Origin of the sequence: Specibacter sp. RAF43, from assembly GCF_052114065.1 — a bacterium.
Lineage (GTDB): Bacteria > Actinomycetota > Actinomycetes > Actinomycetales > Micrococcaceae > Specibacter.
Genome location: NZ_JBFREA010000021.1, coordinates 1 through 82796, shown reverse-complemented (window position 1 = coordinate 82796; position 82796 = coordinate 1). Strand labels below are relative to the sequence as shown.

The 82796-nt window shown below is 69.0% G+C and carries 69 protein-coding genes; 36 read left to right on the top strand and 33 right to left on the bottom strand.

What is annotated here, in order from left to right; genetic code table 11:
- On the bottom strand, positions 1-2324 hold a 2324-nt coding region (locus AB4Y80_RS12405; protein WP_442214501.1), incomplete at its 3' end, for a Tex family protein.
- Positions 2325-2432: 108 nt separating this feature from the next.
- Here AB4Y80_RS12405 and AB4Y80_RS12400 point away from each other — a divergent pair.
- Entirely contained in the window at positions 2433-3071 is a 639-nt protein-coding gene (locus tag AB4Y80_RS12400; RefSeq protein ID WP_442214499.1) for a VOC family protein, read from the top strand.
- 93 nt (positions 3072-3164) lie between these two features.
- Here the strand turns inward: AB4Y80_RS12400 and AB4Y80_RS12395 are convergent, their stop codons facing one another.
- Positions 3165-3986 carry a CPBP family intramembrane glutamic endopeptidase gene (locus tag AB4Y80_RS12395; protein ID WP_442214498.1) on the bottom strand — a complete coding sequence of 274 codons (822 nt, stop codon included), beginning with the start codon at positions 3984-3986 and terminating at the stop codon, positions 3165-3167.
- 60 nt (positions 3987-4046) lie between these two features.
- On the opposite strand from AB4Y80_RS12395, the gene AB4Y80_RS12390 reads away from it, so the two are divergent.
- The gene (locus AB4Y80_RS12390; RefSeq protein WP_442214497.1) at positions 4047-4730 is read left to right on the top strand and encodes a histidine phosphatase family protein; all 684 of its coding nucleotides are present in this window, start codon (positions 4047-4049) and stop codon (positions 4728-4730) included.
- 82 nt (positions 4731-4812) lie between these two features.
- Here the strand turns inward: AB4Y80_RS12390 and AB4Y80_RS12385 are convergent, their stop codons facing one another.
- The 6 genes from AB4Y80_RS12385 to AB4Y80_RS12360 form a co-directional block, all read right to left on the bottom strand.
- Positions 4813-5604: a DeoR/GlpR family DNA-binding transcription regulator gene (locus tag AB4Y80_RS12385; protein WP_442214496.1), complete on the bottom strand. Its 792-nt coding sequence runs from the start codon at positions 5602-5604 to the stop codon at positions 4813-4815.
- A 37-nt stretch (positions 5605-5641) separates the two neighbouring features.
- Positions 5642-6481 (bottom strand): class II fructose-bisphosphate aldolase, encoded by an 840-nt coding sequence (locus AB4Y80_RS12380; protein ID WP_442214495.1) that lies wholly within the window; start codon positions 6479-6481, stop codon positions 5642-5644.
- Positions 6468-7454 (bottom strand): 1-phosphofructokinase family hexose kinase, encoded by a 987-nt coding sequence (locus AB4Y80_RS12375; RefSeq protein WP_442214494.1) that lies wholly within the window; start codon positions 7452-7454, stop codon positions 6468-6470. The genes AB4Y80_RS12380 and AB4Y80_RS12375 overlap by 14 nt, the downstream gene beginning before the upstream one ends.
- Positions 7451-8464: an ROK family protein gene (locus AB4Y80_RS12370; protein ID WP_442214493.1), complete on the bottom strand. Its 1014-nt coding sequence runs from the start codon at positions 8462-8464 to the stop codon at positions 7451-7453. Before AB4Y80_RS12370 ends, AB4Y80_RS12375 begins: the two co-directional genes overlap by 4 nt.
- 5 nt (positions 8465-8469) lie before the next feature.
- On the bottom strand, positions 8470-9390 hold the full coding sequence (locus AB4Y80_RS12365; protein WP_442214492.1) for an SIS domain-containing protein: 921 nt from the start codon (positions 9388-9390) through the stop codon (positions 8470-8472).
- Positions 9391-9675: 285 nt separating this feature from the next.
- Positions 9676-10899: an amidohydrolase family protein gene (locus AB4Y80_RS12360; RefSeq protein WP_442214491.1), complete on the bottom strand. Its 1224-nt coding sequence runs from the start codon at positions 10897-10899 to the stop codon at positions 9676-9678.
- A 104-nt stretch (positions 10900-11003) separates the two neighbouring features.
- Here AB4Y80_RS12360 and AB4Y80_RS12355 point away from each other — a divergent pair, with 104 nt between their 5' ends.
- The gene (locus AB4Y80_RS12355; protein ID WP_442214490.1) at positions 11004-11561 is read left to right on the top strand and encodes a cysteine hydrolase family protein; all 558 of its coding nucleotides are present in this window, start codon (positions 11004-11006) and stop codon (positions 11559-11561) included.
- 75 nt (positions 11562-11636) lie between these two features.
- A complete protein-coding gene (locus AB4Y80_RS12350; protein ID WP_442214489.1) occupies positions 11637-12281 on the top strand; it encodes a LysE family translocator in 645 nt (214 codons plus the stop codon).
- Positions 12282-12322: 41 nt separating this feature from the next.
- On the opposite strand, the gene AB4Y80_RS12345 is transcribed toward AB4Y80_RS12350, so the two are convergent.
- A complete protein-coding gene (locus AB4Y80_RS12345) occupies positions 12323-13540 on the bottom strand; it encodes a glycine C-acetyltransferase (protein WP_442214487.1) in 1218 nt (405 codons plus the stop codon).
- A 31-nt stretch (positions 13541-13571) separates the two neighbouring features.
- Positions 13572-14621, bottom strand: coding sequence for an L-threonine 3-dehydrogenase (gene tdh / locus AB4Y80_RS12340; RefSeq protein WP_442214486.1), 1050 nt, complete (start codon positions 14619-14621; stop codon positions 13572-13574).
- Between the two features lie 126 nt (positions 14622-14747).
- On the opposite strand from tdh, the gene AB4Y80_RS12335 reads away from it, so the two are divergent.
- Positions 14748-15692, top strand: coding sequence for a LysR family transcriptional regulator (locus tag AB4Y80_RS12335; RefSeq protein WP_442214485.1), 945 nt, complete (start codon positions 14748-14750; stop codon positions 15690-15692).
- Positions 15693-15782: 90 nt separating this feature from the next.
- Entirely contained in the window at positions 15783-16772 is a 990-nt protein-coding gene (locus AB4Y80_RS12330) for a formylglycine-generating enzyme family protein (protein WP_442214484.1), read from the top strand.
- Between the two features lie 43 nt (positions 16773-16815).
- Here AB4Y80_RS12330 and AB4Y80_RS12325 read toward each other — a convergent pair whose 3' ends face one another.
- The 15 genes from AB4Y80_RS12325 to AB4Y80_RS12255 all read right to left on the bottom strand — a co-directional run bounded on the left by AB4Y80_RS12325 (position 16816) and on the right by AB4Y80_RS12255 (position 33808).
- Positions 16816-17745, bottom strand: coding sequence for a phosphotransferase (locus AB4Y80_RS12325; RefSeq protein WP_442214483.1), 930 nt, complete (start codon positions 17743-17745; stop codon positions 16816-16818).
- Positions 17742-18551 carry a hypothetical protein gene (locus AB4Y80_RS12320; protein WP_442214482.1) on the bottom strand — a complete coding sequence of 270 codons (810 nt, stop codon included), beginning with the start codon at positions 18549-18551 and terminating at the stop codon, positions 17742-17744. Before AB4Y80_RS12320 ends, AB4Y80_RS12325 begins: the two co-directional genes overlap by 4 nt.
- Positions 18552-18746: 195 nt before the next feature.
- On the bottom strand, positions 18747-20255 hold the full coding sequence (gene gatB, locus AB4Y80_RS12315; protein ID WP_442214481.1) for an Asp-tRNA(Asn)/Glu-tRNA(Gln) amidotransferase subunit GatB: 1509 nt from the start codon (positions 20253-20255) through the stop codon (positions 18747-18749).
- Entirely contained in the window at positions 20255-21799 is a 1545-nt protein-coding gene (gene gatA / locus AB4Y80_RS12310; protein ID WP_442214480.1) for an Asp-tRNA(Asn)/Glu-tRNA(Gln) amidotransferase subunit GatA, read from the bottom strand. The genes gatB and gatA overlap by 1 nt, the downstream gene beginning before the upstream one ends.
- Before the next feature lie 3 nt (positions 21800-21802).
- Positions 21803-22099: an Asp-tRNA(Asn)/Glu-tRNA(Gln) amidotransferase subunit GatC gene (gatC, locus tag AB4Y80_RS12305; protein WP_442214478.1), complete on the bottom strand. Its 297-nt coding sequence runs from the start codon at positions 22097-22099 to the stop codon at positions 21803-21805.
- 89 nt (positions 22100-22188) lie between these two features.
- Complete coding sequence (locus tag AB4Y80_RS12300) at positions 22189-22686, bottom strand: GNAT family N-acetyltransferase (RefSeq protein ID WP_442214476.1); 498 nt, start codon at positions 22684-22686, stop codon at positions 22189-22191.
- Between the two features lie 131 nt (positions 22687-22817).
- Entirely contained in the window at positions 22818-24242 is a 1425-nt protein-coding gene (locus AB4Y80_RS12295) for a CoA transferase (RefSeq protein ID WP_442214475.1), read from the bottom strand.
- A gap of 9 nt (positions 24243-24251) precedes the next feature.
- Positions 24252-25208, bottom strand: coding sequence for a DMT family transporter (locus tag AB4Y80_RS12290; RefSeq protein ID WP_442214473.1), 957 nt, complete (start codon positions 25206-25208; stop codon positions 24252-24254).
- 114 nt (positions 25209-25322) lie between these two features.
- A complete protein-coding gene (locus AB4Y80_RS12285; RefSeq protein WP_442214472.1) occupies positions 25323-26165 on the bottom strand; it encodes an inositol monophosphatase family protein in 843 nt (280 codons plus the stop codon).
- Entirely contained in the window at positions 26162-28492 is a 2331-nt protein-coding gene (gene ligA / locus AB4Y80_RS12280) for an NAD-dependent DNA ligase LigA (protein ID WP_442214471.1), read from the bottom strand. Before ligA ends, AB4Y80_RS12285 begins: the two co-directional genes overlap by 4 nt.
- Before the next feature lie 41 nt (positions 28493-28533).
- On the bottom strand, positions 28534-30144 hold the full coding sequence (locus AB4Y80_RS12275) for an FHA domain-containing protein (protein WP_442214469.1): 1611 nt from the start codon (positions 30142-30144) through the stop codon (positions 28534-28536).
- Positions 30137-30967: a PP2C family protein-serine/threonine phosphatase gene (locus AB4Y80_RS12270; protein ID WP_442214468.1), complete on the bottom strand. Its 831-nt coding sequence runs from the start codon at positions 30965-30967 to the stop codon at positions 30137-30139. Before AB4Y80_RS12270 ends, AB4Y80_RS12275 begins: the two co-directional genes overlap by 8 nt.
- Positions 30968-31145: 178 nt before the next feature.
- On the bottom strand, positions 31146-32225 hold the full coding sequence (locus AB4Y80_RS12265) for an adenylate/guanylate cyclase domain-containing protein (protein WP_442214466.1): 1080 nt from the start codon (positions 32223-32225) through the stop codon (positions 31146-31148).
- Positions 32209-32808 carry a PH domain-containing protein gene (locus AB4Y80_RS12260; protein ID WP_442214465.1) on the bottom strand — a complete coding sequence of 200 codons (600 nt, stop codon included), beginning with the start codon at positions 32806-32808 and terminating at the stop codon, positions 32209-32211. The genes AB4Y80_RS12265 and AB4Y80_RS12260 overlap by 17 nt, the downstream gene beginning before the upstream one ends.
- Positions 32801-33808, bottom strand: a complete 1008-nt coding sequence (locus AB4Y80_RS12255; protein ID WP_442214464.1) for a biotin--[acetyl-CoA-carboxylase] ligase — start codon at positions 33806-33808, stop codon at positions 32801-32803. Before AB4Y80_RS12255 ends, AB4Y80_RS12260 begins: the two co-directional genes overlap by 8 nt.
- A 268-nt stretch (positions 33809-34076) precedes the next feature.
- On the opposite strand from AB4Y80_RS12255, the gene AB4Y80_RS12250 reads away from it, so the two are divergent.
- Genes AB4Y80_RS12250 through AB4Y80_RS12240 form a run of 3 tightly spaced genes read left to right on the top strand, consistent with a single transcriptional unit; the run spans position 34077 to position 37631 of the window.
- Positions 34077-35660, top strand: coding sequence for an acyl-CoA carboxylase subunit beta (locus tag AB4Y80_RS12250; RefSeq protein WP_442214463.1), 1584 nt, complete (start codon positions 34077-34079; stop codon positions 35658-35660).
- Entirely contained in the window at positions 35657-35893 is a 237-nt protein-coding gene (locus AB4Y80_RS12245) for an acyl-CoA carboxylase subunit epsilon (protein WP_442214462.1), read from the top strand. Before AB4Y80_RS12250 ends, AB4Y80_RS12245 begins: the two co-directional genes overlap by 4 nt.
- Before the next feature lie 40 nt (positions 35894-35933).
- The gene (locus tag AB4Y80_RS12240; protein ID WP_442214461.1) at positions 35934-37631 is read left to right on the top strand and encodes a DUF885 domain-containing protein; all 1698 of its coding nucleotides are present in this window, start codon (positions 35934-35936) and stop codon (positions 37629-37631) included.
- Between the two features lie 7 nt (positions 37632-37638).
- On the opposite strand, the gene AB4Y80_RS12235 is transcribed toward AB4Y80_RS12240, so the two are convergent.
- The gene (locus tag AB4Y80_RS12235) at positions 37639-38382 is read right to left on the bottom strand and encodes a hypothetical protein (RefSeq protein WP_442214460.1); all 744 of its coding nucleotides are present in this window, start codon (positions 38380-38382) and stop codon (positions 37639-37641) included.
- An 82-nt stretch (positions 38383-38464) separates the two neighbouring features.
- On the opposite strand from AB4Y80_RS12235, the gene AB4Y80_RS12230 reads away from it, so the two are divergent.
- The 10 genes from AB4Y80_RS12230 to AB4Y80_RS12185 all read left to right on the top strand — a co-directional run bounded on the left by AB4Y80_RS12230 (position 38465) and on the right by AB4Y80_RS12185 (position 49992).
- Positions 38465-38944, top strand: a complete 480-nt coding sequence (locus AB4Y80_RS12230; RefSeq protein WP_442214459.1) for a MarR family winged helix-turn-helix transcriptional regulator — start codon at positions 38465-38467, stop codon at positions 38942-38944.
- 86 nt (positions 38945-39030) lie between these two features.
- Positions 39031-39414 carry a YbjQ family protein gene (locus AB4Y80_RS12225; protein ID WP_442214457.1) on the top strand — a complete coding sequence of 128 codons (384 nt, stop codon included), beginning with the start codon at positions 39031-39033 and terminating at the stop codon, positions 39412-39414.
- 57 nt (positions 39415-39471) lie between these two features.
- The gene (locus AB4Y80_RS12220; RefSeq protein WP_442214456.1) at positions 39472-40089 is read left to right on the top strand and encodes a TetR family transcriptional regulator; all 618 of its coding nucleotides are present in this window, start codon (positions 39472-39474) and stop codon (positions 40087-40089) included.
- 50 nt (positions 40090-40139) lie between these two features.
- On the top strand, positions 40140-42824 hold the full coding sequence (locus AB4Y80_RS12215; RefSeq protein WP_442214454.1) for an MMPL family transporter: 2685 nt from the start codon (positions 40140-40142) through the stop codon (positions 42822-42824).
- A gap of 186 nt (positions 42825-43010) precedes the next feature.
- Positions 43011-43478 carry a hypothetical protein gene (locus AB4Y80_RS12210; RefSeq protein WP_442214453.1) on the top strand — a complete coding sequence of 156 codons (468 nt, stop codon included), beginning with the start codon at positions 43011-43013 and terminating at the stop codon, positions 43476-43478.
- Positions 43479-43582: 104 nt separating this feature from the next.
- A complete protein-coding gene (locus AB4Y80_RS12205; RefSeq protein ID WP_442214452.1) occupies positions 43583-44863 on the top strand; it encodes a transcriptional regulator in 1281 nt (426 codons plus the stop codon).
- Between the two features lie 88 nt (positions 44864-44951).
- Positions 44952-46475, top strand: a complete 1524-nt coding sequence (gene exaC, locus AB4Y80_RS12200; protein ID WP_442214450.1) for an acetaldehyde dehydrogenase ExaC — start codon at positions 44952-44954, stop codon at positions 46473-46475.
- A gap of 82 nt (positions 46476-46557) precedes the next feature.
- Positions 46558-46968: a DUF779 domain-containing protein gene (locus AB4Y80_RS12195; RefSeq protein ID WP_442214448.1), complete on the top strand. Its 411-nt coding sequence runs from the start codon at positions 46558-46560 to the stop codon at positions 46966-46968.
- 292 nt (positions 46969-47260) lie between these two features.
- On the top strand, positions 47261-47878 hold the full coding sequence (locus AB4Y80_RS12190) for a Maf family protein (RefSeq protein ID WP_442214447.1): 618 nt from the start codon (positions 47261-47263) through the stop codon (positions 47876-47878).
- A gap of 335 nt (positions 47879-48213) precedes the next feature.
- The gene (locus tag AB4Y80_RS12185) at positions 48214-49992 is read left to right on the top strand and encodes an acetyl/propionyl/methylcrotonyl-CoA carboxylase subunit alpha (RefSeq protein ID WP_442214446.1); all 1779 of its coding nucleotides are present in this window, start codon (positions 48214-48216) and stop codon (positions 49990-49992) included.
- Between the two features lie 82 nt (positions 49993-50074).
- On the opposite strand, the gene AB4Y80_RS12180 is transcribed toward AB4Y80_RS12185, so the two are convergent.
- A complete protein-coding gene (locus AB4Y80_RS12180) occupies positions 50075-51415 on the bottom strand; it encodes an NAD(P)H-quinone dehydrogenase (RefSeq protein ID WP_442214504.1) in 1341 nt (446 codons plus the stop codon).
- 173 nt (positions 51416-51588) lie between these two features.
- Here AB4Y80_RS12180 and AB4Y80_RS12175 point away from each other — a divergent pair, with 173 nt between their 5' ends.
- From AB4Y80_RS12175 to AB4Y80_RS12160, 4 genes are all read left to right on the top strand, one after another.
- Positions 51589-52410 (top strand): purine-nucleoside phosphorylase, encoded by an 822-nt coding sequence (locus AB4Y80_RS12175; protein ID WP_442214445.1) that lies wholly within the window; start codon positions 51589-51591, stop codon positions 52408-52410.
- Positions 52411-52519: 109 nt separating this feature from the next.
- Complete coding sequence (locus AB4Y80_RS12170; protein ID WP_442214503.1) at positions 52520-54295, top strand: phospho-sugar mutase; 1776 nt, start codon at positions 52520-52522, stop codon at positions 54293-54295.
- A 74-nt stretch (positions 54296-54369) separates the two neighbouring features.
- Positions 54370-55077, top strand: a complete 708-nt coding sequence (gene deoC / locus AB4Y80_RS12165) for a deoxyribose-phosphate aldolase (protein ID WP_442214444.1) — start codon at positions 54370-54372, stop codon at positions 55075-55077.
- 83 nt (positions 55078-55160) lie between these two features.
- The gene (locus AB4Y80_RS12160) at positions 55161-55385 is read left to right on the top strand and encodes a hypothetical protein (protein WP_442214443.1); all 225 of its coding nucleotides are present in this window, start codon (positions 55161-55163) and stop codon (positions 55383-55385) included.
- An 86-nt stretch (positions 55386-55471) separates the two neighbouring features.
- Here AB4Y80_RS12160 and mfd read toward each other — a convergent pair whose 3' ends face one another.
- The gene (gene mfd, locus AB4Y80_RS12155) at positions 55472-59116 is read right to left on the bottom strand and encodes a transcription-repair coupling factor (protein ID WP_442214442.1); all 3645 of its coding nucleotides are present in this window, start codon (positions 59114-59116) and stop codon (positions 55472-55474) included.
- 176 nt (positions 59117-59292) lie between these two features.
- On the opposite strand from mfd, the gene AB4Y80_RS12150 reads away from it, so the two are divergent.
- Positions 59293-59796, top strand: a complete 504-nt coding sequence (locus AB4Y80_RS12150) for a DUF2505 domain-containing protein (protein ID WP_442214440.1) — start codon at positions 59293-59295, stop codon at positions 59794-59796.
- A 138-nt stretch (positions 59797-59934) separates the two neighbouring features.
- Here the strand turns inward: AB4Y80_RS12150 and AB4Y80_RS12145 are convergent, their stop codons facing one another.
- Positions 59935-60729 (bottom strand): response regulator transcription factor, encoded by a 795-nt coding sequence (locus AB4Y80_RS12145; protein ID WP_442214502.1) that lies wholly within the window; start codon positions 60727-60729, stop codon positions 59935-59937.
- A 238-nt stretch (positions 60730-60967) separates the two neighbouring features.
- Here AB4Y80_RS12145 and AB4Y80_RS12140 point away from each other — a divergent pair, with 238 nt between their 5' ends.
- Positions 60968-62542 (top strand): sensor histidine kinase, encoded by a 1575-nt coding sequence (locus AB4Y80_RS12140; RefSeq protein ID WP_442214439.1) that lies wholly within the window; start codon positions 60968-60970, stop codon positions 62540-62542.
- An 83-nt stretch (positions 62543-62625) separates the two neighbouring features.
- On the opposite strand, the gene AB4Y80_RS12135 is transcribed toward AB4Y80_RS12140, so the two are convergent.
- Positions 62626-64128 carry a chitinase gene (locus AB4Y80_RS12135; protein WP_442214437.1) on the bottom strand — a complete coding sequence of 501 codons (1503 nt, stop codon included), beginning with the start codon at positions 64126-64128 and terminating at the stop codon, positions 62626-62628.
- 306 nt (positions 64129-64434) lie between these two features.
- On the opposite strand from AB4Y80_RS12135, the gene AB4Y80_RS12130 reads away from it, so the two are divergent.
- The 5 genes from AB4Y80_RS12130 (at position 64435) to AB4Y80_RS12110 (ending at position 70606) form a co-directional block, all read left to right on the top strand.
- Positions 64435-66804, top strand: coding sequence for a glycosyltransferase family 2 protein (locus AB4Y80_RS12130; protein WP_442214435.1), 2370 nt, complete (start codon positions 64435-64437; stop codon positions 66802-66804).
- Between the two features lie 8 nt (positions 66805-66812).
- Positions 66813-67247: a DUF7793 family protein gene (locus AB4Y80_RS12125; protein WP_442214434.1), complete on the top strand. Its 435-nt coding sequence runs from the start codon at positions 66813-66815 to the stop codon at positions 67245-67247.
- Complete coding sequence (locus tag AB4Y80_RS12120; RefSeq protein WP_442214433.1) at positions 67231-68778, top strand: putative bifunctional diguanylate cyclase/phosphodiesterase; 1548 nt, start codon at positions 67231-67233, stop codon at positions 68776-68778. The genes AB4Y80_RS12125 and AB4Y80_RS12120 overlap by 17 nt, the downstream gene beginning before the upstream one ends.
- A gap of 112 nt (positions 68779-68890) precedes the next feature.
- On the top strand, positions 68891-70135 hold the full coding sequence (gene nhaA / locus AB4Y80_RS12115; protein WP_442214432.1) for a Na+/H+ antiporter NhaA: 1245 nt from the start codon (positions 68891-68893) through the stop codon (positions 70133-70135).
- 24 nt (positions 70136-70159) lie between these two features.
- Entirely contained in the window at positions 70160-70606 is a 447-nt protein-coding gene (locus tag AB4Y80_RS12110) for a VanZ family protein (RefSeq protein ID WP_442214430.1), read from the top strand.
- Between the two features lie 12 nt (positions 70607-70618).
- Here the strand turns inward: AB4Y80_RS12110 and sufU are convergent, their stop codons facing one another.
- The 3 genes from sufU to rfbA all read right to left on the bottom strand — a co-directional run bounded on the left by sufU (position 70619) and on the right by rfbA (position 73420).
- On the bottom strand, positions 70619-71098 hold the full coding sequence (sufU, locus tag AB4Y80_RS12105; RefSeq protein WP_442214429.1) for a Fe-S cluster assembly sulfur transfer protein SufU: 480 nt from the start codon (positions 71096-71098) through the stop codon (positions 70619-70621).
- A gap of 4 nt (positions 71099-71102) precedes the next feature.
- Positions 71103-72413 (bottom strand): SufS family cysteine desulfurase, encoded by a 1311-nt coding sequence (locus AB4Y80_RS12100; protein WP_442214428.1) that lies wholly within the window; start codon positions 72411-72413, stop codon positions 71103-71105.
- Positions 72414-72559: 146 nt separating this feature from the next.
- On the bottom strand, positions 72560-73420 hold the full coding sequence (gene rfbA / locus AB4Y80_RS12095) for a glucose-1-phosphate thymidylyltransferase RfbA (RefSeq protein ID WP_442214427.1): 861 nt from the start codon (positions 73418-73420) through the stop codon (positions 72560-72562).
- A 52-nt stretch (positions 73421-73472) separates the two neighbouring features.
- Here rfbA and rfbB point away from each other — a divergent pair, with 52 nt between their 5' ends.
- From rfbB to AB4Y80_RS12065, 6 genes are all read left to right on the top strand, one after another.
- Positions 73473-74570, top strand: coding sequence for a dTDP-glucose 4,6-dehydratase (rfbB, locus tag AB4Y80_RS12090; RefSeq protein ID WP_442214426.1), 1098 nt, complete (start codon positions 73473-73475; stop codon positions 74568-74570).
- Positions 74567-75994: a sugar nucleotide-binding protein gene (locus AB4Y80_RS12085; RefSeq protein ID WP_442214425.1), complete on the top strand. Its 1428-nt coding sequence runs from the start codon at positions 74567-74569 to the stop codon at positions 75992-75994. Before rfbB ends, AB4Y80_RS12085 begins: the two co-directional genes overlap by 4 nt.
- Entirely contained in the window at positions 75991-77196 is a 1206-nt protein-coding gene (gene lhgO / locus AB4Y80_RS12080; RefSeq protein WP_442214424.1) for an L-2-hydroxyglutarate oxidase, read from the top strand. Before AB4Y80_RS12085 ends, lhgO begins: the two co-directional genes overlap by 4 nt.
- Positions 77193-78395: an imelysin family protein gene (locus AB4Y80_RS12075; protein WP_442214422.1), complete on the top strand. Its 1203-nt coding sequence runs from the start codon at positions 77193-77195 to the stop codon at positions 78393-78395. The genes lhgO and AB4Y80_RS12075 overlap by 4 nt, the downstream gene beginning before the upstream one ends.
- Before the next feature lie 13 nt (positions 78396-78408).
- Positions 78409-79644 (top strand): Dyp-type peroxidase, encoded by a 1236-nt coding sequence (locus AB4Y80_RS12070; protein WP_442214421.1) that lies wholly within the window; start codon positions 78409-78411, stop codon positions 79642-79644.
- Positions 79645-80067: 423 nt separating this feature from the next.
- A partial coding sequence (locus tag AB4Y80_RS12065) for a N,N-dimethylformamidase beta subunit family domain-containing protein (protein WP_442214420.1) occupies positions 80068-82796 on the top strand: 2729 nt, incomplete at its 3' end.

Below are 82796 nucleotides of genomic sequence, written 5' to 3'. Positions count from 1 at the left end.
CCGCCGTTCCCGCCCGGGGCGGCCGCCGGCCGCGGCGCGGTGCGTGCGGGCGCCCCCGCCGCCCCGGGCCCGGCCTCATCGTCCAGGCGCAGGGTGAGGGAGATCCGCTTGCGTTCGGGCGCCACCTCCAGGACCTTCACCCGCACCACCTGGCCGGACCGGACCACCTGGCGCGGGTCCGCGACAAACGAGGCACTCATGGCGGAGACGTGGACCAGCCCGTCCTGGTGCACGCCAATGTCCACGAAGGCGCCAAAGGCGGCCACATTGGAGACCGTACCCTCCAGGATCATGCCGGGGCGCAGGTCCGTGATCTTCTCAATGCCTTCGGTGAAGGCGGCCGTTTCGAAACGGGGGCGGGGATCGCGGCCGGGCTTTTGAAGTTCGGCCACGATGTCCTTGATGGTCGGCAGCCCGAAGGTGTCATCGACGAAGTCATGCGGGTTGACGCCCGCGACGGCGCGCACGCCGCCGGCGATGGTGGCCGCCCCGGCACCGACGGCGGCGAGGATCCGCCGCGCCACCGCGTACGCCTCGGGGTGCACGCTGGAGCCGTCCAGGGGCTCCGTCCCCCCGGTGATGCGCAGGAAGCCGGCGCACTGTTCAAACGCCTTGGGACCCAGGCGTGCCACCTTGAGCAGCTCGTGCCGCCGCCCGAACGGGCCGTGCTCGTTGCGATGGGCCACGATGTTCTCGCTCAGCAGCGGGCCCACGCCCGCGACCCGAGCGAGCAGCGCCGGGGAGGCGGTGTTCAGGTCCACGCCCACGGCGTTCACGCAGTCCTCCACGACGGCGCCCAAGGAGCGTTCCAGCTTGGCCGGGGTGAGGTCGTGCTGGTACTGGCCCACCCCGATGGATTTGGGGTCGATCTTCACCAGTTCGGCCAGCGGGTCCTGCAGGCGGCGGGCGATGGAGACCGCCCCGCGCAAGGAGACGTCCATCCCGGGCAGCTCGGCGCCGGCCAGGGCGGAGGCGGAGTAGATGGACGCGCCGGCCTCGGACACCACCACCTTGGCGACCGTCCGGTCCGGGTGGGTGCGCTTGAGTTCGGCCAGCAGTTCCGCGGCCAGCTTGTCCGTTTCGCGGCTGGCGGTGCCGTTGCCGATCGCCACCAGCTCCACCCGGTGCGTGGTGCACAGCTCCACCAGGGTGGCCAGGGCTTCCCGCCAGCGCCGGGCCGGGGCGTGCGGATAGATCGTGTCCGTGGCGGTGACCTTGCCGGTGCCGTCCACCACGGCCACCTTGACGCCGGTGCGCAGGCCCGGGTCCAGGCCCAGCGTGGCCCGGTTGCCCGCCGGGGCGGCGAGCAGCACGTCGCGCAGGTTGGCGGCAAAAACGCGCACCGATTCCTCCTCGGCGGCGTGGAAGAGGCGTACGCGCAGGTCCACGGCCAGCCGGGTCAGGATGCGGGTGCGCCAGGCCAGTCGCGCACCGGTCATCAGCCAGGTGTCCGCGGGGCGGCCGGATTCGGCGATGCCCAGCGACCGCGCCACGGCGTTTTCGAAGGCCGCCCGGGCCCGGGCGTGGGCGTCGGCGTCGCGGGTGTCCGCCTCGGACACCTCCAGCGCCAGCACCCCTTCCTTCTCCCCGCGCAGCAGGGCCAGCACGCGGTGGCTGGGCAGCGTGTGGAGCGGTTGGGCAAAGTCGAAGTAGTCCTGGAACTTTTCCCCTGGCTCGGCCCGGCCGGCCTTGACCTGCGAGCGCAGCCGCCCGGTCTTCCAGAGGCGTTCGCGCAGCTCGCCCACCAGGGCGGCATCCTGGCCGGCCCGCTCGATGAGGATGGCGCGGGCCCCGGCCAGCGCGTCGTCCGCGGAGCCGATGCCCCGGCCGGCGTTCAGGAAGGCGTCGGCCGCGACGGCCGGCGCCTGGGCCGGGTTCGCCAGCAGCGCGTCCAGGAGTGGTTCCAGCCCGGCCTCCCGGGCGGCGTCGGCCTTCGTCTTCCGGGTGGACTTGTACGGCAGGTACAAATCCTCCAGCTCCGATTTGGTTCCGGCCGTCTCAACGGCGGCGCGCAGGGCGGCGGTCAGCTTCCCCGCGCCGTGGATGGATTCAAGCACGGTGCCCCGGCGCGCCTCGAGTTCGCGCAGGTAGCGCAGCCGCTCGTCAAGCTCGCGCAGCTGGGCGTCGTCAAGGGTGCCGGTCACCTCCTTGCGGTACCGGGCGATGAACGGGACGCTGGCGCCGTCGTCCATCAGCCGGACGGCGGCGGTCACCTGTGCCGGGCGCACGCCCAACTCGGCGGCGATGGCGCGGGCGATGCGCGCCTCCACCGTGGCGGCGTCGGGCAGGGCAAGGGGCGTGGGGGCGGGAGAGGAAGCAGTCACCCCCCAATTCTGCCGCACCCGGCGGCCGCGGCGGCGGCGATCAGACATCCCACCTGAGTTAGGCCATGCTAAGTCGAGAGCCGGATCACAAAGTGCCAAGATGAAGGCATGCGCATGGATCATGTTTCTTACGCCTGTGAATCAGATGGTTTGGCTGCCACCACGGAGCGAATCGCTTCCGCCCTCGGGGTCGATGCAGTGCGCGGTGGAGTTCATCCGCGCTTCGGCACCCGCAATATGATCATTCCCCTCCTGGACCACCATTATTTGGAGGTCGTGGAGGTCCTTGACCACCCCGCGTCGGACAAGGCCCCGTTCGGTCAGGCCGTGCGGGCCCGCTCCCAGGCCGGCGGCGGCTGGATGGGCTGGTGCGTCGCCGTGGACGATCTGTCCCCCTTCGAGGAACGCCTGGGCCGCAGCGCCGTCCCCGGCAACCGCAAGTTCCCCGACGGCCAGGAACTCGTGTGGCAGCAGATCGGCATCCGGGGCCTGATCGCCGACCCCCAGGTGCCGTACATGCTCAAGTGGGAGGGCGACCCCGCCCTTCATCCCTCGCTGGCCCGTCCCTCCACCGTCCGGCTGGCGTCCCTGACCATCGCCGGCAGCGCCGAACGCGTCACCGAGTGGCTGGGCGAACCGGTGGAAGCGCCGCTTGAAGACGTCGCGGTCGAATGGATCGCACCCCGGGGCACGCCGGGGATCATGAGCGTGACCTTTGAAACGGCCCACGGCATCGTCACCATCTAGGTAACGCACACGCCGCGGCACCCACCCTTGCGGGTCGGGTGCCGCGGCCATTTGGGCGCCCTGTTGTGTGGGGGCCCAGGGTCGCCCGCCGCGTCAGCCGAACCCGAGCGCCGGACCGAGCGTGAATGCGGCGATGTCGACCAGCGCGTGCGCCACCACCAGCGGGGCCACCCGGCCGCACTTCTTATAGACCCAGCAAAACAGCAGGCCCAGCAGGAAATTGCCGATGAATGGGCCAAATCCCTGGTACAGGTGGTAGCTGCCCCGGAGCAGGGAGCTGGCAAGGATGGCCGCGATGGGGGCCAGGCCGATCCGTTCCAGCCGGTCCAGCAGGTACCCCACCATGATGACTTCCTCCACCACACCGTGGCGGATGGCCGACAGGACCAGCACCGGAATGGTCCACCAGTACTGGTGGAGCGCGTTCGGGATGATTTCCGTGGTGATGCCCAGCGCCCGGCCCGCCGCGTACAGCCCCAGCGAGGGCACCCCGATGACCACCAGCAGGCCCAGGGCGCCGAGCCCGTCGCGGACGGGGTGGCGCCAGTCCAAGCCGATCCGCCGGAAGACCGACGTCCCCGGTGCGGCCAACAGGAAGAACACCAAGAACACGGGCATCAGGGCGAAGAAGATGTCCAGCACCTGGTAGGTCAAATCAAAGTACTCGCGATTGCTGCGCACCGCGTTCAGCGTGGATGTGCCCTGTGCCAAGGGGGCCCGGGACATCTTATCGAGCAGCTGCACGAGGGAATACACCGCCGACTGCCCCAGGGAGAGCCCCAGCACCAGCAGCACCTCCAGGATCAGCCGGCGCCGGGATACGGTGCCCTGCCCGTGGCGGGCGACGCCGGGCGTCCCCCCTGGGGCGGACGGGCCGCCGTCGGGCTGGGCATTGGGGGGCGCGGCATCACTCATGTACGTAATCATGCCCGCAGTTGCCCCGATTGTGCCGAAAGCGGGCCTAAGCTCGTCGGTATGAGCGCCCCTCGCCAGATCCTGATGATCCGACACGGACAGTCGGCGGCCAACCTGGACCAGAGCATCTACGACCGCATCCCCGACTATCGGATCCCGTTGACGAAGGACGGCAGGGACCAGGCGCGGGCCGCCGGCGAGAAGATCCGCCGCCAGCTGGACGGCCAAAAGGTGTGCGTCTACGTCTCGCCGTACCTGCGGGCCTACCAAACGCTGGAGGCCCTGGACCTCGGAGACCTGGTCGAGCAGACCATGGAGGAGCCCCGGCTGCGCGAACAGGACTGGGCCAATTTCCAAAATCCGGCGGAAATCGCCGACCAAAAGGAGCTCCGCAACGCGTACGGGCATTTCTTCTACCGCTTCCGCGAGGGCGAATCCGGCTCCGACGTGTACGACCGCGTCTCGTCATTCATGGAAACCCTGTACCGGCACTGGGCCAGGGACGACTACGCACCCAACACGCTCCTGGTGACGCACGGGCTGACCATGCGGCTGTTTTGCATGCGCTGGTTCCACTGGTCCGTGGAGTACTTCGAGTCGCTGAACAACCCGGGCAACGCCGAGGTCCGCACGCTGGTGGCGCGGGGCGGCGGGTATGCCCTGGACACGGCCTTCGAGCAGTGGGCGCCCGCCGACCCGGGCACGACGGTCCTGGACGCCTCCTCGTCGACTGACCCGCAATAGATGTCGAAAAAAGGGCAATTCGAGCGCATTTTCGACATCTATTGCGGGTCAGCTGCGCATGGGGCGGTGCCGGCGGGTGGGCTCAGGCGGCCGGGGCGACGATGACTTCCGTGCCGGAGCCGCGGAATGCCTCCAGCTGGGCGGCGGTGATGCCGGCGTCGGTGATCACCTTGTGGAAACGGTAGTCCTCCATGGTGGCGAACGCGCGCAGGCCGATCTTGGAGGAGTCGGCCAGGATGTAGGCCTCGGAGGCGCGGCGGGCCATGCGGGAGTTCACGGAGGCCTCGCCTTCGTCGTTGATGGTGGGGCCGATGCCGGGCTCGATCCCGTTGACGCCGATGAACGCGAAGTCGAGGGCGACCTTTTGCAAGATGGAGTCCGCATACGGGCCCACCAGTTCATAGGAGCGCGGATTGACGATGCCGCCGGTGACCATGATCTTGAAGTTCGGCCGGATGGCCAGTTGCGCGGCAATGTTGATGGCGTTGGTGACCACGGTCAGGGTGGGCCGGTTGGAGTGCTCCATCAGGTCCTCCCGGGTCGAGAGGACCTGGGCCAGGGCCGTGCTGGTGGTGCCCCCGCACAGCCCGATCACGGCACCCTTGGGGATGAGGTTGCTGGCGGCGAGGGCGATCTGCTGCTTCTGGACGGCGTGGTCGTCCCGGTTGTAGCGGCCCGGGAGGTCGTAGGAGACGGAGCCGGACGTAGCGCCGCCGCGCGTGCGGGTCAGCAGCCGTTCATTTGCCAACGAGTCCAGGTCGCGCCGGGCCGTCGCCGGGGACACGCCCAGGGTGGAGACGATCTCATCCACCTCCACTTGGCCGTCGGCGGCCAGGATGTCCAGGATCGCCGTGAGCCGTTCCGTGCGGTTCATGAAACCTCTCCCCTGCAGACGTCGGCGCCGCTTGTCCTCAAGCGGCGCCCGCAAACAAACTTAGCAGTCGTCGCGCCTCGGGCATGAGGGCCGCCCGGCCCGCGCCCAGGTAGGTGCGCGAATCCACCACGGCGGGGTTGGCGGCCAGGTACTCGCGCACGGCCCGGGTGAAGAAGCCGTTCAGGTGCGTGGAGACGTTGATCTTGGTCATGCCGGCGGCGATGGCGGCCACGAGGGCCTCATCCGAGACGCCGGAGGAGCCGTGCAGCACGAGCGGGACGTCCAGGGCGGCCTTGAGCTCGGCAATGCGGCCCAGGTTCAGCGCGGCGCTGCGTTCGGTCATGGCGTGGGAGGACCCAACGGCCACGGCCAGCGCGTCGACGCCGGTGGCGGCCACGAAGGCGGCGGCCTCGGCCGGGTCGGTCAGCACGCCCGGGGCATGCGCCCCGTCCTTGCCGCCCACGGTGCCGAGCTCGGCCTCAACGTAGACGCCGCGCGCGTGGGCGTAGGCCGCCACGCGCGCCGTCGCGGCCACGTTGTGCGCATACTCGAGGCGGGCGCCGTCGTACATGACGGAGCCAAGGCCCAGGTCCACGGCCTGGTACGCCAGGGCCTCGTCCTCGGCGTGGTCCAGGTGCACGGCAACGGGCACGGAGGCGGCGCGGGCGGCGGCCAGCGTGGCCAGCGCCACGGGCTCCAGGCCGCCGTGATACGCCGCGCAGTTCTGCGAGATCTGCAAGATCACGGGCAGTCCGGCCGCCTCCGCGCCGCCGATGAGGCCCTCGAGGGTCTCCAGGTGGATGACGTTGAAGGCGCCCTGCCCGGTGCCGGCGCGTGCGGCCAGGCCCATGAGCTCGCCGGTGCTAACCAATGCCATGACAAATTCCTTCGTGGTTGGTGATGATGAGTTGATCGGCCAGTTCGGCGTGCCGCGGCGAGATTTCCCCKGCGCCGGGCATGAGGACCGCCGCGGCGCTCCAGGCCGCGGCGCGGCGCAGGATCTCGCGCAGGTCACCGATGCCGTGGGCCAGTGCGACGGCGGCCGCGCTCACCGCCGCGTCGCCCGCGCCGGTCGGGTTGCCGCGCAGCGGGGCCGGCAGCCGGGCCCGCAGGTAGCCGGGGGTGTCGGCGTCGAAGGCGAGCATGCCCTCCTCGCCGACGCTGACCAGCACGCGCCGGGCGCCCAGGCCCAGGAGCTGGCGGGCGGCCGCCACCAGGTCGGTCGCCCCGAGGGCCTCCCGGAGCTCGTGGTGGTTGGGCTTGAGCAGGTCGGCGCCGGCCCGGGCGGCGGCCAGGATGCCGGGGCCGGACGTATCGATGACGGCCGGGACGCCGGCATGGTGCGCCAGCGCCACCAGGGCCGGGTAAAAGTCGGCGGGCGCGTTGGCCGGCAGCGAGCCGGAGCCCACCAGCACCCCGGGCCTGCTGGTGCCGGCCGCCGTCTGGACCCCGGCCAGGTGGTCGACGACGGCGGCCGCCAGTGCCTGCCAGGTCGCGGCGTCGAGCGCGGGGCCGGCCTCGTTGAAGATGCTTGTTTCGCCGCTGACGGTGTCGACCAGGGTGATGGTCCGCCGCGTGTCCGAGGGTACCGGCACCAGGTGGTGCGGGATGCCCGAGGCGAGCAGCTCGGCCCGGAACTGCTCGCCGGAGCCGCCGCCCGCCGTCGCCACGGCCAGCGTGGGGTAGCCCAGCTGGTGCGCCACGCGGGAGACGTTCAGGCCCTTGCCGCCGGCCCGGGCCAGCGGTGCAGGGACGCGGTGGGACTGCCCCAGCCGAACGCCGTCGACCAGGTAGGTCAGGTCCACGGCGGGGTTGGCGGTCACGGTCAGGACCCCCTGGGCCCCGCTCATCCGCCGGCCGCCGCGGCGGTTGCGGCCCCTGCCGCCCCGGCCGCCGCGGCCACCAGCGCGCGCGCCTTCAGGGCCGAGCCGATCAGCCCGGCGTTCTCCCCCAGCGCGGCGTGCACGAATTCGGGGCGGCGCTGAAAGGTGAGCAGCCGGTCCACGCGCGCGGCCAGCGGCTCGAACAGGTCGGGCCCCGCCATGGACAGGCCGCCGCCCAGGACGACCGTGTCGGTGCCCAGCACGGCGACGCATTGCGCCACGCTGAACGCGAGGGCATCCACGGCCTCCGCCCAGATTCGCTGCGCCGCCGGGTCCCCGGCCCGGGCCAGCTCCAGGACCTCCCGCGCACCGGGGACGGCCTGCCCGGACGCCGCCGCGTAGCGCCGCGCCACGGCGCCGGCGGAGGCCACGGACTCCAGGATCTGCAACGAGCCGTCCGGAGCGGGAACCAGCGCGTGGCCGATTTCCCCGGCATAGCCGGCCCCGGAGACGCGCCGGCCGTCACACATGACGGCCCCCGCGATGCCCGTGCCGATCACCAGCACGACCACGTCCCTGCGCCCCACGGCGGCCCCGATCTGGAATTCGGCCAGGCCGGCCAGGGCGACGTCGTGCCCAAACGCCACCGGCAGGCCCAGCGCGCCGGTCAGCGTTGCCGTGAAGGCGTAGTTCCGCCAGCCCAGGTTCGCCGAATACACGCCCACCCCGGCGTCCTCGTCCACGATCCCCGGCACGGTCACCCCAATGGCGGAAAAGTCCAGTTGCGGGTGCCGGCGGCGGTAGTCACGGGCCAGCTCGACGATGCGGGCGCACACGGAATCGCCGGAGCGTTCGCCGTCCAGCGGCGTGGGGTGGCGCTGCAGGTCCTGGATCCGGACGCCTCCAGCTTCGGCACCGTCTTCGACCCCGGCGCCGGGGTCCCGCGGCCCGCCCACGACGATCCCCACCTTCAAATCGGTGCCGCCCACGTCAAACGCGAGGACGGCGCCGGAGGGCGAGCCTCCCACGATGGCCACCGGTCCTAGCCCTGGGCGGGATCGGCCAGGATGACGGAGCGGGTCAGGTTGCGCGGCAGGTCCGGGTTCATGCCGCGGGCGCGGGCGCGTTCCAGGGTGACGCGGTGCACGCGCGCCAGCTGGGCCAGCGGATGCATGTCCAGGTTCAGGTACCGGGCGCCGGTCCTGGCCACGTCCGCATCCAGGCCCGCGGGCTGCTCGCCAAACATCCAGGTGACCCGGTTCGGGGCGGCGATGGAGATGGGCCCGTGGCGGTATTCCTTGGCCGGGTAGGACTCCGTCCAGCCCTGCACGGCCTCGCGCATCTTCAGCCCCGCCTCGTGTGCGAGCCCGACCGTCCAGCCGGTGCCCAGGAACGTGAACTGCTCGGCGTCGATGAGCGCCGGCTCCACCGGGTCCGCCACGGCCGCCCCGGCATCCGCGACGGCGGCGGAGAGATCCATGCCCACGCTGGTCAGCAGGTAGGCCAGGGCCGTGGTGGCGAAGCGGGTCTGCACCACGGACTTCTCGTCCGCGTAGGGCAGTGCGACGACGGCGTCGGCCAAGGTCATGATCGGCGAGGACGTGTCGCCCACCAGGGCAACAGTCCGCACGGCGCCCTTGAGGGCCGTGAGCACCTCCAGCACCTCGGTGGTGGTGCCGGAGCGGGTGATGGCGATGACGGCGTCGTAGCCGCGCCCGGCCCCCAAGAAGGCCTCCGAGGCCGCGAACGCGTCGGTGACGCCCTTGCCGGCGGATTCGCGGGCGGCGGCGTAGCTTTGCGCCATGAACCAGGACGTGCCGCAGCCGATGACGGCCACGCGCTGCCCGTCGGCCGGCAGCAGGTGCTCGGACCGGGCCTGGGCGATGGCCCGCGCCCACACCTCGGGCTGGCTGGTCAGTTCGGCGTCCATGTGGGCGCCCAGGGCGCCGGCGGCTTCACTCATGCTGTGCCTTCTTCTTTCGTGCCGGCCCTGCTCGGACGCGGGACCGGCGGCGTATCCATAGTATGTCCGCCACTCTACCAGCCCTATGATCAAAGTTGATCATAACTATGTTCAAATAATCATCTTCGCTCCTCGGGATGGGCCGAACCGTCGGCCCGCGGCCCTCAAGGGGCCCTCAATCGGGAACTGACCCGCAATAACTGTCGATTTGGGCCCCGATTTCGCTTATTTTCGACATGTATTGCGGGTCAGTCTTTCCGGGCGCTTGCCTTGGCCGCGGGAGTCCTACGCCGCCCGGGTCCCGGCACGCCAGACGGCGGCGGTGAGGGGAATGCCGGGGCGGTAGGCCAGGTGCGTGGCGGAGGGCGCCTTGAGCAGGTGCAGGTCCGCCCGATGCCCGACGGCGATGGACCCGACGGCGCGGTGCCCGTCCTCGTCCCGCCCGGTTTCCCGGTGCAGGGCCAGGGCTCCCCCGTAGGTGGCGGCGCGGACGGCCTCGTGCACGCTGAGCCCCATCTGCAGCACGGCGGTGGTCACGCAGTACGCCATCGAGGAGGTGTAGGAGGTGCCCGGGTTGCAATTGGAGGCGATCGCCACCTGCACGCCCGCGTCCAGGAGCCGCCGGGCCGGCGCCAGGGGCTGCCGGGTGGAGAGGTCGCAGGCCGGGAGCACGGTCGCGACGGTGCCGCGCACGCCGCCGCGTGAGGGCTGATCGGCACCCGCATCCCAGCCCGTCCACGACTGCGCCAGGAGGTCGACGTCGTCGTCCGCCAGGAAGTTGACGTGGTCCACGCTGGCCGCCCCCATTTCCACGGCGAGCGCCACGCCGGCGCCCGGGCCCAGCTGGTTGCCGTGCACGCGCAGGCCCAGCCCGGCCTCGCGGCAGGCGGTGAGCACGCGGCGGGACTGCTCGGCCGTGAACGCGCCGGTCTCGCAAAACACGTCGGCCCAGCGCGCGTACGGCCGCACGGCGGAGAGCATCTCGCCGCAGACCAGCTCCGTGTATTCCTCGGGATCAACGCCGGCCGGCACGAGGTGGGCGCCCAGGTAGGTGACCTCGTCGGCGATGGTGGCGGCGATCCTGGCGCTGCGGGCCTCATTGGCCACGTCCAGGCCGTAGCCGGTCTTGGTCTCCAGATACGTGGTGCCCTGCGCAACGGCCTCCGCCACGCGCCCGAGCGCCATGCGCGTCAGGTCAAAATCGCTGGTGGCGCGGGTGGCGTTGACGGAAACGGCGATCCCGCCGGCCGTGTAGCTTTCCCCGGCCATGCGCGCCTCGAATTCGACCGTCCGGTCGCCGGCAAAGACGAGGTGCGTGTGGGAATCCACCCAGCCGGGCAGCAGGGCCCGCCCCTCCGCGTCGGTGACGGTGTCCGCGGCCGGCGCGTGCACGGCGTCGCCGATCCACGCGATCCGCTCCCCCTCCAGGACCACGGCCGCATTGCGCCGGGTCCCCTGCTCGCGGTCCTGTGTCATCAACTCGCCGATGTTCGTGATCAGTTCACTCATGCCCCCAGCGTACGACGCCGGCGGGCCGGGCTGGCCGCCCGGGCGGCGGTAGCGTCCGGGATGGCAGACGCTGGCCCGGGCCCGGCCGGTGGAATACTGGGGACATGAGTGAAGTGAGTGAACGCCCCGGCACCGCGTTGCTGGTCATCGACCTCCAAAACGATGTTGTGGCAGAGTGTTTCGACCGCGACGGCGTGCTCGCGCGGACCGCGACGCTGATTGCCCGGGCCCGCCGGGCGCAGGTCCCGGTGATCTTTATCCAGCACGAAGATTCCACCCTGCCGCGCGGGTCATCCGGCTGGGAGCTGGTCGGCGCCCTCGCTGCCCGACCCGGTGACGTGCTGATCCCCAAGACCTACCGGGACGCCTTTGCCGGGACCCGCCTGGCGGCCGAACTGGCACGGCTGAACGTGGGCCGGCTGGTGCTCTCCGGCGCCCAGTCCGACTACTGCGTGCGCAGCACCGCCCATCGCGCCGCCATCGAGGGCTACGATTTTGTGCTGGTCAGCGACTGCCACACCACGCAAGACACCGTCTTTGGGGGCGTTGCGGTGACCGGGGAACAAATCGTGGCCCACACCAACTTGTACTTCAGTAATTTGACGTATCCGCAGCAACATTCCTCGATCGCCACCCATCGGGACGTGGCACTCGCGCCCTGATGCGGGCCGGCGCGCGGTGTCGGCCGGATCACACCCCATTGCCCGGCCCGGCACGCCGGGTAGATAATTCAAGCCATGACCGTCCTCTCCCTGCTGGCCTTTGCCGGCCTGTGCCTGCTGCTCTCCGTCACTCCCGGACCGGACACCTTCTTGGTGCTGCGCATCGCCTTGAACCGGGCCGGTGCCGGCGTGGCCGCCGCGGCGGGCTCGGCGGCTGCCGCCATCCTGTGGGCGGGGCTGGTGGGCGTGGGGCTGGCCGCCGTCCTGGAACAGTCGGCCGAGGTGTTCCGCTGGCTGAAGATTGCCGGCGGCATCTACCTCGTGTATCTCGGGGTGTCCTCGTTCCTGAAGACCCGCAAGGCCGCCAAGGCGGGCGTTGCCGCGGACCCTGACGGCAGCGCCACGCTGCCCTACAGCCGGTGGGCGGGTTTTGGCGCCGGCGCCCTGTCGACCCTGCTCAACCCCAAGGTGGGCTTGTTCTACCTGGCCGTCGTGCCGCAGTTCATCCCGCACGGCGGCAACACCCTGGGCACGGCGATGATCCTGGGGTCGATCGAGGCGGTCATCGCGTTCGTGTACTTGACGGTGGTGGCGGTCGTGGCGTTCAAGGCGATGAAGTGGCTGCGCCGGCCCAAGGTCAGCAGCACCCTGGAGCGGGCCAGCAGCGGCATCATCACCGCCCTGGGCGTGGGCGTGCTCGCCTCCGGCGCGGCCAGCTGACCAAGACCGGCTGAGCAAGACTAGACCGGCCGCGGCGCGGATCAGGCGCCGGGCGTTGCCCCGCGGGCGGCGACAAACGCCCGCACGCACGTTTCGACGTCGTCCGGGCTGTGCGCGGCGGAGAGCTGGACCCGGATGCGGGCGGCGCCGCGCGGCACCACGGGGAAACTGAACGCGGTGACATACACGCCGTGCGCCAGCATTTCATCGGCGATGCGCGCGGCCTCCACGGCGTCGCCGAACATGACCGGGACGATGGCGTGCTCGCCCGGGAGCAGATCGAAGCCCTCCTCCGTCATCCGCCGGCGGAACAGGGCGGCGTTCTCAAAAAGCGTGGTGCGCAGCTCGCCGGAGCCGGCCACCAGCTCCAGCGCCTTCAGCGTGGCCGCCACTATGGCGGGGGCGAGGGAGTTGGAGAACAGGTAGGGGCGGGCCTTTTGGCGCAGCATGGCCACGATCTCGCCGCGGCCGGAGACGTAGCCGCCGGACGCCCCGCCCAGCGCCTTGCCGAAGGTGCCGGTGTAGATGTCAACCCGGTGGCCGACGCCGGCGTGCTCGGGGGTGCCGGCCCCGGTGGCGCCCATGAAGCCGACCGCGTGGGAGTCGTCCACCATCACCAGGGCCCCGTATTTTTCGGCCAGCTCGCAGATGGCCTCCAGCGGGGCCAGGAACCCGTCCATGGAGAACACGCCGTCGGTGACGACGATCGTGCGGCGGGCGCCGGCGCCGTCGTTCAGGGCGGCCGCGGCCCGCAGCTGGGCTTCCAGGTCGGCCATGTCCTGGTTGGCGTAGCGGAACCGGGCGGCCTTGGACAGCCGGATCCCGTCGATGATGGAGGCGTGGTTCAGGGCGTCGGAGATGATGGCGTCCTCCGGGCCGAACAGCGACTCAAACACGCCGCCGTTGGCGTCAAAGCAGGAGGAGAAGAGGATGGTGTCCTCCGTGCCCAGGAACTCCGACACCTTTGCCTCCAGGGCCAGATGCAAATCCTGGGTCCCGCAGATGAAGCGGACGCTGGCCATGCCGAAGCCGCGGTCGTCCATGGCCGCCTTGGCTGCCGCGATGATCTGCGGGTGGTCGGCCAGCCCCAGGTAGTTGTTGGCGCAAAAGTTCAGCACGGGCGCGGTGGCCCCGTCCAGGGGCCCGGCCTGCACATGGCTGGACTGGGCCGAGGCGATGATCCGCTCGGTCTTGAACAGGCCGGCGGCACGGATTTCGGCCAGTTCGGTGGTGAGCTGGTCTTTCAGGGCGGTATACACAAAGGCTCCTTAGGGTGTGGCGAGGCAAGACTTAGGAGAAGACGGTCCAGTCCAGGACGACCTTGCCGCCGCGGCCGGAGCGGGCGATCTCAAAGGCCTGTTCCCAGTCGGTGGCGGGCAGCTTGTCCGTGACGACGCCGGCGACGGCGGCACGCAGCACCGGGTTGGAGGACAGCATGGCGCTCATGGCGTACCAGGTCTCAAACATTTCGCGGCCGTAGATGCCCTTGAGTGTGAGCATGTGGGTGACCACCTTGCCCCAATTGATGTCGATGGGCGCGCTGGGCAGCCCGAGCATGGCGATGCGCCCGCCGTGGTTCATGTTGTCGATCATCTCCGGCAGCGCCGTCGGGTGGCCGGACATTTCCAGTCCGACGTCGAATCCCTCGCGCATGCCCAGCTCCCGTTGGGCCTCGCGCAGCCGGGTGGTGGCCACGTTCACGGCCAGGTCGGCGCCCATGCCGGCGGCCATGGCCAGGCGGGGCTCGGAGACGTCGGTGATGGCGATCTTGCGGGCGCCGGCGTGGCGGGCCACGGCCACCGCCATCAGGCCGATGGGACCCGCGCCGGTGATCAGCACGTCCTCCCCGACCAGGGCGTAGCTCAAGGCGGTGTGGACGGCGTTGCCCAGCGGGTCGAAGATGGCGCCCAGCTCCGGGGTGACGGAGGGGTCGTGGTGCACCCACACATTGGACTGCGGGATCACCACGTATTCGGCAAACGCGCCGTCGCGCTGCACGCCGACCGAGACGGTGTTGATGCACATGTGGCGGCGCCCGGCCCGGCAATTGCGGCACATCCCGCACACCACGTGGCCTTCGCCGGAGACCTTGTCCCCCACCATGACGTCGTGGACGTCGGCGCCGACCTCCACCACTTCGCCGTAGAATTCGTGGCCGGGGATCAAGGGGGCGTTGATGGATTCGGCCGCCCACGCATCCCAGGCCTGGATGTGCAGGTCGGTGCCGCACAGCCCGGTGGTGGCCACCTTGATCTTCACGTCGCGGAGACCGGTCACCGGCTCGGGGCGCTCGACCAACTCAAAACCCGCGTGGGGGCCGGACTTGTACAGTGCTTTCATGGAACGGCTTTCCGTCAGGGGTTGACCAAGGGGTGTCACTGTCCATTACAGCCCCCGATACCGTTTAGCACAATCGAAAAATACTCCATCATCGATTAAGTCCGCGCTAATTGATAGGGTGGCGGCGTGGAACTTCATCAACTACAAATGTTGCGCGAGCTGGGCGAACTGGGCAGCGTCAAGGCCGTGGCGGAGACCATGTCCGTCACGCCGTCGGCCGTTTCCCAGCAGATCGCCCTGCTCCAGCGCCAGGTGGACGCGCCGCTGACGCGCAAGGACGGCCGGAACCTCGTGCTGACCGGGGCCGGGAAGGTCCTTGCCGACGCCGGCGCGGACGTCATCAACGCCATGGCCACGGCCAAGGCGGCCATCGGCGCCTACCAGCACGAGCGCGGCGGCACCGTCACCGTCTGCGGCTTCCACAGCGCCGGCCAGGCCCTGTTCGCGCCCCTGGTCCGGCACCTGGCGGCCATGCGGGATGGAACCGGGACTGCCGGCGCCGCTTTTGCCGGGGTGCCCCGGGTCCGGCTTTCCGACGAGGACGTCGCCCAGCACGATTTCCCGGCCCTGACGGCCCGGTACGACCTGGTGCTGGCCCACCGCATGGACCACAGCCCGCCCTGGCCGGAGTCCCGCGTGCGGGTCATCCCGCTGGCCCACGAGCCCCTGGACGTGGCCCTGTCGGTGGACCACCCGCTCGCGGCCAAAAAGTCGCTCGCCCCGGCGGATGTGGTGCGCTACCCGTGGGTGACCAGCCGCAGCGGCTACTCCCCCGCCGACGTCCTCGCCGCCGTCGGCGCCGTGGCCAGCGTCCCCGTCAATGTGGTGCACCGCATCAACGACTACTCCGCGGCCGCCGCCCTGGTTTCCACCGGCGACGTCATCGGCCTGCTCCCGCGCTTCACCTCCAGCCCGGCGCGCAGCCCCGGCGTGACGCTGCGCCCGCTCACCGGGATCAGCACGCGACGGCGCATCGACGTGCTGGCCCGGCCGGAAAACCTCAAGCGCGCCTCCGTCATGCTCGTCGCCGAAGCCCTGCAACAGGTCATGGCGGAGCTCACGGGAGAGTGAGCGGACCCCGTGACCCCACGAATTCCGCCAAACGCCGTCCGGTGGCCACACTGGGTGCAGGAATCCCCGCCTGACCCGTAGGAGAAAATAGTGTCAAGCTGCTGCAGCCCGAAGGGCCGCCCCGCCTCCGTTCACCTCGGCGCCGATGCCGGTCAGCACCCTCCGGCGGTCCCGTCGGCAACTGCCGGGCCGGGAGCCGGGCACGAGGACGTCGCCCTGCCTGCCGGCACCTTCGCGATGGGCGACCCCTTTGGCGAGGGCTACCCGGCCGATGGCGAAACGCCCGTCCACCAGGTGCACGTTGCGGAGTTCCGGATTGATGCCGCGGCGGTGACCAATACCCAATTCGCGGCCTTCGTCGACGCCACCGGGTACCGCACGGAGTCGGAGGTATATGGCACCTCGGCCGTGTTCCACCTGGYCGTCCAGGCGGCGCCGGCGGACGTGCTGGGCACGGCCGCCGGCGCCCCGTGGTGGCTGAACGTGCGCGGGGCGGACTGGGCCCACCCGGCCGGGCCGGCGTCCCGCTGGCAGGACGTGCCCGACCACCCCGTCACCCAGGTCTCGCACACCGACGCCCTCGCCTACTGCGCCTGGGCCGGCCGCGCCCTGCCCACCGAGGCGCAATGGGAGTATGCGGCCCGCGGCGGCCTGGCCCAGGCCCGGTACCCGTGGGGCGACGAGCTGCACGGCGTGACGGACGACGGCGGCATTTTGCACCGCTGCAACATTTGGCAGGGCTCCTTCCCGTCGGTCAATCGGGGCGAGGACGGCTACCTGACCACCGCACCCGTGCGCAGCTTTGAACCCAACGGCTACGGCCTGTACCAGTCCAGCGGCAATGTCTGGGAGTGGTGCGCGGACTGGTTTTTGCCCAAGTACTACAAGAGCTGCGCGGCGCAGGGAATCGTGGTGGACCCCGCCGGGCCCACGATCGGCCGCGGCCGGGTCATGCGCGGCGGCTCCTATCTGTGCCACGACTCGTACTGCAACCGGTACCGGCTCGCCGCGCGCAGCTCCAACTCCCCCGAATCCGCCAGCGGCAACTGCGGGTTCCGGACGGTCGCCGTCGGGGAGTGAGCCCGCCGGCAGCCGTCAAGGCGGCACCCCCCCGCAACAGTGCCTAGAGGCGGGTCTTGAGCCAGCGGAGCAACGCGTCGGCTTGTTTCCGCTGGAATCCGCGCAGGGCGGGGATGCCGGGGGGCGCGGGCCGGCGGGACATGTCCAGGTAGTAGCCGGCCCAGCCCGCCAGCACGCCGGTCACCGCGTCGGGTCCGGCGTCGGCAAAGATCGGATGCCGGGCCAGCACGTGCCCGGCGTGCACCTCCACGGGGTCGGTGTTGACGTCAATGAGCACGCTGAGCGCGTCGAGCCACGCCGCACCCCGGGCGGCGTAGGGCCAGTCGACCAGGACGGCCCGGCCGCCGTCGGTCAGCAGGATGTTGTCGGAGCGCAAATCCCCGTGGACAAGGGACTCCCCGGCCAGGCTGGCGGTGCCGTGCCGGGCCATCTCCACCAGCACGTCCATATTCTCCGCGGCCCACGGGTCCAGCCCCTCGAGGGGGCGGGACCGCAGTTTTTCCCACCCCCGGTAGGCCCCGTGCAGGGAGTCCTCGCTGCGCGGCAGGACCAGTCCCGGCGGCAGCGGCGCCGCGGCCACGTCCGCCAGCGCGTCCAGGACCACCATGGTGTCGCGCAGCGTCCAGGGAGCGTCCGGGTGCCGGCCGGCGACGTCGGTGAGGACCAGCGCAACCCAGGTGCCGTCGTCGTATACGCCAAGAAGCCCCGGGACGGGCAGGAAGTGCGGCAGGGTCGCGGTGACGGCCGCCTCGCGGCGGTGCAGGGTCGCGGCCACGGCGTTGGTTTGTGCGCTGGCCGCCTTCACGAACGCGCCGCGCCCGGAGGCCAGCCGCACCCGGTCCGCCGAGCCCGGCGAGAACCCGCCGGGCTGCGAGGCCGCCGACACCACGGGCTCGCCGAGGATTTGCTCCACGCCGGCCCGCACCGGCGCCGGCAGCTCCGGCCAACTGATGCGCCCGCCGCCGCCGCTCACGGCCGCGGGGCCAGTGCCAGGACGGTGGCGTCGTCGGCCACCTCGCCGATCGCGGCCTGCCGCACCCGCAGCGCGTGCATCAAATCCAGGGCGCCAAGGGTGGTGGCGGTACGTTCGAGGAACTCCTCCGGGCCGCTGACCAGGCCCAGGTCGACGGCGCGCCAGGCCCCGTCGCTCGCCATCACCATGAGCGCGGGCCGGCCCAGCTGCACGACGTGGGCGTGGTCCGCCGCCTCGGGTTCGCGCCGGGCCACCCAGAGGTTCCCGGCTGTATTCCGCACTTCCCGTTCCCGCTCGAGCAGCAGGAGACGCCCCTGCGGCGATATCGGCCGCCGGGACTCGCCGGACCGGGCCACGGCAGCCTCCACCCGGGCGTCGGCGAGTTCGGCGCGCACCACGTGGGTGACGCCGTCGTCCGCCCGCACCACCACGGTGCAGTCGGCCAGGCTGGCCACCTCAACGCCGTCGCGGTTGAGTTGGGCGACGGAGATGGCGGCGCTGGGGAACCGGACCCGCTCGGCCCCGACCAGCGGCGTGGCGGCGGCGTCAACGGCCGCCAGCGCGGAGGCCAACCGGGCGCGGACGCCGGAGCGGGCCGGGTCCGCGTAGGGCCCGGCCAGGGTCGTGCTCAGCAACTGGGCCAGCCATTGGGGATCGGACGCCGCCGGCAGCCCGAGCTGTTCGAGCAGCGGCGTGGCCCCGTCGATCACCCACGCATTGGGACCGTTGAAGCCACACGCGTCCTCGATGACATGGGCGTCGCCCTCGAATTGCACGCGGGCGCGAATGTCCCAAGCAAGCGTCATGATCCCATCCTGCCACAGCCGCGGAGCCCTGAAATTGCGGGAACGGCGGACCGGTATTTCCCGTAGGCTGCGTAAAGGAGACCGTAAGGCCGCCCGCGGCCGTCGGTCGGATAGCAGCCGAGGGAATGCCGGCCCCCGCCGGGCCGCCGCCGGGCCCGACCAGCGGGCCCGGGCAGGGCGGACCAGCGGGGCGAGCTACCCTTCGACGCCGAGCGTCTTGAGGATCAGTTCGCGGACGCGGCCGGCGTCGGCCTGGCCGCGGGTGACCTTCATGACGCCGCCGACGATGGCGCCGACGGCCTGGATTTTGCCGGCGCGGATCTTCTGCGCAACGTCCGGCTGGGCGGCCAGGGCGGTGTCGATCGCGGTCTGCAGGGCGCCGTCGTCGGAGACCACGGCCAGGCCGCGCTGGGCCACCACCTCGGCGGGCGTGCCCTCGCCGGCGAGGACGCCGTCGAGCACCTTGCGGGCCAGTTTGTCGTTGATGGCGCCGGAGCTGATGAGCTTGTCGAGCTCCACGACGACCGCGGCGCTGACGCCCAGGGCGGCGGGGTCGACGTCGGCCAGCTTGGCGCGGCGGGCGATCTCGCCCATCCACCACTTGCGGGCGACGGCGGCCGAGGCCCCGGCGGCGACGGTTTCCTCGATCTCATCCATCAGGCCGGCATTGACGACGTCCCGGAATTCCAGGTCGGTGTAGCCCCAGTCGGCCTGCAGGCGCTTGCGGCGCTCGGCCGGCGGCTCGGGCAGGCGGGAGCGCAGTTCCTCCACCCACTCGGCCGTCGTCACGATCGGCACCAGGTCCGGTTCCGGGAAGTAGCGGTAGTCGTCGGCGTCGGACTTGGGCCGCCCGGAGGTGGTGGACTTGGTGTCCTCGTGCCAGTGGCGGGTTTCCTGGGTGATCAGCACGCCCGAATCCAGGACGGCGGCGTGGCGCTGGATCTCAAACTTCACCGCATTTTCGACGGCGCGCAGGGAGTTGACGTTCTTGGTCTCCGTGCGGGTGCCGAACTTTTCCTGCCCGTACGGGCGCAGCGAGACGTTGGCGTCGCAGCGGACGTTCCCGCGCTCCATCCGGGCGTCGGAAACGCCCAGGTTTTTCACGATTTCCCGGATGGCCGCAACGTACGCCTTGGCCAGTTCGGGGGCGCGGGAGCCGGCGCCCTCAATGGGCTTGGTGACAATTTCCACGAGGGGCACGCCGGAGCGGTTGTAGTCGACCAGGGAGAAGTCGGCGCCCTGGATGCGGCCGGTGGCCCCGCCCATGTGCGTCAGCTTCCCGGCGTCCTCTTCCATGTGCGCGCGCTCGATCTCCACGCGGAACACGGTGCCGTCCGCCAGCTCGATGTCGATCCAGCCGTCGTAGCAGATGGGGTCTTCATATTGGGAGGTCTGGAAGTTCTTGGGGGTGTCCGGGTAGAAGTACTGCTTGCGCGCAAAGGTGCAGTGCGGGGCGATCTTGCAGTTCAGCGCCAGGCCGATCAGGATCGAGGACTCCACGGCCTTCTTGTTCACCACGGGCAGCACCCCGGGCAGGCCCAGGCAGACCTCGTTGACGTTGGTGTTGGGCTCATCGCCAAAGACGTTGGGCGCGGAGGAGAACATCTTGGTCTTGGTGTTCAGCTCCACGTGGACCTCGAAACCCAACACGGGATCGTACTTCTCCATGGCTTCGTCGAAGCTCACGATGGTCTCAACGCTCATTAGTTGGCCTCCTTGGCTGCAAGGGCTGTCTCGGCGAGTGCGGGGGCCTGGTCCAGGATCGGCCCGCCCCACTGCGCCTCCAGCAGGGATTCGAGCACGGCGCCCACCCGGTACAGGCGGGCATCCTCGCGGGCCGGGGCCAGCAGCTGGATGCCGACGGGCAGGCCGTCCTCATCCGCCAGGCCGCCGGGCAGGGTCAGGCCGGGGACCCCGGCCATGTTGGCCGGGATGGTGGCGACGTCGTTGAGGTACATGGCCAGGGGGTCGTTGAGCTTCTCGCCCAGCTTGAACGCCGTGGTGGGCGTCGTCGGGGAGATCAGCACGTCCACCTGGGCGAACGCGGCGGCAAAGTCGCGCTGGATCAGGGTGCGCACCTTCTGGGCGGAGCCGTAGTAGGCGTCGTAGTAGCCGGCGCTCAGCGCGTAGGTGCCCAGGATGATGCGGCGCTTGACCTCATCGCCGAAGCCGGCGGCGCGGGTGGCGCCCATGACGCGCTCGATCGTGAGCGGGCCCTCGGTGGGCAGGGTGCGCAAGCCGAAGCGGACGCCGTCGAACTTGGCGAGGTTGGAGGAGGCCTCGCTCGGCATGATCAGGTAGTAGGCGCCGAGCGCGTAGCCGAAGTTGGGGCAGGAGACCTCGACGATTTCGGCCCCGGCCCCGCGCAGCAGCTCCAGGGATTCGTTGAAGCGGTTTTCGACGCCGGCCTGGTAGCCCTCGCCGTGCAGTTCCTTGATGATGCCGACCTTCATGCCCTGCACGTTGCCCAGGCGGGCGGCGGCGGCGAGGCCGGTGGAGGGGTCGGTCAGGGAGGTGGAGTCCTGGGGGTCGTGCCCGCCAATGACCTCCTGCAGCAGGGCGGCGTCCAGGACGGTGCGGGAGACCGGGCCGATCTGGTCCAGCGAGGACGCCATGGCGATGGCACCGTAGCGCGACACCGCGCCGTAGGTGGGCTTGACGCCGACCGTGCCGGTGACGGCGCCGGGCTGGCGGATGGAGCCGCCGGTGTCCGTGCCCAGGGCCAGCGGGGCCTCAAAGGCGGCGACGGCGGCCGCGGAGCCGCCGCCGGATCCGCCGGGAATCCGGTCCAGGTCCCAGGGGTTGCGGGTGGGGCCGTACGCCGAGTGCTCGGTGGAGGAGCCCATGGCGAATTCGTCAAGGTTCGTCTTGCCGAGGATGGGCATGCGGGCGGCGCGAAGCTTCTTGACCACCGTGGCGTCGTAGGGGCTCATCCAGCCTTCGAGGATCTTGGAGCCGGCCGTGGTGGGCTGGCCCATGGTCACGATCAGGTCCTTGACGGCGATCGGCACGCCGGCCAGCCCGTGCAGGCTCTCGCCGGCCGCACGCCGGGCGTCCACGTCGGCGGCAACGGCCAGGGCCTCCTCGGTGTTGATGTGCAAGAAGGCGTTGACCCCGCGCTCCCCGCCGTCCACGGCGGCAATGCGGTCCAGGTGGGCCTGCACCAGCTCCACGGAGGTGATTTCGCCGGACGCCAGCTTCGCGGCCATCGCGGACGCGCTGGAACGGATCAGTTCATTGGCGGTCATGGATTAGCTCTCCTCCAAAATTGCGGGCACCTTGAAGCGGCCGTCGAGGGCATCGGGGGCGCCGGAGAGCGCCTGTTCGGCGGTCAGCACGTGGCCCACCACATCCTCGCGCATGACGTTGGTCAGCGGAATCGGGTGCGAGGTGGCGGGAACGTCATCCCCGGCAGCCTCGCTGACGATTTTCACCGAATCCACGATCACGGCCAGTTCGGTGGCCATGCGGTCCAGTTCGTCGTCACTCATCTCGATGTGAGCCAGTTGCGCCAGATGCGCCACGTCGTCACGGTTGATCGCAGCCATGGATCTCCCCTGCAGAAAGAAAAATTGTGTCGCCTTCTAGCTTAGTCGCCCGGGGATGGGATGTTTTCCCGCCCCGTGCGGCGCCCTCGCTAGACCTCCAGGCGGTACACGCGCAGCATCTTGCCGTTCTCGGGGATCGGCCAGTCCCGCTCGGGCACCCGGGTGAACCCGAGCCGGCGGTACAGGGCATGGGCACCGTGCCAATCGTCGCCGGTGGTCAGGCTGACGGCGCGGATGCCCTCCATCCCGCGCGCCCGGTCCAGGATCGCCTCGACCATGGCCCGGCCGGCGCCGCTGCGCTGCACGGTCGGGTCCACCACCAGCAGCCGGAATTCCAGCTCGTCGGGTAGGGCGATGTCCGCCCATTCGTCACCGTGCACGGCCAGGGTCGCGGAGCCGATCACCACCCCGTCCCGCTCGGCCACCAGGATCGGGGCCAGCGCCGCACGCTCCCCCACCCGCATGATCTTTTGCATGTAGGGGTACTCGGCGCTGTCAAAGTACCCGGCCCCCAGGTAGGCGTCCGCGGTGATGCGGGCCACGGCGTCGTAGTCGGAAGGGGTGATGGGGCGGACGGTCAGGTTCATGCGCGTAGGGGTTCCTGTTGCTTGGGTAAGTGATGTTCGACGCCGGGACGCGCCTTTTGTATTCTGCCCAGCCAGTGCCCTTGCTCGCAAACTCGCGTGATCCGACGCGCCACCGCCGGTGTTCCGCCGCGTCAGCCGCCCGCCGGCCAGGCCGGGGCGGCCGATCCGTAGCCGCGGGCCTCCACCGTGGTGCGGGCCGGGACGCCGTCGACCACCAGGGCCGACGGCAGGCGCAGGCCCGGACCCCAGCGGGTGTTTTCGGGCAGGCGGGCAAAGGTGGCGGCGGCGGGCAGCGCATCCGGCTGCCGGCTGGGTCCGGTGCGCAGCAACTCCACGGCGGTGCGCACGAGGGAGAGTTTCGCGGTGCGAACCGTGCCGTCCAGCCGCGCGCGCCATGCGTCGAGGGCGGCCGCGGCGACGAGGTAGCCCGTGGCGTGGTCCAGGGCCTGGACCGGCAGCGGGAACGGTTTGTCCTTGTCGAAGTGGTTCATCCCGGCGTCCGCCAGGCCGCAGCTCATCTGCACCAGCGAGTCAAAGCCGCGCCGGCCCGCCCACGGCCCGCTCCAGCCGTACGCGTCCAGGGCAATGTTGACCAGTCCGGGGTGCCGGCCGGCGAGGTGCGCATCGGAGAGCCCCAACTTCTCGAGCGCGTCGGGCCGGTAGCCGTGGATCAGGATGTCCGCCCCGGCCATGAGTTCCTGCAACCGACGCAGCCCCTCCGGCGTCCGCAGGTCCAGCCGGGCGCAGCACTTGCCAACCGTCATCTCCGCCTCCAGGGCGGGCTCATTCCAGTCCGGCGGGTCGATCCGCAGCACGGTGGCCCCGTACATGGCCAGGAATCGGGTGGCCACGGGGCCGGCGATCACCCGGGTCAGGTCCAGGACGCGCACCCCGGCCAGCGGCCGCCCCGGGGTGGCCCTCCCCGGCCCGCCGCCGGTGGCGGGCGAACCGGACGGGCCGGGACCGGCGTCGTCCCCCGCCCGCGGGAGGAGAGTTCGAGGGACGGGAGGAACGGTGCGCGGCGCACTCCACGCCACGAGCGGCTCGGCGGCGACGGCGGCGCCCTGGGGATGGGCCAGCCACTGCGGGCGGGAGCGCATCAGCGCCGCGCACCCGTTGGCGGCGACGACGGCAAGTTCAAGGTCCTCCCCGGACCAGCCCGCGACGGCTGCACCCACCCGCGCGCGGTCCGCATCCGGGGCCAGGCCCAGGGCGGCGAGGGCGGCGGCCCGGTGGTGCGGGGCGTTGGTGTGGAGCCGGATCCAGCCGTCGGCGCAGCGGTAGTCCCCGGCAATGGCGTCCCAGACCGGCGGCAAGTCCCAGCCGGTGGGCGTGAAGGACATGCCAAACCAGGCCGAGGCAAGGGCCCGGTCCACGGTCAGCTCGGGGCGGGGCGCGCCCAGCCGGCGGGATAGCTCGGCCACCGCCTGCCCGGCCGCCGCCAGGGAGGCCACCGCCAGCCCGGTGACGTCAAAGGCGGACGGCAGCGTCCCGGCGCCGATGACCCGCACGCCGTCCGGGACGGTGAAGTTCGCGTTGATGACCGTGAGGTTCATGGCAACAGGCTACGCCCTCCGGGGACCGTCACCGCCGGAGGCCGTGACGGTCCCCGGAGGGCGAAGCCACGCTCCGAGGCCGGCCAGCCGGCCCTGGCTGATGGCGATGCCTGCCACCACGATGACGGCGCCCACCGGCTGGTTCCAGGCGACGGGTTCGGCCAGAATGGCGACGCCGAGGCTGACGCCGACGATCGGCGTCAGGTACGTTACGGTGGACGCGTTGGCCGCGCCCCACGCGGCCACCAGGTTGGTGTTCCAGACATAGGCCAGGCCGGTCCCGGCCATGCCGAGGATGAGGATGCTGCCGACAACCCGCGGGGACAGGTGGACGGGAGCCGTGGCGATCCACGGGGCCAGTGCCACCATGATCAGCGCGCCGAGGCCGACCTGCACCGTGGCGAGGGACAACGAGGGCAGGCCCCGGGGCGAGACGAACCGGCGGAGATAGACAAAGCCAATGCCGTAGCAGGCAGTGGCCAGCAGGCAGGCCCCCTGGGCGGCCAGGGTGCCGCCGCCGGTCCCGCGCCAGGGGCCCAGGACCAAGAGGACACCCAGAAAGCCGGAAAACAGGCCAAGCAGGCGGACCTTGGTGGGCCGTTCCTGGGGCAGGGCCACGAGCGCCACGAGCGTGGTCATCAGCGGCGTTGTCGCATTGTAGATGCTGGCCAGACCCGAGCCGATGCTTTGTTCGGCCCAGGAAAACAGCAGGAACGGCGCAACGCACAGCAAAACGGAGACGACGGCCAGGTGGGCCCACACGATGGGGTCGGTGGGCAGCCTTTGCCGGCTCACCAGGGAGATGGCGGCCAGCGCCACGGCCCCCGCACAGAGGCGGCCCAGCACCACCTGGGCCGGTGACAACCCCTCCAGGCCGATGGCGATGAACAAGAAGCTGGCGCCCCAAGCCAGGGCCAGCAGGACAAATTGGGCCAGCGGCCATTTGTTGGTTCCCTGGGTCGACACTCGCATCTCCGTTTCGGTTGCTCACGGCCACCGCCGCATGGGTGGCCCACCGGGTAGACGTTCACCGGCGGCAAAACGTGAGGTTGACGGGTCGGCGGCAGCCCGACCCCAGGATCAGTCCTGCGGCGCGAAGCTTCCTTCCATTCCCGGCACGCAGGCTCCCGTCCACACGGAGAGGACCTCCTCACGGCTGGGCAGTCCGTTCATGGCCGAGCTGAGTTCCGGGCGGTGCACCCAGGCGCCGGCTTCCTGGGCGATCAGCGCGCCGGCGGCAAAGTCGTGCTCAAACAGGCCGAATTCCAGGTACGCATCCACCCCGCCCTCTGCCACCGCGCACAGCTCCAGGGCGGCGGAGCCCAGCCGGCGGAAGTCACCAAAGTGGTCCATCTTCGCATCCAGCGCGGCGATGAGGCGACGCCGGGTGGGCACGTCACTGGTCACCGCGGTCGCGATCAGCGTGCCATGGCGCGGTTGGGTGGGTCCGTGCAATTGGCGCACGGAATGCTGCCCGTCGGCCCGGGTCTCCTCCAGCCAGGCGCCGCCGCCGCGGGTGGCGAAATAGCTGCGCCGCAGGGCCGGTGCGTCAACGACGCCGGCCAGCCAGGCCCCGTCGGGCCCCACCACGGCGACTGAGGTGCAGTGATAGGCGATGTTGCGAATGAAGTTCATGGTGCCGTCGAGCGGGTCGATGCTCCACCGGTAGCCGGACGGCTCGGCGGGCAGGGCCGGGGCCAGCTCTTCGCCGGTGATCACGTCGTGCGGGCGGGCCTCGGCGATGACCGCCCGGACGGCGCGCTCGGCGGCGAGGTCAAAGGCCGTCACCCAGTCGGCGTCGGAGGATTTTTCGGCGGCTCCGAAAGCGGACGGATCCCGCCCGGCCAGCACCGCGGCACCGGCCGCGGCGGCGCGGCGGGCCACCTCAAGCAGGTCATCGGCGGCTATCCCTGCCTGGTTCATGCGTTCTCCTCCACGTCGACGTCCGCTTCCTGCCCCGACTCTACGGCAGAGGCGGCGGCGGGCCCGTGTGCGAGCAGGCGCACGAACCCGTCCTCGTCCAGCACCGTCAGCCCCAGCGACTCGGCCTTGTCCAACTTGGTGCCGGCATTCTCCCCCGCCACCACGAAGGACGTGTTCTTGGACACCGAGCCGGACGCCTTGCCGCCGCGGCTGATGATGGCCTCCTTCGCCTCGTCGCGGCTGAAGGTCGCCAGCGTGCCGGTGACCACGACCGTCAGGCCCTCCAGGGTGCGGGGCATCGACTCATCCACCTCATCGGCCATGCGCACGCCGGCGGCCGCCCACTTCTCCACGATGGCCACGTGCCAGTCCACCGCGAACCACTCGATCAGCGCCCGGGCAATGATGGGCCCGACGCCGTCGACGCCCGCCAATTCCTCTTCCGACGCCGCCCGGATGCCCGCCATGGAGCCGAACGCGGTGGCCAGGGCGCGCGACGCGGTCGGCCCGACGTGGCGGATGCTCAAGGCCACCAGCACCCGCCACAGCGGCTGCGACTTGGCCTTTTGCAGCTCCTCGTAAAGCTTTTCGGTCATCTTGGTGGGCACCGAGGGCTTCCTGGCCGTCGCCTTGGTGTAAAAGTACGGCACCTGTTGGAAGCGCCCGGTGCCGACGCCCTTGGCGCGGACCTCCCGCCACACCACGACCCCGGAGAGGTCCAGGGCGGCGATGTCAAAGACGTCGGCCTCATTGTGCAGCGGTCCCGGCCCGGCCGCCGCAATGATGCCGCCGTTGTCGGCCGGGTCCGGCCCGGGCCCGGTGGTCAGGGCGGCGGCTGCCTCGTAGCCGAGCGCCTCGATGTCGAACCCGCCGCGGCTGGCCAGATGGGCCACCCGCTCGGTAAGCTGCGTCGGACAGGACTGGGCATTGGGGCAGCGGATGTCAATGTCGCCTTCCTTGGCCGGGGCCAGCGGGGTGCCGCAGGACGGGCAGTTGGCGGGCATGACGAATTCGCGCAGCTCCCCCTCCCGGCCCTCGCGCAGGGCCATGACCGGTCCCACGATCTCCGGAATGACGTCCCCGGCCTTGCGCAGCACCACGATGTCGCCAATGAGCACCCCCTTGGCCTTGACCACGTCCTGGTTGTGCAGGGTTGCCATTTCCACGGTGGAACCGGCCACCTTCACCGGTTCCATCACCCCGTAGGGTGTCACCCGGCCGGTGCGTCCGACGTTGACCCGGATGTCCAGCAGTTTCGTGTGGACCTCCTCCGGCGGGTATTTATAGGCCACGGACCAGCGCGGCACGCGGGAGGTGTTGCCCAGCGCCCGCTGGGTGGCGAAGTCATCGACCTTGACCACAATCCCGTCAATTTCATGGATGAGGTCGTGCCGGTGCTCGCCGTAGTGGGCGATGAAGTCCAGGATTTCCTCCAGCGTGGACAGCACCTTGTAGTAGGGGCTGGTCGGCATGCCCCATGACGTCAGCAGCGCGTACGTCTCCGACTGACTGGTGGTGGACAGCCCGGCGCGGGCGCCGATGCCGTGCACGTACATGCTCAGTGGCCGTTTGGCGGTCTCCGCGGGATCCTTTTGGCGCAGTGAGCCGGCCGCCGAGTTCCGCGGGTTCGCGAACGGGGCCTTGCCGGCGGCCACCATCTGCTCGTTGAGGATGATGAAGTCCTTCGAGGCGATGAATACCTCGCCGCGGATTTCCACCTCGGTCGGGAAGCCTGTCCCGTGCAGCCGCTGCGGGATGTCCTTGATGGTGGCCACGTTGTGGGTGATGTCCTCACCCGTGGTGCCGTCCCCGCGGGTCGCCGCCCGGACCAGCACGCCGTCGCGATAGAGGAGGTTCACGGCCAGGCCGTCGATCTTCAACTCGGTCAACCACTGCGGAGCCGTGCCGCGCTGCTTCTCCACCGACGCCTCGGCCCGTTGCACCCATGCCTGGAGCTCCGGGAGGGAGAACACGTCCTCCAGGGAGTACATGCGGCTCAGGTGGTCGACCGCCGCGAAGGCCGTGGAGACCTCCCCGCCCACCTCCTGGGTTGGGGAGTCATTGCTGACCAGTTCGGGGTGGAGCGCCTCCATTTCCTCCAACTCGCCGTAGAGGGCGTCGAATTCGGCGTCGGAGACCAGCGGGGCGTCGTCGGTGTAGTAGGCGGTCCGGTACTTGCGGACCAGCTCCACCAGCTCGGCGTAGCGCTCGCGGGCCGCTTCCGGCGGGATCGGCGGGGCAACGCCGGCGTCCGGCGCACCGGTTTCCCGGGAGAGGGCGGCTTCGGCTGGAGTCTCATGGCTGGTCACGGTTCTATCTTGCCGCATGTCCGCCGGTGTGAGGAGCCCCGGGTCCCGGGGCCCGCCGGCTACAGGATTTCGCCGAAGTGAAGAGTCACCCCGTCGCCGAGGTCGGCCCGGTCATCGGTCTTCAAGACCACCTGTTCCCCGGGGGCCAGCCGGCGCGGGTCCTCCCCGGGGCGGATGAGGACGGTGCCGTTGGTGGCATGGAGGTCGATGAGCAGGACCTGCCAGCCGTCCACGCGAATTTCCGCATGGGAGCGGGAGATGTCCCCGCCGCTGTCCACCTGCACCAGGCGGGGCATTTCCGCGCCCTCCACCCGGTCAACCGACGGCAGCCGGCCAATGATCAGGGTCCGGTCCAGGTCGATCACGCCGCCGTTGGAGATGTGCATGCGGCCAACGCGCGGCCGCACCACCTCAACCAGTTCGCCGGCGACGGCCTCGCCGCAGTGCCAGCAGGTGGGCCGCCCGGGCGGGTTGGCGTGCCCCTGCGGGCACAATTGGGCGACGACGACGGGGCCGGTGGGGGGCGGCGACTGGTCACGCCCCGGCTCCGCCGTTGCGGCGGGCGCGGCCTCGGGCGTTGCGGCGGGCGCGGCCTCGGGCGTTGCGTGGGGCGCCGCGTCGGGCGTTTCGTGGGGCGCCGCGTCGGGCGTTTCGTCGGAGCCGGCGGTCCAGGCTGACACCGTGGGCGGGGTGGGAGGCATTGGCGGTATGTTTCCGGCCGCCGGCGCCCCAATGCCGTGCCCGGCTGCCTCGGGACCCTGGTCGTCGGGCGCAGAGCCGTCCGGCTCCGGGTCCATCCGTTCGAGGTCGTCAGGTTGCCGGTCCTCTGGCTCAGGGACGTCGGTGTCCAAGACGCCGAACTCGCCGCCTGCAACAACCATGCCCTCGGGGGCGAAGTCCCCTGGCTCGACCCTGTCGAACCCGTCGGAGCCGTCCATTTCGAACGCCCCATCATCGGGCGCGTCGACGTCGGCGTCCAGGTCGATGGCGGACTCCGGGTCCAGCTGTGCCCGCCACTCGGCCTCGGCCGCCAACGCAAAACGGGCGTAGGCGTCGTCGTCCGCCGGGTCGCCAATGGCTTCCGGGGATTCGCCGTCGGCCGGCATTTCCGGCTCCGGCAGCGGCTCCGGCAGCGGCGCAAGAGGCTCTGGGCCGGCCGGGACGGGAACGTCCGCGGCGCACGGCGCGGCGACGACGCCCACCTGCGGTCCGGGACGGGTGTAGAGGATCTCGCCGCAGTGGACCACGGCCTCGCCGAGCGGCCAGAAGGTGCCCGGCGCGCCCAGGCCCGCCTCGGCGTCGTCCGGTGCGCCCAGGGCAAGGGCGTAGCCGTCCGGCGGCGGCATGGACTTTTCGCTCCAGGTGGTGACGTTTTGACCGGAGACGACGGTCGTCTCGGCGCCGTCGGCAACCTCCAGTGTCATCTCGCCGCGGAGCACGGCGTGGAGGCGGTCGCCGTGAAGCAGGATGCCGAAGGGCGGCATCTCGGTCAGTTCGGTGGCGAACGCGCGGGTGACCTCGTTCAGGATGCCGTCCATGGCGGGGGCGTCGGCCAAGAAATCCCACAGCGCGGCCACGATGCGGGGGTCGGTGTCCGGACCCAGGACGACGACGGCGCCGGAGCGCACGATTCCCAGCCAGGTGCCGGTGCGGTAGGTGGTGCTATCCATGGTTTTCCTCAAGGCGGAGCGGCACGCCGGCGGTGGCGGTGGCGGTATTTTTGGTGGACTCGGGCGCGTGGTCGGCATCCGGGGTGGTGCCGGCGACGTAAACCACGACCACGGTGACGTTATCGTGTCCGCCGGCCCGCAGGGCCAAGTGGATCAGTGCGTCGGCGGCCTCCTGCGGTTCGTCGGCGGTGGCCAGGATGTGCTGGATCTGCTCATCGCTGACCTCGCCGGTCAAGCCGTCGGAGCAAACCAACAGCCTGTCGCCGGTTTCGATCGGGATTCGCCAGTAGTCGGCCTCGGCATTGCCGCCGGCACCCAGCGCACGGGTCACCACGTGGCGGCGCGGATACACCAGGGCCTCGACCGCGGTGAGGTAGCCGCCGTCCACCAACTCCTGCACCTCGGAGTGGTCCACGGTGACCTGGCCAAACGTGCCGCGGCTCATCAGGTAGGTGCGCGAATCCCCCACATTGAACACCAGCCAGTGCGGGATCCCCTGCTCCTGAACGACGACGGCGCCGGACAAGGTGGTGCCGGCACGGGCGTTGGTGACCTCGCGAATGCGGGCATCGACGTGGCGCAGGGCCGCCTGGATGTCTTCGGCGGTGGCATTTCTGGACCCGGCGGTCAGGACGGGCTGTTGGCGCAGCACGGCCACGCATTCGCTGCTGGCCACTTCCCCGGCCTCGTGGCCGCCCATGCCGTCCGCCACGGCAAAGAGGGGGTCGAGGGCGATGAACGCGTCTTCATTGATTTCGCGGACCAGCCCGCGGTCGGTGCCGGCGCCAACCAACAAGAGCGGTGTGGTGCGCCCGGCGCTCATGCGCGGCCCGCGGCCGAAGGGGCGCGGCGGTGCGTGCCGTTCCCCTCGGATACAGCCACTCGTAAATGGATCATTCCACCATCTTAACGGGAAGCGTTTCCACACTTCCGCCCACGGCCGGCACCAGGGGGTGGTCCCGGCTCCCGCGACGCATGCGCCCGGGCGGCGACGTCGGTCCCTAGTCGACGACGATTCCCACACCGCGGCCGCGTTGGAGCAGGACCGGGGCGATCTCGCCGAAGCCGCGCACCTGTTCGACCGGGAGTTCCGTGAGGATGAAGCGCTCATCGCCGGCCAGGGCGGCGGCGGTCACCGAGTCGATCAACACGGTGCCCGGTTGCGCCAGGGAGGTGAGCCGGGCGGCCAGGTTCACGGTGGGCCCGTAGATGTCGCCCAGCCGGGAGAGCACCCGGCCCCACACCATGGCCACGCGGGCCTCGGGCAGGAACTCGTCGGCGGCCATGGCCTCGGCCAGCGCCAGGGAGATCTGCGCCCCCGCCACGGGGGTCTCGCAGTTGAACAGCACTTCATCACCAATGGTTTTCACCAGGCGACCACCGCCCACACTGATGATTTCGGCGCAGATGTTTTCAAAGCGCTGCACCAGCTTGGCCAGCGTTTTTTCATTCATTCGCCGCGACAGCGACGTATAGCTGACCAGGTCGGCGAAACCCACGGCACGGGCCAGCGGCAGGGGCGCGTCGTCCTCGTCCCCCTCCCGGCCCAGCTGGCTGGCGGCCAGTCCCTCTTCGGCCCRGACGGCCAGGCGCTGGATGCCGGCGTTGAGCTGGCGGCGGTACAAATAGATCAACAGCTTTTCCAGCGGCGCAATGAGATTGGGCAGTTCGGACACGACGGCGCGGCGGGCCTCGGCGTCGCTGACGTCGTGCTCGGCGACCAGGTCCTCCACGAGCGCCTCAATCTGCCACACGGCCATGCGGTCGGTCATCTGGCCGATCGAGCGGGTGACGGAGATGGCGGTCTCCTCCGTCAACAGGCCCTCCCGGACCATGGTGACCACAATGTCCAGCGCCGCCAGGTCGCGCGGGGTGAATGCGACGTCGTCGTCGCCGAGATTGGGGAAGCCCATGGCGCGCCAGATTTTGCGTGCGGACAGCAAAGAGACGCCTGCGCCGGCGGCAACGTCACGCCGTTTAAGGGTGCGTTCGCCGCCCAACAGCTGTGCTTCCAGGGCTTTTGTCTGGCTTCGGGTGGCAGGGGACAGCAACGGCTCGGGTGGATCAGTGGTCTCTTCCAAGCTTGCGCAGCTCCTTTCCGGTCATGCCAACCCCATCAGCGTAGTACGCATCCATCACCGGATGCTGATAGGAGGCCCGAAACAGTTCGGTCCAGGCCTCGTGGGTGAAGTTCACGAATTGTTGGATTTCGGGGACGTCGGGGATGGTGCGGATGCCGTCGGGGCCCATGTCGAAGTCCAGCTCGCCCGCCCGGACGGGCCGCTGGCGCATCTTTTGCCGAAATCCCACATGGTGCACCCGGGCAAAGACGTAGTTCTGCTGGCGCCGGCGCAACAGTCCCTGGCGCACCACCATGCGTTGATTGGTCAGCAGGTATTTGGTGCCGGCCCAGCGGACCACCCGCCGAAGCGGATACGCGGCCTCGACCAGCAACACCACCGTCAACAGCAGCACGATGGCCGGCTGCCGGAACGCCTGGCCGGCCGGCGCCCACCGGGCAAACTGCCCCGGCTGCAGCCAGGCGAGGGCGGCCGAGCCCGCTACGACCAGCAGTAGCCCGACCGCGATGGGGAAAACCAGCATGCGCGGGTGCGGCCGGCACCGCACGATCAGCTGCTCGCCGTCGGCCAGCCAGCTACGCATAGCCCACGCCGCTGCCCGGGTTCCCCGCGCCGTCCAGCACCCGGCGCAGGTGCACGACGTCCCCGGCGCTGACGGCGTGCAGCGCCCCGGCGGCGTCGCGGACGTTGAGTCCGCCGTCGGCGCCAAGGCTCTCCGCCGTGCCGAACAATTGGCGTCCGCCGGGCAACTCGGCGCGCACCCGGGCGCCCAGCGTGGTCATGGCCAAGCCGGCCAGCGCGTGCAGGGACAACCCGCTTGAGTGCCCGTCGGACACGGCGCCGGCGAGCGGCCGGCGGGCGTCCCCGCCCACGGCCACAAAGTCCCCGTACAGGCGGCCGAGACGGTTGAGGTATTCCGGCAGCATCACATTGCGGTCCAGCCCGGCAATGTTCGGGAGAGCAGTCTTCGGGCGGGCAGTGTTCGGGCGGCCCGGGTCCGGCCCGCGGCCCGGCAATTCGAGGCGCAGGGACGTTGCCCGGTCCACCGGCAGCTGCGCGCGCGTCTGTCCGATGTTGACGCCGGCGCCGACGACGACGGCAGGTCCGGCTTCGTCCGGGCTTGGGGAGACGACCTGGGCGAGAAGGCCGGCGAGCTTGCGGCCGTCAACCACGACGTCGTTGGGCCACTTGAGCGCGGCCGGCACGCCGGAGACCGCCCGGACCGCCTGGCACAGCGCCACCCCGGCCAGGATGGACAGCCAGCCGTACCCGGTCAGCGCGAAGCGCGGCGCACCGATGCCGGCGGCATGGGCGGGCGGACGCAACAGGACGCTGGAGATCATGGCCGAGCCCGCCGGCGCCTCCCAGACCCGGTCCAGCCGACCCCTGCCCCGGACCTGGGAGTCGGCGATCACCACGCTCAGATCCGGCCAGTCCGCGGGCGACGCTGCGGCGTCGGCGGCCAGGTCGGCGTTGGTGGAGCCGGTCTCGGCCACCACCTTGACGCGGCGAAATTGGCCGCGGGGCCGCATGAGCGCATGGGTCAGGGCACTGTTGTCCAGGGCGGGCAGTGTGTGGCTCATGTGGCCAATCTTATCCGGCGGCACCGACCTTTCTCACGGCACCACCGGGCGCGGCGGCAGTGCACCGCGGGGCGCGGTTGGGAGCGCGCAAATCCCCGGTCCCGGACGCACCGGGCGGTGGGGAACTTCGATTCCCGGCCGACGACTTTGTAGGGTTCCTACACAGGCAGGTGCCGTTTCCGTCATTAGACTGTCAGTAGCGTTAGCCCTTTTGTGCGATTCCTACTTAAGGGATGCAAGTCGTCCACCCAGCGAGCGAAGAGAACCTATGAGCCACGATCTTTCGACAACAGCAGGCAAGATTGCCGATTTCCGAGACCGTCTGGCCCAGGCAGCCGTCCCCTCGGGCGTAGCCGCGGTGGAAAAGCAGCATGCACGGGGCAAGCACACGGCCCGCGAGCGCATCGACCTGCTCGTTGACCCGGACTCCTTCGTGGAATTTGACGCCCTGGCCGTCCACCGCTCCCAGGCGTTTGGCATGGAGAAGAAAAAGCCGCTGGGCGACGGCGTGGTCTCCGGCTACGGCACCGTGGACGGGCGCCTGGTGGCCGTCTTCAGCCAGGATTTCAGCGTGTACGGCGGCTCGCTGAGCCAGGTCAATGGGGAAAAGATCGTCAAGGTCCAGGAGTTCGCGCTGCGCAACGGCTGCCCGGTGGTGGGCATCAACGACGGCGGCGGCGCCCGCATCCAGGAGGGCGTGGCCTCCCTGGCCATGTTCGCCGACATCTTCCGCAACAACGTCCATGCCTCCGGGGTGGTGCCGCAAATCTCCTTGATCATGGGCCCGTGCGCCGGCGGCGCCGCCTACTCGCCGGCCCTGACCGACTATGTGGTGATGGTGGACAAGACCAGCCACATGTTCATCACCGGCCCGGACGTCATCAAGACCGTCACGGGCGAGGACGTGGACATGGAGACCCTCGGCGGGGCCCGCCAGCACAACACCAACACCGGCACCGCCAGCTACCTGGCCACGGACGAGTCCGACGCCATCGACTTTGTCCGCGAACTTTTGGACTTCCTGCCGTCCAACAACCTGGCCGAGGCCCCGGTGGCCGAGCATGAACAGGAGCCGGAGCTCTACGACGCCGACCTCGCCCTGGACACGCTGGTCCCGGACTCGGCCAATCACCCCTACGACATGCGCCGGGTGATCGAGCAGGTGGTGGACGACGGGCACTTCCTGGAGATGCAGTCCCTGTACGCGCCGAACGTGATGATCGGCTACGGCCGCATCGAGGGCCATACCGTGGGGGTCGTGGCGAACCAGCCCATGCAATTTGCCGGCACGCTAGACATTGCGGCCTCCGAGAAGGCCGCCCGGTTCGTGCGCCACTGCGACGCGTTCAACGTCCCGATCATCACGCTCGTGGATGTTCCCGGCTTCCTGCCCGGCAAGGACCAGGAATTCCAGGGCATCATCCGCCGCGGCGCCAAGCTGCTCTACGCGTATGCCGAGGCCACCGTGCCGAAGCTGACCGTCATCACCCGCAAGGCGTACGGCGGAGCCTACATCGTCATGGGCTCCAAGAAGCTCGGCGCCGACCTGAACCTGGCCTGGCCCACCGCCCAGATCGGCGTCATGGGCGCCCAGGGCGCGGTGAACATCCTGTACCGCCGCGACCTGGCCGCCGTGGAGGCCGCGGGCGGCGACGTCGAGGTCCGCCGTGCGGAGATCGTCAAGAACTACGAGGAAGAGCTGCTCAACCCGTACCAGGCCGCCGAGCTGGGCTATGTTGACGCCGTCATCGCCCCCGCCGACACCCGCATCCAGCTCATCAAGGGCCTGCGGGCCCTGCGTGAGAAGCGGGCCAGCCTGCCCGCCAAGAAGCATGGGAACATCCCGCTGTGACGAACGAACCAACGCCGGACCAGCCGGCGGCCGGCGGGACCCCGTGGCTCAGCGTGACCCGCGGCAACCCGACGGCCGAGGAACTGGCGGCCGTGACCGCCGTCGTGCTGGCCATGCAGGGCGGGGCGGAAGCGGCCCCGAAGCGCCCGGCAACGCGGCTGTGGGCGCGGCGGGCGCAGCTGAACCTGCCGCCCAAGCCCGGCGCGGGTGCCTGGCGGCGTGCGCGCGGCTGATTTCCGAAGAGGCGCCGCACACTCGGGATAGGCTCGGGCCATGAGTCTTGATGCAACGCGCCTCAGCCGCGCCGCCACTGCCATTGATGGCGTCGCCGACGCCTACACCGACCGGTTGATCGAACTCGATCCCGGCTTCGCCACGACGCTGGGCCTGCCCGGCCACGAGACCGAGTATGCGGACTACTCCCCCACCGGCCGGGCCGCCCAGGCCGACGCCGCCCGCCACGCCCTCGCCGAGCTGGCCGGGCAAAAGCCGGCGGACGACGTCGACCGCGTCACCGTGCACGCCATGCGGGAGCGCCTCGGCCTGCTGCTGGAGGCGGACGCCACCGGATGGCCGTTGGCCGAGCTGAATAACATCGCCTCGCCCGCACAGGAAATTCGCGCCATTTTTGACCTCATGCCGACGGCCACCCCCACCGACTGGGAGCACATCGCCGGGCGGCTGGCGAACGTTCCCGCCGCGGTCAACGGGTACATCGCGTCGTTGCGTGCGGGCGCCGCCGCCGGCCGGGTGGCCGCGCGCCGTCAGGTGTCGGCGGTCATTGAGCAGTGCGAGCGCCACGCCGCCGCGGACGGGTTCTTCGCCTCCCTGGCGTCGGGCGCCGCCGATTCCGACGCCGGCGCCTCCCTCCCGGCCGAGCTCATCGCGGCGCTGGCGGCCAACGCCGCCGCCGCCCGGGCCGGCTACGGCGGGCTCGTCGCGTTCCTGCGCGAGGAGCTGCTGCCGGCGGCACCGGTGAAGGACGCCGTGGGCCGGGAACGCTACGCCCTGGCCTCGCGGGAATTCCTGGGCTCCGCCGTCGACCTTGAGGAAACGTATGCGTGGGGCGTGGCCGAGCTGGACCGGATCATCGCCGAGCAGCAGGCGGTGGCCGAACAAATCCGCCCGGGCGCCTCGATCGAGGAGGCCAAGGCGCTGCTCAACGCCGATCCCGCGCGCCAGCTGCACGGCACGGCGGCACTGACCGAATGGATGCAGCGGCTCTCCGACGCCGCCGTCGCCGACCTGGCCGGCACGCAGTTCGACATCCCGGAGGCCATGCGCACGCTGGAGTGCAAAATCGCGCCCACCCAGGACGGCGGCATCTACTACACGGGACCATCGGAGGACTTTTCCCGGCCCGGGCGCATGTGGTGGTCGGTGCCCGAGGGCGAGGACACGTTCACCACGTGGGCCGAAACCACCACGGTCTACCACGAGGGCGTGCCGGGACACCACCTGCAGGTCGCGACGGCCACCTACCAGAGCGGGCTGCTGAACAAGTGGCGCCGGAACGCCTGCTGGGTCTCCGGTCACGGGGAAGGCTGGGCGCTGTACGCCGAGCGACTCATGGACCAGCTGGGCTACCTGTCCGATCCGGGCGACAAGATGGGCATGCTGGACGGACAGCGCATGCGGGCCGCGCGCGTGGTCTTTGACATCGGCGTGCACCTGGAACTTCAAGTCCCGCAGCAGTGGGGAACCGGGGTCTGGACGGCGCAGGCCGGTCACGACTTCCTGCGCCAAAACCTGGACATATCCCCCGGCCAGCTGGACTTTGAATTCAACCGGTACCTCGGCTGGCCGGGCCAGGCCCCGTCCTACAAGATCGGCCAGCGCCTCTGGGAGGAAATCCGCGACGCCCGGGCCGCACGGGACGGTGCCGCCTTCTCGCTGCGCGACTTCCACACGCAGGCCCTGAACGTGGGCTCGGTGGGGCTGGACACGCTCAAGGCCGCCCTGCTCGGCTAAGCCCGCGCTAAGCCCGCGCCCGGGCGGCGCCGGGGTCCCTCCCGCCCGGGACCCGGTTGGCCGCGGCCCGGCTCGCCGGCAACACGAAGCCGGCGGCAACCAGCCACAGCATCCCGGCGAATCGCCCGATGGGCAGCAGCACCTGCAACGGTTCCACGGCCAGGGACAGGAAGCTGAGCTCGGACAGGGCCGCGATGACCAGGCCCGTCCATGCCAGCCAGCGCGGAAACAGGCTCAGGATCAGCGCGGGGACGGCCAGGCCCGCCACCAGCAGGCCGAGCCCCACCACGCAGCCGGCGCCGCCGGCGGCGAAGGCCAGGAACGCCAGGGCCCGGGTCAACGGGATGTCCACGGTGACCTCCGGCCGGCTCAACAGCCAGCCCAGCAGGCCCGAGATCATCAGGAACAGGGCCGCCGCCATGCCGCCAAAGAAGCCAATGGCCGGGCCGGGGACCTTCACGCCCAGACGCACCACCCGGGCGTACACGGTGGCCGCGAAGATCCCCAGCGGCACGGCCGCACCAAATTGGAGCATGCCCCCAATCCGCGCGGCGGCGACGTTTTGCTGATAGAACCGCACCACGTCGGCGGCCGGGGCAAACGGGGACACAAAGACCTGGCCGCCGGACAGCAGGCCGGCCAGAAGCAGCGAGAACAGGAAGATGCCCAGGCTGACGGCCGCCAGGAGGCCCGGGTGCGGGCCGCCCGACCGTCGGCTCGGGGGCACGGGCCCGATTGAGGTTGCGGTCACGGCAAGATCATCCTCCTTCATTGATGCTTTCCTAGAATGATTCACTTGTTGAATCATTCTGTCAAGAATGTATTATGAAGACATGGCAATCCAACCCGCCGGAACGCCGCGGCGCACGGCCTTCCTGCTTTCGCAGCTTGGCTCGCTGTCCGCCGCCCGGTTTGCGCAGCGAACCAAGGAGCTTGGCCTGACACCCAGCGATGCCGGCACCCTGCGCCTGCTCGGCCACAGCCCCGGCCTGAGCCAGCGGTCCCTGGCCGACCGGCTCGGGGCCGTCCCGAGCCGGGTGGTGCCGTTGATCGACTCGCTGGAAGCCCGCGGGCTGGTTGCGCGGGCGCGCAGCAGTACGGACCGCCGCAACTACGAGCTGCACCTGACCAACGACGGGCGGGCCATGCTGCGGCGGCTGCGCGCCGTGGCCGTCGACCACGAGGAAGAGCTGCTCGCCGCCCTCACACCCGCCCAGTCCGCCGAACTCGGGCGACTGCTCGCCCTGCTGGCGGACGGCAACCAGGTCGATCGGGAGATTCACCGAGACCCGGGCGGGCCGGTTGCCGATTGACCCCCGCGGGGCGCCCCGGCACAGTAGGATCGTCACCACCACGGTGGCCCGGGCGCCACGTTGCTGGACGAACGAAAGGCACGCACATGATCATCGTGACCACCAACGACCTGCCGGGCTACCGGATTGACGCCGTTTTCGGCGAGGTCATGGGCCTGACCGTCCGCTCCCGGCACCTTGGCGCCCAATTCACGGCCAGCTTCCGCGCCATGGGCGGCGGCGAGCTGCCCGAGATGACCCGGGCCCTGTACGAAAGCCGCCAGGAAGTGGTGGCGCGCATGGTCACCGAGGCCGAACAAAAGGGCGCCAACGCCATCGTGGCCACGCGCTTTGATACCTCCGAAATGGGCCAGACCTGGACCGAGGTCTGCGCGTACGGCACGGCGGTGTTCGCCATCCCGATCCCCGAAGGCCAGCCCGGCGCCACCGGCCAGTCCGCCTACCTCACCAAGCACCCGCCGGTCCCGTAGCGTCCCGGGAACGAATTTAACTTGCATAAAGTGCAAACTTGCACTTAGTGTAAAGGCATGAGCATCCCTTCCGGCACCGTCCCGTCGCGCCGCGAACTGAACAAGGCCGCCACCCGGGACGCCATCGCCGCCGCCGCCCTCGATTTCCTGCGAACCCGCAAATTCAGCGAGTTCACGGTCGACGACGTCGCCGCCGCCGCCGGCGTGTCCCGGCGCACCTTCTTCAACTATTACCCGTCCATGGAAGCGGCCGTGGCCAGCTTCACCCAGCGCTACCTCGACTCGGTGATCACCGAACTGGAAGCGCGACCACTGGATGAACCCCTCCTGGAATCGGCGCAGATTGCACTGACCGCCGTCGACAGCCCGGACCACCTGGCCGCACTGGCGGAGACCTTCACCCTGACCCAGGACCCCCAGCTGGGCCGCTTCCAACTCCAGGCGTGGGAGGACTGCAGCGTAAAGATCACCGAGGTCGCCCGGCACCGCCTGCCCGAGACCACCGACGAACTGTACATCCATGCCCTGGTGGGCGCCGTCGTCGGCAGTTGCCGTGCCGCCTTCCAGGTGTGGTTCCGCGAGCACGGGACCGACACCTCCCCCGCCTCCCTGGCCCACCTGCACCGGCTCTTGGGCAGCACCATCTCCCTGGTCCGCAACGGCTTCCAAAACTAACCTCCAGGCTCCGCCCCGCCCGCGCCCGCATTCACCACAAAGGACAACTCATGGCTCTCTGGCTTTACCGACTCGGCCGTTTTTCGGCCCACCGAGCATGGCTGGTGATCGCCGCCTGGGCGGTCATTATTGGCCTGGTGGGCGGCGCCGCGGCGCTGTTCATGGGGCCCATGTCCAACAACTTCCAGATTCCGGGCACCGAGACGCAGCAAATGGCGGACAAGCTCAAGGCCGATCTCCCGGCCGCCTCGGGAGGCTCGGGCTCGGTGGTGTTCACCAGCACCAACGGCGAGAAGTTCACGCCCGCCCAGGAGAAGGCCATCACGGCCGCCCTGAAGAAGGTGCTGAGCGTCCCGAGCGTCAAGGGCGTCATCGACCCGTTCGCAACCGCCGCCACCGTGGCCAAGGGCCAGGCCACCATCACCGAGGGCAAGACGAAGCTGGCCGACGGCGCGGCGCGGTTGACGGCCGCCAAGACGGCCCTCGACGCCTCCGCGCAGCAGCTGGCCGACGCCAAGGCCCAACTTGACGCCGGAAAGGCCCAGCTGGATGCCCAGCGGGCCCAGCTGGCGGGCGTGCCCGCCGGCTCCCCGCAGGCCGCCGCGGGCGCCGCGCAACTCGCCGCGGCCCAGGCACGCCTTGATGCCGGCCAGGCCCAATGGCAGGCCGGGCAGGACAAATACACGGTGGGCAAGGCTAAGTACGACGCCGGCGTCGCCGAGCTCGCGGTGAGCAAGGCAGAGCTTGCCACCGGCGAGCGCACGGCCCAGGCGGCGTCGGGCCTGAAATTCGTCTCCGGGAACGGCAAGGCGGCGATAGTCCAGATCCAGTTCACCGAATCGATGAACGCCGTGGCGCCGGCCAACCGCAAGCTGGTCCAGGACACCCTGAACTCGCTCGACGGCAGCGGCGTGCGCGTATCCTTCAGCAAGGACATCACCGAGGACGTCTCGGCGCTCTTTGGCCTCGCCGAGGTGGTCGGCATCGCGGTGGCGGCCGCCGTGCTGATCATCATGCTGGGCACGCTGATCGCCGCCGGGCTCCCCCTGCTGATGGCCGTCATCGGGGTGGGCATCGGCGTGGGCGGGACCATGGCGCTCACCGGTGTCATCGAGATGTCCACCATCTCGCCCATGCTGGCCCTCATGCTGGGCCTGGCCGTGGGCATTGACTACTCCTTGTTCATCGTCAACCGGCACCGCCAGCAGCTGCTCGCCGGGGCGGAGCTGCGCGAATCCATCGCCAAGGCCACGGGAACGTCCGGCAACGCCGTCCTGTTCGCCGGACTGACCGTCGTCATTGCCCTGGCGGCGCTGTCCGTGACCGGCCTGCCGTTCCTGTCGGTCCTGGGCCTGGCCGCGGCGGCCACCGTGGCGGTGGCCGTGCTGATCGCCCTGACGCTGACACCGGCCCTCCTGTCACTGCTGGGCCGCCGCGTGATCTCCCGGCGGGCCTGGGCAAAGAATGCGACGCTGCGGGCGGCCCGGGACGCCGAACGCCAACCGGACGGCACCACCCTGTCGGCCGAGCAGCTCAAGGCCGCCGACGAGGCCAGGGACATCAGGCACAGCCGCCGCGGCTGGGGCGCCCTGGTGACCAGGCACCCCGTGCTGGCCGTGGTTGCCGCGGTGGCGGCGCTGGCCATCGTCGCCATCCCGGCGGCGGACCTGCGGCTGGCCCTGCCCGACGGCGGCTCCGAGCCCGTGGAATCCAGCGCCTACCAGGCCTACTCCCTCACCGGGGAGAACTTCGGGGAGGGCATGAACGGACCCATCGTGGTGGTCGGCTCGCTGCCGGCCGGGCTGGACAAGGCGAGCGCCACCACCTTGAACCTTGACGTGGCCGACCAGCTGCGCCGGGTTCCCAACGTCCAGGCCGTGGTGCCCGCCGCGGTGAGCGAGGACTTCCGCACGGCCGTGTACCAGATCATCCCGGCGCAGGGACCGGCGAGCGCCGGCACGGTCCAGGTGGTGCATGACCTGCGGGCCGAAGGGGCGGCCATCGCGGCCAAGCACCACGTCACGATCGGGCTGACCGGGCAGACGGCCGCCAACGTCGACGTCTCCGCCAAGTTGGGGGCGGCCTTGCCGCCCTACCTGGCCATCGTCGTCGGACTGTCCCTGATCCTGCTGATTCTGGTGTTTCGCTCCATCCTGGTTCCGATCCTGGCGACCGCCGGCTTCCTGCTGTCCCTGGTAGCGGCCTTTGGCGGCGTGGTGGCCGTGTACCAATGGGGCTGGCTGGGGGGCATCTTTGACGTCGCCAACCCGGGTGCCGTGCTGAGCTTCCTGCCCATCATCCTGATCGGCGTGTTGTTCGGCCTGGCCATGGACTACCAGGTGTTCATCGCCTCCGGCATGCGCGAGGCGTTTGTCCACGGGCAGAACGCCAAACAGGCGGTGCGCACCGGGTTCTCCCATGCGGCCCCCGTGGTCACGGCCGCGGCGATCATCATGACGAGCGTGTTTTCCGGGTTCATCTTCTCCCATCTGACCATGGTGCGCCCGCTCGGTTTCGCGCTGGCGTTCGGCGTGCTGATCGATGCATTCCTGGTGCGTATGACCATCATCCCCGCCGCCATGCACCTGTTGGGCCGCTCCGCCTGGTGGATCCCGAAATGGTTGAACAAGTTCCTCCCGGATGTGGATGTGGAGGGCGCAAAGCTCGATTCCCGGCCGGAGAAGGCAGCCCCGGCGCCCGAGCTCGCCGCACCGAACCAAGTCCAGGCAGGATAGCCGGAGTCGGGCCGGCCTTCAGTGCAGCGCGGGCCGGCGCGGGCGAGGGATTGCATTCAACCCCTCGACCCCGCTCCCGGTAGTCCCCGGGGTCCTTCGGGTGGTCGTTTTGCGACCATATACAGGCGCCCCCGGGACTGCCACAATGGGATCTCAACGCCCCATCAAGGTGCCGGGAGGAAGATCGTGAGTGAGGACCCGCAGGCCCGCCAGGAACTCTCCGCACACATAATACAGCGCCGATCCAGCATTCTGGCGTTTCTTCGCGACGCGCGGCCGCGCCGAAACCGGCTCATCAACATCAGCATCTTTGGCAGCGCCCTCGCCGCCGTCCTCACGGTCGGACCCGCCGTGGGCGGCACACGGTTCACCGGCGCCGTCCAGGGCATCTTTTCGCTGCACGACGATTCGATCGTCTGGCGAGTGCTGTGCCTGGCCGCCGTGCTGCTGTCCCTGGCGGCGGCGCTGGCAACCAACCTGGCCAACTCCCACGCCGTGGCCGCCCAAGTCACCGCGGCCGAGGCGTGCAGCGCCGAATTGGACGGTCTCGTCTCGGCCCTGGCCTTCGGGCACCTGCCCACGGACAACGCCGTCGAGCTGTACCGCCAGTACGTGGCGAAGGTGTCCTTCATTGACGATGCACCGCGGCACTAGCCGCACGCCGCCGGGGGATACACTGTGAAACAGCGCACACCCCCGGCATCGAGCGGGCCCGGGCCGGTGCCCGCTCCGCCGACATCCGTGGTTTGGGAGAGTTCATGTCCTCGACGCAGCACCTGCTGGACCGGTTCCGCCCCGATCGGCTGCGCCCCCTGGTGCGTGAATCCTGGCAACGCTCCCTGACCAGTCAACCCTCCCCGGTTGCCGCCACCCCTCCGATCGTGTGGGAACGCCGCGAGCTTGTCGACATCCGGGGCAACCACCCGCTCGCCGCGATCATGCCCGTGATCCAGCGGCTGCTTGTGCTGCCCAGCCACGACACCGGGCTGCTCATCGCCGTGGGCGACGAACACGGCCGGCTGCTGTGGGTGGAAGGTGATGCCGCGGCCCGGCGCCACGGCGAGGACATCAACTTCACCACGGGCACGGATTGGTCCGAGGCCGCCGTGGGCACCAGCGCCCCCGGCACGGCCCTGGTCCTGGGTCGAAGCGTGCAAATCATGGGCGCGGAACACTTCAACCCGGCCGTGCATTCCTGGAGCTGCACCGCCGTCCCGGTCCACGACCCGGACTCCGGGGGCATTCTGGGCATCGTGGACATCACCGGCGGCGCCAACGCCGTCGGCGCCAACACGCTGTCCCTGGTCCAGGCCACGGTCGCCGCCGCCGAGGCCCAGCTGCGCATCCAGCGCCTGGAATACCTGGCCGGCGCCCGCCGCGGCCCGGCGACAATGAGCACGGCCACAACGGGCACGGCCAGGACGGGCACGCCCAAGAGCGGCGCGCGACCCCTGTACCGCGACAGCCTGCAGGTCCTGGGGCGCGACCAGGGCGTGCTGCACATTGCCGGCGCCGCCGTGACGCTCAGCGAACGGCATACCGAGATCCTCACCATGCTGGCCCTGCACCCGGGCGGGCTCAGCGCGGAGGAGCTCAGCGACATGGTATACCCGGACGGCACGTCACTGACCAGCATCCGGGCCGAAATGGTGCGCCTGCGCCGGCTCCTGCACCAACACGACCCCAGCCTGGTCCCCGAGTCCCGGCCGTACCGGCTCCCCCGGACCCTGGTGGTGGACGCCGAACAGGTCCTGAACTACCTCCACCGCGGCGCCCACCGGCTGGCCCTGGGCATCTACCGCGGCGAGGTCCTGCCCCGGTCCCAGGCGCCGGAGATCGCGGCCCTGCGCACCCGGGTGGGCCTGCTGTTGCGCGAGGCCATCCTCAGCGACGCCAGCCCGGACGTGGTGCTGGCCTACCTCCAGCTGCCCGAGGCCGCAGACGACGCCGAGGCCTGGCACTGTGCCCTTCGCCTGCTGCCGCCGCGCTCACCCAGGCGGGCGGCCGTCGTCGCCCATCTGGAGGCCCGGCAGGGCTAAGGCGCCCATGCAACGTGGTTGCAACGTAGCTCCCCGTACGCTTCAGGGCAAGGACGCCGATGTCCCCCAGCGCAAAGGAGTTTAGGCAATGACTGTTTATGCACAGCCCGGCCAGCCCGGTTCGAAAATCACGTTCAAGGACCGCTACGAGAACTGGATTGGCGGCGAATGGGTGGCCCCCGTCAAGGGCCGGTATTTTGAGAACATCTCCCCCGTCACCGGCAAGCCGTTTTGTGAGGTGGCCCGCGGCACGGCCGAGGACATCGAGCTGGCCCTGGATGCCGCGCACAAGGTGGCCCCGGGGTGGGGCGCCACGTCGCCCACGGAGCGCGCGGCGGTGCTGAACAAGATCGCCGATCGCATCGATGCGAACGTGGAACTGCTGGCGGTCGCCGAAACCTGGGACAACGGCAAGGCCGTGCGGGAAACCCTCAACGCCGACATTCCGCTCGCGGCCGACCACTTCCGCTACTTCGCCTCGGTGGTCCGCGCCCAGGAGGGCCGTCTCACCCAGCTGGACGAGAACACCACCGCCTATCACTACCATGAGCCGCTCGGGGTGGTGGGGCAGATCATCCCCTGGAACTTCCCCATCCTGATGGCCGTGTGGAAGTTGGCGCCGGCACTCGCGGCGGGCAACGCCGTCGTGCTTAAGCCGGCCGAACAGACTCCCGCCTCCATCCTGGTGCTGATGGAACTGATCGCCGACATCCTGCCGGCCGGCGTCGTCAATGTCGTGAACGGCTTCGGCGTGGAGGCCGGCAAGCCGCTGGCCTCCAGCAAGCGCATCCGCAAGATCGCGTTCACCGGTGAGACCACCACGGGCCGGCTCATCAGCCAATATGCCAGCCAGAACCTGATTCCCGTCACGCTGGAACTTGGCGGCAAGAGCCCGAACATCTTCTTTGCCGATGTGGCGGACCACAATGACGCGTTCTACGACAAGGCGCTGGAGGGCTTCACGCTGTACGCCTTCAACCAGGGCGAGGTGTGCACGTGCCCGTCGCGGGCGCTGGTGCAGGGGTCCATCTATGACTCCTTCATGGCGGACGCGATTGCCCGGACCGAAAAGATCATTCAGGGCAACCCGCTGGACACGGAGACGCAGATGGGTGCGCAGGCCTCCAACGACCAGCTGGAGAAGATCCTCTCCTACATGGACATCGGCACGCAGGAGGGCGCCCGGCTGCTCACCGGCGGCGGGCGCAAGATCCTGCCCGGGGACCTCGCGGAGGGCTACTACGTCCAGCCCACCATCTTCGAGGGCACCAACGACATGCGCATTTTCCAGGAGGAGATCTTCGGCCCCGTCCTGGCGGTGACCAGGTTTGACGACTACGCCGACGCCCTGCACATCGCCAACGACACCCTCTACGGCCTCGGCGCCGGCGTCTGGTCCCGCAACGGCAACACCGCCTACCGGGCCGGGCGCGAGATCCAGGCCGGACGTGTGTGGGTCAACAACTTCCATGCCTACCCGGCCGGGGCGGCGTTTGGCGGCTACAAGTCCTCCGGCATCGGCCGGGAGAACCACGCCATGATGCTGGACCACTACCAGCAGACCAAAAACCTGCTGGTCAGCTACAGCGAAGACAAGCTCGGCTTCTTCTAGGCCGGCCCTTTGGCGCACGTGCGCCGGGCACCCGCTTCGGGTTCCCGGCGCATGGGCGCCCCACAGTGAATCGAGCAAGGACATGAAAGATATTTTGGATTCCGCCGTCACCATCGCCGGGGAGACGTCCTCCCGGGTGGCACTGTCAGGGACGGCGGTTGAATTGTTGCAAAAACTCTGGGGCATGCATGGGCCCCTGATGTTTCACCAGTCCGGCGGCTGTTGCGACGGCTCCTCCCCCATGTGCTACCCGGCGGGCGAATTCCTGACCGCGGAGGCCGACATCCTGCTCGGAGTCTTCGAGCTGCCGGAGTGCGGGCCGCTGGAGTTTTGGATGTCGCGCGAACAATTCAACTACTGGTCCCACACCCACCTGACCGTGGATGTCGTGGCCGGACGCGGCGGCGGATTCTCGCTGGAATCACCCGAGGGCCGGCGGTTCCTCATCCGTTCCCGGCTGGTCGACGGGTTCGTTCCCGCCGGTCCCGCCTAGCCGAGCGCCGCGGAGCCTCGCCTCTACTTCCGTGAGCGCTGCCATTTCTGGACCACCACTGCAACAACTGCCAACACAATGGCTCCGGCCATGGCGATTTCCATAGTTCCATCCCTTGCTAAGAATTGGTGCGGACGACACGTTCATGGGCTGGCGCCAGGGATGAACGGGTCCCTCCTTCCAGCATAGGCGCGAACCGCCCGTCACCGGCCCGCCGCGACGGCGGGCCGTGCGGGCGGCCGTGGGCGCCGCCCTATCCGCGGCACTCGTTGCGGGCCCGTAGGCTGGAACCATGACGCCCGACGCCCACCTGATCCTTGCCTCCGCCTCCCCCGCCCGCACCAAACTGCTCACCGACGCCGGCATCACCCACCGGGTCATGGTCTCCGACGTTAACGAGGACGCCGCCACTGCCGCAGCCGGGCCCCGCACCCCCGCCGAGACCGCCCTGCTGCTGGCCCGGGCCAAGGCGGAGGCCGTCGCCGCCGCCGTCTCAACCGGGCTGGTCCTGGGCTGCGACTCCGTGTTCGAACTCTCCGGGGTCCCCTACGGCAAGCCGTGGGAGCCCGAGGTGGCCCGCGCGCGCTGGCGCCAAATGCGCGGCGCCTCCGGCGTGCTGCACACCGGCCATTGGCTGATTTCCCTGGACGACGCCGGCACGCCCGTCGCGCACGGGGAGGTCACCAGTGCGGTGGTCCGCTTTGAGGATGTGACCGACGCCGAGATCGACGCGTATGTCGCCACCGGCGAACCGCTGCAGGTGGCCGGCGGGTTCACCATCGACGGCCTGGCCGGGGCCTTCATCAGCGGCGTCGACGGCGACCCGCACACGGTGGTGGGGCTCTCGATCTCCACGCTGCGCCGGCTCTTGGCCAAAATGGGCGTCTCCATCACGGAGCTGTGGGCATAGCCCCGCCATCGGGCGCCGGGCCCGCCGCGGGTTCGGCGCATGGCGGAAGAATCGTTCCGCCGGGCGCCGCACTCGCCGCGAGTTTTGCGCCCGCGGCCCACTGGCGCAAAACTCGTGCCGGGTTCACCGCATAAGGTCATCGAAACAACGTCCCTGCCGTTGCGTCCCGCGCCCAGGCCGCGGCGGGACCGGCAGGGAACGGCCCACCCGCCCAAGACGTCCCATTTGTAGGATCCCCACAAAAGAACCACGCATCACACGCGGAAACAGCATGCTATCTGGGCCAAATCCTCACAACCGCGTTAGAGTCGCAGGAAGAATAGAAGGAGTTTCGTGTGACCAACTCACAGCCGCTTACCAAAGTCCTGATCGCCAATCGCGGTGAAATTGCCGTCCGCATCATCCGGGCGGCCCGCGACGAGGGCATTGCCTCCGTGGCTGTGTATGCCGACCCGGACCGGGAAGCCCTGCATGTGCGCATGGCCGGCGAAGCTTTTGCCTTGGGCGGGACCACCGCGGCGGACTCCTACCTGGTCATGGAGAAGATTCTCGACGCCGCCCACAAGTCCGGCGCCGACGCCGTCCACCCCGGTTACGGCTTTCTGGCCGAAAACGCCGAGTTCGCCCAAAAGGTCATCGACGCCGGGCTGATCTGGATCGGCCCGTCCCCGGCCGCCATCGCCGCGCTGGGCGACAAGGTCCAGGCCCGCCACATCGCCGAAAAAGTGGGCGCCCCCCTGGTTCCGGGCACGAGGAACCCGGTGGCATCCACCCAGGAAGTCCTGGACTTTGCCGACGAGTTCGGCCTGCCGCTGGCCATCAAGGCCGCCTATGGTGGCGGCGGGCGCGGCATCAAGGTGGTCCGCAGCCGGGAGGAAATCCCCGAACTCTACGAATCCGCGGTGCGCGAGGCCGTTGCCGCTTTTGGCCGCGGCGAGTGCTTCGTCGAACGCTTCCTGGACGCGCCCCGCCACGTCGAGACCCAGTGCCTGGCGGACGCGGCGGGCAACGTCGTCGTCATTTCCACCCGCGACTGCTCGCTGCAGCGCCGCAATCAGAAACTGGTGGAGGAGGCCCCCGCACCGTTCCTGACGGTGGCGCAAAACGCCCAGCTCTACGCGGCATCCAAGGCCATCCTGACCGAGGCGAAGTATCAGGGAGCCGGCACCTGCGAATTCTTGGTCGGCACCGACGGCACCATCTCCTTCCTGGAGGTCAACACGCGCCTGCAGGTGGAGCACACCGTCTCCGAGGAGGTCACCGGCATCGACCTGGTCCGCGAGCAGTTTCGCCTCGCCCGCGGCGAGGACATCGGCTACCCCGACCCGGAAATCCGCGGACACTCCCTTGAATTCCGCATCAACGGCGAGGACCCCGGCCGGGGCTTCATGCCCGCCCCCGGCACCGTCACAACCATGACGCTGCCCACCGGCCCCGGCATCCGGGTCGACTCCGGCATCCAGGTGGGCGAGGTCATCGGCGGCAACTTCGACTCCATGCTGGCCAAGCTGGTCGTCACCGGCGCCACCCGCCGCCAGGCGCTGCAGCGGGCCGGGCGGGCCTTGGCCGAGATGGAAATCGGCGGCATCCCCACCGTCCTGCCCTTTGACCGGGCCGTCGTCACCGACCCCGCATTCGCCCCCGCGGGCGAGGAGGCGTTCAGCATCCACACCCGCTGGATCGAGACCGAGTTCAACAACACCATCCCCGCCCAGGCGTTGACGCCGGCCGCGTCCACGGACGACGCCGGCCCCCGCCAAAGCGTGACCGTCGAGGTGGGCGGCAAGCGGCTTGAGGTGACGCTGCCGGCGTCGTTGGCGGCCAACCGCGAGCGGTCCGCGGCCAAGAAGGCGAAGAAGTCCGGTCGCAGCCGCAGTGCCGGACCGGCCGCGGCGAACGGCAACTCACTCACCTCCCCCATGCAGGGCACCATCGTCAAGGTTGCCGTGGCCGACGGCGACGTGGTGGCCGAGGGCGACCTCATCGTGGTGCTGGAGGCCATGAAGATGGAACAGCCGCTGACGGCCCACCGCTCCGGCACCGTGACCGGCCTCGGCGCGGCCGCCGGGGACACCGTCGCCGCCGGCGCCGTCCTGGCCACCATCGAGGACTGACCCGCACTAGATGTCGAAAAACCCCGAATTCTCGGGGTTTTTCGACATCTAGTGCGGGGCAGTTGCCCAGGAAGCGGGGGCCCTACATGTGCACGTGCAGGCGGCGGGCGGCCTCGGAGATGGAGCCGGAGAGTGACGGGTAGACGGTGAACGTGTTGGCGACGTCGTCCACATGCAATTTCTGCGTCACGGCCAGGGCGATCGGGAAGATCAGCTCACACGCCCCGGCACCCACCACCACCCCGCCAATGACGGTGCCGGAACCCTTGCGGGCAATGATCTTGATGAAGCCGTCGTCCACGTTGCGCATCTTGGCCCGGGCATTCGTGTGCAGCGACAGCTTCACCACGTCGCCCTGGTACTTGCCGGAGTCCAGGTCGGCCTCGGAGACGCCCACGGAGGCGATTTCCGGGGAGGTGAAGATGTTGGAGGAGACCTGGTTGAGCTTGAGCGGGCGCACCCCGTCGCCGCCCAGGTGGGCGACCGCGATGCGGCCCTGCATGGCCGCCACGGAGGCCAGCGCAAACACGCCGGTGCAGTCGCCGGCGGCGTAGACGTTGGGGGCGCTGGTACGGGAGACGCCGTCGACCTTGATGTGGCCGCTGGGGGTCAGCTCGACGCCGGCCGCCTCCAGGCCAATGCCGGACGTGTTCGGGATGGACCCGACGCAGACCAGGCAGTGCGTGCCGGTGACCTTGCTGCCGTCGCCCAGGGTGACCACCACGCCGTCGGGAGTGCGCTCCACGGCCTCGGCCCGCGACTGGGAGAGCACGCGCAGGCCGCGACGGGCAAAGACGTCCTCCAGCACGGCGGCGGCATCGGAGTCCTCCCCGGGCAGCACCTGCTCCCGGCTGGAAATCAGCGTGACCTTTGAGCCGAGGCCGTTGAATGCGGAGGCAAACTCGGCGCCGGTCACCCCGGACCCCACCACGATGAGTTCCTTGGGCAGTTCCTCAAGGTCGTAGATCTGGGTCCAGTTCAGGATGCGTTCGCCGTCGGGCCGGGCCGTGGGCAGCTCGCGCGGGTGGGCGCCGACGGCCACCAGCACGGCGTCGGCCTTCACGATCTCCACGGACTCGCCGCGGTCCACCTCGATGGTGCGGTTATCCAGCAACCTGCCCGTGCCGATGATGATGCGCACGCCCAGGGACTCCAGGCCGGCGCGGATATCCGTGGACTGTTCCCGGGCCAGGCGCAGCAGGCGCTGGTTGACCTTCGAGAGGTCCGCGTGCACGGCCGTCTTGGGGTCTCCGTCGGCGGCGTTGAAGCTCACGCCCAGCTCGGCGGAGTCCACGCTGCGATTCATCGATTCGGCCGTGGCGATGAGGGTCTTGGACGGCACGACGTCGGTCAGCACGGCCGAGCCGCCCAGCCCGGTCCGTTCGATCACGGTGACCTGGGCGCCCATGGACGCCGCCACCATCGCGGCCTCGTAACCGCCGGGGCCGCCACCGAGGATGGCAAGGCTGGGCACGGCAAAGGGCTGGAATGCATCTTGATGGCTCGTCACAGTTGTTCATTCTCGCCTATCCTGACCCCGGCACCAAGTTGCCCGCGCGCATGGCCGGGCCCGGGCGGAGCCGGTATGTTGGTTCCGTGACCACTGCAGAGCATCCCGCCGCCGCCGAACCCACCCAACTAGCCAACGCCGCCGCCGCGCACATCGCCCGGAGCACCGGGGTCGAACGCCATGACCTTGCCCTCGTCTTGGGTTCCGGCTGGGGTGAGGCGGCCGGCCTCATCGGTGAGATCACCGCCGTCGTCAACGCCGCGGACGTCCCCGGGTTCTCGGCCCCCGCCGTCGAGGGGCACGTGGGCACGCTCACCTCCATCCGCACCCCGGACGGGAAGAACGTGCTGGTGCTCGGCTCGCGCACACACTTTTACGAGGGCAAGGGCGTGAGGGCCGTGGTGCACGGGGTGCGCACGGCCGCGGCCACGGGTGCCCGGACCGTGGTGCTGACCAACGGCTGCGGCGGGCTCAACGAGGCCTGGGCGCCGGGCACGCCGGTGCTGATCAGCGACCACATCAACCTCACCGCCGCCTCCCCCCTGGAGGGTGCCACGTTCGTGGACCTGACGGACCTATACTCCGAGCGGCTGCGCGCCGTGGCCCGCGCGGTGGACCCCACCCTGGCGGAGGGCGTCTATGCCCAGTTCACCGGCCCGCACTACGAGACCCCGGCCGAGGTCCAGTACGCCAAGCGGATCGGCGCGGACCTGGTGGGGATGTCCACCGCCCTGGAGGCCATCGCCGCGCGGGCGGCGGGCCTGGAGGTTTTCGGCATCTCGCTGGTGACCAACCTGGCCGCCGGCATCAGCCCCGTCCCGCTCAGCCACGCCGAGGTGATCGAGGCCGGGCAGGCCGCCGGTCCGCGCATCTCCCGGCTGCTCGCGGACATCATCGCCAAGATGTAGGCCCACCTGCCCCCGCCGAGGTAGCCGGTCCGCGCCGAGAGTCTCCCGCATGTGGGCGGGTCTCGGCGCGGACCGGCTACCTGAGGGCTGGGGCTGCCGCTAGATTGGTCTGGTGACCCTTTCCTACGACGCCGTCCTGCGCACCGCCGCGGCCTGGGCCGCCAACGACCCCGACGCCGCCACCGCCACAGCCCTGCGAGCGCTCGTTGAGTCCGCCGCCACGGAAGTGCCGGCGGCAGCGGAGCTTGCGGACTGCTTTGCCGGCGGCCTGCAGTTCGGCACGGCCGGGCTGCGGGCCGTCATGGGGCCCGGCCCGAACCGGATGAACCGGGTGGTGGTGCGGCGCGCCGCCGCGGGCGTGGCCGCGCACCTGCTGCACCTGGCCGGGGCGGGCGAACCGCGGACGGACGACGCCGGCGGATATGTCCCCCGCGCCGTGGTGGGCTTTGACGCCCGGCACAACTCGGAAATCTTTGCCCGCGAGACGGCCGCAATATTCGTCGCGGCGGGCATCCGGACCTTCCTGCTGCCGGCGGCGCTGCCCACCCCGGTGCTGGCGTACGCCGTGCGGGCGCTGGACTGCGAGGCGGGCGTCATGGTGACGGCCAGCCACAACCCGCCCCGGGACAACGGGTACAAGGTGTACCTGGGCGGCCGCGCGGTTGCCGCCGAGGCCCGGGGCGTGCAGATCGTGGCCCCGCACGACTCCCAGATCGCCGCGCGCATTGACGCGGTGTCCGCCACGGAATCCGCGGGCGACACCGGCAACATCCCCCTGGCGCCGGACGGCTGGACCGTGCTCGGCGAGGACATCGTCTCCGGCTACCGTAGGGCCGTGGGTGCCCTGGCCGACCCGCAAGGGTTCCCGGCCCGGGGGCTGCGGATCGTGCACACCTCCATGCACGGGGTGGGGAACGACACCGCCGTGCGCGTGCTCCACGATGCCGGCTTCACGGACGTTCACGTGGTCCCCGAACAGGCGGCCCCAGACCCGGATTTTCCCACCGTGGCCTTCCCCAACCCGGAGGAACCCGGCGCCATGGACCTGGCATTCGCGCTGGCCGGGAAGGTGGGTGCCGACGTCGTGCTCGCCAACGATCCCGATGCCGACCGGGCCGCCGTCGGCATCCCGGACGCGGCCACGGGGGCGTGGCGCAAGCTGCACGGCGACGAGGTGGGCGCCCTGCTCGGCGCGCATCTGGCGGCCCGCGGCGGGCGGGCGGGCAAGCATGCGCCGTCGGGCGGGCCGGTGTTCGCGAACTCGATCGTCTCCAGCAGGCTGCTGGCCGGGATTGCCCAGGCCGCAGGTTTTAGGCACGTGCTCACGCTGACCGGTTTCAAATGGATTTCCCGCGTCCCGGGCCTCACCTTCGGGTATGAGGAGGCGCTGGGCTACTGCGTGGCGCCGGAGGTGGTGCGGGACAAGGACGGCATGTCCGCCGGGCTGCTGGTGGCGGAGCTGGCGGCCTCGCTCAAGGCGCGGGGCCGGTCCCTGCAGGACGCCCTCGACGACCTGGCGCTGGCCCACGGGCTGCACGCCAGCAGCCAGCTGAGCATCCGCGTGGACCAGCCGGCGGATCTGGCGGCCATGATGGCGGGGCTGCGTGCCGCCCCGCCTGCCGCCTTTGGCGGTTCCGCCGTGGCACGGTTCACCGATCTGTCGGTGGGAACGGCGGACCTGCCGGCCACCGACGGCTTGATGTACCTGACGGCGAACGATACCCGGGTCATTGTCCGTCCCAGCGGCACCGAACCGAAGCTCAAGTGCTACCTGGAAGTGATCGTTCCCGTCGCGGACCGCAGCCGGCTCGACGCCGCCAAGGCCGAGGCGGCGCGGGCCCTGGCCGCTGTTGCCTCGGACGTCCGGGCAGCCCTGGGTCAATAGCGGATGTCGGGCTGCCGCCGTCCGCGCCGGTGTGACACCATGGGGGCAAGACCTCATCACAGGAAGGCCGCACCATGACCCCGCATGCCCCGTCCGCACCCCAGGATGCCCACTCCGGGCTCGCCGCATACATCGATCACACGCTCCTGAAGCCGGAAGCGTCCGAGGCCGACATCCTGCGCCTGTGCCGGGAAGCGGCCGACCACCATTTCAAGTCGGTGTGCGTCAACCCGGTCTGGGTCAAGACCGCCAACCGGGCCCTGCTGGGCACCGGGGTGCTCACCTGCACCGTCATCGGCTTCCCCCTGGGCGCGCACAATACCGACGTCAAGGTCTTCGAGGCCCGCGGCGCCACCATGGACGGCGCCGACGAGGTGGACATGGTCATCAACATCGCCGCCGCCCGGGCCCTGGACAAGGAATCCCTGGTCTCGGACATTTCCGCCGTCGCCGAGGTGGTGCACGCGGAGGATTCGCTGCTGAAGGTCATCATTGAAACGTCCCTGCTCAGTGACGCCGAGAAGATCCTCGCCTGCCAGGCGGCCGTTGAGGCGGGCGCCGATTACGTCAAGACCTCCACCGGCTTCAACGGCGGCGGTGCCACCGCATCCGACGTCGCACTCATGCGTCAAACCGTGGGACCGGACCTCGGGGTCAAGGCCTCCGGCGGCGTGCGCACCCTGGAAGCCGCACAGGAGATGATCGCCGCCGGGGCCACCCGCATCGGCACCAGTTCCGGCATTGCCATCGTCACCGGCGGCGCGGGCACGAGCGCCTACTAATCCGTACTAAGATCGTGGGTAGATAAGAGCGCCGGCATGCCGGTGCACCCACCCAGCTCCCCGTCCCGGGGTAAGGAGGAACCGTGTCCAACGGCAGTTACCGTCGCGAAAACAACCTGGCCCAGTCCGTGGTCTTGTTCGTCATTTTCTTCGGTCTATTCATTGGCGGCATTTTCGCCATGTCCTACTGGAGCTTGGAAAGCTTCGCCCACGCCTTTGTCCCCGGCGGCATCGCCTTTGGCCTAGTATTCCTGGCCCTGGTGATTCCGATGACGTGGATCGGCCGCTCGGACTCCGCCGGCGAGTAGCCCCACCCGCGAACTGACCCGCACTAAACGTCGAAAATCGCCGCGAAATCGGGATTTTTCGACATCTAGTGCGGGTCAGTTGCGATTTAACCGGCGGGGGCGGGGACGGGCTCGAAGATGGCCTCGAGCACGCCCTCGGACCAGGTGAGGATCTCGGCGTCGGCCAGGTCCCGGCCACCGATCCGGGCCGTCTTGGGCTTGGGGATGAGCACGGCGTTCAGCGCCGGCTTCACCAGGGAGCCCGGGTACATGCGGTTCAGGCGCATCACCTTGGATTCGGGCAGCTCGGCCGGGGCGAACTTGATGAAGTTGCCCTGCATGGCGACGTCAGAGAGGCCGGCGGCCCGGGCGTGCACCTTGAACCTGGCCACCGCGATCAGGTTCGCCACGGCCGCCGGCGGCTCTCCGTAGCGGTCGGTCAGCTCGGCCAGGACCTCCTCGATGCCCGCGAGCGTGTCGGCGGCCGCCAGCTTCCGGTAGGCCTCCAGGCGCAGCCGCTCCCCCGGCACGTAGTCGTGCGGCAGGTGCGCGTTGATGGGCAGCTCAATCTTCATCTCCGCCGCCCGTTCCTCACCGTCGCCGCGGTATTCGGCCACGGCCTCCCCCACCAGGCGGATGTACAGGTCAAAGCCGACGCCCTGGATGTGCCCGGACTGCTCCCCGCCCAGCAGGTTGCCGGCGCCGCGGATCTCCAGGTCCTTCATGGCCAGCGCCATGCCGGCGCCGAGCTCGTTGTGCGCGGCCACCGCCTTCAGCCGCTCCAGCGCCACCTCGCCCAGCGGCTTGTCCGCCGGGTACAGGAAATACGCGTACGCGCGTTCCCGGCCGCGGCCCACCCGCCCGCGCAGCTGGTGCAGCTGGGACAGCCCGTAGTTGTTGGCCTGCTCGACAATCAAGGTATTGGCGTTGGAGATGTCCAGCCCGGTTTCAATGATGGTGGTGCACACCAGCACGTCAAAGCGCTTCTCCCAAAAGTCCACGATAATCTGCTCCAGCCGGGACTCGCTCATCTGCCCGTGCGCCACGGCCACCCGGGCGTCCGGCACCAGCTGTTGGATGTGCGCCGCGGTCCGCTCAATGGACTTAACCCGGTTGTGCACATAAAAAACCTGGCCCTCGCGCATGAGCTCGCGCCGGATCGCGGCGGCCACCTGCTTGTCCGTGTACCCGCCCACATAGGTCAGGACCGGGTGGCGCTCCTCCGGGGGCGTGGCCAGCGTGGACGTTTCACGGATGCCGGTCATGGACATCTCCAGCGTGCGCGGGATGGGCGTGGCACTCATGGCCAGGACGTCCACGTTGGTGCGCATCTTCTTCAGCGCCTCCTTGTGCTCCACGCCAAAGCGCTGTTCCTCGTCCACGATCACCAGGCCCAGGTCCTTGAACGCAAAGTCCGCCGACAGCAGCCGGTGCGTGCCGATCACCACGTCCACCGACCCGGTCCTCACCCCCTCGATGATTTCCTTGGATTCCTTGGCGGTCTGGAAGCGTGAGAGCGGCTGGACCCGGATCGGGAAGCCGGAGAAGCGTTCGTTGAAGGTTTCATAGTGCTGTTGCGCCAGCAGCGTGGTGGGCACCAGCACGGCCACCTGCTTGCCGTCCTGGACGGCCTTGAACGCGGCCCGCACGGCGATCTCGGTCTTGCCGTAGCCGACGTCGCCGGAGATCAGCCGGTCCATGGGCACTTCCTTCTCCATGTCGGCCTTGACCTCGTTGATGGCCGTGAGCTGGTCCGGCGTCTCCACATACGGGAACGCCTCCTCCAGCTCGGCCTGCCACGGCGTGTCCGGCCCGAAGGCGTGCCCCCTGCTGGCCATCCGCGCCGAGTACAGGCGGATCAGCTCCCCGGCAATCTCCTTGACGGCCTTGCGCGCCCTGCCTTTGGTGGCCGCCCAGTCGGAGCCGCCCATCTTGGACAACGACGGCGCGTCCCCGCCCACGTACGCCGTCACCTGGTCAAGCTGGTCGGTGGGCACAAACAGCTTGTCCCCCGGCGCCCCCCGCTTGGACGGCGCATATTCCAGGACCAGGTATTCGCGCAACCCCACCCCGGCGCCCGAGCCAGCCGAGACCTTCCGCTGGATAAGTTCGACAAACCTGCCCACGCCGTGCTGTTCGTGGACCACGTAGTCCCCGGCGCGCAGCTGGAGGGGGTCGACGGCGTTGCGGCGTTTGGAGGGCAGCTTGCGCATGTCCCTGGTGGAGACCGCGGAGGAGCGCCCCAGCAGGTCCGCCTCGGTCAGCAGGCCCAGCTTGAGCGAGTCCAGCACGAAGCCGCGCCCGACGTCCGCGGTGGTGACCTCGATGATGCCCGGCTGCGGGGCGGCGGTCAGGGACTCCACGCGCGACGCCGGGATGTTGGCTTCGTGGAACAGCTCGGCCAGGCGCTGGGCCGGGCCGGGCCCCTCGGTGGCCACGACGACCCGCCACTGGTCCCTGACGCGGGAACCAATGAACTCCATCATCTCCGCCACGTCGCCGCGGTAGCCGCGGGGTTCGCGCGCGTGCAAGTTGATGACGTCAACGTCCGCCAGCAGGTCCTCATCCTGGGTCAGCGAGTTGATGGACCACCAGCTCACCCCGTGAGCCAGGGCCGCCTCTCGGGTTTCGGTGAGCGACTTGAACCCGGCGGAGGCCAGGTCGATGCCCTGCGAGGCGAGGTCCAGGGGGGCGTCGCCGCCGTCGGACGCGGACGACCAGGCGGCCTCCAAAAATTCCTCGTTGGTGGACTCGAGGTCGTGGGCCCGGGCCCGGACCTTTTCCGGCTCCAGCACCACGGCCACGGACCCGGCCGGGAACAGCGAGGTCAGCGCCACCATGCCGTCCACCAGGGCGGGGGCCAGCGATTCCATCCCTTCCACGGCAATGCCGCCGGCGATCTTCTCCAGCATGGCCGCGGCGGCCGGCATGCTGTTCTTCAATTTCGCGGCCCGGCCCATGACGGTGGGAGTGATGAGGATCTCCCGGCACGGCGGCGCGTACAGCTCGGTGGGGTGCGCGTACTTGTCGGTGGCCGTGCCCTTCGCGGCCAGGGAGCGCTGGTCGGCCACGGAGAACCAACGCATCGCCTCCACCTCGTCGCCAAAGAACTCGATCCGCAGCGGGTGGTTTTCGGTCGGGGGGAAAACGTCCAGGATGCCGCCGCGGACGGCAAATTCGCCGCGGTGGGTCACCATGTCCACGCGCGCATAGGCGGCATCGGCCAGGCGCGTCACAAGCTCGGTGAACGGCACCTCCTGGCCCACCTTGACACGGACCGGCACCAGCTCGCCCAGCCCGGCCACAATCGGCTGGACCACCGCGCGAATGGGGGCGACGACGACGCGCAGGTGAGTCCCGGCGTCGTACTCCGGGTGGGCCAGGCGGCGCAGCACGGCCAGGCGCCGGCCCACCGTGTCCGAGCGCGGCGACAGGCGCTCGTGCGGAAGGGTCTCCCAGCTGGGGAATTCGGCCACCGCCTCGGCGGGCAGGTAGGAGCGCAGGGCGGCCACGGTGTCCTCGGCCTCGCGGCCGGTGGCGGTGACGGCCAGCACGACGCCGGTGCGCCCCTCGAGCGCGTCGGCCGCGGCCAGGCCGTCGGCGACCTCGGCCAGGATCACCGGGCGCATCCCGGAGGGGGCGCCGAATTGCAGGTCCGTGCTGCGCTGGGCGTGTTCGACCGCCGCCTGGCTGCGGACCCTGGCGAAAATGGGATCCTCGGAAAGGACGGTGCGCAGACCTTCTAGACTCATGGGTGGCTCTCTCCTTGGCGCATGGTGGCGGCCCGCAGCCGGTGTGACCGGTGCTTGAACAACACGAAAGCCCGGAATTCGAAGTGAACGCCGGGGACCGCCCCAGTTTACTCCGGCGCCGGGACCCAAGGTATCCTTCAAACTTGCCCAAACCCTGCCCGACCCATGGAGGAATCATGACTCTCAGCGCCTCAACCACCCTTTCCGCACCCGTCCAGCGTGTGACGGACGTGTTCGCGGATGAGGAATTCGCCCGGCACGCCAGCTTCACCGTGGGCGGGGAATTGAAGTCCTTTGAGATCAGCGGCGCCACCACCGGTGCGTTCACCACCAAGAGCGTGCGCACGCTGCCCACCACGCGCATGCCGGACATCGCCCGAAAGGTTGTGGGCTCCGCCCTGACGGTCACGCAGGAGGAATCGTGGACGGCCCCGGACGCTGACGGCGCCCGGGTGAACACCATCAAGCTCTCCGTGGCCGGCGCGCCGCTGGACGTGACGGCCGTGCAGAAACTCACGGCCGCCGACGGCGCCACGCTGGTGGAGCTGACCGGTGAGGTCACCTCCGCCATCCCATTCCTGGGCGCCAAGATCGCCTCCGCCGCCGAACCCGTGATTGGCCGCGCCCTGAACCTGCAGGCCACGCTGGCCCAGCAGTGGCTGGACACGCACGCCGGCTAATCCGGCCCGCCGAAACAGACCCCGCCCCGCGAAACAGACCCCGCCCCGCGAAACAGGTGTGAGCCAGCCACGTTTTCGCGGGGCAGGGTCTGCCACGCGGGGCACGGTCTGCCGCACGGGCGTGGGAGGGCCTGGGGATCAGTCGAGCAGCTGGTAGCCGACGCCGCGCACGGTCCTGATCCACCGCGGCGAGCGGGGATCGTCGCCGAGCTTGCGGCGCAGGTTGGCCACGTGCACCTCGATGGTGCGCTCGTCCGAGTCGTTGATGCCGCCGCCGGCTTCGCAGCTTCCGCCCCTGAGCCGGCGCACCAGCTCGGCCTTGGTGCGGACCCGTCTGCCGCTTTCCATCAGGGCCAGCAGCAGGTCGAATTCTGTGCGGGTCAGTGGCACTTCCGTCCCGTCCACCTCGGCGATGCGGGAGGCGCCGTTGAGCAGCAGTCCACCGCTGACCAGGGTGCCGGGCAGGTCCCTTACCGCCGTCGCAGCCGTCACCGTCCGGGCCGTCCGGACGCTCCCGTCGCCACTTGCCGCGCCGGTTTCCGCGTGGCCGGGTTCGGCGTTGTGGCGCGGCCGGCGCAGCATGGCCCGAACCCTGGCCCGCAGTTCGCGGGGCCGAAACGGCTTGGTCAGGTAGTCGTCGGCTCCCGTCTCGAGTCCGAGCAGGGTGTTAAGTTCGTCCGCGCGCGCGGTAAGCATGATGATGTAGCTGTCACTGAACAGCCTGATGCGCCGGGCAACCTCAAGGCCGTCAATGTCAGGGAGCCCCAGGTCCAAGGTGACGACGGCGGGGTTGTACCGCCGGACCATTTCAACCCCGGTCGCGCCGTGCTCCGCCGAGTGGACGTCGAATCCGGCCTGGCTGAGAACCACGCCGATCAGTTCGCGAATGTCCGGCTCGTCCTCGATCACGACGGCACTGTGAGGGTTGTCCATCATTGCTCCTGCCACCCGTACCGGGCAATCCGTGGGCGCACATGCGCGCATATTCGACCAGTATGACATCATCGATAGTTGTGAGACCGTGGTGCCGGACGCAGTGTGAAGCGCGGGCCTCGCAGCCGCTCCTTCCACAGACGGAAGTATTTTGACACGATCCATTGCAGACGATTTGATTCGCCGTCATTTTTCCCAACGTCCCCTGCGGACACGGGTCATCCTGACCCAGGCGCCCATGAGCCTCACCGTCGCCCTGATGGCGGTGCTCGCCGCCGCCTTCTATCCCGAACGGTTTGCGGACCCCATGTTTGTCACAAGCCTGGGAATGCACGCGGCGATTTTTCTCCTGTGCGTTTCGGTGCCGTGGGGCAGCCTCCCGCAGCCGTCGTTCCTCATTTTGCCGTACCTGGATTTCGTGGCCGTGGGATTCTCCCGATACGGAAGCGGACAATACGTGTCCTCGGTGGGTCTGCTGGCCCTTTTTCCCGTTTTCTGGTTGGCGGCGTCGGGCCTGGCCCGCAAAACGGCGATCGTCGGCAGTGCCGGCGCCACCGTGCTCATTGCGTGGATTCCCTTGTTTTTTGGCCCGGAAAGCGTCACCCCGGCGCAACTGGCCCAACCCCTCATCTTTCCATTCATGCTCACCGCCTTTGCCATCACGGTGGTGTTCCTGACCTCCAGCATGGACAGCCACCGCCGGGCGGTCCAAACCATGGATGCGCAGCTGCGTGCGGCCCTGCAAACCAGCCGCGACCGTGAACGGCTTCTGGCGACCGTGGTGGACACGGTCTCCGTCGGCCTGGTGGTGGTGGGCCGCCAGGGAGCCACGGAGTTGATGAATTCCACCCAGCAGGCCCTGCACTCCCTGGCCTGCCCCGGCACCATGGAAAACCCGCAGGAAAAGGACCTGCTGATTTTCCATCCGGACAAGGTGACACCGCTGGAGGCAGAGTTGCGTCCGGTTTGCCGGGCGGCCAGGGGAGAAGTATTCACCAACTACCAGATCTGGGTTGGCGCCGGGGACCAGGCCCGGGCGGTGTCCACCACGGCTCGATCCATCCAGGGCGAGGACGGCCGCTCCGGCGGCGCCGTGGTCGCCTTTCATGACGTCACGGATATGGTGGGCGCGCTGGCCGCCAAGGATGACTTTATGTCCAATATTTCGCACGAGTTTCGCACGCCGCTGACGTCCATTCAGGGATACCTGGCCCTGGCCCTGGATGCCTCCGAGGATCTTCCCGGGGAGGTGGAGCGATTCCTGCTCGTGGCCGAGAGGAATGCCGAACGGCTGGGCAGCCTGGTCTCGGAACTGCTCACCACCGACTCCATGACGATTGCCACGGCCCCGACCGACGTTGCCGGCCTCATCGCGGACTGCCTTGCCTCCTCGAGGCCGGCGGCGGCCAAGAATGGCGTGGCATTGATCAACGAGGCCACGGCCCCGCTGCGGGCTATGCTCGACGCCGGCCGGATCGGCCAGGCGCTCGACAACCTGATTTCCAACGCGATCAAGTACTCCCCCGACGGCGGCACCGTGACGGTGCGGGCCTGGACCATGGGCCCCGACGTCATCTGCGAAGTGCACGACACCGGAATGGGCATGAACGGTGCCGAGCAGGCCGAGGCATTCACGAAGTTCTTCCGCGCGGAACCGGCGCGTGAGCGTTCCATCCCCGGTCTCGGGCTGGGCCTGCTGATTACCAAAATGATCGTCGTTAAACACGGCGGGACAATCTCGATTCACAGTGAACGCAATGTGGGAACCGTCATGCGCATGGTGCTTCCGCGGGGGGCATCGGTGCCCGCATAAAGAAAAGCCGCCCACGATTAGCCGAAGAAAGCCTTAAGAAAGGTTAAAGAAAAGCTTAAGAAAGGCTCAAGAAATAGGGCGGCCTATTTCGCGGCCCGTTCCTTGATGATCTGCTCGATGACATCATTTTTGAGCTTCTTCCAGGGCAGGTCGGCGGAGCCTCGCAGCGCCGCCTCCGGGCTGTCGCCCCGGGTCCACCACTTGGCCTCGAACACATACCGGTCAAACATGACCCGGTCGCCCTGCTGGTAGACGGCGGAGTCCTTCCACGCAGGGTAGGTGCCCGCGGGAACCAGCAGTTCAGGTGCCGGCGTGTCTCCGGGGAGAACCGGACCAACCAGCCGCCACGGCGTGCTCCCGTCCAACGCGAGAGGATTGTCCGGCAGGTCCCCGTTGGTCCACCACTTGGCTTCATAAACGTTGCCGTGCCAGACGATCCTGTCCTCGGCCACATAGGTCGCCGCCTCATTCCAAATGGGATAGGGGCTTGTTGCCGGATTGTCCGTCGTGGGCGTCGGCGCGCTCGTGGCGGCAGGCGCCGAAACGTCGGGAGCCGCCTCGCCCGGTTCGTTCATCCCCTCGCCCAACAGCCGCGAGAATAACAACCCGTTCTCATTGATGCCGCTGCAGGCGTCCGAGACCTGGCTCAGGTCCGGGTAGTTTGGACCGCACGTGGTGTCCCGGTTGAGGGACCACATGGACATGCGGCCAACCCCCCTCGCCTTGGCAAACGCCTGCAGGCCCCGCGCATCATCCATGGTGAATATGTCGCCCCGGACGTCACCTTGTCCAATCATGGGTGTCAGCCCGATCTTGCGCCAGATGCTTTCCGGACCCACGTCCTTCCCCCTGGCCCGGTAGAGGGCCGACAACTGCTCATGGGTTGACTCGGCGGCGGCGACGGACGCGCCCAACATGCTCTGCCCGGCGGCCCTGCTGCGACCATAGTTCATCGTCATGATGTTCACGCCGGCCACGTCCACATGGGCCGCCAACATGCCGGCCACGGCCGAGATGCCCTCGGCGGAAAGTCCCGCGGGGGAAACCGGCAGCGTCAGCCACACGGACAGCGGCTTGCCCGCACTCCGGCGGTCGGCCTGGAGCGCGGCGACGGCGGCGGCGCGGCGTTTCATGGCCGGCGCATCGCTCAGCCCCCCGCCCTCCAGGTCCAGATCGATGGTCGTGAGATTGTAACGGTCAATGACGGCCGCATACGATGCCTGCAAGGCGGCCGGATCCGCACACGCAATGGCCAACTCGGTGTTGGCTTGACCGCCAAAGGACACCGACACCCCGCCGCCCTGTTGGAGCAGCCGCGCAATCCGGCGGTCCAAATCCAGGTCGTGACCGGCCCGGTCCAGCGAGTAGGCGGCCCCCCAACTGGGCTCGCAGGCCTTGCCCGGCTCGGCCACGATGAAGGACAGGACCACCGATTTGGCGGGCTCCGACTGCGGGTTCTCAAACGCGTAGGTGGGCGTGGCCGTCACATCGACGTACCCGGCGAAAATGGATGCCGCCGACGACGCGGCCCGGGCGTCGCTGTATCGATTCCAGCCCGCATACAATGCGCCCCCGAGCAGTGCCACGGTCACCACCAAAGCGGTCAGCCGAAATATTGAGAGCTTTCGCCCGGGAAAGCGTTTGGACACAGAAAACCCCTCAAAATAAGTCATTGTAGACGAGACCCCAACAACGCAAGCGGCGACATCGAAGGCCCATATCCGTCGTGACCCAAAGATGCGCCCCCGTGCCGCAATTGTTCGGCCAAAAACCGGCCACGCTTGCATTATCATAAGTGTAATCGGCAGCGTCCGCGTACAACGCCCCGGAATATTCATCAATTGTCGGCCTCATGGTGCGCAACAAGCGCAACTTTTATGTTTTAGGGGATCATGCCTGAACCGCTGCTCGCGACTGCCGCCAAGGACAACCAATCATCGGGACCAGCCACCGCCGCCTTCAACCAGCTAGGCGCCGACGCCAAGGCGGCACCCCGGCGCCAATGGGGTTCCGAACGCCGCTCGGAACCCCTCTCGATCGTTCACCCCCTGCCGTCGAAGAGAAAAATCACACTGGGCCGCCTGGGCATTTTCGTGACCGTCCTGTCCTGGCTGCTCTATATTGTCTCCACGGTGTTTAAGCAGCTTGCCGACAACCCCAACTCGGGCTTCCGTTTCCAGTTTGAGACGGCGTCCTACGTTGTGGTCGTGACATTCCTGACATTCTCCGCCCTCCTCTACCTCGTCGCCCGGCAGGGGGCCCTGCACCGATTTCGGGATCACCGGCGCGTTCCCCGCGGCGAACTGGATCTTCACTATGCGAACTACACCGAGGGCATCACCGTGCTGGTGCCGTCCTACGCCGAGGAGACCCGCGTGGTTCGTGCCACTTTGTGGTCCGCGGCCCTGCAGGAATTTCCCGATCTGAGGGTCGTCCTGCTCTTGGATGACCCCCCATTTCCGGGCGACGCGGAGACGGCGGGCCGGCTGGCGGCCACCCGTGCGCTCCATCGTGAGATTTCCGCGGCCCTGGCGGCCCCCGCGGCCCGGGCGAACGCCGCCCTGGCCTCATTCCGGGAGCGCCGCAGCCGGAATGAGGCCGGAACGACCACGGAGATGGCCCTCATTATCGCCGAATATGAGGTTGCGGCGACCTGGCTGGAAAACATGGCCGAGGCCGAGCTGGTCGAGGATCATGTCGACGAGTTCTTCGTCGATCTGGTCATCATGGGCCTGGCCCGGGAACTGCGACTCGTCTTGCTGGCCCTCACGGCCGCCGTGGCCCAAGAAACGGGCCCTGACCATGCGCGGTTGGAGCAGCTCTACCTGCGGCTGACCTGGATTTTCAACGTCAAGACCGATGTCTTTGAACGCAAGAAATATGCCAGCCTGTCCCACGAGGCCAACAAGGCGATGAACCTCAACTCGTACATTTCGCTGATGGGTGGAACCTGGCACGAGGAAGTCACCGACGGCACCGTGGCCCTGCGCCGGCGGCAGGACCCCCACGAGGCAGCGGCGGATGACCTGATTGTCCCGGACACGGCCTACCTGCTGACCCTCGACGCCGATTCACTGCTCCTGCGCGACTACTGCCTGCGCCTGGTCTACTTTCTGGAATCCCCGGGAAATGAGCGTGTGGCCGTCGCCCAGACCCCTTATTCCTCCTTTAGGGGCGCGCCCACGCGCATTGAGCGCATCGCGGGGGCAACCACCGACATCCAACACATCCTCCACCAGGGCATGACGTACTACGGTGCCACTTTTTGGGTCGGCGCCAACGCTGTCATTCGCAAGCCCGCGCTGGAGGACATTGTGGAAACCGAATCCGTGGGCGGATTTGAAATTCGCACCTATATCCAGGATCGCACCGTCATCGAGGACACCGAATCCAGCGTGGACCTGGGAACCCACGGGTGGTCCCTGTCCAACTATCCGGAACGACTGAGCTATAGCGCCACGCCCCCCGACTTTGGCGCCCTGGTTGTCCAGCGCCGCCGCTGGGCAAATGGCGGGCTGCTGATCCTGCCGAAACTCTGGACCCAGATGAGGCACCGCCGGTACCTGCGTGAACATATCCTCCTTCGCGAGGTGCTGTTGCGCGTGAACTACATGGCGTCCATTTCCTGGGCCAGCTTCGGGTTGTTGTTCCTGCTTGTCTACCCTTATGACAGCCGGCTGCTCAGCCCGGTGGTCTTCGTCGCCGCCCTGCCCTATTTTCTGGCCATGGGAAGCGACCTGCGCGACTGCGGTCACCGCTTCAGCGATATTTTCCGCATCTACGGCTTCAACCTGGTGCTGCTGCCGGTCAATCTTGCCGGTGTCCTCAAGTCCATTCAACAGGCATTTACGGGGGACAAGATCCCCTTCGTGCGCACCCCCAAAGTCAAGAATCGAACGGCCGCCCCGGCCCTCTACGTCGTCATCCCGTACGCGATTGTGGCGTTCTCCCTCTTCACCGTGTGGCGGGACTGGATGCACGGCAACTGGGGCAATGTGGCGTTCGCCAGCCTAAACGCCGTGCTTGCCGCCGGCGCAATCCGCGCCTACATTGGCCTGCGCAATTCGGCCGTGGACGTATTCCTCGGAGTCCTCAACTGGCTCTACGTAAAACCGGCCGTCCCGGCCGTCGAGACCGACCTGGTCATTGCCAAAACACCGGAGGAGGTCGATTGGAAGGCCCTGCTCTACCACGGGGACCGGCGATTGAACCGTGATCTTCGCGGCGGTACCGACCGCCGCCGCCGGGTCTCCCTGCGATGAGACGCGACGTGCTTGCCGAAGAGCCTGCGGCATCGCAGCAGGGCGAGGACGCCACCGAGGCGCCCGCCGTATTCACCAGCGACGGCGGAATCAAGGTCTGGATCGAGGCACCCGGAATCCTTCGGGTAAAACTCCCCCACAACGCCGTCATTGCGGGCCGCCACGCCGAGTCCGCGGCCGACTTGATTCGAACCCTGGCCGACGGGCACCGTTATCCCACCTTGTTGGATCTATCGGGTGTACTGTCGGTGAGTCGAAAGGCCAGAAATGTGTACGGCCATCCACAGGCGGTCGCGGCCTATGCCCTGCTGGGCAATGGACCCGTCGACCGGGTCCTGGCACACTTTTTTCTGGGCGCCGGCCCGTTGGAGATGCCGGTGCAATACTTTGTCTGTGAGGCCGAGGCGCTGGCCTGGTTAGGAACCCATGCCGAAAACCACTGACGCTCCGGATAAACGCCTCAGTTTGCTCATTGACGGAATAGTGCGCATCGCCGGAGGCGATCTGCACACGCGGATYAAGACGTCTGCGGCCCGGGACGACCTCGATGCGGTCATCGCCGGTTTCAATCTGATGGCCGAGGAGCTCCTGACCGCCCAAACCGACCTTGAGCTGCGGGTTGAATCGCGCACGTCCCTGCTCCAGGCGACCCACCAAAAAATGCGGCACATGTCCTTGACCGATCCCCTCACGGAGCTGAGCAATCGACGGGCGCTGGAGCTGGCCATCGACGAAAGCCTCACCCGTGCGGCCCAGGGCGGGCCCCAACCGGCCCTGCTGCTGCTGGACCTCGATTCCTTCAAGGGGGTCAACGACAGCATGGGGCACGGCGCCGGTGACACGGTGTTGAAAATTGTCGCCGACCGTTTGCGGGCAACGGTTCGGGACGAGGACGTCGTCGCCAGGCTGGGCGGGGACGAATTCGCCGTGCTGCTCCAGGGCACGACCGCCAATAGGGCCATGAGCGTCGCGGCCCGCATCGTGGCCGCCGTGCGGCGACTGGTCGTCCTGGAGGAACGGGAATTCAAGTTCGGCGCCAGTGTGGGGATCGCCACACCGAAGGAGGGCGACTCCGCACAGGACCTGCTCCTCTACGCCGATACCGCCATGTATGCGGCCAAGGGGGACGATCGGGCCAGTGTCATCGCCTTTGAACCGATTCTCTTGTCCGTGCGGCAAATGCGCAGCCAGCTGGCCGGGGAACTGCGCTCGGCGGTCCACCAGAACCAATTGATGCTGCACTACCAGCCCATCGTGGAGCTTGCCACGGGAAAAATCCTGGGCGTCGAGGCGCTCATCCGCTGGGAACACCCCACCCGGGGATTGCTGATGCCCGACGACTTCATTCCGCTGGCCGAGGAGATCGGTGAAATGACCGGGCTGAGCAGCTGGGTGCTGCGCGAGTCGGCCGCCCAGCTTCACCGCTGGCAGGCCGCCGGGCAGGTGGACGGCGGCTTCACCATGCGGGTAAACCTGCCCGCCTCCGAACTGCAACGGCCCGAACTCATTGACGACGTGCGGCGCATCCTGGCCGAGGAAGCGGTCAGCGCAACGAACGTGGTCCTGGAACTGACGGAATCGGCCATGGTCGCCGGCAACGAATGGGACATCTATTCGCTGCGCGGCCTGCACAACCTGGGCGTCGGGCTGGAAATCGACGACTTTGGCACGGGCTATTCCTCCATCAGCTACCTGCGGCGCCTGCCGATCGACGCGGTGAAGGTTGACAAGTCCCTCATGGGCGAGCTCGGCGCCGACGTTCGCCAAAAGGACTTCATTGCGGCCATCTTGCAACTCATTCACGCGTGCGGACTGACGGCCGTCTTTGAGGGCATCGAGACGAGGGAACAGGCGGCGGTCCTCTCCGCCCTGGGATGCCACAGCGGGCAGGGGTACTTCTTCAGCCGCCCCGTCGGGGCGGACGCGATGACCGAGCGGTTGTCGACGAATTTCCGCGCGATCGGCTACCTGTAGACTGGGGGCAGGTGCGCCGGGAAGTCTGGTCGGCAATGTCAGAGTCGAGCCCAGTCACAGTCGAACCCAAAGTTCCCCCGGAACCTTTGCACCAGCCGGAAGCCGCCAGCCCATGAACGTTCCCCTTCGCCGGGTCCTTGACCGCGGCAGTTACCCGGAGTTTGTCCGTATTGGCGCGGTCCTGCGCTCCGAAACGGTGGGCGGGGCACTCCTGCTGGCCGCCACCGTCCTGGCCCTGGCCTGGGCCAACTCCCCCCTTGCCGAGGGCTACTTTACGCTCAGGGACCTGCGGATCGGACCGGCCGCCTGGCAGCTGAACCTGAGCCTGGGCGGGTGGGCGTCGGACGGCCTGCTGGCCATCTTTTTTCTGGTGGCCGGGCTGGAGCTCAAGCGGGAGTTCGTCGCCGGCGACCTCCGCAACCCGGCCCGCGCCGTCGTCCCCATCGCGGCCGCCGTGGGCGGTGTGATCGTCCCGGCCGTCCTGTATACCTTGATCAACGTCTCCGCCGGGCCCGCGGTCCTGAAGGGCTGGGCGATCCCCACGGCAACGGACATCGCGTTTGCCCTTGCGGTGCTGGCCGTGATCGGCTCGCACTTGCCCGGCGCCCTGCGCACCTTCCTGCTGACGCTGGCCGTGGTGGATGACCTGATCGCCATCGCCATCATCGCCGTGTTTTACCCGGGCGAGCTGCATCTGCCGATCTTGGCCCTCGCCGCCGTGCCGCTGCTGGCCTTTACTTTTCTGGTGCAGCGGCGCATCCGCACCTGGTACCTGCTGCTGCCGTTGGCGTTCGCGACGTGGGCGCTGGTCCACGCCTCCGGCATCCACGCAACGGTGGCCGGGGTGCTGCTCGGCTTTGCCGTCCCGGTCATCCGCTCGGCCGGGCGCGGCGGGCCCGACGCCGGCCCGGGCCTGGCCGAGCATTTCGAGCACCTCCTGCGCCCCCTTTCTGCCGGGGTGGCGGTGCCGCTGTTCGCGTTTTTCTCCGCCGGCGTGGCCCTGGGCGGAGTGTCCGGGCTGCACGCGGCACTCACCGATTCCGTGGCGGTCGGCATTGTGGTGGCCTTGGTGGCCGGCAAGTTCGTCGGCGTCTTCGGCGCCACCTGGCTGGTCACCAAGACCACCCGGGCCTCCCTCGACGACGGCCTGGCCTGGATCGACGTCGTGGGCCTGGCCCTGCTGGCCGGGGTGGGGTTCACGGTGTCCCTGTTGATCAGCGAGCTCAGTTTTGGCGCTGACGGAGCGCACTACGCTCACGCCAAGGTGGCCATCCTGGGCGGTTCCCTCCTGGCCGCCACGCTCGCCACGGTGGTGCTGCGGATCCGGAACCGCCACTACAAGGCCCTGGCGATTTGACCTGGCGGACTTACACTGGGCGTCATGAGAACCAGCAGCCACCGCGTGGCAGTGCTAATGGCCGTCCTGTACTTTGTGGCCCTTGCCGCCATCGTGTTTTGGCCCTCCCCCGTGGACCGGCCCATTGACGGCGCCCTCATGCACGTCCTTTCGTGGCTTCACGGCCACGGCCTGCCGCAGTGGTTCATCGGCTATCGCAAGGTGGAATTTGCGGCCAACATCATCTTGTTCATCCCGTTCGGCGCCATTTTGGCCCTGCGGCTGCCACGCGGGCGCCGGTGGGGTGCCGTGGCGGCGGCGGCGGTGCTCTCCGGCGCCATTGAGTTGGCGCAGGCCTGGCTGCTGCCCGAGCGCGTCCCGGCCTGGTCCGACATTATCGCCAACACCTCCGGGGCCCTGCTGGGGGCCCTCGGCGTCGCCCTGGTCCGGGCGCTGTTGCCACAGCCCGCCCGCGACGCGCCCACCGGCTAGCTAGCGCGGCGGCTACCGGGCCTGCGCCAGCGCGTCCTCCGCGGCAACCCAGGCCAGCATGGCGCACTTGACCCTGGCCGGGAACTTGGACACGCCGGAGAGCGCCGCGGCGTCGCCGAAGACTTCCTCGTCGGCCTCCATTTTTCCGCGGGAGCGCATGACCTCGCGGAAGTTCGCAATCAACGCCTGGACCTCGTCGGCGTCCAGGCCGACGGCCAATTCGGTCAGGATCGATGCCGAGGCCATGGAAATGGCGCAACCGTCCCCGGCCCAGTGAATGCTGGAGACCTGCGTTCCGGTGCCCGACTCCCCCGGCGTGGTTTCCAGGCGCAGGGTGATCTCATCCCCGCATACCGTGTTGAGCTGGTGGCATTGGCCCACGCCCGCCGGCAAATCCATGCCCTGCAGTTGGTCATCGGGCAGGTCGGCGCCGGTGCGGGTCTTGGATTGTTCGAGGATGATCTGCTGATACAGCGAATCGAGTGAACTCATGTTCTTATGCTCCCGTCACGCCGAAGTAGGGGCGCACCCCGGCCACGACGGCCAGGAACGCATCGACTTCGTCGGTGGTGTTGTAGAGATAGGTGCTGGCTCGGGTGGAGGCGCTTAGTCCCAGCCGGCGGTGCAGGGGCTGGGCGCAGTGGTGACCGACGCGGACGGCGATGCCGGCGGCGTCAAGGAACTGGCCGACGTCGTGCGCGTGCACCCCGTCGACCTCGAAGGCGGCCAGGCCGGCGCGCGCCACCCCCGCGGCGGGGCCCAGCACGCGGACGCCGGCGATGCCCTCCAACCCGGCCACCAGGCGCTGGCCGAGGGCGGCCTCCCAGCCGTGGATGCGCTCCATGCCGGTCTCCTGCAGGTAGTTCACGGCGGCGGCGAGGGCGGCGGCCTGGGAGATGGCCTGGGTGCCGGCCTCAAATCGCTGCGGCGAGGGCAGGTAGCCCGCCCCATCCATGGTGACGGTGGTGATCATGGACCCGCCGGTCAGGAACGGCGGCATGGCGTCCAGGAGCCCGGCCCGGCCGTAGACGGCACCGATGCCCGTGGGGGCCAGCATCTTGTGGCCGGAAAACACGGCAAAGTCGACGTCCAGGGCCTTGACGTCCAGGCCCAGGTGCGGCACGGACTGGCAGGCATCGAGCACCACCAGTGCGTCGACGTCGTGGGCCATCCGGGTCAGCTCCACCACCGGGTTGATGACGCCGGTGACATTGGAGACGTGGGTGAAGGCGAAGATCCTGGTGCGCGCGGTGAACAGCGCCGCGGCGGCCTCCATGTCCAGCGTGCCGTCCTCCAGGACGGGGATGAACCGCAGCACGGCGCCGGTCCTGCGGCACAGTTCCTGCCAGGGGATCAAGTTGGCGTGGTGTTCCATCTCGGTCACCAGTACCTCGTCCCCGGGCCCGACGCCGAACTGCCGGGCCTCGGCGGGAACGTCGCCAACGCTGGCGTTGCCAAAGGAGTAGGCGAGCAGGTTCAGCCCCGCGGTGGCGTTGGAGGTCCAGACGAGTTCGTTTTCGGCCGCGCCGATGAACCGGGCCACGGTGCCGCGGGCGTCCTCAAAGACGTCGGTGGCGGCAACGGCAAGTGTGTGGGCGCCGCGATGTACGGCGGAGTTGCGTTGTTCGTAGAATTCCTGCTCGGCCTCCATCACACTGACGGGTTTTTGCGACGTGGCCCCTGAATCCAGGTACACCAGCGGTTTGCCGTTGACATCCTGGTCCAGGATGGGGAAGTCGTTGCGGATCCGGCGCACCTCGGCGTCGGTCAACGGCCCCTGGTGGTCGTGGTCAGCGGATTTCAACACCAAAACGCATACTCCTTATGTGACGCCCTCCGGTCGTGAACCGGCCGTGCGCTGGACGGGCCAATTAGGTCATATCCAACGCACTTAATTATCGCACCGATTCAGAATTACCGGGTCCACGGAATTTGTGGGCCGATCTTGAGCGATTACTGAAGCAGGCGCAGCAAATAGGTCCCGTAGCCGCTCTTGACCAGCTTTTCGGCCCGCTGGCGCAATTCGTCGTCGCTGAGGAAGCCCTGGCGCCAGGCCACCTCCTCGGGGGCGCCGATTTTCAGTCCCTGCCGGCTCTCCACCGTGCGCACGAACGTCGAGGCGTCATTGAGGTCGCCAAAGGTCCCGGTGTCCAGCCAGGCGGTGCCGCGCGGCAGCAGCTCCACGTGCAGCTGGCCGCGATCGAGGTAGATGCTGTTGACGTCGGTGATTTCCAGTTCCCCGCGGGGGGACGGGACCAGGTTCTTGGCAATGTCGATGACGGTGTTGTCGTAAAAATACAGCCCCGGCACGGCGTAGTGGCTGCGCGGATTCGCCGGCTTCTCCTCGAGGGAAACCACCGTGCCGGCGGCGTCGAAGTCGACCACGCCGTAGGCGCCGGGATCCTTGACCCAGTAGCCGAAAATCGAGCCGCCGCGCAGATTCTGATGCTTTTGCAGCTGCGTGCCCAGCCCGGGGCCGTAGAAAATGTTGTCCCCCAGCACCAGGGCCACGGTGTCATTGCCGATGTGGTCCGCGCCCAGAATGAAGGCCTGGGCCAGCCCGTCCGGGGAGGGCTGCTGCCGGTAGCTCAGGTTGATCCCGAACTGGGAACCGTCGCCCAACAAGCGCTGGAATTGCTCGGCATCGTGCGGGGTGGTGATCACCAAAATGTCCCGGATGCCCGCCAGGATCAGCGTCGAGAGCGGATAGTAAATCATCGGCTTGTCATAGACCGGCACCAATTGCTTGCTGATGCCCAACGTAATCGGGTGCAGCCGGGAACCGGTTCCCCCGGCAAGAATAATTCCACGCATCAATACCGTCCTATACCTGAACCGGCGTAGGACTCGGCGCTACGCTGGGGTCATGCAGAGAATTTTGGTGACCGGCGGTGCCGGTTTTATTGGGTCCAACTTTGTCCACTATGTCATGGCCCACACCGATTGGGTGGTGACGGTGCTGGATAAGTTGACGTATGCCGGTAACCTGGCGTCGCTGGCCGGGCTGCCGGGGCAGCGGTTCTCTGTGGTGCGCGGGGACATTTGCGATGCCGCCCTGGTGGATTCCCTGGTGGCGGGCGCGGATGCGGTGGTGCATTACGCGGCGGAGTCGCACAACGACAATTCCCTGGCCGATCCGGCCCCGTTCGTGCAGAGCAACCTGGTGGGCACGTTTACCTTGTTGGAGGCGGTGCGCCGGCATGGGACGCGGTTTCACCACATCTCCACCGATGAGGTGTACGGGGACCTGGCCCTGGATGATCCGGACCGGTTCACCGAGGCCACCGCGTACAATCCCTCCAGCCCGTATTCGGCCACGAAGGCCGGCTCGGACCTGCTGGTGCGGGCCTGGGTGCGTTCCTTCGGGGTCAACGCGACCATCAGCAACTGCTCCAATAACTACGGCCCGTTCCAGCACGTGGAGAAGTTCATCCCCCGCCAGATCACCAACGTCATGGACGGCCTCCGGCCCCGGCTCTACGGTGCCGGGGCCAACGTGCGGGACTGGATCCACGCCGATGACCACTCCTCGGCGGTGGTGCGGATCCTGGAGCGGGGCGTGGCCGGGGAGACGTACCTGATCGGCGCCGACGGGGAACGGGACAACCGCTGCGTGATCGAGGGCATCCTGACCGCGATGGGGCAGCCGGCCGACGCCTATGACCACGTCAGCGACCGGCCCGGGCACGATCGGCGCTACGCGATCGATTCCACCCGGCTGCGCACCGAGCTGGGCTGGGCGCCGGCCCATGCGGACTTTGACGCCGGGCTGGCCGCCACGATCGCCTGGTACCGGGCCAACGAGGCCTGGTGGCGGCCGCAAAAGGCCGCCACGGAGGCCGGCTACGCCCGCCGGGGCGAACAACTGCGCCCCGCCCCGCCCGGTGCCGCCGCGGCGGCGGCCGGGGGCACTGCGGTCGGGAGCACGGCGGCCGAGGGCACGGCGGCCGGGGCCAGGCGGTGACGGGGCCGGCGTACGGCAAGGCCCTGCTCGCCCGCCCGACCCCGATTCCCGGCGTCGTGCTTTTTGAGCTGCCGGTGCACGGGGACAAGCGGGGCTGGTTCAAGGAGAACTGGCAGCGGGAGAAAATGATGGCGGCCGGGCTGGCGGACTTCGGGCCGGTGCAAAACAACATTTCCTTCAACGAGGCCGCCGGCACCACCCGCGGCATCCATGCCGAACCGTGGGACAAGTTCATCTCCGTCGCCACCGGGAGCGTGTTCGGGGCGTGGGTGGACCTGCGCGAGGGGGCGTCCTTCGGGACCGTGTTCACCGCCGTCCTGGATCCCGCCACCGCCATCTTCGTCCCGGCCGGAGTCGGCAACGCCTTCCAAACCCTCACCGACCACACCACCTACACCTACCTGGTCAACGCCCACTGGTCCGCGGACGCGCAGGGCCGGTACACGTTTGTGAACCTGGCCGATCCGGCCCTGAACATCCCCTGGCCCATCCCGCTCTCCCGGGCGGAGCTCTCCGAGCAGGACCGCGCCCACCCGCCCCTGGCCGAGGTGGTCCCGATGCGGGGCAAAAAGACCCTCGTGCTGGGCGCGGACGGCCAGCTGGGCCGGGCCCTGCGGGCCCTCTACGCCGGGGACCCGGGGGTGGACTTCGCCACCCGCACCGAGTGCGACCTCACCGACCCGGCCGCCCTGGCCGCGGTGGCCTGGGGAGACTACGCCACCGTCATCAACGCCGCCGCCTACACCGCGGTGGACGCGGCCCAAACCCCGGCGGGCCGGGCCGCGGCCTGGGCCGTGAACACCACCGCCGTGGCGGCCCTGGCCGCCCACTGCACCGCCCACCGCCTGACCCTGGTCCAGATCTCCAGCGACTACGTCTTCGACGGCACCCTCGAGCGCCACGACGAGGACGAGCCGCCCACCCCGCTGGGCGTGTACGGGCAGACCAAGGCCGCCGGGGACGCGATCACCGCCACCGTCCCGCGCCACTACCTCATCCGCACCAGCTGGGTCATCGGCGCCGGCGGCAACTTCGTGGCCACCATGGCCGCCCTGGCCCGGGCCGGCATCCGGCCCGCCGTCGTCAACGACCAATTCGGCCGGCTCACCYTCACCGAGGACCTCGCCGCCGCCATCAAGCACCTGCTCACCACAAGCCCCGCGTACGGGTGCTACAACGTCACCAACACCGGCCCCGTCCAGTCCTGGGCGGACATCGCCGCGGACGTCTACGAACTCCTCGGCCACCCCCGCACCATGGTCACCCCCGTCAGCACCGCCGACTACTACGCCGACCAACCCGCCCCCGCACCCCGCCCCACCCACAGCACCCTCACCCTGGCCAAAATCACCGCCACCGGCCACACCCCACCCCCCGCCCGGGAACGACTCGCACACTACCTCACCCCCGGGCGGGAATCATGACAAAGCCCACGGCCGCCGTCGTCGGCGGTGGCATCATCGGCACGGCCGTCGCCCGCGAGCTGCTGCACAGCGGTGCGGCGTCCGCGGTGACCCTGTTTGAAAAGGAGGCCGAGCTGTCCTTCCACCAAACGGGCCACAACAGCGGGGTGGTCCATGCCGGCCTGTACTACGAGCCGGGCGGACTCAAGGCCACGCTGTGCCGGCGCGGAGTGGGGCTGCTGCGCGAGCTGGCCGCCCGGCACGACGTGCCCTTCGATGTATGCGGCAAGGTGGTGGTGGCCCGGGACGCCGTGGAACTTGAGCGCCTCCGCGTCATTCTTGCCCGCGCCGTCGCAAACGGGGTGCCGGGGGTGCGCATGATCGACCGGGAGGAGTTGGGCGCGCTTGAACCCCATGCCACCGGGATCGCCGCACTGCACTCCCCCACCACCGCCATCACGGACTACCGGCGCGTCACCTTGGCACTGGCCGAGGACTTCACCGCCGCCGGCGGGACGCTCCTGCTCAACCACCCGGTGGCGGAACTGGTGGAGACCGGTGCCGGGGTCCGGGTCGAGTCCGGCGGCACGGCCGCACACTTTGGCCTGGTCATCAATTGCACCGGGCTGCAGTCGGACCGGCTGGCGGGCCGCTCCGGGGACGGCCGGGAGCCTCGGATCGTGCCGTTCTTTGGTGCATATATGCTGCTGCGCCCCGAACGCCGGCACCTGGTCAACGGGCTCATCTACCCGGTCCCGGACCCTCGCTACCCGTTCTTGGGCGTGCATTTGACCAAGCGCATCGACGGGGAGGTAATGGTGGGCCCCAACGCCTTCCTGGCCGGCGGCCGCGAAGCATACCGTGGCCTGCAGTTTTCGCCAAGGGACCTGGCCGACGTGGCCGGCTTCCCGGGTTTCTGGCGTTTTGCCGCGGGCAACGTCCCCGCCGCGTTCCGTGAGGGACGGACGGTGCTGAGCAAAAGGGCGTTCGTGGATGCCGCCCGCGCCTACGTGCCCGAGCTCGGCGTGGCCGATGTGGTGCCGGGCCGGCGCGGCATCCGGGCCCAGGCCATGAAAGCGGACGGCAGCCTGGTCGACGACTTTGTGATCACCGGCAGCCGGCGGATACTGCACGTACGCAACGCCCCGTCGCCGGGAGCAACCTCGGCGATGGCGATCGCCGAACACATTGTGCGCCAGGCCGCCGAACGGATGGCGGTGTGAGCGGGCCGGCTGCGCTTCGCCGGGAGTGGATCGCGACGGGCCTTGCGGTTGCCGTCTCGGCCGCCCTGATCGCCGGGGTGTCCCTGACCGAACGAACCGCGCCGGGCCCGAGCATGACCTCAGCGGCCACCACCGTCACTATCACCGACAGGGCCTGCGGCTCCGGCGTGGCGAATCGGGTGACGGGACCGGCGTCGTTCATGGTCCGCAACGCGGCAACCTGGCCCACCGAGGTGTACCTGGTGAAGCTGCCCGAATTTGGCACCCTCATCCGCACCGTGACGCTTGGCCCGGGATCATCAGTGACTTTCAACGCGACAATAGGACCGGGCGACTATGCGTTCCAATGCCTGCAGAGCGGCCAGCTAAAGGGCACCTCGGCACCATTTGTGGCCACAGGCCCGGTACCGGCCAATGCCACCCCGGCCGTGCGACAGGCGTCCACCGGCGAACTTGGGCAGTCCAACAACCTCTATCTCAAGCACGCCTCACGCACGCTCGTCCTCATGCTCGCGCACGTGCGGGCGCTGACGACGGCGCTGCTTGCCTCGGATGTGCCCACGGCCCGGCGCGACTGGCTTCTCGCACGCCAAACCTGGTCAGGACTCGGCGCCGCGTACGGCAGTTTCGGCGAGGCCGGGGACGCAATCGAGGGCGTCCGCGACCCGGCGTCCACACCGGATCGGGATACCGGATTCACCGGACTCGGCCGAATTGAATACGGGTTGTTCAACGGTCAACCGGCCCCATCCCTGGCCCTGGCGGCACGCCGGCTGGAGTCGGATGTGGCATCACTGGCCGCCCGGCTGCCCACCCTCGCCATGGTTCCGGGCGCGCTGTCACTGCGCGCCCACGAAATCCTGGAGGACACATTGCGCGACACACTCTCGGGGCAAGACAACCACGGCGCCGCCATGGCCTTCGCCATCACCTCCGCCGACGTGGCGGCCACCCGATCCACGGTCGCCGATCTGGCCACCCCGCTGGAGTCACGCAGACCAGGGCTGGTGGCCGCCATCAACGCCCGGCTGGACGCCGTCGACGCCCAGCTCACACACCTTCGTCGAGGCGATTCATGGGTGGCCCTGGACAGGGCCACCACCGTAGAGCGCCAGCACGTGAACGGGGCCGTATCGGCCGCGCTGGAAGTGCTGGCGGACATTCCGCAGCTCTTGGCCCTGCCCCAGGGCAGTGAATAGGAAGGCCGCCGTCATGCCCCCAGAGTCCTCCCCCACCGGCCGCCGGACCTTCCTGCGCCATGCGCTGGCGACCGGCGCCGTGGGGGCCACGGCCGTGGCATCCGCCATCGCACCCTCCCCTGTTCCGGCGCATGCCCAGGATGCCGGTGTCTCCGCCCCGGAATCCACCCGCTTTGAGGGCCCGCACCAGGCCGGCATCTACCGGCCGGCCCTGCCGCAGTCCGCTGCCTGTTTCGCGGTCTTCACGCTGACGGCAGCAAATGGCCCACAGCTGCAGCAACTGCTGCAAACCATCACGGACCGCGCGCGGGCACTGACGGCCGGAGGGTCCCCCGTGGCGGCCGGCTCCGGCGTACCGCCGTCGGATTCCGGCGTACTGGGAGCGGTGATTCCGGCCGACGGACTGACCATCACGGTGGGATTGGGTCATGGGGCTTTTGCGGAAAGATTCGGACTCGAGGGGAAGCTGCCGAAAGGGCTTTCCACCATGCGCATCTTTGATGACGACGTGCCCGACCCGGCGTGGCTGGGCGGGGACATCCTGCTGCAAGTTTGCGCGAACGCCCCGGACACCGTCCATCACGCGCTGCGCGAGCTGACGCGCGCCACCCGCGCCTGGATGCAGCCTCAGTGGCAGATCAATGGCTTCATTTCCCCGCCGCGACCATCGGGGGCCTCCCGAAACTTGTTCGGCTATAAAGACGGGATCGCCAACCCCGGGGAATCGGACGGTCTGGTGTGGATCGGCCCGGAGTCAGGACAGCCGGCGTGGGCCGTGGGAGGGACCTTCATCGTGGTGCGGCTGATCCGGATGCTGGTCGAATTTTGGGACCGGGTATCCCTGAGCGAGCAGGACACCATGATTGGGCGCCGACGAGACTCGGGCGCACCCTTGGACGGCAACGTTGAAAGTGACGCCCCGGACTACAAGGGGGATCCAAACGGCGCCGTTATCCCATTGGCTGCGCACATTCGCCTGGCCAACCCACGCACCACCCTGGCGGAAAGTTCCCGTCTCCTGCGGCGCGGCTACAACTACGTGCTGGGCACCGACGCGACGGGCAACCAAAACGTTGGGCTCATCTTTGCCTGCTACCAGGCGAGCATCCAGGACCAGTTCGAGGCCGTGCAGGAACGACTGGCCGGGGAGCCGATGACGGACTACATCCAGGCATTCGGCGGCCAGTACTTCATCGGCCTGCCGGGGGTCACCGGAGACGGGTATCTGGGAGAGGGCCTGTTCACCTAGGTATGCGGTCCCCGCCGTGGCCCGAACCGCGTAGCCGGCGGCGAAAAAAGCAAGTAGCACCGAGAATAATCGAGTACCCACTACGGTGGAGTTCGGTGGCGGAATGACCCTACGGTGAAGTCAAGCTGAAGCTTGTCCGGTCTCGCAGTTGGGTCTGCCATGGAACAGAGAACTACACCACACCTGCCTTCCATCATGGGACGTGCGGTCATCCCGTCGCTGCTGGCCCTCCTGGTCGTGTTGCTGCCGGCCATTAGCTCCCCTTTCCCTGGCATGACGCCGGCCGCGGTGGCGGCATCAGACCCATGCGCTGCGCCCGTGACAAGTGTCGTGGCGTGTGAAAACAGCAAGACGGGATCGCCGCAAAGCGAATGGAGCGTGACAGGGGCCGGGGACTCGACCATTCAGGGTTACGGAACGGCCATGAGCGTCAATGTCGGTGCGACCGAACAGTTCAAGGTCAACACCACCGCGAAGGCCTACCATATTGACATCTACCGGCTCGGCTATTACCAAGGACTGGGCGCACGCAAGATTGCGACCAACGTCCTGCCCTCGGCAACCCTGCCGCAGACACAGCCAGCCTGCCAGCAATTTTCGGCCACCGGGCTCATCGACTGCGGCAACTGGGCGGTTTCGGCATCCTGGACAGTTCCATCCACGGCAGTCTCCGGACTCTATCTGGCCCGCCTGGTACGGACCGACACCAGCGGGGCATCCGTCATACCGTTCGTGGTCCGCAATGACGCCAGTACGTCCGACGTCGTCATTCAAACCTCCGACGAAACTTGGCAGGCCTACAACACCTATGGGGGCAACAGCCTCTACCAGTGCACCGTCTCGTGCCCTCCGGGAAACCCGGAAGCGTACAAGTCGGCGTTCAAGGTCTCCTACAACAGGCCCTTCCACACGGCCCTGGACGACAACGGGCACAGCTGGTTCCTGAGTGCCGAACTGCCCATGATCCGCTTCATGGAACAAAACGGCTACGACGTGAGCTACATCTCGGGCCTCGACACCGGCACGCAGGGCAACCTGCTGCTTAACCACAAGACGTTCCTCTCCGTTGGACATGACGAGTATTGGTCAGGTCCGCAACGGGCCAGCGTGGAATATGCCCGCGACCACGGCGTAAACCTGGCGTTCTTCAGCGGCAACGAGGTCTTTTGGCGCACGCGGTGGGAATCCAGCCAGTCCGGACCGGTCACAGCCAACAGGACGCTGGTGGCCTACAAGGACACCCACTTCAATGCGCCCACCGACCCTGTCGAATGGACCGGATCATGGGTGGACCCTCGATTCGGCACCGCGACGGGAGGCGGGAATCCGCAAAATGCGCTCACGGGCCAGCTGTTCCTGGTCAATAGCGGGACAACCGACATTGACGTCCCGGCGCGCTACGCCAAGCTGCGCCTGTGGCGCAATACGGATGTGGCCAGCTTGACGGGGACACAGCTAATAACACTGGGTGAGGGGATCGGCGTCCTGGGCTACGAATGGGATGTTGACGCAGATGACGGCTTCAGGCCCGCCGGCCTGATTGACCTCTCGTCCACCACTTACACGGCCCCGGAGGTGTTCACCGACTACGGCTCCAATGTCGTTCCGGCCAGCACCACCCACAACCTGACCCTCTACAAGGCGGCCAGCGGGGCATTGGTCTTCGGGGCCGGCACGGTGCAATGGTCGTGGGGGCTGGACAACTTCACGACGCATGGGAACACCGACCTGAACATGCAGCAGGCCACCGTCAACCTGTTCGCCGACATGCATACGCAACCGGCCACACCCATGGACGGCGTGGTGGTCAGTGCCGCATCGTCCGATACCACTGCGCCGGTGTCCGTCATGACTGCTCCCGTGGCCGGCGCCACTGTGGCCGACGGTTCGACCCTGACCATCACGGGGACGGCCAGCGACGCCGGCGGAGGTGTGGTGGCCGGCGTCGAGGTTTCAACCGACGGCGGGACCACCTGGCATCCGGCAACCGGCACCACGAGCTGGACGTACAGGTGGGATGCCGCCCACGGATATCCCGGAACGACCATCAAGACCCGCGCCACCGATGACAGTGGCAACGTGGAGGGGGCCGGCGCCGGGCGTGCGCTGGGCATCACCTGCCCCTGCAGTTTCAAGGGCACCGGGGCCACCCCGGCCAAGCCCGATTCGGGCGATGGGCAGGCCGTGGAGGTCGGGCTTAGATTCAGCTCAACCGTCAATGGCACCATCTCGGGGGTTCGCTTCTACAAGTCGACCTTGAACAAAGGCACACACATCGGCAACGTCTGGTCCGCGTCGGGAACATTGCTTGCCACCGCCACCTTCGCCGGTGAGTCCGCCAGCGGCTGGCAGACTGCGACGTTTAGCCAGCCGTTGACCGTCACCGCCAACACCGCGTACGTGGTTTCCTACTTTGCACCCCAGGGCCACTACACCCAGGACAGTGGGTACCTCTATCCAAACCCGTCGCCCATGCCCGCCGGCAACGGCWGTGCCGGCGGCCCGCCGATACAAATGAGCCGCAGCACCAGAGCCAATCCCAACGGTTTTTACGCGTATTCGTCTTCCTCAAGGTTCCCGACCGGCCTCTACCAGGCCGAGTACTACTGGGTGGACGTGGTCTTCAACCCCAGCAGCATGGCCGTACCCGCCGTGTCATCCACGGCCCCGGCGTCAGGGGCGACATCAGCGCCAATCACGACGACACCGGCCGCGAGTTTTAATCAGGCGGTGACGGCCGCGAGTGTGACGTTCACGCTCAAGGACGCCGCCGGCACCGCGGTCGCGGGGTCTACGAGCTACACGACCGCCACCAACACGGCCACCTTCACCCCCAGCAGTTCCTTGGCGTACAGCACCACGTATACGGCGACCGTCTCCGGCGCCACCAACGCCACCGGACAAACCATGGCCGCACCCTACAGCTGGTCCTTCACCACCGCCGCGCCGCCGCCGGCACCGGCGGTGACCGGCACCACGCCGGCCAACAACGCCACCGGAAGCGCCRTTTCCACGGCGCCGACCGCCACCTTCAGCCAGGCRGTGACGGCCGCGAGTGTGACGTTCACGCTCAAGGACGCCGCCGGCACCGCGGTCGCSGGGTCYACGAGCTACACGACCGCCACCAACACGGCCRCCTTCACCCCCAGCAG

What these genes read in the sequence shown, in the direction of transcription:
- AB4Y80_RS12400 (WP_442214499.1), top strand. Translation starts at nt 2,433, where the DNA reads ATGCGCATGGATCATGTTTCTTACGCCTGTGAATCAGATGGTTTGGCT.
- AB4Y80_RS12395 (WP_442214498.1), bottom strand. Translation starts at nt 3,986, where the DNA reads ATGAGTGATGCCGCGCCCCCCAATGCCCAGCCCGACGGCGGCCCGTCC.
- AB4Y80_RS12390 (WP_442214497.1), top strand. Translation starts at nt 4,047, where the DNA reads ATGAGCGCCCCTCGCCAGATCCTGATGATCCGACACGGACAGTCGGCG.
- AB4Y80_RS12385 (WP_442214496.1), bottom strand. Translation starts at nt 5,604, where the DNA reads ATGAACCGCACGGAACGGCTCACGGCGATCCTGGACATCCTGGCCGCC.
- AB4Y80_RS12380 (WP_442214495.1), bottom strand. Translation starts at nt 6,481, where the DNA reads ATGGCATTGGTTAGCACCGGCGAGCTCATGGGCCTGGCCGCACGCGCC.
- AB4Y80_RS12365 (WP_442214492.1), bottom strand. Translation starts at nt 9,390, where the DNA reads ATGAGTGAAGCCGCCGGCGCCCTGGGCGCCCACATGGACGCCGAACTG.
- AB4Y80_RS12360 (WP_442214491.1), bottom strand. Translation starts at nt 10,899, where the DNA reads ATGAGTGAACTGATCACGAACATCGGCGAGTTGATGACACAGGACCGC.
- AB4Y80_RS12355 (WP_442214490.1), top strand. Translation starts at nt 11,004, where the DNA reads ATGAGTGAAGTGAGTGAACGCCCCGGCACCGCGTTGCTGGTCATCGAC.
- AB4Y80_RS12350 (WP_442214489.1), top strand. Translation starts at nt 11,637, where the DNA reads ATGACCGTCCTCTCCCTGCTGGCCTTTGCCGGCCTGTGCCTGCTGCTC.
- tdh (WP_442214486.1), bottom strand. Translation starts at nt 14,621, where the DNA reads ATGAAAGCACTGTACAAGTCCGGCCCCCACGCGGGTTTTGAGTTGGTC.
- AB4Y80_RS12320 (WP_442214482.1), bottom strand. Translation starts at nt 18,551, where the DNA reads ATGACGCTTGCTTGGGACATTCGCGCCCGCGTGCAATTCGAGGGCGAC.
- gatB (WP_442214481.1), bottom strand. Translation starts at nt 20,255, where the DNA reads ATGAGCGTTGAGACCATCGTGAGCTTCGACGAAGCCATGGAGAAGTAC.
- gatA (WP_442214480.1), bottom strand. Translation starts at nt 21,799, where the DNA reads ATGACCGCCAATGAACTGATCCGTTCCAGCGCGTCCGCGATGGCCGCG.
- gatC (WP_442214478.1), bottom strand. Translation starts at nt 22,099, where the DNA reads ATGGCTGCGATCAACCGTGACGACGTGGCGCATCTGGCGCAACTGGCT.
- AB4Y80_RS12300 (WP_442214476.1), bottom strand. Translation starts at nt 22,686, where the DNA reads ATGAACCTGACCGTCCGCCCCATCACCCCTTCCGACTACGACGCCGTG.
- AB4Y80_RS12295 (WP_442214475.1), bottom strand. Translation starts at nt 24,242, where the DNA reads ATGAACCTCACGGTCATCAACGCGAACTTCACCGTCCCGGACGGCGTG.
- AB4Y80_RS12285 (WP_442214472.1), bottom strand. Translation starts at nt 26,165, where the DNA reads ATGAACCAGGCAGGGATAGCCGCCGATGACCTGCTTGAGGTGGCCCGC.
- ligA (WP_442214471.1), bottom strand. Translation starts at nt 28,492, where the DNA reads ATGCGGCAAGATAGAACCGTGACCAGCCATGAGACTCCAGCCGAAGCC.
- AB4Y80_RS12275 (WP_442214469.1), bottom strand. Translation starts at nt 30,144, where the DNA reads ATGGATAGCACCACCTACCGCACCGGCACCTGGCTGGGAATCGTGCGC.
- AB4Y80_RS12270 (WP_442214468.1), bottom strand. Translation starts at nt 30,967, where the DNA reads ATGAGCGCCGGGCGCACCACACCGCTCTTGTTGGTTGGCGCCGGCACC.
- AB4Y80_RS12260 (WP_442214465.1), bottom strand. Translation starts at nt 32,808, where the DNA reads ATGCGTAGCTGGCTGGCCGACGGCGAGCAGCTGATCGTGCGGTGCCGG.
- AB4Y80_RS12255 (WP_442214464.1), bottom strand. Translation starts at nt 33,808, where the DNA reads ATGAGCCACACACTGCCCGCCCTGGACAACAGTGCCCTGACCCATGCG.
- AB4Y80_RS12250 (WP_442214463.1), top strand. Translation starts at nt 34,077, where the DNA reads ATGAGCCACGATCTTTCGACAACAGCAGGCAAGATTGCCGATTTCCGA.
- AB4Y80_RS12240 (WP_442214461.1), top strand. Translation starts at nt 35,934, where the DNA reads ATGAGTCTTGATGCAACGCGCCTCAGCCGCGCCGCCACTGCCATTGAT.
- AB4Y80_RS12230 (WP_442214459.1), top strand. Translation starts at nt 38,465, where the DNA reads ATGGCAATCCAACCCGCCGGAACGCCGCGGCGCACGGCCTTCCTGCTT.
- AB4Y80_RS12225 (WP_442214457.1), top strand. Translation starts at nt 39,031, where the DNA reads ATGATCATCGTGACCACCAACGACCTGCCGGGCTACCGGATTGACGCC.
- AB4Y80_RS12220 (WP_442214456.1), top strand. Translation starts at nt 39,472, where the DNA reads ATGAGCATCCCTTCCGGCACCGTCCCGTCGCGCCGCGAACTGAACAAG.
- AB4Y80_RS12215 (WP_442214454.1), top strand. Translation starts at nt 40,140, where the DNA reads ATGGCTCTCTGGCTTTACCGACTCGGCCGTTTTTCGGCCCACCGAGCA.
- AB4Y80_RS12205 (WP_442214452.1), top strand. Translation starts at nt 43,583, where the DNA reads ATGTCCTCGACGCAGCACCTGCTGGACCGGTTCCGCCCCGATCGGCTG.
- exaC (WP_442214450.1), top strand. Translation starts at nt 44,952, where the DNA reads ATGACTGTTTATGCACAGCCCGGCCAGCCCGGTTCGAAAATCACGTTC.
- AB4Y80_RS12195 (WP_442214448.1), top strand. Translation starts at nt 46,558, where the DNA reads ATGAAAGATATTTTGGATTCCGCCGTCACCATCGCCGGGGAGACGTCC.
- AB4Y80_RS12190 (WP_442214447.1), top strand. Translation starts at nt 47,261, where the DNA reads ATGACGCCCGACGCCCACCTGATCCTTGCCTCCGCCTCCCCCGCCCGC.
- AB4Y80_RS12180 (WP_442214504.1), bottom strand. Translation starts at nt 51,415, where the DNA reads ATGGTGGCGGCGTCCATGGGCGCCCAGGTCACCGTGATCGAACGGACC.
- deoC (WP_442214444.1), top strand. Translation starts at nt 54,370, where the DNA reads ATGACCCCGCATGCCCCGTCCGCACCCCAGGATGCCCACTCCGGGCTC.
- mfd (WP_442214442.1), bottom strand. Translation starts at nt 59,116, where the DNA reads ATGAGTCTAGAAGGTCTGCGCACCGTCCTTTCCGAGGATCCCATTTTC.
- AB4Y80_RS12150 (WP_442214440.1), top strand. Translation starts at nt 59,293, where the DNA reads ATGACTCTCAGCGCCTCAACCACCCTTTCCGCACCCGTCCAGCGTGTG.
- AB4Y80_RS12145 (WP_442214502.1), bottom strand. Translation starts at nt 60,729, where the DNA reads ATGGACAACCCTCACAGTGCCGTCGTGATCGAGGACGAGCCGGACATT.
- AB4Y80_RS12140 (WP_442214439.1), top strand. Translation starts at nt 60,968, where the DNA reads ATGAGCCTCACCGTCGCCCTGATGGCGGTGCTCGCCGCCGCCTTCTAT.
- AB4Y80_RS12130 (WP_442214435.1), top strand. Translation starts at nt 64,435, where the DNA reads ATGCCTGAACCGCTGCTCGCGACTGCCGCCAAGGACAACCAATCATCG.
- nhaA (WP_442214432.1), top strand. Translation starts at nt 68,891, where the DNA reads ATGAACGTTCCCCTTCGCCGGGTCCTTGACCGCGGCAGTTACCCGGAG.
- AB4Y80_RS12110 (WP_442214430.1), top strand. Translation starts at nt 70,160, where the DNA reads ATGAGAACCAGCAGCCACCGCGTGGCAGTGCTAATGGCCGTCCTGTAC.
- sufU (WP_442214429.1), bottom strand. Translation starts at nt 71,098, where the DNA reads ATGAGTTCACTCGATTCGCTGTATCAGCAGATCATCCTCGAACAATCC.
- rfbA (WP_442214427.1), bottom strand. Translation starts at nt 73,420, where the DNA reads ATGCGTGGAATTATTCTTGCCGGGGGAACCGGTTCCCGGCTGCACCCG.
- rfbB (WP_442214426.1), top strand. Translation starts at nt 73,473, where the DNA reads ATGCAGAGAATTTTGGTGACCGGCGGTGCCGGTTTTATTGGGTCCAAC.
- lhgO (WP_442214424.1), top strand. Translation starts at nt 75,991, where the DNA reads ATGACAAAGCCCACGGCCGCCGTCGTCGGCGGTGGCATCATCGGCACG.
- AB4Y80_RS12070 (WP_442214421.1), top strand. Translation starts at nt 78,409, where the DNA reads ATGCCCCCAGAGTCCTCCCCCACCGGCCGCCGGACCTTCCTGCGCCAT.